The sequence below is a fragment of the Tabrizicola aquatica genome (assembly GCF_002900975.1).
Lineage (GTDB): Bacteria > Pseudomonadota > Alphaproteobacteria > Rhodobacterales > Rhodobacteraceae > Tabrizicola > Tabrizicola aquatica.
Genome location: NZ_PJON01000003.1, coordinates 275,659 through 388,381, shown reverse-complemented (window position 1 = coordinate 388,381; position 112,723 = coordinate 275,659). Strand labels below are relative to the sequence as shown.

At 64.2% G+C, this 112,723-nt stretch carries 111 protein-coding genes, 1 tRNA gene and 1 pseudogene (2 of these 113 running past the window's edge); 65 read left to right on the top strand and 48 right to left on the bottom strand.

Annotated features, from left to right (window positions below):
* Positions 1-593, top strand: the 3' portion of a protein-coding gene (gene choV, locus CXR42_RS13735) for a choline ABC transporter ATP-binding protein (RefSeq protein WP_103258113.1). It extends 457 nt beyond the left edge of the window; only the last 593 of its 1,050 coding nucleotides appear in the window; its start codon lies beyond the left edge, outside the window; it ends in the stop codon at positions 591-593.
* Positions 594-790: 197 nt separating this feature from the next.
* Here choV and topA read toward each other — a convergent pair whose 3' ends face one another.
* Together topA and dprA are read right to left on the bottom strand one after the other, a co-directional pair.
* Complete coding sequence (gene topA / locus CXR42_RS13730; RefSeq protein WP_103258112.1) at positions 791-3,382, bottom strand: type I DNA topoisomerase; 2,592 nt, start codon at positions 3,380-3,382, stop codon at positions 791-793.
* Positions 3,383-3,520: 138 nt separating this feature from the next.
* Positions 3,521-4,666: a DNA-processing protein DprA gene (gene dprA, locus CXR42_RS13725; RefSeq protein WP_103258292.1), complete on the bottom strand. Its 1,146-nt coding sequence runs from the start codon at positions 4,664-4,666 to the stop codon at positions 3,521-3,523.
* Positions 4,667-4,814: 148 nt separating this feature from the next.
* On the opposite strand from dprA, the gene CXR42_RS13720 reads away from it, so the two are divergent.
* From CXR42_RS13720 to CXR42_RS13695, 6 genes are all read left to right on the top strand, one after another.
* Positions 4,815-6,092 carry a 4-aminobutyrate--2-oxoglutarate transaminase gene (locus CXR42_RS13720; RefSeq protein ID WP_103258111.1) on the top strand — a complete coding sequence of 426 codons (1,278 nt, stop codon included), beginning with the start codon at positions 4,815-4,817 and terminating at the stop codon, positions 6,090-6,092.
* Position 6,093: 1 nt separating this feature from the next.
* A complete protein-coding gene (locus tag CXR42_RS13715; protein WP_103258110.1) occupies positions 6,094-7,248 on the top strand; it encodes a sugar-transfer associated ATP-grasp domain-containing protein in 1,155 nt (384 codons plus the stop codon).
* A gap of 113 nt (positions 7,249-7,361) precedes the next feature.
* A complete protein-coding gene (locus CXR42_RS13710) occupies positions 7,362-7,622 on the top strand; it encodes a glycine zipper 2TM domain-containing protein (RefSeq protein ID WP_103258109.1) in 261 nt (86 codons plus the stop codon).
* Between the two features lie 128 nt (positions 7,623-7,750).
* Positions 7,751-8,485, top strand: a complete 735-nt coding sequence (locus tag CXR42_RS13705) for an energy-coupling factor ABC transporter ATP-binding protein (RefSeq protein WP_103258108.1) — start codon at positions 7,751-7,753, stop codon at positions 8,483-8,485.
* The gene (locus CXR42_RS13700) at positions 8,460-9,059 is read left to right on the top strand and encodes a CbiQ family ECF transporter T component (RefSeq protein ID WP_103258107.1); all 600 of its coding nucleotides are present in this window, start codon (positions 8,460-8,462) and stop codon (positions 9,057-9,059) included. The genes CXR42_RS13705 and CXR42_RS13700 overlap by 26 nt, the downstream gene beginning before the upstream one ends.
* 26 nt (positions 9,060-9,085) lie before the next feature.
* Complete coding sequence (locus CXR42_RS13695) at positions 9,086-9,628, top strand: biotin transporter BioY (protein WP_103258106.1); 543 nt, start codon at positions 9,086-9,088, stop codon at positions 9,626-9,628.
* Here the strand turns inward: CXR42_RS13695 and CXR42_RS13690 are convergent.
* From CXR42_RS13690 to metF, 4 genes are all read right to left on the bottom strand, one after another.
* Positions 9,617-10,678 (bottom strand): thiolase family protein, encoded by a 1,062-nt coding sequence (locus CXR42_RS13690; protein WP_103258105.1) that lies wholly within the window; start codon positions 10,676-10,678, stop codon positions 9,617-9,619. The genes CXR42_RS13695 and CXR42_RS13690 overlap by 12 nt on opposite strands.
* Positions 10,666-11,748 (bottom strand): AMP-binding protein, encoded by a 1,083-nt coding sequence (locus CXR42_RS13685; protein ID WP_180996066.1) that lies wholly within the window; start codon positions 11,746-11,748, stop codon positions 10,666-10,668. Before CXR42_RS13685 ends, CXR42_RS13690 begins: the two co-directional genes overlap by 13 nt.
* Positions 11,749-11,861: 113 nt before the next feature.
* Positions 11,862-12,299, bottom strand: a complete 438-nt coding sequence (gene aroQ / locus CXR42_RS13680; protein ID WP_103258103.1) for a type II 3-dehydroquinate dehydratase — start codon at positions 12,297-12,299, stop codon at positions 11,862-11,864.
* Positions 12,300-12,416: 117 nt separating this feature from the next.
* On the bottom strand, positions 12,417-13,280 hold the full coding sequence (gene metF / locus CXR42_RS13675) for a methylenetetrahydrofolate reductase [NAD(P)H] (RefSeq protein WP_103258102.1): 864 nt from the start codon (positions 13,278-13,280) through the stop codon (positions 12,417-12,419).
* An 86-nt stretch (positions 13,281-13,366) separates the two neighbouring features.
* Here metF and CXR42_RS13670 point away from each other — a divergent pair, with 86 nt between their 5' ends.
* The 4 genes from CXR42_RS13670 to CXR42_RS13655 all read left to right on the top strand — a co-directional run bounded on the left by CXR42_RS13670 (position 13,367) and on the right by CXR42_RS13655 (position 16,380).
* On the top strand, positions 13,367-14,275 hold the full coding sequence (locus CXR42_RS13670) for a LysR family transcriptional regulator (protein ID WP_103258101.1): 909 nt from the start codon (positions 13,367-13,369) through the stop codon (positions 14,273-14,275).
* A gap of 51 nt (positions 14,276-14,326) precedes the next feature.
* Positions 14,327-15,025 (top strand): DUF1194 domain-containing protein, encoded by a 699-nt coding sequence (locus tag CXR42_RS13665; protein WP_103258100.1) that lies wholly within the window; start codon positions 14,327-14,329, stop codon positions 15,023-15,025.
* A 78-nt stretch (positions 15,026-15,103) separates the two neighbouring features.
* Positions 15,104-15,526, top strand: coding sequence for a L,D-transpeptidase (locus tag CXR42_RS13660; RefSeq protein WP_103258099.1), 423 nt, complete (start codon positions 15,104-15,106; stop codon positions 15,524-15,526).
* 68 nt (positions 15,527-15,594) lie between these two features.
* Positions 15,595-16,380 (top strand): inositol monophosphatase family protein, encoded by a 786-nt coding sequence (locus tag CXR42_RS13655; protein WP_103258291.1) that lies wholly within the window; start codon positions 15,595-15,597, stop codon positions 16,378-16,380.
* 66 nt (positions 16,381-16,446) lie between these two features.
* Here CXR42_RS13655 and CXR42_RS13650 read toward each other — a convergent pair whose 3' ends face one another.
* Together CXR42_RS13650 and putA are read right to left on the bottom strand one after the other, a co-directional pair.
* Entirely contained in the window at positions 16,447-17,187 is a 741-nt protein-coding gene (locus CXR42_RS13650; protein WP_103258098.1) for a rhomboid family intramembrane serine protease, read from the bottom strand.
* 31 nt (positions 17,188-17,218) lie between these two features.
* The gene (putA, locus tag CXR42_RS13645; RefSeq protein WP_103258097.1) at positions 17,219-20,665 is read right to left on the bottom strand and encodes a bifunctional proline dehydrogenase/L-glutamate gamma-semialdehyde dehydrogenase PutA; all 3,447 of its coding nucleotides are present in this window, start codon (positions 20,663-20,665) and stop codon (positions 17,219-17,221) included.
* Positions 20,666-20,770: 105 nt separating this feature from the next.
* On the opposite strand from putA, the gene CXR42_RS13640 reads away from it, so the two are divergent.
* Positions 20,771-21,232 (top strand): Lrp/AsnC ligand binding domain-containing protein, encoded by a 462-nt coding sequence (locus tag CXR42_RS13640; RefSeq protein WP_103258096.1) that lies wholly within the window; start codon positions 20,771-20,773, stop codon positions 21,230-21,232.
* 20 nt (positions 21,233-21,252) lie between these two features.
* Here the strand turns inward: CXR42_RS13640 and CXR42_RS19915 are convergent, their stop codons facing one another.
* Positions 21,253-21,378: a hypothetical protein gene (locus CXR42_RS19915; protein WP_281256750.1), complete on the bottom strand. Its 126-nt coding sequence runs from the start codon at positions 21,376-21,378 to the stop codon at positions 21,253-21,255.
* A 163-nt stretch (positions 21,379-21,541) separates the two neighbouring features.
* Here CXR42_RS19915 and CXR42_RS13635 point away from each other — a divergent pair, with 163 nt between their 5' ends.
* Complete coding sequence (locus CXR42_RS13635) at positions 21,542-22,660, top strand: aromatic ring-hydroxylating oxygenase subunit alpha (RefSeq protein WP_103258095.1); 1,119 nt, start codon at positions 21,542-21,544, stop codon at positions 22,658-22,660.
* A 57-nt stretch (positions 22,661-22,717) separates the two neighbouring features.
* On the opposite strand, the gene CXR42_RS13630 is transcribed toward CXR42_RS13635, so the two are convergent.
* The 6 genes from CXR42_RS13630 to CXR42_RS13605 all read right to left on the bottom strand — a co-directional run bounded on the left by CXR42_RS13630 (position 22,718) and on the right by CXR42_RS13605 (position 28,051).
* Positions 22,718-23,383: a trimeric intracellular cation channel family protein gene (locus CXR42_RS13630; RefSeq protein WP_103258094.1), complete on the bottom strand. Its 666-nt coding sequence runs from the start codon at positions 23,381-23,383 to the stop codon at positions 22,718-22,720.
* Positions 23,376-24,665 carry a TRAP transporter large permease gene (locus CXR42_RS13625; RefSeq protein WP_103258093.1) on the bottom strand — a complete coding sequence of 430 codons (1,290 nt, stop codon included), beginning with the start codon at positions 24,663-24,665 and terminating at the stop codon, positions 23,376-23,378. Before CXR42_RS13625 ends, CXR42_RS13630 begins: the two co-directional genes overlap by 8 nt.
* The gene (locus tag CXR42_RS13620) at positions 24,662-25,153 is read right to left on the bottom strand and encodes a TRAP transporter small permease (RefSeq protein ID WP_103258092.1); all 492 of its coding nucleotides are present in this window, start codon (positions 25,151-25,153) and stop codon (positions 24,662-24,664) included. Before CXR42_RS13620 ends, CXR42_RS13625 begins: the two co-directional genes overlap by 4 nt.
* Positions 25,154-25,210: 57 nt before the next feature.
* Positions 25,211-26,242 (bottom strand): TRAP transporter substrate-binding protein, encoded by a 1,032-nt coding sequence (locus CXR42_RS13615; protein WP_103258091.1) that lies wholly within the window; start codon positions 26,240-26,242, stop codon positions 25,211-25,213.
* Positions 26,243-26,281: 39 nt separating this feature from the next.
* Positions 26,282-27,454 (bottom strand): M20 metallopeptidase family protein, encoded by a 1,173-nt coding sequence (locus CXR42_RS13610; protein ID WP_103258090.1) that lies wholly within the window; start codon positions 27,452-27,454, stop codon positions 26,282-26,284.
* Positions 27,455-27,556: 102 nt separating this feature from the next.
* Positions 27,557-28,051 (bottom strand): MarR family winged helix-turn-helix transcriptional regulator, encoded by a 495-nt coding sequence (locus CXR42_RS13605; RefSeq protein WP_103258089.1) that lies wholly within the window; start codon positions 28,049-28,051, stop codon positions 27,557-27,559.
* A gap of 282 nt (positions 28,052-28,333) precedes the next feature.
* Here CXR42_RS13605 and CXR42_RS13600 point away from each other — a divergent pair, with 282 nt between their 5' ends.
* From CXR42_RS13600 to CXR42_RS13555, 10 genes are all read left to right on the top strand, one after another.
* On the top strand, positions 28,334-29,482 hold the full coding sequence (locus CXR42_RS13600) for a muconate/chloromuconate family cycloisomerase (RefSeq protein WP_180996065.1): 1,149 nt from the start codon (positions 28,334-28,336) through the stop codon (positions 29,480-29,482).
* An 87-nt stretch (positions 29,483-29,569) separates the two neighbouring features.
* Complete coding sequence (gene benA / locus CXR42_RS13595) at positions 29,570-30,949, top strand: benzoate 1,2-dioxygenase large subunit (protein ID WP_103258088.1); 1,380 nt, start codon at positions 29,570-29,572, stop codon at positions 30,947-30,949.
* 5 nt (positions 30,950-30,954) lie between these two features.
* A complete protein-coding gene (benB, locus tag CXR42_RS13590) occupies positions 30,955-31,464 on the top strand; it encodes a benzoate 1,2-dioxygenase small subunit (protein WP_103258087.1) in 510 nt (169 codons plus the stop codon).
* Positions 31,465-31,540: 76 nt separating this feature from the next.
* Positions 31,541-32,554, top strand: coding sequence for a benzoate 1,2-dioxygenase electron transfer component BenC (gene benC, locus CXR42_RS13585; RefSeq protein WP_103258086.1), 1,014 nt, complete (start codon positions 31,541-31,543; stop codon positions 32,552-32,554).
* Entirely contained in the window at positions 32,554-33,327 is a 774-nt protein-coding gene (gene benD, locus CXR42_RS13580) for a benzoate diol dehydrogenase BenD (protein WP_103258085.1), read from the top strand. The genes benC and benD overlap by 1 nt, the downstream gene beginning before the upstream one ends.
* 50 nt (positions 33,328-33,377) lie before the next feature.
* Positions 33,378-34,559: an ABC transporter substrate-binding protein gene (locus tag CXR42_RS13575; RefSeq protein ID WP_103258084.1), complete on the top strand. Its 1,182-nt coding sequence runs from the start codon at positions 33,378-33,380 to the stop codon at positions 34,557-34,559.
* A gap of 51 nt (positions 34,560-34,610) precedes the next feature.
* Entirely contained in the window at positions 34,611-35,480 is an 870-nt protein-coding gene (locus tag CXR42_RS13570) for a branched-chain amino acid ABC transporter permease (protein ID WP_103258083.1), read from the top strand.
* Positions 35,481-35,484: 4 nt separating this feature from the next.
* A complete protein-coding gene (locus tag CXR42_RS13565) occupies positions 35,485-36,465 on the top strand; it encodes a branched-chain amino acid ABC transporter permease (protein ID WP_103258082.1) in 981 nt (326 codons plus the stop codon).
* Positions 36,458-37,201: an ABC transporter ATP-binding protein gene (locus tag CXR42_RS13560; RefSeq protein ID WP_103258081.1), complete on the top strand. Its 744-nt coding sequence runs from the start codon at positions 36,458-36,460 to the stop codon at positions 37,199-37,201. The genes CXR42_RS13565 and CXR42_RS13560 overlap by 8 nt, the downstream gene beginning before the upstream one ends.
* Positions 37,194-37,895 carry an ABC transporter ATP-binding protein gene (locus tag CXR42_RS13555; protein WP_103258080.1) on the top strand — a complete coding sequence of 234 codons (702 nt, stop codon included), beginning with the start codon at positions 37,194-37,196 and terminating at the stop codon, positions 37,893-37,895. The genes CXR42_RS13560 and CXR42_RS13555 overlap by 8 nt, the downstream gene beginning before the upstream one ends.
* A gap of 26 nt (positions 37,896-37,921) precedes the next feature.
* On the opposite strand, the gene CXR42_RS13550 is transcribed toward CXR42_RS13555, so the two are convergent.
* Positions 37,922-38,809, bottom strand: coding sequence for a LysR family transcriptional regulator (locus CXR42_RS13550; RefSeq protein WP_103258079.1), 888 nt, complete (start codon positions 38,807-38,809; stop codon positions 37,922-37,924).
* Positions 38,810-38,917: 108 nt separating this feature from the next.
* Entirely contained in the window at positions 38,918-39,793 is an 876-nt protein-coding gene (locus CXR42_RS13545; RefSeq protein ID WP_103258078.1) for a dioxygenase family protein, read from the bottom strand.
* Positions 39,794-40,050: 257 nt separating this feature from the next.
* Between CXR42_RS13545 and CXR42_RS13540 the strand changes: the two genes are divergently transcribed.
* From CXR42_RS13540 to CXR42_RS13530, 3 genes are all read left to right on the top strand, one after another.
* Positions 40,051-40,437, top strand: a complete 387-nt coding sequence (locus tag CXR42_RS13540; protein WP_103258077.1) for a hypothetical protein — start codon at positions 40,051-40,053, stop codon at positions 40,435-40,437.
* Positions 40,434-41,285 (top strand): alpha/beta fold hydrolase, encoded by an 852-nt coding sequence (locus CXR42_RS13535; protein WP_103258076.1) that lies wholly within the window; start codon positions 40,434-40,436, stop codon positions 41,283-41,285. The genes CXR42_RS13540 and CXR42_RS13535 overlap by 4 nt, the downstream gene beginning before the upstream one ends.
* Positions 41,286-41,348: 63 nt before the next feature.
* Positions 41,349-42,242 (top strand): 3-oxoadipate:acetyl-CoA acetyltransferase, encoded by an 894-nt coding sequence (locus tag CXR42_RS13530; RefSeq protein ID WP_103258075.1) that lies wholly within the window; start codon positions 41,349-41,351, stop codon positions 42,240-42,242.
* 251 nt (positions 42,243-42,493) lie between these two features.
* Here the strand turns inward: CXR42_RS13530 and CXR42_RS13525 are convergent, their stop codons facing one another.
* Positions 42,494-43,597 carry a LacI family DNA-binding transcriptional regulator gene (locus CXR42_RS13525; RefSeq protein WP_103258074.1) on the bottom strand — a complete coding sequence of 368 codons (1,104 nt, stop codon included), beginning with the start codon at positions 43,595-43,597 and terminating at the stop codon, positions 42,494-42,496.
* 807 nt (positions 43,598-44,404) lie between these two features.
* Between CXR42_RS13525 and CXR42_RS13520 the strand changes: the two genes are divergently transcribed.
* Positions 44,405-45,049 (top strand): LuxR C-terminal-related transcriptional regulator, encoded by a 645-nt coding sequence (locus CXR42_RS13520; RefSeq protein WP_103258073.1) that lies wholly within the window; start codon positions 44,405-44,407, stop codon positions 45,047-45,049.
* Positions 45,050-45,239: 190 nt separating this feature from the next.
* Here CXR42_RS13520 and CXR42_RS13515 read toward each other — a convergent pair whose 3' ends face one another.
* The 18 genes from CXR42_RS13515 to CXR42_RS19585 form a co-directional block, all read right to left on the bottom strand.
* Positions 45,240-51,431: a hypothetical protein gene (locus CXR42_RS13515; protein ID WP_146038079.1), complete on the bottom strand. Its 6,192-nt coding sequence runs from the start codon at positions 51,429-51,431 to the stop codon at positions 45,240-45,242.
* 131 nt (positions 51,432-51,562) lie between these two features.
* On the bottom strand, positions 51,563-53,563 hold the full coding sequence (locus CXR42_RS13510) for a flagellar biosynthesis protein FlhA (RefSeq protein ID WP_180996064.1): 2,001 nt from the start codon (positions 53,561-53,563) through the stop codon (positions 51,563-51,565).
* A gap of 53 nt (positions 53,564-53,616) precedes the next feature.
* Positions 53,617-53,976: a hypothetical protein gene (locus CXR42_RS13505; RefSeq protein WP_103258070.1), complete on the bottom strand. Its 360-nt coding sequence runs from the start codon at positions 53,974-53,976 to the stop codon at positions 53,617-53,619.
* Positions 53,977-54,333: 357 nt separating this feature from the next.
* The gene (locus tag CXR42_RS19390) at positions 54,334-55,254 is read right to left on the bottom strand and encodes an FHA domain-containing protein (protein ID WP_146038078.1); all 921 of its coding nucleotides are present in this window, start codon (positions 55,252-55,254) and stop codon (positions 54,334-54,336) included.
* Positions 55,255-55,398: 144 nt separating this feature from the next.
* Positions 55,399-56,442, bottom strand: coding sequence for an EscU/YscU/HrcU family type III secretion system export apparatus switch protein (locus CXR42_RS13495; protein WP_103258068.1), 1,044 nt, complete (start codon positions 56,440-56,442; stop codon positions 55,399-55,401).
* A complete protein-coding gene (locus CXR42_RS13490) occupies positions 56,439-57,242 on the bottom strand; it encodes a flagellar biosynthetic protein FliR (protein ID WP_103258067.1) in 804 nt (267 codons plus the stop codon). The genes CXR42_RS13495 and CXR42_RS13490 overlap by 4 nt, the downstream gene beginning before the upstream one ends.
* Positions 57,243-57,254: 12 nt before the next feature.
* Entirely contained in the window at positions 57,255-57,506 is a 252-nt protein-coding gene (locus CXR42_RS13485) for an EscS/YscS/HrcS family type III secretion system export apparatus protein (protein ID WP_103258066.1), read from the bottom strand.
* A 12-nt stretch (positions 57,507-57,518) separates the two neighbouring features.
* Complete coding sequence (gene sctR / locus CXR42_RS13480) at positions 57,519-58,169, bottom strand: type III secretion system export apparatus subunit SctR (protein WP_103258065.1); 651 nt, start codon at positions 58,167-58,169, stop codon at positions 57,519-57,521.
* Positions 58,162-59,259 carry a type III secretion system cytoplasmic ring protein SctQ gene (gene sctQ, locus CXR42_RS13475; protein ID WP_103258064.1) on the bottom strand — a complete coding sequence of 366 codons (1,098 nt, stop codon included), beginning with the start codon at positions 59,257-59,259 and terminating at the stop codon, positions 58,162-58,164. The genes sctR and sctQ overlap by 8 nt, the downstream gene beginning before the upstream one ends.
* On the bottom strand, positions 59,237-59,698 hold the full coding sequence (locus CXR42_RS19385) for a hypothetical protein (RefSeq protein ID WP_146038077.1): 462 nt from the start codon (positions 59,696-59,698) through the stop codon (positions 59,237-59,239). Before CXR42_RS19385 ends, sctQ begins: the two co-directional genes overlap by 23 nt.
* Positions 59,695-61,014 (bottom strand): FliI/YscN family ATPase, encoded by a 1,320-nt coding sequence (locus CXR42_RS13465; RefSeq protein WP_103258062.1) that lies wholly within the window; start codon positions 61,012-61,014, stop codon positions 59,695-59,697. The genes CXR42_RS19385 and CXR42_RS13465 overlap by 4 nt, the downstream gene beginning before the upstream one ends.
* Positions 61,011-61,682, bottom strand: coding sequence for a FliH/SctL family protein (locus CXR42_RS13460; RefSeq protein ID WP_146038076.1), 672 nt, complete (start codon positions 61,680-61,682; stop codon positions 61,011-61,013). Before CXR42_RS13460 ends, CXR42_RS13465 begins: the two co-directional genes overlap by 4 nt.
* The gene (locus tag CXR42_RS13455) at positions 61,633-62,274 is read right to left on the bottom strand and encodes a hypothetical protein (RefSeq protein WP_103258060.1); all 642 of its coding nucleotides are present in this window, start codon (positions 62,272-62,274) and stop codon (positions 61,633-61,635) included. Before CXR42_RS13455 ends, CXR42_RS13460 begins: the two co-directional genes overlap by 50 nt.
* The gene (gene sctJ, locus CXR42_RS13450) at positions 62,271-62,894 is read right to left on the bottom strand and encodes a type III secretion system inner membrane ring lipoprotein SctJ (protein ID WP_103258059.1); all 624 of its coding nucleotides are present in this window, start codon (positions 62,892-62,894) and stop codon (positions 62,271-62,273) included. Before sctJ ends, CXR42_RS13455 begins: the two co-directional genes overlap by 4 nt.
* Positions 62,894-63,265: a hypothetical protein gene (locus CXR42_RS13445; protein WP_103258058.1), complete on the bottom strand. Its 372-nt coding sequence runs from the start codon at positions 63,263-63,265 to the stop codon at positions 62,894-62,896. The genes sctJ and CXR42_RS13445 overlap by 1 nt, the downstream gene beginning before the upstream one ends.
* Positions 63,266-63,270: 5 nt before the next feature.
* On the bottom strand, positions 63,271-63,438 hold the full coding sequence (locus CXR42_RS19590) for a hypothetical protein (protein WP_180996063.1): 168 nt from the start codon (positions 63,436-63,438) through the stop codon (positions 63,271-63,273).
* Positions 63,439-63,459: 21 nt separating this feature from the next.
* Positions 63,460-64,104, bottom strand: a complete 645-nt coding sequence (locus CXR42_RS13440; RefSeq protein WP_146038075.1) for a hypothetical protein — start codon at positions 64,102-64,104, stop codon at positions 63,460-63,462.
* Positions 64,105-64,267: 163 nt separating this feature from the next.
* A complete protein-coding gene (locus tag CXR42_RS19585; protein WP_180996062.1) occupies positions 64,268-64,438 on the bottom strand; it encodes a hypothetical protein in 171 nt (56 codons plus the stop codon).
* A 761-nt stretch (positions 64,439-65,199) separates the two neighbouring features.
* On the opposite strand from CXR42_RS19585, the gene CXR42_RS13435 reads away from it, so the two are divergent.
* From CXR42_RS13435 to CXR42_RS13355, 18 genes are all read left to right on the top strand, one after another.
* Positions 65,200-66,027 carry an alpha/beta fold hydrolase gene (locus tag CXR42_RS13435; RefSeq protein WP_103258056.1) on the top strand — a complete coding sequence of 276 codons (828 nt, stop codon included), beginning with the start codon at positions 65,200-65,202 and terminating at the stop codon, positions 66,025-66,027.
* A 40-nt stretch (positions 66,028-66,067) separates the two neighbouring features.
* Positions 66,068-67,111 carry a DUF1611 domain-containing protein gene (locus tag CXR42_RS13430; protein WP_103258055.1) on the top strand — a complete coding sequence of 348 codons (1,044 nt, stop codon included), beginning with the start codon at positions 66,068-66,070 and terminating at the stop codon, positions 67,109-67,111.
* Positions 67,108-68,646, top strand: coding sequence for an ABC transporter transmembrane domain-containing protein (locus CXR42_RS13425; RefSeq protein WP_103258054.1), 1,539 nt, complete (start codon positions 67,108-67,110; stop codon positions 68,644-68,646). The genes CXR42_RS13430 and CXR42_RS13425 overlap by 4 nt, the downstream gene beginning before the upstream one ends.
* 521 nt (positions 68,647-69,167) lie before the next feature.
* Positions 69,168-70,835: a B12-binding domain-containing radical SAM protein gene (locus CXR42_RS13420; RefSeq protein ID WP_103258053.1), complete on the top strand. Its 1,668-nt coding sequence runs from the start codon at positions 69,168-69,170 to the stop codon at positions 70,833-70,835.
* Between the two features lie 43 nt (positions 70,836-70,878).
* Entirely contained in the window at positions 70,879-71,796 is a 918-nt protein-coding gene (locus tag CXR42_RS13415; protein WP_103258052.1) for a radical SAM protein, read from the top strand.
* A gap of 68 nt (positions 71,797-71,864) precedes the next feature.
* The gene (locus tag CXR42_RS13410; protein ID WP_180996061.1) at positions 71,865-73,781 is read left to right on the top strand and encodes a B12-binding domain-containing radical SAM protein; all 1,917 of its coding nucleotides are present in this window, start codon (positions 71,865-71,867) and stop codon (positions 73,779-73,781) included.
* Positions 73,774-74,943: a cupin-like domain-containing protein gene (locus tag CXR42_RS13405; protein WP_103258050.1), complete on the top strand. Its 1,170-nt coding sequence runs from the start codon at positions 73,774-73,776 to the stop codon at positions 74,941-74,943. The genes CXR42_RS13410 and CXR42_RS13405 overlap by 8 nt, the downstream gene beginning before the upstream one ends.
* Positions 74,933-76,306 (top strand): cytochrome P450, encoded by a 1,374-nt coding sequence (locus tag CXR42_RS13400; protein ID WP_103258049.1) that lies wholly within the window; start codon positions 74,933-74,935, stop codon positions 76,304-76,306. Before CXR42_RS13405 ends, CXR42_RS13400 begins: the two co-directional genes overlap by 11 nt.
* Positions 76,307-76,334: 28 nt before the next feature.
* On the top strand, positions 76,335-76,700 hold the full coding sequence (locus tag CXR42_RS13395; RefSeq protein ID WP_103258048.1) for a hypothetical protein: 366 nt from the start codon (positions 76,335-76,337) through the stop codon (positions 76,698-76,700).
* The gene (locus CXR42_RS13390; protein ID WP_103258047.1) at positions 76,697-77,638 is read left to right on the top strand and encodes a nuclear transport factor 2 family protein; all 942 of its coding nucleotides are present in this window, start codon (positions 76,697-76,699) and stop codon (positions 77,636-77,638) included. Before CXR42_RS13395 ends, CXR42_RS13390 begins: the two co-directional genes overlap by 4 nt.
* A gap of 12 nt (positions 77,639-77,650) precedes the next feature.
* Positions 77,651-78,277, top strand: coding sequence for a glutathione S-transferase family protein (locus CXR42_RS13385; RefSeq protein ID WP_103258046.1), 627 nt, complete (start codon positions 77,651-77,653; stop codon positions 78,275-78,277).
* Positions 78,278-78,350: 73 nt separating this feature from the next.
* Positions 78,351-79,718, top strand: coding sequence for a glutamate-cysteine ligase family protein (locus tag CXR42_RS13380; protein ID WP_103258045.1), 1,368 nt, complete (start codon positions 78,351-78,353; stop codon positions 79,716-79,718).
* 7 nt (positions 79,719-79,725) lie between these two features.
* Positions 79,726-80,679 (top strand): ATP-grasp domain-containing protein, encoded by a 954-nt coding sequence (locus CXR42_RS13375; RefSeq protein WP_103258044.1) that lies wholly within the window; start codon positions 79,726-79,728, stop codon positions 80,677-80,679.
* On the top strand, positions 80,676-81,515 hold the full coding sequence (locus tag CXR42_RS13370) for a gamma-glutamyl-gamma-aminobutyrate hydrolase family protein (protein ID WP_103258043.1): 840 nt from the start codon (positions 80,676-80,678) through the stop codon (positions 81,513-81,515). The genes CXR42_RS13375 and CXR42_RS13370 overlap by 4 nt, the downstream gene beginning before the upstream one ends.
* A complete protein-coding gene (locus CXR42_RS13365; RefSeq protein WP_103258042.1) occupies positions 81,508-82,695 on the top strand; it encodes a phenylacetate--CoA ligase family protein in 1,188 nt (395 codons plus the stop codon). Before CXR42_RS13370 ends, CXR42_RS13365 begins: the two co-directional genes overlap by 8 nt.
* A 158-nt stretch (positions 82,696-82,853) precedes the next feature.
* On the top strand, positions 82,854-84,005 hold the full coding sequence (locus CXR42_RS13360) for an aminotransferase class V-fold PLP-dependent enzyme (RefSeq protein WP_180996060.1): 1,152 nt from the start codon (positions 82,854-82,856) through the stop codon (positions 84,003-84,005).
* Positions 84,006-84,038: 33 nt separating this feature from the next.
* Entirely contained in the window at positions 84,039-84,236 is a 198-nt protein-coding gene (locus CXR42_RS19380; protein ID WP_146038072.1) for a hypothetical protein, read from the top strand.
* Entirely contained in the window at positions 84,233-84,862 is a 630-nt protein-coding gene (locus tag CXR42_RS13355) for an MOSC domain-containing protein (protein WP_103258040.1), read from the top strand. The genes CXR42_RS19380 and CXR42_RS13355 overlap by 4 nt, the downstream gene beginning before the upstream one ends.
* A gap of 53 nt (positions 84,863-84,915) precedes the next feature.
* On the opposite strand, the pseudogene CXR42_RS13350 reads toward CXR42_RS13355, so the two are convergent.
* A pseudogene (locus tag CXR42_RS13350) lies at positions 84,916-85,180 on the bottom strand (IS3 family transposase); the annotation flags it as partial.
* 59 nt (positions 85,181-85,239) lie between these two features.
* Positions 85,240-85,325: transfer RNA gene (locus CXR42_RS13345), tRNA-Leu, on the bottom strand.
* A gap of 108 nt (positions 85,326-85,433) precedes the next feature.
* On the opposite strand from CXR42_RS13345, the gene CXR42_RS13340 reads away from it, so the two are divergent.
* Positions 85,434-86,450, top strand: a complete 1,017-nt coding sequence (locus CXR42_RS13340) for a hypothetical protein (RefSeq protein ID WP_103258039.1) — start codon at positions 85,434-85,436, stop codon at positions 86,448-86,450.
* Between the two features lie 79 nt (positions 86,451-86,529).
* Here CXR42_RS13340 and CXR42_RS13335 read toward each other — a convergent pair whose 3' ends face one another.
* Entirely contained in the window at positions 86,530-87,081 is a 552-nt protein-coding gene (locus CXR42_RS13335) for a helix-turn-helix transcriptional regulator (RefSeq protein WP_103258038.1), read from the bottom strand.
* A 115-nt stretch (positions 87,082-87,196) separates the two neighbouring features.
* On the opposite strand from CXR42_RS13335, the gene CXR42_RS13330 reads away from it, so the two are divergent.
* Genes CXR42_RS13330 through CXR42_RS13320 form a run of 3 tightly spaced genes read left to right on the top strand, consistent with a single transcriptional unit; the run spans position 87,197 to position 88,822 of the window.
* Entirely contained in the window at positions 87,197-87,901 is a 705-nt protein-coding gene (locus CXR42_RS13330; RefSeq protein ID WP_103258037.1) for a CoA transferase subunit A, read from the top strand.
* On the top strand, positions 87,898-88,542 hold the full coding sequence (locus CXR42_RS13325; RefSeq protein WP_180996059.1) for a 3-oxoacid CoA-transferase subunit B: 645 nt from the start codon (positions 87,898-87,900) through the stop codon (positions 88,540-88,542). Before CXR42_RS13330 ends, CXR42_RS13325 begins: the two co-directional genes overlap by 4 nt.
* Complete coding sequence (locus CXR42_RS13320) at positions 88,532-88,822, top strand: GNAT family N-acetyltransferase (RefSeq protein ID WP_103258035.1); 291 nt, start codon at positions 88,532-88,534, stop codon at positions 88,820-88,822. The genes CXR42_RS13325 and CXR42_RS13320 overlap by 11 nt, the downstream gene beginning before the upstream one ends.
* Here the strand turns inward: CXR42_RS13320 and CXR42_RS13315 are convergent.
* On the bottom strand, positions 88,819-89,691 hold the full coding sequence (locus CXR42_RS13315; protein ID WP_103258034.1) for a lytic transglycosylase domain-containing protein: 873 nt from the start codon (positions 89,689-89,691) through the stop codon (positions 88,819-88,821). The two genes, CXR42_RS13320 and CXR42_RS13315, sit on opposite strands and share 4 nt — an antisense overlap.
* 346 nt (positions 89,692-90,037) lie before the next feature.
* Between CXR42_RS13315 and CXR42_RS13310 the strand changes: the two genes are divergently transcribed.
* The 13 genes from CXR42_RS13310 (at position 90,038) to CXR42_RS13250 (ending at position 102,140) form a co-directional block, all read left to right on the top strand.
* Positions 90,038-90,244 carry a hypothetical protein gene (locus CXR42_RS13310; RefSeq protein ID WP_245875445.1) on the top strand — a complete coding sequence of 69 codons (207 nt, stop codon included), beginning with the start codon at positions 90,038-90,040 and terminating at the stop codon, positions 90,242-90,244.
* 231 nt (positions 90,245-90,475) lie between these two features.
* A complete protein-coding gene (locus CXR42_RS13305) occupies positions 90,476-90,676 on the top strand; it encodes a Flp family type IVb pilin (RefSeq protein WP_103258032.1) in 201 nt (66 codons plus the stop codon).
* A gap of 117 nt (positions 90,677-90,793) precedes the next feature.
* Complete coding sequence (gene cpaB, locus CXR42_RS13300) at positions 90,794-91,633, top strand: Flp pilus assembly protein CpaB (protein WP_103258031.1); 840 nt, start codon at positions 90,794-90,796, stop codon at positions 91,631-91,633.
* 208 nt (positions 91,634-91,841) lie between these two features.
* Positions 91,842-93,233 (top strand): type II and III secretion system protein family protein, encoded by a 1,392-nt coding sequence (locus tag CXR42_RS13295; RefSeq protein WP_103258289.1) that lies wholly within the window; start codon positions 91,842-91,844, stop codon positions 93,231-93,233.
* Between the two features lie 4 nt (positions 93,234-93,237).
* Complete coding sequence (locus CXR42_RS13290) at positions 93,238-93,882, top strand: OmpA family protein (RefSeq protein WP_103258288.1); 645 nt, start codon at positions 93,238-93,240, stop codon at positions 93,880-93,882.
* A 242-nt stretch (positions 93,883-94,124) separates the two neighbouring features.
* Positions 94,125-95,384: a CpaE/TadZ family protein gene (locus CXR42_RS13285; protein ID WP_103258030.1), complete on the top strand. Its 1,260-nt coding sequence runs from the start codon at positions 94,125-94,127 to the stop codon at positions 95,382-95,384.
* A 17-nt stretch (positions 95,385-95,401) separates the two neighbouring features.
* A complete protein-coding gene (locus CXR42_RS13280; RefSeq protein ID WP_245875444.1) occupies positions 95,402-96,823 on the top strand; it encodes a TadA family conjugal transfer-associated ATPase in 1,422 nt (473 codons plus the stop codon).
* A gap of 8 nt (positions 96,824-96,831) precedes the next feature.
* A complete protein-coding gene (locus CXR42_RS13275; protein WP_103258029.1) occupies positions 96,832-97,800 on the top strand; it encodes a type II secretion system F family protein in 969 nt (322 codons plus the stop codon).
* Positions 97,801-97,803: 3 nt separating this feature from the next.
* Positions 97,804-98,769, top strand: coding sequence for a type II secretion system F family protein (locus CXR42_RS13270; protein WP_103258028.1), 966 nt, complete (start codon positions 97,804-97,806; stop codon positions 98,767-98,769).
* Between the two features lie 29 nt (positions 98,770-98,798).
* Entirely contained in the window at positions 98,799-99,350 is a 552-nt protein-coding gene (locus CXR42_RS13265; protein WP_103258027.1) for a tetratricopeptide repeat protein, read from the top strand.
* Between the two features lie 55 nt (positions 99,351-99,405).
* Positions 99,406-100,263: a tetratricopeptide repeat protein gene (locus CXR42_RS13260; RefSeq protein WP_103258026.1), complete on the top strand. Its 858-nt coding sequence runs from the start codon at positions 99,406-99,408 to the stop codon at positions 100,261-100,263.
* Positions 100,264-100,761, top strand: coding sequence for an A24 family peptidase (locus CXR42_RS13255; RefSeq protein ID WP_103258025.1), 498 nt, complete (start codon positions 100,264-100,266; stop codon positions 100,759-100,761).
* 62 nt (positions 100,762-100,823) lie between these two features.
* A complete protein-coding gene (locus CXR42_RS13250) occupies positions 100,824-102,140 on the top strand; it encodes a P-loop NTPase family protein (RefSeq protein WP_103258024.1) in 1,317 nt (438 codons plus the stop codon).
* A gap of 72 nt (positions 102,141-102,212) precedes the next feature.
* Here the strand turns inward: CXR42_RS13250 and CXR42_RS13245 are convergent, their stop codons facing one another.
* Both CXR42_RS13245 and mgtE read right to left on the bottom strand, forming a co-directional pair.
* Complete coding sequence (locus tag CXR42_RS13245; RefSeq protein ID WP_103258023.1) at positions 102,213-102,758, bottom strand: 5-formyltetrahydrofolate cyclo-ligase; 546 nt, start codon at positions 102,756-102,758, stop codon at positions 102,213-102,215.
* The gene (gene mgtE / locus CXR42_RS13240) at positions 102,755-104,122 is read right to left on the bottom strand and encodes a magnesium transporter (RefSeq protein WP_103258022.1); all 1,368 of its coding nucleotides are present in this window, start codon (positions 104,120-104,122) and stop codon (positions 102,755-102,757) included. The genes CXR42_RS13245 and mgtE overlap by 4 nt, the downstream gene beginning before the upstream one ends.
* 185 nt (positions 104,123-104,307) lie before the next feature.
* On the opposite strand from mgtE, the gene guaD reads away from it, so the two are divergent.
* Together guaD and CXR42_RS13230 are read left to right on the top strand one after the other, a co-directional pair.
* Positions 104,308-105,585, top strand: a complete 1,278-nt coding sequence (gene guaD, locus CXR42_RS13235; protein WP_103258021.1) for a guanine deaminase — start codon at positions 104,308-104,310, stop codon at positions 105,583-105,585.
* Between the two features lie 77 nt (positions 105,586-105,662).
* Positions 105,663-106,691 (top strand): methyltransferase domain-containing protein, encoded by a 1,029-nt coding sequence (locus CXR42_RS13230; protein ID WP_103258020.1) that lies wholly within the window; start codon positions 105,663-105,665, stop codon positions 106,689-106,691.
* A gap of 261 nt (positions 106,692-106,952) precedes the next feature.
* On the opposite strand, the gene CXR42_RS13225 is transcribed toward CXR42_RS13230, so the two are convergent.
* The 5 genes from CXR42_RS13225 to CXR42_RS13205 form a co-directional block, all read right to left on the bottom strand.
* A complete protein-coding gene (locus tag CXR42_RS13225) occupies positions 106,953-107,270 on the bottom strand; it encodes a ribonuclease E inhibitor RraB (protein WP_103258019.1) in 318 nt (105 codons plus the stop codon).
* A gap of 27 nt (positions 107,271-107,297) precedes the next feature.
* Positions 107,298-107,879, bottom strand: a complete 582-nt coding sequence (locus CXR42_RS13220) for a hypothetical protein (protein ID WP_103258018.1) — start codon at positions 107,877-107,879, stop codon at positions 107,298-107,300.
* 72 nt (positions 107,880-107,951) lie between these two features.
* Positions 107,952-109,292, bottom strand: coding sequence for an 8-oxoguanine deaminase (locus CXR42_RS13215; protein WP_103258017.1), 1,341 nt, complete (start codon positions 109,290-109,292; stop codon positions 107,952-107,954).
* 182 nt (positions 109,293-109,474) lie between these two features.
* Positions 109,475-110,272: a histidinol-phosphatase gene (hisN, locus tag CXR42_RS13210; RefSeq protein WP_103258016.1), complete on the bottom strand. Its 798-nt coding sequence runs from the start codon at positions 110,270-110,272 to the stop codon at positions 109,475-109,477.
* A gap of 75 nt (positions 110,273-110,347) precedes the next feature.
* Positions 110,348-110,710, bottom strand: a complete 363-nt coding sequence (locus CXR42_RS13205; RefSeq protein ID WP_103258015.1) for a helix-turn-helix domain-containing protein — start codon at positions 110,708-110,710, stop codon at positions 110,348-110,350.
* Positions 110,711-111,077: 367 nt separating this feature from the next.
* Between CXR42_RS13205 and CXR42_RS13200 the strand changes: the two genes are divergently transcribed.
* Positions 111,078-112,046: an NADPH:quinone oxidoreductase family protein gene (locus CXR42_RS13200; RefSeq protein WP_103258014.1), complete on the top strand. Its 969-nt coding sequence runs from the start codon at positions 111,078-111,080 to the stop codon at positions 112,044-112,046.
* Here the strand turns inward: CXR42_RS13200 and CXR42_RS13195 are convergent.
* On the bottom strand, positions 112,034-112,723 hold the 3' portion of the coding sequence (locus CXR42_RS13195) for a LysR family transcriptional regulator (RefSeq protein ID WP_180996058.1). It continues 162 nt past the right edge of the window; only the last 690 of its 852 coding nucleotides appear in the window; the start codon falls outside the window, past its right edge; it ends in the stop codon at positions 112,034-112,036. The two genes, CXR42_RS13200 and CXR42_RS13195, sit on opposite strands and share 13 nt — an antisense overlap.

Genomic DNA, 112,723 nt, shown 5'->3' with positions numbered 1-112,723 from the left:
AGGTCGATGCGCAGCTTGAACTGGTGAACCTCTCGCAATGGGCCGAGCGCAAGGTCGGCGACCTCTCTGGCGGCATGCAGCAGCGCGTCGGCCTGGCCCGCGCCTTCGTCACCGAGGCGCCGATCCTTCTGATGGACGAACCGTTCTCGGCTCTCGACCCGCTGATCCGTTCGAAGTTGCAGGACGAACTTCTGGACCTGCAGGCCAAGCTGAAACGCACCATCGTCTTTGTCAGCCACGACCTGGACGAGGCTTTCAAGATCGGCAACCGCATCGCGCTGATGGATGGCGGCCGGATCGTCCAGTGCGGCACCGCGCGCGAAATCATCGCCAATCCGGTTTCCGAGTATGTGGCGGACTTCGTGGCGCATATGAACCCGCTTGGGGTGCTGACCGCGCGCGACGTGATGGAGGCAGGCCCCGCCCCTGCCGGGGCGCATGAACTGCGCGCCGAAACGCCGGTCAAAGAGATCATGGACCTGATGTCAAAGGGCGTGGCCGAACTGGTGGTCACGGAAGACGGCCGGACCCTGGGGCGGGTAAGAACCGCCAGCCTGATGGCCAGGCTGATCAATCCACGCGGCGAGGGGTAAGCCGGGACCAAAAGTTTTCGAAAACTTTTGGCAAATCTTTTCGAAAAGATTTGCTCCCGGTCGCGCCCGTCCACTCGGATGTCAGCCCAGGTCGCCCGGCCTCGACCATCGCGGATGTCAGGGCGTTAAGAAATCCCTAACGCCCACGACCAACCCCTTGATCTTGCTGCAAACTCCAGAAATGTCCACCGTGGACACTACTCGGCCGCAGGGGCCTTCTTCTTCGGTGCGGCCTTCTTCGCCGGGGCCTTCTTCGGGGCAGCCACCTTCTTCGCCGCCGGCTTGGCTGCCGCCGCCTTCTTCGGCGCGGCCTTCTTCTTGCCGCCCGACTTTCCAGCCTTCTCGGCGATCAGAACCAGCGCCTCCTCCAGCGTGACCGCCTCCGGCTCCACCCCCTTCGGCAGGGTCGCGTTGACCGAGCCCCACTTCACATAGGGCCCGTATTTCCCCGGCATGACCTGGACCTCGCCCCCGTCGGGATGCGTGCCCAAGAGCCGCAGCGGCTCCGCCGCCGCCCCCCGTCCCCGCCCGCGGCTGGCCTTCTGGGCCAGCACTTCCACCGCCCGGTTCATCCCGATCGAGAACACCTCCTCGACCTCGGGCAGGTTCGCGTAGACCGAGCCATGCTTCACATAGGGACCGAACCGCCCGATCCCAGCCTCGACCAGCACCCCGTCCTCGGGATGCTTGCCCACCTCGCGCGGCAGCGACAGCAGCTGCAACGCCCGCTCCAGGTTCAGGCTGTCCGGCGTCCAGCCCTTGGGCAGGCTCGCCCGGTCGGGCTTGGGGGTGGCCTCGCTCGCCTCTCCGCGCTGGACATAGGGCCCGAAGCGGCCGGCCCGCAAGCTGACCTCCACCCCGTTTTCATCCTGCCCCAGCACCCGCCCGTCCGAGGCAACGCTCTCCGCATCGCCCGCGATGGGCCGGGTATACCGGCACTCGGGGTAGTTGCCGCAGCCGATGAAGGCCCCGCCCGACCGCGCCGTCTTCAGATGCAGCCGCCCCGTCCCGCAGGTCGGGCAGGCGCGCGGGTCGCCGCCATCCGCGCGCGGCGGGTAAAGGTGGGGGGACAGGAAGTCGTCCAGCTTCGCCAGAACCTCGCCGATCCGCAGGTCCGCGGTCTCGGCCACCGCCGCCGAGAAGTCACGCCAGAAACGGGCCAGCACGTCCTTGTAATCACGGTCGCCGGCCGAGACATCGTCCAGCTCCGCCTCAAGGTCGGCGGTGAAGTCGTACTCCACATAGCGGCGGAAGAAGTTGGACAGGAAGGCCGTCACCAGCCGTCCCTTGTCCTCGGGGAACAGCCGGTTCTTGTCCTTGCGGACATATTCCCGGTCGACGATCGTCGTCAGGATCGAGGCATAGGTCGACGGCCGCCCGATCCCCAACTCCTCCATCCGCTTGACCAAGGTCGCCTCGGTATAGCGCGGCGGGGGTTGGGTGAAGTGCTGGTCGGGCGTCACCGCACCCTTGTCCACCTTCTCGCCCTGCATCACCTGCGGCAGACGACCTTCCTCGTCGTCCTCGTCGTCGCGGCCCTGATCGTAGACTTTCAGGTAGCCGTCAAACAGCACCACCTGCCCGTTCGCCCGAAATGCCACCTGGCCGTCCGGCGAGGCAAGATCGACCGCCGTCCGCTCCAGCCGTGCCGCCGCCATCTGGCTGGAGATCGTGCGTTTCCAGATCAGGTCGTAGAGCTTGCGCTGGTCCTCCTCGACCCGGATCTTCTCGGGCCCAAGGCCCATGTCGGTCGGACGGATGCACTCGTGGGCTTCCTGCGCGTTCTTGGCCTTGTTCTTGTACATGCGCGGGCTGTCGGGCACGTAATCCGCCCCGAACCGCCGTTTGATCTCGTCCCGCGTCGCCATCACCGCCTCGGGGGCCATGTCGATGCCATCGGTCCGCATATAGGTGATATAGCCAGCCTCATACAGCCGCTGGGCTGCGTTCATGCACTGCTTGGCCCCCATCCCGTACTTGCGGCTTGCCTCTTGCTGCAGGGTCGAGGTCATGAAGGGCGGCCAGGGGTTCCGGGTGGCGGGTTTCGATTCCACCGCTGCAACCGAGAATGTTCGAGAAGTGCAAGCCGACACCGCCAGATCGGCCGCCGTAGCCGTCGGGATGTCGAATTTCTGCAATTTCTTGCCACCCAGGGTGACCAGGCCGGCCTCAAACTCCTGCCCGCGCGGCGTGCGGAACACCGCTTTCACCGTCCAGTATTCCTGGGCCTTGAACGCCTCGATCTCCATCTCGCGCTCGACGATCAGCCGCAGGCAGACGGATTGCACGCGGCCCGCGGATTTTGCACCGGGCAGCTTGCGCCACAGGACTGGCGAGAGGGTGAAGCCCACCAGATAGTCCAGCGCGCGGCGGGCAAGGTAGGCGTCGACCAAAGCCTGGTCGACCTCGCGCGGTTCCTTCATCGCCTTGGTCACCGCGTCTTTGGTGATGGCGTTGAAGGTGACGCGGGCGACTTTCTTGCCTTTCTTCAGGCTGGAGGCGAGCGCCTCGCGCAGATGCCAGCTAATCGCCTCGCCCTCGCGATCGGGGTCAGTGGCAAGGATCAGTGTGTCGTCGGTTTTCAGCGCCTCGGTGATGGCGCGGATGTGCTTTTTCGACTCGGGCGCGACCTCCCACAGCATCTCGAACCCGTGTTCGGTGTCGACCGACCCATCCTTGGCCGGCAGATCGCGGACATGGCCGTAAGACGCGAGGACGGTGAAGTCCGGGCCAAGATATTTGTTGATTGTCTTGGCCTTGGCGGGGGATTCGACGACGACGACTGGCATGATTTTCCCGAAAGCTCCCGGCCCAAGAATGGCGGGGCACCATGTGGGCGAAGCGGCGGCGTTGTCAACGGGCGGTGCAGGGCATCTGCCGACGGGACTGCCCGTCGGCCCACCAAAGCCTTGATTTTCGCATGAAAATCAATCGACCCGGGCCAAAAGCCCCCCCGGCTGGCGCGCAATCCGGCCGTCAAGCTCCAGGCTAAGGAGTTCGGGCGCGATCTGGGCGGGGGTGACGTTCAGGTCGCGCACCAGCTGGTCTTCGGCCAAGGGACTGGGGCCAAGTCGGGCCAAGATCATCGAATGAAGAAGGGCCACATCCTTCAGCGGGCGCTGCGGGGCCTGCGGTCCGGGCAAGGGCGGTTGCGGCGGCACGCGCAACTCCGGCTCGGGGCGCGTGGTCGTGCCCAGCGCCTCGGCCACGTCGGCGGGACCCCGGACCAGAAGCGCGCCGTCCCGGATCAGCCCGTTGCAGCCCGAAGCCCGAGCGTCGAACGGGTGGCCTGGCACCGCCATCACCTCGCGTCCGTAATCCAGCGCGGCGCGGGCGGTGATCAGGCTGCCCGACTTTGCCGCAGCCTCGACCACGACGACGGCGCGCGACATCCCGGCGACGATGCGGTTGCGCAGGGGAAAATGGCGCGCCTGCGGCACCAGGCCGGGGGGATGTTCGCTGATCCTGCAGGCTTTGTCGGCAATCGCCTGCGCCAGGGCTGCGTTTTCCGGCGGATAGATCACATCGACCCCACCGGCCATCACGGCGATCGTGCGACCCTCACCCTCCAGCGCCGCCTCATGCGCGGCGGCGTCGATGCCGCGCGCCAGGCCGGAGACCACGGTGAACCCAGTCTCAGCCAACCCCTGCCCCAGCCGCCGCGCCATCCGCACGCCCAGGGACGAGGCATTGCGCGCCCCGACCAGCGCCACCAGCGGCCGGTTCAACAGCGCCACGTCGCCCAGCACCCAAAGGACCGGGGGCGCATCGGCAATCTGGGCCAAAGCCTGGGGATAATCGGCCTCGCCATGCACCAGAAGCCGGGCCCCCAGCGCGCGGCCGGCCTTCAACTCGGCCTGGACGACGCCAAGGGGGCAGACCTCATACTCCTCGACCCCGGCGGCGCGGGCGATCCCCGGCAACGCATCCAGCGCCGCGCGGGCGGTGCCATGTTCCGCCATCAGCCGGTGATAGGTCACCGCCCCCACCCGGCGCGAACGGACAAGGCGCAGCCGGTCAAGACGGTCATCCTCCGTCCTGGGGAGAGTGGGGTTCGAAAGTTGCCCGTCCATCGACACCTCGCCTCGTTCGCGATTCGAAGCCTGCACCGGGCAAGGTTAACGAATGCTGAATCGCGATCAGGATTGAACAGGGTCGCGTTATTTGATCAAATGCCGGAAAGGCGCAGGCCCGCGCCGCGAAGATTCTGGGAGCAAGACCATGCTGAACGCCGAAGTAGCCAAGCGCCGCGACGATGCCATCTCGCGCGGGGTGGGGATGATGACCCAGATCTACGCGGATCGGGCGCTGAACTCGGAAGTCTGGGATATCGAGGGCAACCGCTACATCGACTTTGCCGCCGGGATCGCGGTGGTGAACACCGGGCACTGCCACCCCAAGGTGATGGCCGCCGTGGCCGCGCAGATGGCGAAGTTCACCCATACCTGCCATCAGGTCATGCCGTATGAGAATTACATCCGCCTGGCCGAGCGTCTGAACGAAAAGGTGCCGGGCGATTTCAAGAAGAAGACGATCTTCGTGACGACGGGCGCCGAGGCCTGCGAGAACGCGGTCAAGATCGCCCGCATCGCCACGGGGCGCAACGCGGTCATCGCGTTCGGCGGCAGCTTCCACGGCCGGACCTTCATGGGCATGTCGCTGACCGGCAAGGTCGAGCCCTACAAGAAGGGCTTCGGCGCGATGATGCCGGATGTGTTCCACGTCCCCTTCCCGATGGACCCGCATGGCATCTCGACCAAGGATGCGATGGCGGGGATCGAGAAGCTGTTCAAGGCCGACCTCGACCCGGCCCGCGTCGCCGCGATCATCTTCGAACCGGTGCAGGGCGAAGGTGGGTTCTACCCGGCCCCGACCGATCTGGTGAAGGCGATCCGTGCCCTGTGCGACAAGCATGGCATCGTGATGATCGCCGACGAGGTGCAGACCGGTTTCGCCCGCACCGGGAACCTGTTCGCGATGCAGATGCATGGCGTGGCTGCTGACCTGACCACCATGGCCAAGGGCCTGGCCGGAGGCCTGCCACTGGCCGCCGTCACCGGCAAGGCCGAGTTGATGGATGCCGCCAACCCGGGCGGTCTGGGTGGCACCTATGCCGGCAACCCGCTTGGGATTGCCGCCGCCAACGCGGTGCTGGACGTGATCGAGGAAGAGGACCTCTGCGCCCGTGCCAATGAACTGGGCAGCCGGCTGAAGCAGCGGCTGGAGGGTCTGCGCGCCACCACGCCCGAGATCATCGATATCCGCGGCCCGGGCTTCATGGTCGCGGTCGAGTTCGGCCAGCCCGGAACCAAGGAACCCGATGCCGGCTTCACCGGCCGCGTCCGGCTGGAGGCGCAGAAGCGCGGCCTGATCCTCTTGACCTGCGGGGTTTACGGCAACGTGATCCGCTTCCTGGCCCCGATCACCATCCCCGACGCGCATTTCGCCGAGGCGATGGAAATCCTGGAAGCCTCGGTCGCCGCCGCCCGTCAGGGCTGACATGTCCTTCCTGGGCGAGACCGCCGAAGCCGGCACCTATGACATCATGGGGGCGATCAACGACCTGGCGGCCAAGGGCGGGCCAAGCCCCTGGCGTCAGGCGCTGCATCTGGTGGGCCTGGCAGTCGCGGGCAAGGGGGTCCGGCCCGAGGAGTACTTCACCTATGCCCTGTGGCGGAAGGACCGGGGACGGGCCTTCCTGAAGGGTTTCATCCCGAACCGCCGGATGCGGGCCTTCAACGCCTCGCTGAAGATGCCCGTGCGGGGGCTGGCGGACGCGGTGATGAACGACAAGCTGGCGACCGAGGCGCTGTTGCGGTCGCGCGGCCTGCCGGTGTCGCGGACGCGGGCGGTCTGGCAGCCCCCCGGCGCGGCGGCCCTGCCCGACCTGCCGGGACTTGCGGTGCTGGAAACTCCGGCCGCGCTGGCCGCCTTTCTCGGAGAGGCGCGGAACCTGCCCACCTTCGGCAAACCCCGCGCCGACAGCTTTGCCCGGGGGGCGGCGGTGATCGAGGGCCTTGCCGACCCCGGAACCGTGCGCTTCCTGACCGGGACCACGGCGCCGATCCCGGCCCTTGCGGCCGAGATCGCCCGCGACTGGGGCCAGGGCTATCTGTTCCAGGACTTCTACCAATGCGCATCGTCGATCCGGTCCCATACCGGGCAGGCCATGGCCTCGGTCCGGATCGTGACGCTTTGGACCGACCGCGGGATCGAGCCGTGGTATGCCGTGATCCGCCTGCCCGCCAAGACCGCGATGCATGACGGTGACGCTTTCGATCTGCGGATCTGGGGTCTGGTCGACGTGGCCGACGGCAAGATCGTCAAGCTGCGCAGCCTGCGCGATCCCTTGTCGGCCGACATGACCCACGGCCACGATCCGGAGCGGCCCTTCCTGGGCACCACCCTGCCCGACTGGTCCCGTGCGGTCGAGATGTGCCGCGAGGGCCACTTGTGCTTTCCGGGCCATGGCATCATCGGCTGGGACGTGTTCCTGACCGACGACGGCGCGCTTCTGAACGAGGCGAACGTGACCCCCGGCCATGTTTACCAGGTCGCGGCGCAGCGACCGCTTCTGAACCCCGAGATGCGGCCGGCCTATGACCGGGCGCTGGCCTTTGCCCGCCAGCACGGCGGCGGGTTGGGCGGGTTCTGATCGGCGGATTTCCCCGTGCCGCTTGGCGGAAAGCCGCAGCCGGTCAGCCTTGGGGGAACCGCCGGCAGGATCCGGGGTTATACTGCGCAAACACCATCCTTGCGGAGAATCCCATGACCCGTTTCCTTCTTGCCCTTCCCCTTCTTCCCCTGGCGCTTGCCGCCTGCACCCCGGCCGAGCAGAACGCCGCCCTGGGCGCAGTCGGCGGGGCTGCCGTCGGTGCCGCCGTGTCCTCGGATTCGGACCGTGAAAAGGGCGCGGCGGTGGGTGCCGTCGTGGGCATCGTCGGCTCGCAGCTGCTGGGCCCGGCGCCGTCGCGCGGGGATTGCTACTACCGCGATCAGTACGGGCGTCGCTTCATCGCGCCCTGCTGATCCAGAGGGTGCCCCCTGCCCCCCGCGTGCCCTCGTCGGGCGGCGGGGGGCATCTGCACCAGACGCCAAGGCTTTCCTCCCCGGCAGCCAGCCGCTAGAAGGGCGCGTCCCTTCGCGAAAGGCTGCCGATGTCCGACCATGCCCCCTCTGGCATCTGGCTTGACCAAGCCACGGTCCGGCTAGGCGGGCGGGTTGTGCTTGACGACCTCTCTCTGACTTTGACCGAAGCGCGGATCGGGATTCTGGGCCGCAATGGCTCGGGCAAGACCACGCTTTTGCGGCTTATCGCGGGGCTTGTCGCGCCTGACGCGGGCCGCGTCCGGGTCGAGGGCGCGGATCCCTTCGCCGACCGCAAGGCCGCGCTTGGCAACCTTGGCATCCTGTTCCAGAACCCCGACCACCAGATCCTGTTCCCCACGGTCGAGGAGGAACTGGCCTTCGGTCTGGTCCAGCAGGGGCTGCCCCAGCCCCAGGCGCTGGAACGCGCGCATCGGTGCCTGGCCGAGGAAGGGCGCAGCCATTGGGCGCAGGCTCCGGTCTCGACCCTAAGCCAGGGGCAGCGGCATTATCTGTGCCTGCTGGCCGTTCTGCTGATGCAGCCGCGCACGATCCTTCTGGACGAACCCTTTGCCGGCCTTGACCTGCCGACCCAGGCCCGGCTGGCACGCCGGCTTGCCGCCCTGCCGCAGCGGCTGGTCACCATCACCCATGATCCCGAAGCGCTTTCGGACTGCGACCGGGTCCTCTGGCTGGAGGCCGGGCGGATCGCTCTGGACGGCCCTCCCGCGCAGGTCCTGCCTGCCTTCACCGCCGAAATGGCCCGGATCGGAGAGCGCGATGCTGACGCTGACCTCGCCGGTTGAGACCTGGGCCCATCGCTTGCCGGCGGGGCTGAAGCTGGGGCTTCTGGCGCTGGCGACCACGGGGCTGTTCCTGCTGGATCATCCGCTGATGCTGGGGCTGGCGGCAGTGGCGACCGCCGGGCTGTACGCCACCGCCGGGGGGCGCTTTGCGCTGTCCGGGGCGCGGCTGCTCTGGCCGCTTTGGCCCTTTGTGGTGATCGTGGGCCTGTGGCACCTTTGGACCGGCGCGGCTGGGGCTGGCGGCGCCATCCTTTTGCGGATGCTGACCGCCGTGGCGCTGGCGAATTTCGTCACCATGACGACGCGGCTCTCCGACATGATCGCCGCGGTGCAGCGCCTGGCCCGGCCGCTGGCGGTGTTCGGCCTGTCGCCCCGCCGGTTGGCGCTGGCCATGGCGCTGGTCATCCGCTTCATCCCGGTGATGCTGGAGCGCATGAGCCAGATCACCGAAAGCTGGCGCGCCCGGTCGTCGCGTCGCCCGCGCTGGCGGGTGCTGGTCCCGGCGACGCTGGCCGCCCTGGACGACGCCGACCGCGCGGCCGAGGCCTTGCGGGCCCGGGGCGGGGCTGGTTAAAGAGCGCAACCGCTTGGGAGACGACAATGGAACGCACCCTTACGCATGTCGCCCTGTTTGCCGCGCTGATCGCGGTCCTGGGCCTGATCCCGAAGCTTGACCTTGCCGCCGGGGTGCCGATCACGGCGCAGTCGCTGGGGATCATGCTGTGCGGCACGGTCCTGGGTGCCAAGCGCGGGGCGCTGGCGGTGCTCTTGTTCCTGGCGTTGGTCGCCGTGGGATTGCCGCTGCTGTCGGGCGGGCGCGGGGGCCTAGGCGTTTTTGCCGGGCCTTCTGTCGGCTATCTGGTGGGCTTCCCGATCGCCGCCTTCGTCACCGGCTGGCTGGTCGAGCGCACCACCCTGCCCGTCGGCTTTGCCGCCACCGCTGCGGCCGTGATCGGGGGGATCGGAGTGCTGTATGTGTTCGGCATTGCCGGCATGGCGCTGGTCCTGGGCAAGACCCTTCCCGAGGCCGCGCTTCTGGGCATGGCCTTCCTGCCGGGTGACATTCTGAAGGCGGTGCTGGCCGGGATGGTCACGCAAAGCCTGGCCCGGATGCGGCCCGCCTCGCTTCTCTCACGCGCCTGAGGCTTCGACCAGAAGCGCCGTCCCGATCCCGCCCGCCGCCGCGATGGCGGCAAGGCCGCGGCCCCGGCGCAGCCCGTGGAAAAGGCGCACCGCCAGGATCGCGCCCGAGGCACCGACCGGATGCCCGCGCGCCAGCCCGCCGCCACCGGGATTGACCACCTGCGGGTCCAGCCCCGCGCCCTTTACCACTGCGATGGCCTGGACGGCATAGGCCTCCATCACCTCGGCCATCTGCAAGGGCGCGCCGTCCCAGATCTCCCGGATCGCCGCCACCGGCGCGGTGCCCGGCTCTATCGGGTCGCCGCCGACCGTCGCCCCGCCAAGGATCGCCAGGCCCCGGCCCTCGGCGATCCGGTCGCTGACCACCAGACACATCGCCGCCGCATCCGCCGCGACCGCCGCCGTGGCCGCCGTGATGCTGCCCTGGACGATGGGCGCGCGGGCCAGCAACCGATGGGACAGGCGGCGCGGAAAGGCATCGCGCATGACACCGGCCAAGGGCACGATCTCGCCCGGGTCAAGCGCAAGGGCCTTGGCGTGGCTCTCCACGGCCCAATCCTCTTGCTGGGTGCGGGTGATGGCCAGACGCAGGGCCAGGGCCTCGGCCGCCTCGGCCATGCCGGGGTCGCGGTCGGGCCAGGGGGTGAAGGGCGCCTGATCATAGGGCACCGGGGGGCCACCGTCCGGGTCGCTCGCCAGCCGCAAGGGCCGGCGGGAATAGCTTTCCGCCCCACCCGCCAGCACCACCTCGGCCGCGCCTGAATCGACCAGCGCCTTGGCCAGCAGGATCGCATCCAGCCCGCCCGCGCATTGCCGGTCCAGCGTCAGGCCCGCCACCTGCCCCAGCCCCGCCGCCAGCGCCACCCGCCGCGCCGGATTGCCGCCCGCGCCCAGCGCGTTCGACAGGATCAACTCGTCCACCCGGTCGATCCCCGCGTCGGCCAGCACAGCGCGCACCACCGGGGCCGCCAGATCCTCGATCCGTAGCCTCGCGAAAGCCCCGCCGCGCGGCACCACCGCCGTCCGCCGCGCCGCGATCAGCCGGGCCATGTCAGCCGCGCCTCCAGCCCCCGAAGGTCAGTCTTGCCCGAGGGCAGGACCGGCCAATCCACCTGCCAGATCAGCGCACGCGGCGCCTTCAGCGGCCCCAACTCGGCCCGCAGCCGCGCCATGACCGCCGCTTCCACCGCCCGGTCGCCCTTGACCAGCGCCACCAGCACCACCCCGCGCCTGGGGTCGGGAACCGGCAACACCGCTGCGCGGTTGACCCCCGGCATGGTCTCCAGCAGCGCCTCGATCGCCTCGGGAAAGACGTTCTGGTCCGCGACCGTCACCATCCGCCCGGCCCGGCCATCCAGATACAGGAAGCCGCCCTCCAGCCGCCCCATCTCGCCCACCGAAAGCCAGCCGTCGCTCCAGCGGGCACTGCCCTTACCCCCGGCATACCCAAGGAAAAGATAGGGGCTGCGGACCCAGACCTCGCCCGCCTCCACCCGGATTTCTACCCCCGGATAGGCCCTGCCGACCGAGCCCTCGGGCGTGTCGCCGTCGGCCAGAGTGATGAAGCTGGTCTCGGCCGCGCCATAGAACTCGCGCACTTCGGCCGCGGGGGCCATGCCCGCCAGCGCCGAGTGAAGCCGCGCGTCCAGTTTCGAGCCGCCGACCAGCACCAGCCGCAGATCGGGACAAAGGCCTCCGCCCTCGACCAGAAGCCGCAACTGCGCTGGTGTGGCATAAAGGTGGGTGATTTCCCGCTCTGCCAGCGCCTTGCGCTGCCGATCAGGGCGCAGCGCGTCCAGAAGATGCACCTCGGCCCCCAGATGCAGCCCCTCGACCGCACCATAAAGCGCAAGCGAATGCACCAGTCGCCCCAGCACCGCCACTCGTGCGCCGGGGCCGATGCTGAAACAAGCGTTCACCGCGAAACTGGCGGTCCATGAGCCTTGGGTCCGCAGGATGCGCCGGGGCTGGCCGGTAGAACCGGAGGTCAGGGTCTCGAACACCGGCAAATCATGGGGCACGGGCGGCGGCTGGTCCGGCGCGCCAATGCGGAAGGCGGGATGGCCCATGGCGGCAGCCAGGCCCTGGGCTGTGTCAGGAAAGACCAACGGCGGCGACACGTGCCTCCCCTCCCCCCCGTGCGGAGGGGATGGGGGTGGGAGGTCCCCGGCCAGAACCTCGCCGCCGGCGCTGTCGAACAGCCGCGCGGCCGGGTGCCAGCGGAAGCCGTCGCTCATGCCAGCAGCGTCGCCATCCGCCGCAGCGCCAGAAGATAGCCCTCGGTCCCGAAGCCGGCGATCACGCCCTCGGCCCGGGACGACACGAAGGAATGGTGCCGGAACGCCTCGCGCTTGTGGATGTTGGAGATATGGACCTCCAGCACCGCGCCGTCGAAGGCGTTCAGCGCGTCCAGGATCGCGACCGAGGTATGCGAGTACGCCCCCGGATTGATGATGATGCCGGCCGAGGTTCCCCGCGCCTCTTGAATCCAGTCGACCAGCTGGCCTTCATGGTTCGATTGCAGCGCCTGGACCCCAAGGCCCAGCTCATCCGCTAGAGCGGTGACCTTGGCCACCACATCAGCCAAAGTCTCGCGGCCATAGATTTCCGGCTGGCGCAGGCCCAGCAGGTTCAGGTTCGGGCCGTTCAGAAGGGTGACACGCTTGGACATGGCGCGACATTAGCCGTGCAACCGCCCAAGCGAAAGGAAAAATGGCGGCTTTCCGGGCCTGCTGGGGACAGGTCGGAAAGCCGCCCAGGGAGACATCGTGCGCCCCGTGGGGCAGGTTCAGGCCACCTTCTCCAGCACCACCTCGGGGGTGATGCCCAGGGCGCGCACAACCTCGCGCGTCAGGTGGGGTCGGTTCAGGGTGTAGAAGTGCAGGTCCTGCACGCCGCCCTGGATCAGCTTGTCGCACAGCTGAGTGCATTGGGTCAGCGCCAGCAGATCCTCGCGCCCGTCGCGGGCGGCGGTGGCAAAGGCTTCGTCCAGCTTCTGAGGGACCTGCGTGCCACAGCGGCGGGCGAATTTCTTGGCCCCTTCCCAGCTGGTGATCGGCAGGATTCCGGGAATGATCGGCGCGTCGATCCCGGCCTTCACGCAGGCATCGCGGAAGCGGAAGAAGGTGTCGGCCTCGAAGAAGAACTGGGTGATCGCGCTGGACGCACCCGCATCGATCTTGCGCTTCAGCCAGGTCACGTCGGCGCTGCTGTCGGCGGCATCCGGGTGCGGTTCCGGGTAGGCGCCGACGCGGATCTTGAACTTGCCGGTTTTCGCCAGCTTCTCCACCAACTCGACCGAATTGGCAAAGCCCAGGGGGTGCGGGACGAACCGCTGCGCGCCTTTGGGCGCATCACCGCGCAGGGCCACGATCTCGGTCACGCCAGCCTCGGCGTAGGACTCCGCGATGGCCAGCGTTTCGGTCTTGGTGGCGTCGACGCAAGTCAGATGCGCGGCGACCGGCAGGCCATAGTTGCGGTGGATGGTCGACACCGCCTCATGCGTCAGGGTCCGGGTCGTGCCGCCCGCGCCATAGGTCACCGAGACGAAGGAAGGCTGCATCGGGGCCAGCGCCTGCACCGTTTCCCACAGCCGGAACGAGGCGTCCAGCGACTGCGGCGGGAAGAATTCAAAGCTGATGCGCGGGGCCATTGTCGTCTCCTTGATTGCCCCTCTTGTCGCAGATTCTCGGATGTGAGAACAATTCATAGTTTTCACGTTCTTGATGAGGTTCATTCATGTACATCGAGCTGCGCCACCTGCGCACGATCCGCGCAATCCAGCAGGCCGGGGGCCTGGCCCGCGCGGCCGAGGTGCTGAACATGACGCAATCGGCGCTGTCGCATCAGGTGAAGGGGCTGGAGGATCAGGCGGGGATGGAGTTGTTCGTCCGCCGCTCGAAACCCATGCGCCTTTCGGCCGCCGGGCACCGGATGCTGCGCGCGGCCGAGCGTATCCTGCCGGAGATCGACGCGATGGAAGAGGAGTTTCGCGCCCTCCGCGCCGGGCGCACCGGCCGGTTGCACATCGCCATCGAATGCCACGCCTGTTTCGACTGGCTGTTTCCGGTGCTGGAGCTGTTCCGCCATGCCTGGCCCGAGATCGACGTCGACATAAAGGCGGGTCTTGCCTTCGAGGCCCTGCCAGCCCTGAACCGCGAGGATGTGGACCTGGTCATCTCCTCGGACCGCGAGCCGCCGCCGGGGATCGTGTTCAACCCCCTGTTCGACTATCACCCGACCTTCGTCGCCTCGGCCCAGAACCCGCTTGCGGCAAAGGACTTTATCACCGCCGAGGATTTCCGCGACCAGGTGCTGATCACCTATCCGGTCGGCCGCGACAAGCTGGACATCTTCACCGAGATCCTGACCCCGGCCAAGGTCGAGCCCCGCGCCCAGCGCACGGCGGAACTGACAGCTGTGATCCTGATGCTGGTCGGATCGAACCGGGGCGTGGCCGTTCTGCCCGACTGGGTGATGCGCGAGGTCAAGACCAACGCCGATTACGTCACCCGCCCGCTTGGCCCTGACCCCGTGACCAAGCGCATGTATGCCGCGACGCGGGACGAGGATGTGGCCAAGCCCTACATGGCGCATTTCCTGCGCCTTGCCCGCAGCGAGCCGGTGAAACTGCAACGCGGCCTCTGACGCTTTGCGCAGGGCGGCAAGCGGGCTAGACTGCCGCGCAGGAGGGCACCGATGCGGACCTGTCTCCTGCTGCCCCTGCTGACTCTTGCCGCCCCGGCGCTTGGCGATTGCCGCCTGGCGCTGGCCCTGGCCGCCGATGTCTCGCGCTCGATCGACGCTGCGGATTTCGTGATCCAGACCGAAGGCCTTGCCGCCGCACTGGAGGATGCCGAGGTCCGCGCCGCCATCTTCGAGCCCGACGGGACCGTGGCCTTGGCCGTCTACCAGTGGAGCGGCCCCGCGCATCAAGAGTTGATCCAGCCATGGGTCGTCCTGGACGGCCCCGACAAGTTGGACGCCGCGATCTGGGCCATCCGCCGCGCCCAAAGGCCGGAGCAGCGCCAGGCCACCGCCCTGGGTGAGGCGCTGCGCTATGGCGCGGACCTGCTGGCCCAGGCCCCGCCCTGCGCCCGCCAGGTGCTGGACGTGGCCGGCGACGGGCGCAACAACGAAGGCGTTTCCGTTGCCACCATCTACGCGCGTGACCCGTTCGACGGCATCACCGTCAACGCCCTGGCCATCGGCGAGCATGAGTTGAACCTGACCCGCTACTTCCGTGACGAAGTGATCCGCGGCCCCGGCGCCTTTGTCGAACTCGCCCCGCGCCAGATCGACTATCCCCAGGCGATCCGCCGCAAGCTCTTGCGCGAGTTGGAAGGCCCGCAGATCGGCCTTGGTCCCGCCCCGCAGTTCGAGGGCGGGAAAACCTGACCCTGCGCAGTCCCGAAAACTTCTTTGCCGTGCCACAATCTGCGGGAATCCTGCCACCACAGGTATCAGGAGATGTGCATGGTTCGTCTGATCGCTGCTATTGCGCTGGCCCTTGCGCTGGTCCCCTCACCCACCCTGGCCGAACGGGTGGTGGCACGGGTTTCGATCTCGACCCAGACAATGAAAGTCTACCACGAAGGGCGGCATCTTTTCACCTGGCCGGTCTCGACCGCGAAGTCCGGCAAGATCACCCCGACCGGGGTCTTTGCGCCCGATTTCCTGTCGCGCCACCACCGCTCCAGCCGCTATAACAACGCGCCGATGCCCTGGGCGATCTTCTACGACGGCAATTATGCGATCCACGGCACCGACCAGTTGAAACGGCTGGGCCAGCCGGCCTCGAACGGCTGTGTGCGGCTGCATCCCGACAACGCCGCGATCCTGTTCCGCATGGTGAAGTCCGAGGGGATGGAGAACATGCGCGTCGAGATCGTGCACTAGCCCCGCGCCCCTTTCTTTCCGGGCCGCTTGCCGCTATAGCGCCGGGCTTGAACGACGTGGAGCGGATGATGCAGGGCTCGGCCAACCTCAACCTGATGATCAAGGCGGCGCGCAAGGCGGGTCGCAGCCTGGTGAAGGACTTCCGCGAGGTCGAGAACCTTCAGGTCTCGACCAAGGGGCCGGGCGACTTTGTCAGCCGCGCGGATCGTGAGGCCGAACGTCTGATCAAGGAAGAACTGCTGGGCGGCCGGCCGACCTATGGCTGGCTGGGCGAAGAGACCGGCGGCGCTGCCGGGGCCGACCCGACCCGGCGCTGGATCGTCGATCCTTTGGATGGGACCACGAACTTCCTGCACGGGATGCCGCATTGGGCCGTTTCGATCGCGCTGGAGCACAAGGGCGAGATCGTCAGCGCCGTGGTCTATGACCCCGCCAAGGACGAGATGTTCTGGGCCGAAAAGGGTGCCGGTGCCTGGCTGAACGACAACCGCCGCCTGCGCGTCTCGGCCCGCCGCGCGATGCACGAGTCGGTCTTTGCCACTGGCGTGCCCTTCGGCGCGAAATCCACGCTGCCGGCAATGCTGAAGGATCTGGGCCGCCTGATGCCCGCCTGCGCCGGCGTTCGCCGCTGGGGCGCCGCCGCGCTGGACCTCGCCTATGTCGCCGCCGGCCGCTTCGACGGCTATTGGGAGCGTGAGCTTTCGGCCTGGGACATCGCGGCGGGCATCCTTCTGGTGAAAGAGGCCGGCGGGATGGTCGAAGGCCTGCGCGAAGGCACCGATCCCCTGGACGGGGCGCTGATCGCGGCCAATGACGGGATCTTTGACGGCTTCGCCAAGGTCCTTCGGGCCTGACGGCACGGCCTGGACCCAAATTTCTTAAGCAAGAAATTTGTCAAAATCCTTGCTTAAGGATTTTGGCTACCCCCGCCGCCGCGGGACGAGCGGGATGTTGGAGCGGGGAAACTGCGTCTCGGGATGCGGTGGCTTGCCGTCGGTCGCCTGCCAATAGTCGCGCGCACCGCGGCGCAGCCAGACCGGCAGGGTCAGCGCAAGGCCAGCAATGAACCCGCCCGCATGGGCCCAATACGCGACGCCCCCGCTTTCGCTGGGTGTGTTCAGGCCGGAAAAGATCTGCAAGCCGAACCAGATGCCCAGGACGATCCAGGCCGGGATCGCGAAGATGCGGAAGAAGATCACGAAGATGAACAGCACATCCACCTTGGCCCGCGGGAACAGGAGGAGATACCCCCCCATCACCCCCGCGATGGCACCCGAGGCCCCGACCATCGGGATGATCGACCCCGGATCGGGCAGCACCTGCGCCAGCGCCGCCGCCACGCCGGCCGCCAGGTAAAACAACAGAAAGCCCAGGTGGCCCATCTGCTCTTCTAGGTTGTCGCCGTAAATCCACAGGAACAGCATGTTGCCGATCAGGTGCAGCCAGCCGGCATGCAGGAACATCGAGGTGACGATCGTCTCCAGCCCGTCGCCCGACAGGAAGCGCGCCGGGATCAGGCCCCAGTTCCAGAAGAACTCGCCGATCTGATATTCGCTCATGGTCAGGAAATACCACAGGAAGATCAGCACGTTCAGCGCGATCAGAGCGATCGTGACATAGGGCGTGCGCCCCGACGGATTGTGGTCGCGGATCGGAAACATGCGCCCAGCCTTTCCGATCCGCGGGGTTGCGTCAAGCGTCGGCCACGGCCGCCAGAAGCTGGGCATTCCCGCCCGAGGCCGTGGTGTCGATGCACAGGTGCCGCTCTAGCAGCGCATGGCCGGCGTCGGGCGTGGCGATCAGCGGCAGGATCGGCCCCTGCCGGCTGGCCAGCGCCTTGGCGCGGGCGCGGCCCTGCAGCGCGTCCCCCCACCACAGCGCGCCCGAGAACCCCTGCAGCGTCGTCAGCGCCTCGACCGGCAGGCCGGGGGCCTCAACGGCATGGCCACCCAGCTTGCGCACCGCCTCGGCCTGGGCCAGCGCGGCGCTACGTCCCGGCCCAAGGCAAAGCAATGGCGCACGCGGGGTCAGGGACAGACGGTTCGACTCGCCCGTGGGACCGGGCATGTCCTGAGCCTGAGGGGCGGTTGCAGGCAGCGGCGCGGCCAACGCTTTGGCCACCTCGGCCACGGATGTCGCCGCGCCGTCCTCGCTGGCCACCGGGGTCGGGGCGCTGGTGAACCGGGCCAGGTAATGCGGCCCGCCCGCCTTGGGTCCGGTGCCCGACAACCCCTCGCCACCGAAGGGCTGGCTGCCGACGACAGCGCCGATCTGGTTGCGGTTGACATAGGTGTTGCCGACCCGCAGCCCCTCGACGATGCGCTGCACCCGGTCATCGATCCGGCTGTGCAGACCGAAGGTCAGGCCATAGCCCGTGGCGTTGATCGCGGCGATCACCCGGTCGATCTGGTTCGCCTTGAAGGTGGCGACATGCAGGACCGGACCGAAGATCTCGCGCGGCATGTCCTCGATGCCGTTTACCGACAGCACCGTGGGGGCGATGAAGGTCCCCTGCCCCGGTGCAGCCAGCTCCTTCAGGACGCGCCCTTCGGCCCGCGCGGCGTCGACATAGGCGCGGATCCCCGCCTGCGCCTCGGCGTCGATCACCGGGCCGATGTCGGTGGACAAAGCCCACGGATCGCCCAGCGCCATATCCTCCATCGCGCCGAACAGCATCTCGGTCACGGTCTCGGCCACGTCCTCTTGCACATAAAGGCAGCGCAGGGCCGAACAACGCTGGCCGGCAGACTGGAAGCTGGAAGCGATGATATCCCGCACCGCCTGTTCCGGTAGCGCCGTGCTGTCCACCAGCATCGCGTTCAGGCCCCCGGTCTCTGCAATCAGCGGGGCCGTCGGGTCCAGGTGGTCGGCCATGCTGCGGCGGATCGCCTGCGCCGTCTCGGTCGAGCCGGTGAAGGCAACCCCGTTCACCCGTGAGTCGCGGGTCAGGGCAGCCCCGACCGCGCCATCGCCAGGGAGAAGCTGAAGCGCGGTCGGGGGCACAGCAGCCGCCAGCAGGTGGTCGACGGCAAGGGTGGCGATGAGGGGTGTCTGTTCGGCGGGTTTCGCCAGGACGGCATTGCCCGCGGCCAGGGCGGCCCCGATCTGGCCGCAGAAGATCGCCAGCGGAAAGTTCCAGGGGCTGATGCAGGCAAAAACCCCGCGCGCGGGGTGCTGCTGCGCGGCCTGGCTGGCGTAATAGCGCAGGAAATCCACCGCCTCGCGCAGTTCGGCCACGGCATCGGCCAGGGTCTTGCCCGCCTCGCGTGCCAAGAGGGCGAAGATACGGCCAAAGTCCGCCTCCATCCGGTCGGCAGCGCGGTTCAGGACCATGGCACGCTCTTGCGCGGCGGCGGCCCAGGGCTCGGCCAGCCGCAGCGCGGTGTCCACATCGGGCAGCGCCGCCGTGGTGACGTGGCCGACCACCGCCCCGGTCGCCGGGTTCAGGACCGCAAGCTGCGGCCCGCCCACGACACGGCCTGCAAGGCGCGGCGCGGCGTCGATCCGCGCCTCGGCATAAGGCGCGCGGGCAGCCTCGATGGCCGCCAGATCGGCGGTATCGGTCAGGTCCCACCCCTGACTGTTCTTCCGCCCGCCAAACAGCGCCGGTCCGGCCGTCAGTGCCGGACTGGGGATCACCGCCAAAGCCTCGACCGCCGTCAGTGGGCAGGCAGCGACGGTTTCCGGGGCCACATCCTCATCCACGATCTGGTTGACGAAGCTGGAGTTCGCGCCGTTTTCCAGCAACCGGCGGACCAGATAGGCCAGAAGATCGCGGTGCGCCCCGACCGGAGCGTAAATCCGACAGCGGGTGGCGTTGTCAGTCAGGACAATATCGTGCAACCGCTCGCCCATGCCGTGCAGCCGCTGGAATTCATAGTCCATCGCAGTCAGCCCTTGTGCCTGGGCAATGTGCAGGATCGCCGCAACCGTATGGGCGTTGTGGGTGGCGAACTGCGGATAGATCCGGTCGGTCAGGCCAAGCAGCTTCCGCGCATTGGCGACATAGCTGACATCGGTGGACTGCTTGCGGGTAAAGACCGGAAAGCTTTGCAGCCCCAGCACCTGGGCCCGCTTCACCTCGGCATCCCAATAGGCGCCCTTGACCAGACGCACCATGATCTTGCGGTCAAGCCTTGTCGCCAGGGCATGCAGCCAGTCGATCACCGCGCCAGCCCGGCGGCCATAGGCCTGGACGACGACGCCGAACCCTTCCCACCCCTTCAGCGCGGGATCCGAAAGGGTGGCCTCGATCACCTCCAGCGACAGGGCCAGGCGGTCGGCCTCCTCGGCGTCGATGTTGAACCCCAGGCCCGCGGCTTTCGCCAGCGATGCCAACGCGCGGACGCGGGGGACCAGTTCCTCCATCACCCGCGCGCGCTTGGCGACCTCATAGCGCGGGTGCAGCGCGGAAAGCTTGACCGAGATGCCGGGATTGGTGCGGATGTCGTTGCCCTTGGCGGCCCGAGCGATGGCGGTGATCGCGCGGGAATAGCTCAGGTGATAGCGGCGGGCATCGGCCTCGGTCCGGGCCGCCTCGCCCAGCATGTCATAGCTGTAGGTATAGCCCTTGTCTTCCAACTCCTCGGCGCGGTCCATCGCCTTGTCGATGGTCTCGCCCAGAACGAAGTTGCGCCCCATCTCCTTCATCGCCCGCCCGACGGCGGTTCGGATCACCGGTTCCCCCAACCGCTTCACGGCGGCGCGCAGGTGGCGGGTGATCCCGCCCTCGGCATCGTCCAGGACCTTCCCCGTCAGCATCAGCGCCCAGGTCGAGGCGTTCACCAGGCTTGAGGCCGATTTCCCCAGATGACGGCCCCAGTCCGAGGGGGCGATCTTGTCCTCGATCAGCGCATCCATGGTCTCGGCGTCGGGAACCCGCAGCAGCGCCTCGGCCAGGCACATCAGCGCGATGCCTTCGTCGGTCGAAAGCCCGTATTCCGCCAGGAATACCTCCATCAGCCCCGGCTTTGCACTGGCGCGGATGCGACGCACCAGGTCCGCGCCCTGTGCGACGATGGCGGCGCGCGCCGGCGCATCCAGCGCGGCTTCGGCCGCCAGACGGCGGACCAGGCCTGCCTCGTCGGCCAGGGCTTCGGTGGTGATGACAGACCAGGCGGATGCAGAATCGACGGGCATTTCAGGGACCTTTCTTTCCGCCCAGAATAGCGCCAAAAATGCAGGCTGTTTTCCTGAAGATCATGTGGTACCCGGTCGGAACGACAGCGAATCTGGAAAACTGCGATGCCAAACGACCGCGTGGACCTTGACCGTTTCGACCTTGCCATCCTGCGCGTTCTACAGACCGACGGCCGGATCGCCGCAGTGGAACTGGCCCGCCGCATCGGCCTGTCGAAATCGCCGACCCAGGCCCGCATGAAACGGCTGGAGGAGGCGGGGATCATCACAGGCTATCGCGCCATCCTGGACCCGATCAAGATGGGACAGGCGCATGTCGCCTTCGTCGAAGTTCGGCTGTCCGACACGCGCGAGGCGGCGCTGACCGCCTTCAACCGCGCCGTCCTGCAGGTGCCCGAGGTCGAGCAATGCCACATGATGGCGTCAAGCTTCGACTATCTGCTCAAGGTCCGGACTTCGGACATCCAGGCGTACCGGCGGGTTCTAGGCGAAGTGATCTCGACCCTGCCGCATGTATCCTCGACCTCGACCTATGTCGCGATGGAGGCGGTGAAAGAGGTGTTCTGACCCGCGCCGCGTGGATCGCCCTATTCTTTCGGCTTGCCAGCCGAGATGGTGACCTTCGCGTTGGTCGAGGAAACTTTGACCGGGGCCTTCGCGGCCTCTTTTTTCGGTTTCTTCACTTCCTTGCGCTTGTTCATGCCCTTGGCCACGACCGTATCTCCCTGCCCGGCCCGGATGGCCTGACGCGATGCTATGCCCGCCGGGGCAGGAATGCACGGACCAACTTCGACCCCGCAATGTCGCCCCGGAACTTGCCGGGCCGCGACCACGGCCGCACACTCCTTGTATCCAAGCCAGAACCGGGAACGAGAGATGAGCCTTGACCGCGCCGAGCTTTCCGCCGCGACCCAGCCCCTGAACCGGGCGCGCTCCATGCCGGCGGGGTTCTATACCGACCCGGCGATCTTCAAGGCCGAGCGTGAGCGGATCTTCCTTCGACACTGGTTCTTCCTGACCCGCGCCGAAGAGTTGCCCCAGCCCGGCGACTATCGCGCCTTCGACAGCCCCGGCGGGCCGATTGTCCTGATTCGCGGCAATGACGGCAGCTTGCGCTGCTTTGCCAATTACTGCCGCCACCGCGGCTCGATCCTGCTGGAGGGGTCGGGCAACGTGGGCGGACGCATCACCTGCCCCTACCACGCCTGGAGCTATCTGAACGATGGCCGCCTTTACGGCTGCCCGGACATGAAGGACGCCGAAGGCTTCGACAAGGTCGAGAACGGTCTTGTCGCCCTGGACCTGGACGAATGGGAGGGATTCGTCTTTGCCCGCTTCACCAGGGACGGGCCCAGCCTGCGCGACCACCTTGGCGACTTTCCCGACCGCATGGCCAGCCACCAGCTTGGCCAGATGCGCTGCACCTGGCGGATCACGCTGGATGTGGTCTGCAACTGGAAGCTCATCCTTGAAAACGCGGTCGAGACCTATCACACCGGCATCGTCCACAAGAACACCGTGGGCGCCCAGCAATCCCGCACGCCGCAGACCCTGGGCGACTGGATCTGCATCCAGGTGATCTCAGGCCGGTCCATCGCCACGCTCAGCGACACCGTCCCGCCCTTCGACCCGATTGCCGGCCTGGACGAGGATGCGCGCCAGGGCACCTATTTCACCGTGGTCTTTCCAACCGTGCAATTCGCCGTGGCGCAAGACACGCTCTGGTGGCTGAACACCATCCCGGTCAGCGAAAACCGCACTGTGCTGGAGGTCGGCGGCTGCTTCCCCAAGGATCGGCTCTCGCTGCCCGACTTCGCCACCCGCGCCGAACCCTATTACGACCGCTGGGAACGCGTCGCGCGCGAGGATGTGGGCATCCTTGAAAAGCAGCAGCGCGCGCTGGCCTCGGCGCTTTACCGTCCGGGGCCGCTATCCTGGCGTGACGACATGGTGCAGGCCCTGGGGATCTGGGTGGTGGACCGGTTGGGCCTTTGACCCGAAACGGGTGCCCGCGGCCTGCATTCAAGACTTCTGGCGGATACCTTCAAAGCGCTACCTGACCTCGCCTCGAATGCCGGGCATACGACCGGGCCTCGGGCGGAAGATCGGCAGGAACAGGTCGAAGCGGATGGCGCAGGCGCGCAGGGTAAAGCCTGCCGCGATAGCCAGGGCGGTGGTTGCAGGCCCCGATACCCCCAGCGCATCGGCCACAACATATGTGACCGACCCGCAGACGGCCGCCGTCACATAGATGTCGCGCCGCAAAAGGATGGACGGCTCCTGCCCCAGAATGTCCCGCAAGATGCCCCCCACAGCCGCGGTGATCACACCCATCCCCACGGCGACCAGCGGCCCGGTCCCCATGTCCAGCGCCTTGGCCGTGCCCACGGTCGTGACCAGCGCCATGCCGAACGCGTCGAGATACAGCAGGAAGCGGTAGCGCGACGCCACCAGATGGGCCGAGAAATGCACCAGCCCCGCCGCGCCAAGGCACAACGCCAGCGGGGTTGGGTCCACGATCCAGAACACCGGCGCATCCAGCAGCAGGTCGCGCAGCGTGCCACCCCCCACGCCGGTGATCACGCCCATCCACATGAAGCCGACGATGTCCATCTGCTTGCGCGAGGCGACCAGCGCACCGGTGATCGCAAAGACGACCGCCGATGCAAGGTCCAGGACGCGAAGGATCTCCGCAGCCTGCAGGGCGACGTCAGACATGGCTGACAAGCCAGAGCGAGATCGCCGGGAACGCCACCAGCAGGCCAAGCCGGATGATGTCCACCGCGATGAACGGCACCAGGCCGCGGAAGATCCGCAGGACCGGCACATCGGGCAGCACGGCCTTCAGCACAAATACGTTCATGCCGATCGGGGGCGTGATCAGCGCGATTTCGGTGACCACGACCACGATGATGCCGAACCACACCAGGTCGAACCCCTGCATCGCGACCACCGGGGCGAAGAGCGGCACGAAGATCAGGATGATCGCCATCGAATCCATCACGCAGCCAAGGACCAGGAAGATCACCAGGATCGCCAGGATCAGCCAGTAGCCGGTCAGTCCCAGGTCGTTGACCAGGCCCAGAATGCCGACCGACAGCCCCGACATGGTCATAAGCTTGGACAGCATCATCGCCCCGAACAGCACGACATAAAGCGAGATCGAGGTGTAGGCCGTCTCCAGAATCACCGTGCGCAGCACCTTCAGGGTCAGCCTGCCCTGCAGAAAGCCCACCAGCACCGCCATTCCGGCCCCGATGCCCGCCGCCTCGGTCGCGGTGAAAAGATCGCCGTAAAGGCCACCGATGATCAGCCCGAACAGGAACAGGAACGGCCAGACCCCGCGCAGCGAGGCGATCCGCTCGGACCAGCTGCTGCGTTCGCCCTGCGGCGCCTCTTCCGGGCGGCGCCAGGCCACCCAGACGACCGCCAGCATGTAAAGCGTCAGGCCCAGAAGGCCGGGCAGGACACCGGCCACGAACAGGTCGCCGATGTTGGTCTGGGTAATGATGCCGTAGATCACCAGGATGATCGACGGCGGGATCAGGATGCCCAGCGTGCCACCCGCCGCGATGGTGGCCGAGGCCAACCCATCGGAATAGCCATAGCGACGCATGCTGGGATAGGCGACCTTGGCCATCGTCGCCGCCGTCGCGTAGCTGGAGCCGCAGACCGACCCGAACCCGGCGCAGGTCACCATCGTGGCCAGTGCCAGGCCGCCCCTGACCGACCCCAGATAGGCATAGGCCGCGCGGAACAGGTCATGCGCGATCCCGGTGCGCGAGATGACGTTGCCCATCAGGATGAACATCGGCACCACGGCCAGGTCATAGGACAGCACCGCCTCCGAGACCGTCATGGGAAACAGCGTCAGCGCGGTGCCGGTGCTGGTGATCCAGGCCAGGCCCGCAAGCGAGACCGCCATCAGCGCGATGCCCAGCGGCACGCGCAGGAAGGCCAGCAGGATCACTGCGACCATCGAAATGAAACCGACGATCACAGCAGTTCCTCCTGGTCATGCGCGACCGAGATCGGCGCGGCGAAAGCGGTATAAAGGGCGGCCAGCGCCGCCAGACCGGCACAGGCGGCCATCCAGCCGTAAAGCGGCGCGCGCGGGATGTTCAGCCCCTGGCTGACCTCTGAAAAGCTGGCAGCGTCCATGGCCTTGCTGAAAAGCGCCCAGGCCATCAGCGCAAAGATCAGCGCGGTCAGGAAGATCGTCGTCTTCAACCACCAGGCAAGGCGCGCTTGCAGCAGCACCTTGTCGAAGAGGTCGACCTTCAGGTGCAGCGCGGCCAGCGTGACCAGCGGCAGGCCGGTAAAGACCAGAAGCCCCATCAGATGCTCGGTCACGTCATGCGCACCAAAGATCGGCTGGCCGAACAGGCGACGACCGATCACATCGGCAAAGGTCAGGGCGACCATCGCTGACATCAGACAGACAAGCACGGCTTCCACCGCCCGTCTGACCTTGTTTGCAAACTCCATTGCGTGCCCCTCCCAAGGCCGGCAAGTGGCCCGGCGCCTGCGCGCCGGGCACTTGCGTCACTTCGCGCTTTCCTCGGCATAGGCAGCCAGGTAGTCGGCGCGCATCGCTTCGGGATCGGCAACCCCGGCGGCCTTGGCGGCGACGATCCAGTCGGCGATCATCTTGTCCGAGACGGCGGTGATCGCGGCCATCAGCTCGGCCGAGGGTTCGTGGAACTGGTGCCCGGCCTCGGTGAACAGCTTCATCGCCTTTTCGTTCTGCAGGTCGAACTGCTGGCCCCAGGCGCGCGACAGCGCCTCGCCCGAGATCGCGGCGATGGCGGCGCGGTCGGCTTCTTCCAGGCCTTGCCACTTCGCCTCGTTGATCGCGATGAAGAAGCTCGCGTCGTACAGACCGCCCGGCACCAGCGTGTGGTTCTGCAACTGCTCTTCCAGGCGGAAGTTCATCACCGATTCCACCGAATGCAGCGAGGCGTCGATCACGCCGCCTTCCAGAAGTTCATAGGCCTTGGTCCCCGGCGCGGCGACCGGCACGGCGCCAAGCGCCTCCATGATCTGGGTCTGGATCGGGCCACCGATACGGACCTTCTGGCTGGCGATATCCTCGGGCGTGATCACCGGCTTGGACCCGTGGTGGATATGGCCGCCACCGAACAGCCCCACGCCCAGGATCTCGACCCCGTCGAAGGCGGCGTTGTCGCCAAGGTGTTTGTCATAGGTGCGCCACAGTGCGACCGAGGACGCTTCGGCGTCGGTGCCGACAAACGGGAATTCCGAGAACCAGACCGAGACGAAACGCTCGGGCTCATAGGTGAAATTGCCCCAGGTGATGTCGGCAACGCCGGTGCGGGCCAGTTCGAAATGCTGCGCCGGGGCGCCAAGCGGGGCGGGCATGATATTCAGCGTGACGCGCCCCTCGGTCACCTTTGCCACCTCTTCGGCATAGGGAACCAGGATGTCGGTGTGGACGAAGTGTGTCTGCGGCACCCAGCTGGAGACGGTCAGGACGGTCTCTGCCTGGGCCGAGGCCCCGACGAGAACGAGGCTCAGCCCGAAGGCGCTGGCAAGCAAGTTGGTCTTCAAGGACATCACGATTTCCTCCCTGGAATGGTGATAGGTGACAGTTGGTCAGGCGGACGCGGGCGTGCCCGCAGCAAGGACAAGGTCCACCAGGACCGCCGCCCCGACCGGGATCACCCCGGTGTCGAAGCGGTAGTCGGGGTGGTGGCAGTAAGCGCCGTCCTGGCCGACGAAGAAGAAGGCCCCCGGCAGATGGCGCAGGAACAGGCTGAAATCCTCGGACGCCATCAGTGGCCGCGCATCGCGGATCAGCCGATCGGCGCCCAGGCTGCGGACCACCGCCTCGGCCACCCGCTCGGCGCAAGCCGCATCGTTCACCAGCACCGGAACCAGCGGGGTGATCGCCACCTCGACCGGGGTGCCAAAGGCCTGGCAGGTGCTGTCGGCCGCGTCTTGCAGAAGGGCATGGACCGCTTCACGGGCGGCTTCCGAATGGCTGCGAAGCGAGCCGCCGATGACCACCTCGTCGGGCAGGACGTTCGAGGCGTGTCCGCCCGCGATCTGGCCAAAGGACAGGACCGCACTGTCGCGGCAATCGGTGCGCCGGGTCAGCAACTGCTGGCCCAGGCCCAGGAAATGCGCAGCGGCAAGGATGGCGTCCTGCCCGGTCTGCGGGGCGGAACCGTGGGTCCCGTTCGCCCGCACCGTCACCCGAATATCGTCCGACGAGCCCATCGCCGCGCCGGTCATCACGGCGACCGACCCTGCCGCAACACCCGGCAGGTTATGCAGCGCATAGATCGCCGACATCGGCACGCGGTCCAGGAGACCGGCCTTCAGCATCGCGGCCGCGCCGGTCAGCAATTCCTCGGCCGGTTGAAAGAGGAAGGCCACGTTGCAGGCAAGGCCCGGATGCCGCGACAGGGCGGCGGCGGCGGTCAGGATCGTGGCCATATGCCCGTCATGCCCGCAGCCATGATAGCGCGGCCCGTCCGGGGTCTGGACGGTTCCATCCGCCGGCCCCTGCATCGGCAGCGCGTCCAGTTCGGCGCGCAGGCCGATGAACGGCGCCCCCGCAGGCCCCTTGCGCAACAGGCCGACTACCCCGGTGCCGCCGATGCCCTCGATGACCTCCAGTCCCAGGGCGCGCAGTTCCGCCGCGATGTAGGCCGCGGTCCGTGCCTCACCGAACCCGGTTTCGGGCATCGCATGCAGCTCGTCGAACCAGCGCAGGCTTTCGGCCCGTTGCGCATCGGACCAGTCGGTGAAGGAAAGCGACATTTTATTGCGGCCTAAGATAGTTTTCTGTCGCAACTATCCGTCCAAGCGGCCAGTCGGAACAAGGTATCAGTCCATACCCTGCCGAAGGGCCTGCGGGCCGGCCTAATCCCTTTCGGCCGGCAACCCCGCATCGAACCGCTCCAGCGCCGCGCGATAGTCGTCGGAGCGGACCCATCGGCCCAATCTTTCGACCTGCTCGAACAGCCGCGCGCGGTCGGCGGCAGGGAACGGGTCCAAGAGCAGCGCCTCCAGCGCATCCGACAGCGCCCGCCCGCGGTGCCGAAGCGCCTGGCCCCGTGGTGTGGTCGACAGGTGATACTTGCGCGCGTCCGTCCCGGAAGAGGTGCGCAACAACAGCCCATCGCCAATCAGCTTCTGCAGAATGCGCGAGGTCAGACTACGCTCCAGCCCGCTTTTCTCCCAGATCTCCACGAAGGTCGTGCCGGGCATGTCATCGACGATTCGCAGTACGCGCATCTCTCGGATCGAATAGCCCAAGGCACGCAGGAAGATGGCATCGTTCCCGGCAATCGCCTCGTCCGCGATGATTTCCAACAGGTAGGTCAATCGCTTGCTCGGAAAACTGCTGTCAGGCATCGCCCACTCCTCTGGCCGGTCCGGCGGCTCAGCTTCATCTTGCGGGCAATGGTATCTGTGTGCAATAGTTGCTAAGTAAGATTATCTTGATCAGCAACCATGAAACCGATGCCCGACAACGACCAGCCCTTTCCGACCGACGCCACAACCGCGCCGGCATCGTCGGGCCCGCACGGCGGCGTCGGCTTTGGGTATCGCACCAGACCGCTTCGGTATTGGACCGCCGGCCCTGCCCGGTGCCATCTTCGGCTCATCGAAGGACCAGAACCGAAGGCCAGAGCCGTGACCAAGATCGACCGTATCGACGCCATCATCATCGACGTACCGACCGTGCGCGGCCATGTGCTGTCCATGACGACCATGCTGACGCAGTCGGTGGTTCTGGTGCGGGTCCGCTTCTCGGACGGGTCCGAGGGGCTGGGCGAAGGCGCCTCGATCGGCGGGCTGTCCTATGGGCCGGAAAGCGTGGAAAGCGTCAAGCTGGCGATCGACACCTATATCGCCCCTGCGCTTGTGGGCATGGACGGGGATGCCATCGCCGCCGCCAGCGCGCATATGGAAAAGGCGGTAAAGGGCAATCCCATCGCCCGTGCCGCCGTGGAATGTGCGCTGTGGGACGGCCTTGGTCGCCGCGCTGGCCTGTCGGTGGCGCAACTTTTCGGCGGGCGCGTCCATGACCGGCTGCCGGTGGCCTGGACCCTGGCCAGCGGCAACAGCCAGACCGACATAGACGAGGCCGAGCGGATGCTGGACCTCCGCCGCCACCGCGACTTCAAACTGAAGATCGGCAAGCGCCCGGTGAAACAGGACATCGCCCATGTCGCCGCCATCGCCGCCGCCGTGGGCGACCGGGGCACGATCCGGGTCGACGTGAACCAGGCGTGGAGCCTGACCGAAGCCCGCTACGGCGCACGCGGTCTGCAAGAGATCGGCTGCGTCCTGATCGAACAACCCGTGGCCCGTGACAAGCTGGCAGCCCTCAAGGCGCTGACCGACGGGTATGAGATCGCCATCATGGCGGACGAGGTGCTGCAAGGCCCCGCTGACGCGATGCGGGTGGCCGCCAACCGCTCGGCCGATGTGTTCGCGGTCAAGGTCTGCCAGTCCGGCGGGCTGAAACCCGCCTCGGACGTGATCGCCATCGCCCGTGCGGCGGGGATCGACCTTTACGGCGGCACCATGCTGGAAAGCGGCCTTGGCACTGCCGCCGCGATCCAGCTTTTCGCCACCGTCCCCGATTGGCAGTTCGGAACCGAGATGTTCGGGCCCCTGCTTCTGAAGGACGAAATTCTGGCCACGCCGCTGGAATACAAGGATTTCTCGGTGACCGTGCCGCAAGGCCCTGGCATCGGGGTCAGCCTCGACGATGACAAGGTGAACTTCTACCGCCGTGACCGGACGGTCTCGGTCAAGGCCATCGCGGGCGAATAATACCCCCTCGGGAGGAGGGACAGGACGTCGAACCCCGGTTCGGCGAACAGAGAAGCTTTGCCCGATGGGCATGAGGAGGAGGAACGGATGTTTACCGACGCAGGACTTGACGAGATCACCCGCCGCCTGGACGGCATCGTGCAGGACAAGCCCGAAGAGGGCATCTTCCGCGCCCGCCGCGACATGTTCACCGACCCCGAGCTCTTCGAGCTTGAGATGAAGCATATCTGGGAAGGCAACTGGATTTATCTCGCGCACGAATCCCAGATCCCGAACGTCAACGACACCTTCACCACCCACATCGGCCGCCAGCCGATCATGATCACCCGCGACAAGACCGGCACGCTGCACGCGCTGATCAACGCCTGTTCGCACCGGGGCGCGATGCTGTGCCGCCACAAGCGGCAGAACAAGGCGACCTTCACCTGCCCGTTCCACGGCTGGACCTTCAACAACACCGGCAAGCTGCTGAAAGTTAAGGACCCTGACGGCGCGGGCTACCCTGACCAGTTCAACAAGGACGGCAGCCACGACCTGAAGCGCGTGGCGCGGTTCGAATCCTATCGCGGGTTCCTCTTCGGCTCCTTGAACGCCGATGTGCAGCCGCTGTCGGATTACCTGGGCGAGGCCAAGGTGATGATCGACATGGTCGCCGACCAGTCCGACGAGGGGCTGGAGGTGCTGCGCGGGTCGTCGACCTACACCTACCAGGGCAACTGGAAGCTGCAGGCCGAAAACGGCGCGGACGGCTACCACGTCTCGGCCGTCCACTGGAACTACGTCGCCACCACCAGCCACCGCGCGGATGAGGGCAAGGACGAGGTGAAGTCGGTCGACGCCTCGAAGTGGAACAAGCAGAAGGGCGGGTTCTACAGCTTCGACAACGGCCACCTGGTTCTCTGGACCAAATGGGCCGACCCGACCAACCGCCCCCTCGCTCCGCGCCGGGATGAGCTGGTGGCGAAGTATGGTGAGGCGAAGGCCGACTGGATGATCGGCTACCTGCGCAACCTCTGCCTCTATCCGAACCTGTTCCTGATGGACCAGTTCTCCAGCCAGCTGCGCGTGTTCCGCCCGATTTCGGTCGATCAGACCGAAGTCACGATCTACTGCATTGCGCCGAAAGGGGAATCCCAGGAAGCCCGCACCCGCCGCATCCGCCAGTACGAGGACTTCTTCAACGCCTCCGGCATGGCGACGCCGGACGATCTGGAGGAATTCCGGGCAACCCAGATGGGTTATGCCGCAGCCCCCACCGCGCAGTGGAACGACCTGACCCGTGGGGCCAAGCAATGGATCACCGGCGCCGACGAGGAAGCCCAGCGTATCGGCCTGAAGCCGATCCTGTCGGGTGCGCGGACCGAGGATGAGGGCCTTTTCGTGATCCAGCACACGCAATGGACCGAACGCATGGCCGCCGCCGTCGAGGCCGAGCGCCGGACCGCAACCCAGATCGCAGCGGAGTGAGAGGGATGAACGCCGTGACCGATACCCAGCTTTCCTACGACGCCCTCTGCGCCTTTCTGTATGCCGAGGCGCGCGCCCTGGACGACCGCCGTTTCGACGACTGGATCCAGTTCTACCACCCCGACTGCCCGTTCTGGATGCCCGCCTGGGACGACTACGACACCCTGACCGAAGACCCGGCGAACGAGATGTCCTTGATCTACTACCCCAACCGGGGCGGGATCGAGGACCGGGTGTTCCGCATCAAGACCGACCGTTCGTCAGCCACCTCGCTGCCGGAACCCCGCACCGGGCACAACATCACCAATGTCGAGGTGCTGGGCCGCGAGGGCACCAAGACCCACATCCGCTTCAACTGGATGACGCACAACTACCGCTACGGGACGACCGACACCTATTGGGGCACCTCGTTCTACACGGTGGATGTCGCCTCGGGTGCGCCACTGATCACCTCGAAGAAGGTGATCCTGAAGAACGACCGCATCCACCATGTGATCGACGTCTACCACATCTGACACCGCAAAGCCGGACCCCAGACCGGCACCCCGGCGCGGCCCCTGAGGAGGAGGCCCGCCGGGGAGAGGAGGAGCCATGACCTACAAGATCGCCCTGAACTTCGAAGACGGCGTCACCCGCATCATCGACTGCGATGCGGATGAGAAAGTCTCGGACGCTGCCTTCCGGCAGAAGATCAACGTGCCGATGGACTGCCGCGACGGCGTCTGCGGCACCTGCAAGTGCAAGGCGGAGCGGGGCGAGTATGAGCTTGGCTTCTACCTGGAAGACGCGATGACCGAGGATGAGGCCGCGGCGGGCATGGTCCTGACCTGCCAGATGATGCCAAAGTCCGATTGCGTGATCGCCATCCCGGCCTCGTCCCTTGCCTGCAAGACCGGAGCGCAGACGGTGCAGGCCGCCGTAGCGGGGGTCGAGGTGCTGTCCGATACCTCCTACCGCCTGCGGGTGAAGCTCGCGGCCCCAATGGGCTTCCTGCCCGGCCAATACGTCAACGTGGCTGTTCCCGGCACCGACCAGACCCGCGCCTATTCTTTCTCCAGCCATCCCCAGGCGGACGAGGCGTCGTTCCTGATCCGCAACATTCCGGGCGGGCTGATGTCGGGCTACCTTTCCCGCGCGAACGCCGGGGACGCACTGGCACTGACCGGCCCGATGGGGGCGTTCTACCTGCGTCCCGTGACCCGGCCCCAGGTCTTCCTTGCTGGCGGCACCGGCCTTGCGCCCTTCCTGTCGATGCTGGAACTGATCGCCACGCAAGGCACCGACCAGCCGATCCGCCTGGTCTACGCCGTCACCAAACTCGCCGACCTGGTGGAGATGGATCGCCTGCAATCCCTGGCTGCGCTGATCCCGTCGCTGACCCTCACCACCATCGTCGCCGACCCCGAGGCTGACCACCCGCTGAAGGGCTACGCCACCAACCACCTCACCGCCGCCGACCTGTGGGACGGCGGGGCCGATGTCTACCTCTGCGGCCCGCCGCCGATGGTGGAAGCGGTCCGCGCCCACATGCAGGCGCTGGGAGTCACGCCCACCTCGTTCCTGTTTGAAAAGTTCAACCCGTCCGAGACGAAGGCGGCCGCGTGATGCGCTTCAAGGGCAAGGTCTTTGCGATCACCGGGGCCGCGCAGGGCATCGGCCGCCGCGTCGCCGAACGGGCCGCACTGGAAGGCGCGTCGGTCGCGGTGATCGATCGCTCCCCCATCGGGGCCGAGGTGGCGGACTCCATCACGGCGGCGGGCGGCAAGGCGGCCTACTTCAGCGCCGATCTGGAAACCCATGCCGGAGCCTTTGCGGCGATGGCGGGCGTGGTGGAAACCTTCGGCCGCATCGATGTCTCTGTCCACAACGTCGGCGGCACGATCTGGGCCAAACCGTTCGAGCATTATGAGCCCGACCAGATCGACGCCGAGGTGCGGCGCTCGCTGTTCCCCACCCTCTACTCCTGCCACGCCGTGCTGCCGCACATGCTGGCGGCGGGGAAGGGTGTGATCGTCAACGTCAGCTCCATCGCCACCCGCAGCCTGAACCGCGTGCCCTATGCGGCGGCCAAGGGCGGAGTGAACGCGATCACCGCAAGCCTCGCATGGGAGGTCGCCGACCGCGGCATACGCGTCGTCGCCACCGCCCCCGGCGGGACCGAGGCCCCGCCCCGCTCCGTGCCGCGCAACACTGCCCCGCAATCGGCGCAAGAGAAGGTCTGGTACCAAGAGATCGTCGACCAGACGGTCCAGTCCAGCCTGATGAAACGTTACGGAACCCTGGATGAACAGGCAGGCGTGATCCTGTTCCTGGCATCCGACGATGCCTCATACCTGACCGGGGTCACGATCCCGGTGGGCGGGGGCGACCTGGGCTGACGCCCATCACAACTGGCGCCAGGGAGAGGCGCCGCAAAGGGAGAGAGACCATGAAATCGACCATCAAGGCGGCCCTTGCCGGGCTCGTCACCAGCACGGCCATGCTTACGGCCGCCCAAGCCGAGGACATCAAGGTCGGCATCCTGCTGCCCTATTCCGGCGTCTACGCGGCGCTTGGCCAGGACATTGACGACGCCTTCGCCCTGGGGCTTGAGACCTATGGCACGGACAGCGGTGTCACCTTCGAGATCGTCCGCGAGGATACCGAGGTCAAGCCGCCAGTGGGTCTGGCCAAGACCAAGAAGCTGATCCTGCAGGATGAGGTTGACGTGATGGTCGGCGTCGTCTCCTCCGGCGTCCTTGGCGCGATCCGCGACACCGTCGATGGCGCCGGGGTTCCGCTGATCGTGGCGAATGCCGGCAATGATGAAGCGACGGGCGAGGCATGCAGCCCCTACATCACCCGCATCTCCTTCTCCAACCAGCAGGTCAACCGGCCGATGGGCCAGTGGATGGTCGACCAGGGCGTGAAGAAGGTCTTCACCATCGCCCCGGACTATGCCGCCGGTCGCCAGATGATCGACGCCTTCACCACCGCCTTCACCGCTGCAGGCGGTGAGGTGGTGGGCCAGGAATGGCCCGCCTTCCAGAAGACGCAGGACTTTGGCCCCTTCCTTGCCAACGCCAAGGCCAGCGGTGCCGACGCGGTCTATGTCTTCTTCGCGGGCGGCGAGGCGATCTCCTTCGTCAAGCAATACGACAGCTTCGGCATGAAGGCCGAGATGCCGCTTTATGGGTCGGGCTTCCTGACGTCGGCCCTCTATGTCGAGGCGCAGGGTCCGGCAGCCGAAGGCGTCATCACCGCGCTCCACTATGTGCCGACGCTGGATAACCCCGAAAACGCGGCCTTTGTCGCGGCGTTCAAGGCCAAGACCGGCCGCATACCGTCGGAATATGCGGTCCAGGGCTATGACAGCGCCCGCGCGTTGGTCGAGGCGGTCAAGGCCGGGGCCACAGACCGTGCAACACTGGCGACGGCCCTGCCGAAAGTCGCCTTCACCGGCCCGCGCGGCGATCTGAAGATGGATCCGGCCACCAACAACGTGGTGCAGCCGATCCACGTCTACGAGACCGTCGCCGGTCCTGATGGCCTGACCCAGAAGGTCCTTGCCACCCTTCCGGCCGAGGCGGACCCCGTGAACGGCTGCGCCATGCCCGCCGCCACGAACTGATCCAACCGGGGGGCCTTCATTGGCCCCCTTTACCCCGGAGGGTTTCCCACCATGACCGCAGACCTCGGATTCTGGGTGTTGCAGATGCTGAACGCGCTTCAGCTCTCGATGCTCCTCTTTCTTCTCTCTGTCGGCCTGACGGTGATCTTCGGGCTGATGCATTTCGTGAACCTCGCCCACGGCTCGCTCTATGCCTTTGGGGCCTATGTGGCGGCCTCGCTTGCGGGGGTGCTTGGCTACTGGGGCGGGTTCTTCCTGGCCCCGCTGGCGGTCGCCGCAATGGGCGCGGCCCTCTACTTCACCCTGATCCGGTCGCAACGCCGGGCCGGGCCGATGGCGCAGGTGCTGATCACCTTCGGGCTGATCTTCGTCGCCGTCGATGCCACCCGTCTGGTCTGGGGCGACCTGCCGATCGGCATCGCAGTCCCTGCGGTGTTCGAGGGGCAACTGAGCCTCCTCGGCGTCGAATATCCCATCTACCGCCTCTTCATCATCACCCTCGGCCTCGCCGTGCTGGGCGTCCTCACCCTCATCCTGTCGCGCACCCAGATCGGCGCGATGATCCGGGCGGGCGTCGACAACGACCAGATGGCCGCCTGCCTTGGCATCAACGTCGAACGGATGTTCTTCCTGGTTTTCGTCGTCGGCTGCGCCCTGGCGGGTCTGGCCGGGGCGGTAGCCGCCCCCGTCCTCTCGGTCACGCCCGACATGGGCCTGCAGATCCTGATCCCGACCCTGATCGTCATCGTCATCGGCGGCCTTGGCAGCCTGAAGGGCGCGGTCGCGGGGTCCCTGATCTTCGGCTTCGTCCAGACCTTCGGCGCGGTCCTCCTGCCCACGCTGAGTTCCGTCCTCATCTACGCGCTTCTCGCGGCGGTGCTTGTCGCCCGTCCGCAGGGCCTTTTGCCCGCGAAAGGGTGATCCGATGTTCCAGCACACGCCGCTTCGTCTGACCACGCTTGCCCTTCTGGCCGCCGGATCGCTGGCCTATACCTTTGCCGCCGGCTTCTTCGGGCTGGAGATCCTGGCCGAGATCGCCATCCTTGCGATCCTTGTCATCGCGCTAGACCTGGTCGCGGGCTTCGGCGGGATGGTCTCGCTTTGCCACGGCGCGCTTCTGGGGGTGGGGGCCTATGCCTTCACCGTCGCCGCGACCGAGGCCGGCCTCAGCGCCGCCCCCGCCATGGCGCTGGCGATTGCCCTGTCGGCAGCGCTTGCCTTTGCCATCGGCGCGGTCTGCGCGCGCAGCACCGGCATCTACTTCATCATGGCCACCCTCGCCTTCGGGCAGATGGGCTACAGCTTCGTCTTTCAGTCACCGCTATTCGGCGGAGACGACGGCCTTGCCGGCGCCCCCCGCCCGGACCTTGGCGCCATCGGCATCGACCTCACCGACAGCCGGGCCTTCGCGATCTACGCGATCCTGCTGGTGGCAGTCACCTACCTGGTCGCCGCCGCCACCCTGCGCTCGGGCCTTGGGCGCAGCCTTGTCGGCCTGCACCACAACGAAAAGCGCCTGCGCGCCCTGGGCCTGACGGTCTGGCGCGCCAAGGCCACGGCCTTTGCCATCTCGGGCGCGTTGGCCGGCCTAGCTGGCTGCCTTGCCGCGCAGCACACGCAATACATCTCGCCCGGACTTCTGTCCTGGACCGTCTCGGGCGAGGCGCTGGTCGTCGTCATCCTGGGCGGCCTTGGCACGCTGGTCGGCCCGATCCTTGGCGCGATCCTGTTCGTGGTCCTGAAGCACGAAATCTCGGCGCTGACGCCCTATTGGCACGCCATCGTCGGCCTGATCCTGATCGCCGTGGTGATGAGCCGCGCCAACGGCGTCGTCGGCTTTGTCGAGGCACGCCTGGCCACCCGCAAACCGCAACCGCTGGTCAAGGAGGCCAAGGCCGATGCTTGAGACCCGCAACCTGACCAAATCCTTCGGTCCGATCCAGGTGACCAAAAGTGTCAGCTTGAAGCTGGAGAAGGGCGAACGCCGCGTCATCCTTGGCCCGAACGGCGCGGGAAAGACCACGCTCTTCAACCAGCTCGTGGGCGAGATCATCCCGAACGCAGGCTCCATCCACCTGGACGGGGCCGACGTGACCGCGCTTCGGGTTGCCGACCGCGCGCGTCGCGGCCTAAGCCGCAGCTATCAGAAGAACACCCTCTTCGACGCCCTGACGATCCGCGAAAACCTCGGCCTTGCCGCCGCCGTCGCCCTGGGCAAGGGCCAGGGCCTCTGGTCCGACCCGCTGCAAAGCCCCGAAGTCCGCGAGACGGTCCGCGAAGTCGCGGCCCTTGTCGACCTCGCGCCCAATCTGGACGCCACCGTCAGCGCCGTCAGCTATGGCATCCGCCGCCAGCTGGAAGTCGGCATCGCCCTGGCCACCCGGCCGAAGGTCATCCTGATGGACGAGCCGACCAGCGGCGTCGGGCCGGAAATGTCCAAGGGCTTTCACCGCCTGCTGAAATCGCTGCCGCGCGAACTGACCATCCTGATCATCGAACATGACATGGACCTTGCCTTCGACGTGGCCGACACGATCACCGTGCTGAACTACGGCGAGGTGGTTTTCGACGGCCTGCCCGAAGCCGCGAAGGGCAGCCAGCTTCTGAAGGACATCTATCTGGGGGCATGGGAAGATGCTTGATCTGACAGACCTTTCCTCCGGCTACGGCGAGACCCAGGTCCTGCATGGCCTGTCGCTGAAGGCCGAACCCGGCCGCGTGCTGGCCATCCTTGGGCGGAACGGCGCGGGCAAATCGACAACGCTCAAGACGATCATGGGCCTGCTGCCCGCACGCGGTGGCAGCGTCAGCTTCGGCGGCAAGAAGCTGACCGGCCTTGCCCCTTTCGACATCGCCAGGCTTGGCATCGCCTATGTCCCGGAAACCCGCGACATCTTCCGCTCGCTGACGGTGCGCGAAAACCTTGACCTCGCCGCCCGCCGCTTCCCCTGCCCGCCCGGCGGCTGGACGGTTGACCGCGTCGTCGACCTTTTCCCGCGCCTGGGCGAGCGGATGGACAACGGCGGCGACCAGCTTTCGGGCGGCGAGGCGCAGATGCTGGCCATCGCACGCGGTCTCCTCATGAACCCGCGCCTCCTGATCCTGGACGAACCGACCGAGGGCTTGGCCCCGATCATCGTCAAGCTGATCCACGCCAAGCTGGCCGAGTTGAAAGGCGACGGGCTGTCCATGGTTCTGGTCGAACAGAACTTCGGCTTCGCCACCTCGCTGGCCGATGACGTCGTCATCGTGTCCAGGGGCACCATCGTCTGGCAGGGCAGCACCGAAGCGATCCGCTCGGATGTCGAGGCGCAGCACCGCTGGCTGGGGGTCTGACCGCCCCCAGGGCCGGGGACCGCCGGTCAGAACGTCTTGCGCGCGACCTTCTGGGCAATGGCCACGAAGTTGCGCACATGCACGCCTTGTTCGTCCAGCCGGTGGTTGACCGACACCCCGGTCCTGGCCAGCGGGTTCAGGATGTCGTGAAACCGCACGCCCGTCCGTTGCACCGACCCCACCGACTGCGGCACGATCGACACCCCCTCGCCCACCGACACCAGCGCAATTGCGGTCTGGAAGTCCATCGTGAACACGCGCCGCTTCAACTCGATCCCCAGCCCCGCGCAGGAGTCCAGGACGAAATCCGCGAAGGAGGGCCTGGGAAACTCGGGGTAAAGGACAAAAGCCTCACCCGCAAGGTGCCGCAAGTCCACCGCACCCTTCGGCAGGTCCAGCGTGTCCGGCACCGCCAGCACCAGGGGCTCCTCGCCCAGCTTGCGGGTCGTGATCTCGGCATCCTCCAGCGCCGGGCGGGCAAAGGCGATGTCGATCTCGCGCCGGATCAGGCTGCGATGCAGTTGCGCATTGTTCATCGGGATCAGCGACAGGTTCACCTCGGGGTACGCGGCGCGAAAGCTTTTCAGGATCGTCGGCAGGATGCCATAGGTCGCCGATCCGACGAAACCCACGCGCAGCCGCCCCTCGGCCCCCTGCCCGATCCGGCGCACCTCCAGCTTGATGTCGTTGAACTCGGCCAGCATGGCCGTGCCCCTTGCGTAAAGTCGCTCTCCGGCCTGCGTCAGCGTGATCGCATTGCGGCCCCGGTTAAAGAGAAGCGCCCCAAGGTCATCCTCGATCTGCTTGATCTGCCGGCTAAGCGGCGGCTGCGCCATGCCCAAACGTTCAGCCGCGCGGCCGAAGTGCAATTCCTCGGCCAGGGCGATGAAATACTCCAGCTGCTTGATGTTCACCGCCGCCTCCCCTGCGCTGCCTTTAGCTAACCTGCAAAACCCCATACCCCAAAGGAAAAAGCCGCACCCCTTGCAAGGTGCGGCAGGTCCGACAGGGAGGTCGTCCAATCACTCGGCAGCCAGCGCCGCCGCGTTGGCTTCGGCCTTCAGCGTGAAGTCGAAGCGCAGGTACAGGTCGGTGCCATGCTCGGGCTTGCCCTTCTGGAAGTCGCCCACCAGGCTGTCCTTCACCGCAAAGACCGAGTCATTGTCCAGCCACTTGGACGAGCTGTCATAGATCTGGCTGACCAGGGTACGGAAACCGTCCTTGGCGACGATGAAGTGCAGGTGGCCCGGCCGGTTCGGGTGGTGACCCATGTAGCGCAGAAGCTCGCCCGCAGTTTCGTCCGCCGGGATCGGATAGGGCACGGGCCGCAGGGCGCGCAGCGCGAAATAGCCGTTTTCGTCCGTCTCGAACCGGCCGCGCAGGTTATAGTCGGGCTGGTCGTGGTCGTGGTTCTCATACAACCCGTTCGGCGCATCTTCCCAGATGTCCAGCGTCACCCCGGCCAGCGGGCGACCCGAGGTGTCCTTCACATAGCCTTCCATGAAGACGGTCTCTTCATTGTCGAAATGCTTCTGCGCGGTGGATGCGCCATGCGGCAGGACCGGCGGGTTTTCGCGGTAGAACGGGCCAAGCACCGTCGATTCCGATTCCGTCCCGGTGACCGGGTTCGTCAGCATGTCGCACAGGACCTCGACGCCCAGGATGTCGCCCAGAAGGATGAACTCCTGCCGCTTGTCGCTGCAGACCGCCCCGGCGCGGCCAAGGAACATGCAGGCTTCGATGAATTCCGAATGGGTCAGTTTCACGTCCTTGCAAAAGCCGTGCAGGTGTCGGATCGCCGCCGTCATGATCTCGCGCTGGCGGTCGGTGACCTCGCCGTTCTGGCCAAGTGATGCGATGACCACATCAGTGACGTTGTCGATGGTAACCTTGCTCATGGTGCCCCTCCTCCGGGTATCTGGTGATCTGGTGCGGGCTGCCCTTCCGGCCACTCCCTCCCGCTGATGCACCGACTATCCATGCCCCCCGCCGCCCCGCCAATGACCGCGCAGGTATGGCCCGATACCCCCAAGCCCCACAGCAGACCCAAGGCAGGGTCAGGGTATCGCAGGATACCCTGAACGTCATTGCGAGAACGGCGCCGGGCGCGCTTTTTCGACCCATCACCCCCAACGGGGCAAGGAGGAAGCACCCAATGCGCGCCACGCTGGCCACGATGCAGTCGCGTCTGAACGCGACGCCCCATCTTCTCCGCCTTGGGCGGCTCTTTTCCGAAACCGTCCTGCTCGAGGTGGACGGCGCCGAATACTACCTGACCTTCCGCGACGGGCGGCTGGAACAGATCGCCGAAGGCCCAAGCCGCAAGACGCCCTGGCGCTTTGCCCTTCGCACCGATGCCGAGGCGCTGGCGCAATTCTGGCAGCCCCTGCCCAAGCCCGGCTTTCACGACCTCTTCGGCCTGGTGAAGATCGGCCGTGGCCGGATCGACGGCGATATCCTGACGTTGGTCAAGAACCTGCGCTTCTTCAAGGAGTTCATGGCCTTGGCCCGCCCCGAACCCAGAACGGAGGATCTGGCATGAGCTTCGAGCCCATCACCGGCCGCTACCTGACCGTCACCATCCAGGGCCGCCGCCAGCGCATCTATGTGGAAACGGCCGGCGAAGGCACTCCCGTCCTCTGCCTGCACACCGCAGGTGCCGACACCCGCCAGTGGCGCCACATCCTGAACGATGCCGGGCTGACCGCCAGCCACCGCTTTTTCGCCTTCGACATGCCCTGGCACGGCAAATCCCTGCCGCCCGAAGGCTTTCAGACCGAAGAATACCTGCTGACGACCGACGCCTATATGGAGACCGTCCTGGCCGTCGCCGCCGCGCTTGGCCTTGACCGGCCCATCCTGGCAGGTTGCTCGATGGGCGGGCGGATCGCGCTGCAACTGGCCGCTTTGCACGCCGACCGCTTCTCTGGCTTCATCGCGATCGAAGCTAGCGATTTCCAACCCGCGTGGTACGACATCGACTGGTTCCACCGCCCCGACGCCCATGGCGGCGAGATGGGCGCGGCCCTCGTCTCGGCCAACATTAGCCCCCATGCGCCGGATGCGGAACGCTGGAACACGCTGTGGATGTTCATGCAGTCCGGTCCGGGCGTGTTCCGGGGCGATCTCAGTTTCTACACCCGCGACGACAGCCTGATCGGACGGCTTGCCCGGATCGACACCACCCGCACGCCGGTCCACCTTCTTGTCGGCGCCTATGACCTGACCTGCACGCCCGAAGACGCCCGCCGCACCGCCGCCGCCATCTCCGGCGCCACCTGCACGGTGATGGAGGAGTTGGGCCATTTCCCGATGTCGGAACACCCCGCCGCCTTCCGCCCCTTCTTCGCCGAGGCCTTGGCCCGGATGGAGGTGCCCGCCGATGTGTGACCGCTGCCTGCCCCGCAAGGGCACCGCCCGCCCTTCCCCGTATCCTCAGCCCGAGTAACCCGAATGACCGCCGGAAGCCCCTGCATCATCTGCGTCGCCATCACCGGCTCGCTGCCGACCAAAGCGAACAACCCCGCCGTGCCGATCACCATCGCCGAGCAGATCGAGTCGACGCACGAGGCGTTCGAGGCCGGTGCCGCCATCGTCCACGCCCATGTTCGCGACGACGAGGGCAAGCCGACCTCGGACCCCGACCGCTTCGCCCGGTTGCTGGAGGGGGTCCGTCAGCATTGCCCCGGCATGATCGTGCAGCTTTCGACCGGCGGCCGCTCCGGCGCGGGCAAGACGCGGGGCGGGATGCTGCCCCTGCGGCCCGACATGGCCTCGCTCTCGGTCGGGTCGAACAACTTTCCCACCCGCGTCTATGAAAACCCGCCGGATCTGGTCGACTGGCTCGCCTCCGAGATGAAGACCCACGGCGTCATGCCGGAAATCGAGGCCTTCGACCTGTCGCACATCCTGAAAGCGCACCAGATGTGGCAGGCGGGCCAGATCGTGGCACGGCCCTATGTGCAGTTCGTCATGGGCGTGAAGAACGCAATGCCCGCCGACCGCGAGGTGTTCGACTATTACATCCGCACCGTAAAGCGCCTGTTTGGCGACGACGCGCCCTGGTGCGCCGCGGGTATCGGCCACAACCAGATCGTCCTGAACGAATGGGCCGTCTCTTCCGGCGGCCACGCCCGCACGGGCCTGGAAGACAACGTCCGCCTTGACCGCGACAGGCTCGCCCCCTCCAACGCGGCGCTGGTGCGGCGGGTGGTGGACCTCTGCGACCGCTACGAACGCCCGGTGGCCGATTGGCAGACCGCACGCGCCATTCTCAAGCTCGCCCCGGCTCTGGCAGAAGGCACGGAGGACCTGTCACGTATTGCGCCGCCCCAAGTGCTCGTTTAGGCCCCCTGGCGTTCGAAGGCCGAGGGGCTTTTGCCTCCTGATGCCGAATGCCGACGGCGCGGGTGCCGCAAGCTAGAACGCGGCGAAAGCTGCGCAGCCGGATCGAATAGCTGACAAGCTAGGGGATGCGCTGGCATCCGCTTACCGCAGCGCCCGGATGGGTCAAGGACGAGAAGCGGCTCTCACCGCCGCGTCCTTGTCTCAGCCTTCGCAGGGCTAGCATCTGCCTACCGCGAGCGCGCGAGCGGCATCTAGAGGTACATCGAGAAATCCGGCTGTTCCAGGTATTGCAGCGGCGGAAGGTCGGGCGCGTCGATCGCTTGCAGCACCGCCCGTGTGAGGAAGTTTGCGGCCAGTCCTACATCTTCCTCAACCGCCAGGATCCCCGGACGAATCATGCTGAGCGTCACGCGAGACCCTTTGGCAATGACATCCACATCCCGTCCAACCACCCGTCCTACCTCTTCCAGCGCCGAAGCCACGGCCAAGGTAGCATGACTGGAAGAGCAGATGAAACCATCGCATTCCGGACGTTCCGCGACGAACTGACGAGCGGCTCTTTGCAGATCGACCAGCTTCGAGTTGCTGAAGGCGCCGGGAATCTGTTCGAAGGCAAGTCCCAGCTCTACTGCTGCCTCTGATGCGCCGACGAACGTGTCCGTCCCATAGTAGTAATGTAGCTGCGGCCCCAGCAACGCAAGGTGGTGCCGTCCGCGTTTGTGCAGGACCGACACCGCCTTTCGCCCAAAGGTATGGTTGTCGAAGTCAAAGTAGGGGTGCAGATGCGACAGCGAATCGCGCCCGTGGGTCGCAAAAGGAAAGCCACGCTCCAGCAAATAGTGAACGCGGGGGTCCTCGATATACGTTTCGTTGAAGATCACGGCATCGGCCAGGCGGCCCTCAACCACCTGGCGGATCGGCTCCAGCGCGCGGTCGTTACTCAGCATCGGCGCAATGCCAACCTGATAGGAGGTCGAGTCCAGTGCGGTCGCTATCGACGTGATGAGTTGCCCAAGCTGAGCGTCGCGATAGATGGCGAAGGCCAGGCTGATCGACTGCGTGCGCCCCGTCCGAAGCCGAAGGGCAGCGCGATCAGGGACATAGCCAATCTCCTCGGCAACCTGCCGCACGCGGCGCTTGGTTTCCTCCCCAATCGCCGGAGAGTCGTTCATCGCGCGGCTCACGGTCGGGACACCAAGGCCGCAAAGTTCTGCAATGGTCTTGAGCGTTGGCCTACTGGGAAGCATTGTCCCCGAGCCCGAATTCCCCTTCTGTGCCAAATCCTGTTCCCTAAGCTCCTCCATCCCACAGATGCGTCTTAGGCCCGTCAGCATCGCAAGACGGGCAATGTGCATGACGCATCATCGGTTGTCCCCGGCGCGCAGCTCCTCCATGCAAAGGACGACTGGATATCATAGGAAAGCCGGACCGCGGTCAACCGTCTTGCTGGTCCGGCAGACGGACGCAAGGTGACGCGACGTCCGAATCGTTGGCCGGATCACCCGCGCCATCCCGCGAAACCTGAGGCAATCCAGCCGATCCGCACAACGCACAGGCCCCCCCTCTTCGCGCCGGACGGCGTCGCTTAGCACCCGAATCCTCAACAAAACAAGGGACCTGCAGATTCCTGCCAGACCCAAAGAAATCGATTGCAAGACTTTGCCACATTCCGCCATAATTTCGCCACGATGCGGCAAGCCGCGCGTGAAGGGTAAGTTCCGGCGGTCATTTCTGCGCGATCGTCTGGAGAGTGTGTTTCCTGTTGGCGAGAGAAAATACAGCAGAAGAGTGACCTAACAAGTGGGCGTACAGATGGAAGAACTGACAGGCAAAGCTGCACTGCCAAGTTGCTTTGATCCGAAGAAGGCTGCCTTGGGCATCCACGATGCTTGGTCCGTTTTGCATAATGCGGCGCATGATGTTAGCGCCATACGCCTGCACGCAAAACAGTCTGACGGGCGCATGCCCAAATCCGGCCAGCTAGAGGTTAGCGCGGCCTGGCTCTGCCCGGAAAGACTTGGGCCTCAATCGCGCGATCAACCATAGGCGCGCTGCGGAACCGAGTTCTCCATAATTTGCCTCTGTGAAAACTGATGGAGCGCACTGCTCCGCATCAGGTTTTCCTTCTGTGCCATCTACAAAGTGAAACGGGGAAGTGAACGATGAAAGCAGCCAGCATCGCGATTGCAGATCAGCAACCGATCTTCCGGCTTGGGCTGAAACAGGCAATTGAAGCGTCCAGCGGACTTGACACAATTGCAGAAGCCTCGACCGGCGATGTGGCCTGGCGCCACATTCATACCAAAAAACCGGATGTTGCGGTGTTGTCGGCCGACATCGAAAAGATCGGCCCGAGAGACATTGCCGAGCGTATCCGACAGCACGGATTATCTACGCGTCTGATTGTACTTTTGACCCGCGCCGATCCTGCGGCAAGCCAGGCCTTGCTGCACCATGGTGTGGCCGGAGTCATGCGGCGTTGTGCGTCGGTAGATTCCCTGATGGCAGGTATCCATTCGGTATGCGCTGGCGGTGTTTATGTCAGTTCTGACCTGGTGAACTGCATGTCAAGCGACTGGCGCACAAAGACCAGCCTTGATAACCCATATGGACTGACCCAAAGGGAAGTGGCGGTTCTTGCGCAAATCGCGGATGGTCTGTCGAACAAACAGATCGCCAATCTGTTCAATATTTCCTTGCGCACTGTTGAAAGCCATCGCCAGAACCTGAAGCTGAAAACCGGGGCGACCAAAGCCTCGTCCATGGCTTTGATCGCCATGCGGATGGGCCTGGTCAGCGCCGATTAGGGCCTTGGGGCCAGCATAAGGGGGGCGGCACAGCCAGCGCCGCCCTTTTTTGTTTGGCAGATCTGTCGGACGGTTTGTCGCGGATTTGCGGGTGGGCTTGATGGGCGCGGTTTGTGCCCCGGCGGCCAAGATCAAAGGGGCGGCAGATCGCCGCCCCTTCTCTTCGTCATTTGCGCATCCAGGTGCGGTGTCAGGCGGTCACTTTTACGTTCACGACAACCAGGCCAAGGATCTCTTTACCCGGACCCTTCACCAAGACTGCAACCGGATAGTCACCGGCCGCGAGGCCAGAACTGCCCGGTGTCGCTGTAATAATGCCCGTCTTCTGATCAAGGGTAACACCCTTCGGCGGTGGCGATCCCGGGTCGAATTCGTACCCAGCCGCGTTGGGAATTCCAGCTGCGGTCTTTACGTCGCTCTGGGCAGGGCCTTTAGCGGCTGGAACGTCCAACGTGACAACCTTTGGTCTCAGCACCAGAGGCGCGGTCTCCTTCTCGCCGCCGACGGTGACAGTAATCGTAACCTTTCCTTTGTAGTCGCCCTTCGCATCCTTGATCGTCACCGAGAAGGTCTCAGTCGCGCCAGGACGCAGAACGGAATCGCCATTGGTTGATAGCGTGACCTTGCCCGTGACCGGATCGACCGTGACTCCCTTGTCGCGATACTGATCCGCCGTGATCTCATAACGATAGCCCTTGCCCTTGGTTCCAGACAGGTCTGCCACATCCACCGTCTGGGTCGTGTTTGGCCCCATCGGCATGGTCTCTTTGCCGTCGATCAGGGGCGGCGCCGCGGGTGGCCTTGGAGGGTTGATCTGAGGGCCAATCCACTGACTAAACGCGTACAAGCTTGGGCCCACAACTACGGTAAAGGCAGCGGCAATTGCGCCGTTCCGGGCTGTAAACAAGCTTGATCGCCCATACAAAGCGTTACCATCATCATCAGCCTGCCGGATGATCTTGATGGCTTCCTGAGCGTTATCCTGCACATTTTTCTTGGCTGTAGTGACACGCGTATCCGCCTCTTCCAGTTCTGCTCGTCCGCGCGCCAGAAGGACGGACATACTCGTGTCGTCATCTGGCTTGTCAAAGTCCTTGCCCTTCCGCTGCTTCGCAGCAAGCGCATCGGCAAACTCTGGGTCCTTGGCCCGAAGGTCCTTCCAAGTAATATCGGGGTTCTCTGACCGAAGCCGATCCAATTTGTCGACCGCCTGCGTCCAGAACGCCTGGTCTTCGCGTGCCGTCTGCAGCTCTTGCAGCCGGGTAGCGTTGATGTCCCTCAGGTCTTTGTATTCACTTAGAAACTCGTCTTTACGCTCAGAATGCGTATCCAAGAACTTCCGACCGTTTGGTTGAAGCAGCGTCAGCGGATCCGCCGCTTCGAAGATTCTGGGATCCGCTGGGAGGCCAAGTGGTTGTCCAGTCCGAATGAACTCCACCAGTTCATTTGTTGCCATTCCGGGCAGTGGTCCGGGTGCATCAAACAGTCGCCCGTTGGAGAGATAGTCTCCATTCGCCAGCAGTCGGTTGTAGTCGGCAGTGAAAACTGGCGTGGTATTCTCCATCCGCCAGGTTTGAGTGACCGGGTCATTGACCACCCGCGGCATAGTGGAAACCGACGAGGCACCCTCGGACGGGTTGTAGATGTAGAACTGCCCTTCTGCGTCTTGGACGACCCTGACCTGGACGTCTTTGCCATCGGGCCCCGTCATCTCAACGTAGGTTCGCGGAGTGCCGTCAGGACCATCGATCTCTATGAAATAGCCGTTTTCCCCATCGCCACGAGCAGCGGCGTTGCCAGTCAAAGGGTCAAACGGGGGAGAGGTTTCAAAGGTGACACCTGGTTCCCAGCGATAGATGTTGGTCGTCGTCGGCACACCCGGGCTGCCCGTGCCACCAGTGCCCAGAGGTGTTTCCGGGGGCGATCCCGGAGGCCTGCTACCCGTTTCAGGCGTACTTGGATACGAAGTGGAGGGACCGGGGGGTGTTCCCGGGGGCGTACCGGGGGGTGTGCCCGGAGGCGTACCGGGGGGTGTTCCCGGGGGAGTACCGGGGGGTGTGCCCGGAGGCGTACCGGGGGGTGTTCCCGGGGGCGTACCGGGGGGTGTTCCCGGGGGCGTACTGGGGGGTGTGCCCGGAGGCGTACCGGGGGGTGTTCCCGGGGGCGTACCGGGGGGTGTTCCCGGGGGCGTACTGGGGGGTGTGCCCGGAGGCGTACCGGGGGGTGTTCCCGGAGGCGTAAGACCACCTTCCTGAATTTCCGGGATCCGGGTCGCGATAGGTGGTGGCGGGGGGAGAGCCAATCCATCACGGGCCCGCGGAAGTGTGAATAACTCTACCTGTGCGTTGCCTGATGCGCCCTGCATGTAGACCGGAATAGTATAGGACGGCGGGTTCCCGCCAAAGATCTCGTCATAGATCGAGGGCCCCTTGCCCTTTGGCCCGGCGGCGGTGGGATCAAACAGGTTGCGCACGGTCCCGTTGTCTGCGTCCGGCACATCCCAAATTGTCCGCGACCCGCCTTTGGTCGTGTCCAGCGCCGTATCCGCCACTTCGGAGCCGGCGCGCGCCAGACGACCAGCCGTTGCGCCCGCACTGAAGACAATCCCCCCGGCGACGTCCGGAACGGCGAACATCAAGCCTTCGAAAACCAGATCGAACACACTGGGGTCGTCCAGGCTTTCGCGATGGCCCGACCGCCATCTGTCCCTACCCTCTTTGTCAAGTTTGTCATTTGCGAAATCAGTCAGCGGACGGTCGTTAAGCTTGTCGTCCACCCCCCTGAAAAGCCCGCCAAGGCCGAATCCAAACACGCTGTCAAGGACCGTGAATGCAATCTTTTCGGCTTTGCTTTCAGGATCATAAAGCCGGCTGGAATCGTTCAGCTGTTTCCCACCAACACCCAGCATTGCGTCGATATCACCCGGAGGCACGCCCAAGTCCGTAAACATTTTCCGGATGGCGTCCTCATCCGACATCTCTTCCCCGGTTTGCTCGATCCGGAAGTTTGTCACCGGATAGCGATCATGGTCGTTATCTTCGTCGTCGTCTTCCCAGGTCTTGTCGGCCTTCAGTTCCGTCTGCACATAATACTGCGCGATCCGGGCAAGCGGCGGTGGGTTCTTCAGGTTGCCGTTTTCATCATATTCCGGCTTATAGGTCTTCATATACTCGAACAGACCTTCAAGCAGCCGACCCAGCATACGTTGCGGCTCGGACGCGGGCTTTGCCTCGACCCGGTCAATCGTGAAGCCCTCTGCCTTGAGTTGGGCGATCCGATCCTGGTCATTCGGATTGACACGCTCAATCTTCGTCTGCGTAATAGGACCGCCGCGACCCTGCGTAGTATCCTTCCTTTCCAGGACGACTTCAAATTTCCATTCGGTCATCGCCCAGGGCTTGTCCTTGAACCCGGTCACTTGACCGGTATTGGGGTCCCAATGGGTAGAAGCCAGTGCGTAGTGGTCGAATTGCTCGCGAGTTTCGGCGCGTACCTGAACATTCTTATTGACCGGAACGATGGCCCCGTCGAAGAAGCGCGGCTCAACCTTCTTGTCCAGGGCAGCGGCAGCGTCGTCACCGTAGATTTCGGCATAGATTGTCCGCAGGACCGACAGCATGGATCGCAGCAGTTCCGTCTGGGGCGTGGCCGGGCCAATGTTCGGATCATCCGTACCGACAAAGACATACTCTTCCCACTTCCCGACCTTGTGGTCCGACTTCTGATTGCCCATGTCGCCGTTCAGGGCATTGCGCAGGGTATTCAGCGCGGTCGCGTCATCGACCGACAGCCCCTGGCTTTGCGCAAAGAATTGCGCGGCCAGCTGCATTGATTTCTGCTTCGCAGCCGGAAGATCTCCGCCTTTCGCGAAAGCCTCCAGCTCCTCGGGCGTTAGTTTGATGCCAAGAACCTGCAAAACATACTGGACATGGGCCGTCGCGCTTTCGCCCTTCAGCTTTCCGTCTGCCAGTTCAGTCAGTTTGCCCAGAAGAGCCGGAGCATCAGCCGCCAGAACCAGTTGCTCGTTCTGCGCCTGGAGTTCCGCCGCCCGTTGCGCTTGTCCTTCCGCGAAACTGCCGACCAATAGGTCTCTTGCGGTGCCATAAACGTCGATCCAAGCCCCATCCGTCGGCCCCAGCGCCGACGTATCCATCGGACCATGAAACTGCGGCGGCAAGAATGCCGCGACCTCCTTGTATTGGGCGACCAGGGCTTCTTGCTCTGTTCCATCAAGCATCTTGTCGGCGACGGCAGCGTCGTAGTCCTTTACGAATTGCGCGATCGCCGCCAGCTGTTCTGGGGTCAGGTTCTCGAGGGAATCATAGCCGGCCTTGAACGCGGCATCGTTTTGGTACCGCCAACCTGCATTGGCCTTGCTGGACTCTGCTGCGAGGGCTCCCTCGGCGTAGGCGTCGATATTGATCTGCCAGTCCACAGGCGGTCGCGGGCTGGCCTCCAGTTCCTTGAACTCTTTGTCCAGCCGTTCGTACTCTGCACGCGCAGCATTTGCCTCGTCGCTGCCCTTGGAGGTAAAGTCCAGCTCTTCCCATTTTATCTTCGCCCCGTCGAGTTCAAGACGCTTCGCCTGAATCGCGGGATCGCCGCCATAGATCTTTTCGTGAATCTGCTGTTCCGTGTCCTGAAGCTTGGCCTTGGACTCGGCAATTAGCGCGCGTTTTGTATCAATATCAGGATTGAAGGGAGCAAGTCCGGACTTTTCCCACCCCGCGACGTAGTTCTCTAGATAGTCAAGCTCCTCTTTCAACTGCCGCCTCGTCGCGAACAGTTCCCCCAGACCCGAGGTTCGAGCAGCCGCCATATAGCCTTGCGCCTTGTCAGGGTCAGTAAAGGTATCTGGGGCAACGCCGTTGGCCTTGGCCAACTGGGTCAGCTCTCCTTCCAGGCCCGCAATTTCGGCTTTCAGGTTCTCTCTTTTGGTTGCAGCCAGCCCGGGCGACAAGGTGCCCGCCGCCTCTTCCTGATCCACAGCGGCAAGTTCGGCACGCTTGGCGCTCAGTCTTTCAATCTTCGCAAAAAGGTCTTCATAGGTTGGCGCTGCGGCCTTCTGGGATTCGGCCGCTTCGCCCGCATAGGCCTTGTCCACTCCGTTCCCTCGCGCCAGTTCGATACCCGCACCAATGGAACCGGATGCCTTGGGGTTGGCAGGAACCTCGATACCCTTCTTTTTCAGATCGGCTTCGGCCTGTCCGATCTGGTCAGTTAAACTTTTCAGAGTCGCGCGATATGAAGGCGGAACGTCCCCGGTCTGAAGCTTGTAGGCAAGCTCATCGCGTGAAGCGCGAAGCTTTGAAAGTTCTTCAACTTGCGATGCGGCCGCCGGATCGGTCAGCGCAAGCACAAAGCCAGCGGCAGTATCCTTGTCTTGGAGTTTCTTGGGGTCGACGCCGGCCGCTTCGGCGGCATTTGTAACCGCCCCACGGGCTTCCTTGATCTGAACGGACAGCATAGACTCGGTCTTGAGATACTCGTCCTTCGAGATCTTGCCGTCAGACAAGTTGCGCTGGTTTTCTGCGTAGGCCTGTTCCAGCTGCAACCACGTCTGGACTGCCTTCGCCAAGGTCGTCACTGGTTTTGGCGCACCCGATGCATCGCCTGCCACCAGGTCCTGACCTGTCTGGTAAAGGACCTGGGCTGCCATGTCGTTGAACGATTTGTCGGGATCAATGCTGCCAAATTCCTTGCCAAGCTCGATATAGAGCTGGGCAATCCTGACTTCGGGAGGAGGTGCCAACAGTTTGCCGGACGCATCATACTCGGGCTTATAATTGGCCTCAGCCGTTGATAGCGCATCATCCAGCATGGTAAGAGTTTCCGGGCTGAACTGCCCGTCAGCACCCCAGTCCGCCTCGATCTTTGCGCGGTATTCGTTCCAGGCTGCTTCGCCATACCTTTCATAGATCATCTGCCCGATAGCCGAGACCATCGCATTCAAGCGGTCATTGCCACCAACCAGAAGAATTCGCCGCTCTTCGGGAACTCCTGCACTTGAGGTGTCAAATCCCATGTCCGAACGCAGTCGGTCAAGGAACATGCTGATCAACTCGTCCGTACTCTTTCCCTTTATTCCGTTGGCCTCGGCCCAGGATTGCACGGCCGAAAGAAACGCCAAGGGGTTGGCGTTCACGATCTTCATCATTTCTTCTTCGGATCTGGCACCCATGAGAGCCATGATGAACTTCATGGTTTCCGGGGCGCCATCTTTTGCCAGGCCTTTCAGCGTATCCAAAGCCGACGCCGCGCTCGCTGGGGGGGCGGAAGGCTTGGTTTCGGGCGTTCCCGATGGCGATGACGTGACTGTGACGGGTTTCGCCGCCGGAGGGTCGTTTGCGGGTCTGGTCGTCGTGACGGCGTCAACAGTCATCTGAGTACCTTTCAGTCATGGTGTGGCTGGGTTTGGCTATTGCCTTATTGAGGGTATTTTTCCGCCGGTTCCGCAATCAGCACAAAGCCGCATCACAGTGCGTACTTCCCGCAAGTATTGCGGGAAACCGGCTACATATTTGCACGCAGCACGCCAAGGGGCTTGTACTGGAACTCGCCGGACAGCTCTTGCTGGGCAATCACCGGCAGGTAGATGTCATTTTCAGACAGGAACCGGCGCAAGTAACGACGGATATCATTCGCCGCAACGATCACCGGCGGACAGGCGATCCCTCGAACATTGGCGTCAATCTGTGAGAACGTTTCCAATATGGCAGCCGAGTCCCGCATACCCAGTGCAAGGTAGCCGCCGACATCGGTCTTCTGAACCGCCTCACGCAATTTCTCGTCCAGGGAATTGTCGATCAGATAGGTCGAGACTGCGTTCTGGCCCGTCGAATAGTGATGGCAGATCTGCCGCTTGATGCCCTGTCGCGTGTATTCAGCCAGAAGGACGGGATCCTGTTCGCGCACCGACCAATCGGCGATCGCCATCAATACGGCATAGCGGGGAACCAATGGCGTTGCCTCGGCAGCAAGGCGACGCAAGACCTCGGTCACGATGGTATCATCAATGTTTTCGTGGATCTGCTCGCGCAGGGCGGCTTCGCGTGGGTTCAAATCTGCCAGGTACGCTTCCAGGTTCGATGTCGTAAGAAGCAGGCCAAGCCTGGCTGTGATCGCATGTTGCATCGCCGTCCAGATGGCCTCTGCAGCACTGGAGACCCGAATATCGATGCTTTGCAGCAGCGCGGTCTTGCCGGTGTCGACCCAGACCCCCGGGCCCTGTGGCATCCGCGTCGATACGACAGCCGGAATACCGAGTGAGAGCGCGATCATGTTTTCGTCTCCGACCACGAAGGCGCCGCTGGCGCGCAGGTGACCAAAGATGATGGGCACACCATCCAGGACGATCCGGAAGCTGCCATTCGACTGAAGCGGGTCCGCGCGCAGTCCGGCGGTTGGAAGTTCATAGCCATGCCGTTCAAGAAAACGGGCCCGGCCCTCCTTCCGCGCAAGGACGAAGGCTGCAGTGTCCAGTGCGGCAAGGTCCGCGGCGCTCAGGTGAAGCGCCAGGCGATCATTCTCCTTGCCTTCAAAGGCTGAATCGTCAGCTTCCTCCTTCGAATCCGGCGCGACGACAGACTTGAGTGCCGGCAGATAGGCGGCCACAATCGCCATGCTCAGTCCAAGCAAGAAGAAGATTGCCGTAGGAAATCCGGGCATCAGGCCCAAGGCCGCCACGATGCAGGCGGCAACGACCAGGCCACGCCGCTGTGCGAGAAGTTGTGCGACCATCTCGGTCCCGAGGTCCTGCGGCGCTTCGGACGTCACCCGCGTCACTACGGCGCCAGCGCACAGGGCGATGAACAGCGCGGGAATTTGCGCCACCAGTCCGTCGCCGACAGTCAGCAGGGAATAGGTGTGCATCGCTTCCGAGAAAGACATCCCCTTCTGCGCAACGCCAAGGGAAATGCCTCCGACCAGGTTGATCAGGATGATGATGATGCCCGCGATGGCATCGCCCTTCACGAACTTCATCGCCCCATCCATCGAGCCGAAGAACTGGCTTTCCTGGCTTAGGGCATTTCGTTTGTGGCGCCCTGCATCGCGCTTTAGTTCGCCGCTTCGGATCTCAGCCTCGATGCTCATCTGCTTGCCCGGCATGGCATCAAGCGTGAAGCGGGCAGAGACTTCGGCAATGCGTTCCGCGCCTTTGGTGATCACCAGGAATTGCACGGTACTGATCACAAGAAAGATGATCAGACCGACAATCACATTGCCTTGGACAACGAAGTTACCAAAGGTCTCGATGATTTCGCCGGCGTCTCCATCGATCAGGATCAGACGCGTGCTGGCGACCGATAGTGCGATGCGAAACACTGTTGAAAAAAGGATGATGGACGGGAAGGTGGAAAATTCAAGCGGTGATTTCAAATAGACAGCAACCATCAGGATCAAGATCGCAAACGCCATGTTGAATGCGATCAGCGTGTCCATTAACCAGGTGGGTATCGGCAGGATCATCAGCATGAGGATGGCCATGAGCAGGCCAATCAGCGCAAGATCCATGCGCATGCCACCAGTGGATCTGCGCCGTCCAGCCCTTCGGAAACCTTGCCAAGTCATTTGCGGCGCTCCGCCGATAGTGCCGCGGGGGGGAAAGTAGCGCGGAACAATTGCAGGGCTGCAGTAAACTGGCCCCTCAATTTCAGGACAATGGCCCGCATCCGCTGCGCCTTGCGGGTGCGGGACACCTGCCAAAGCGCGGCAAGCGTGCGATCCAGATCATCAGTGCGGCCCAGTGCGTAATAGCACTGACAAAGGTCATGGTGCTGCTCGGGTGACAGTGGCTGAAGCGCTGCAACAAGTTCCAGCAGATGCATCGCAGACTGATACTCGCCATAAGTGACTTGATGGGAGGCAATTTCTGCCACGACGGTCAGATCAAGTTCCGGGGGCTTGGTAGTCTGGTGCGAGATCACAGCTTCACTCCTTTATCAGACCGCGTATCAACCCCTCGAGGGCGCTTTGCATTTCAAGTTGGTTTCGCAGGACGTCCACTCCTGGCATTGCGCGAACGTGTTCGGGAATTGCCGGGCTTGTTTCAATAAGTGAAATAAGCCCCGCCAATCGCTGCAGACTGTTGCGCTCGCCAGTGAATGTATCGACGGAAAGGGGACCCGTAGGGGTTTTGATCACAACCGCCGGGAACTGTCGCTTGGCTGCCGCGTCGGTCGATCCCGCCTCACCGCCGCGGGAGGACGGTGGGACCGCACCGGGTCCGACTCCGGGCCGCGATATGGGATCGGGCAGATGGGGGAACAGCCGCGTGATCTGGGTCATGGGGCGTCGGGGGCCTTTGGCGAGCCGAGACTGATCACCCGGGTCTGACCGTCCAGCGCCAGAAACACGGCGTCGCGCTGCACCGAGGTCAGCGTCCAGCCGCCGGGCAGCGTCTCTCCCACCCGGACGAGACTGCCGTCCTCGATGATCAGGCCGGAAACAGGATGCAGCAGAACCGAGGCTATGCGTGGCAACTCTTGTTCTGCGGGCAATTGGCGACTGGTCGTGTTGAACAACGCTGGTCTGCCGGGCTGCGCATCATACCAGGCCAGAAAGGCTTCGAAGTTTGCCATCACTGCGGGATCGACGACGCCCGAAACAGTGACGGACAAGGCGCGGTCAGCCGATCCGTTCACCGAGACCTTCATGTTCTGGTCCAGACCCATTGCAGCAAACTGCCTGGTGACTGCCTGTGAGAATTCGTCCAAAGGAAGCGGTGACATGGCAGGCGCAGCCGTGGATGGGACCGGTTCCTCAGCGGTTGTCCGCAGCGCAAGTGCTGCCGACTGGCTCCCACCGCGCCAAGGCAATGGTGACATAACGCCCACAGAGATCAGCAAGATCAGGCCCGCCGCATAGCCCGCTCCACGCCATCTTTGCTGCGGGCGCTCAACGGATGCCAGGACAGAACCAAGGCTCAGCTCCAGGCTTTTTCCTGCCGCAAGTCGGTGAACGGTCGGGGCGACCTGGGCCTCACCATTCACGGTGACCTGATCGGAGAGCGGCGTCACCGTCAGCCCCCTTCCGTGCAAGGTCAACTGGACATGGTGTTCCGAGATTCCGTCGTCCAGCAAGCAAACATGATTATCCACGGAGTGACCGATTGTCGTGTCGCGCCCAAGCGTCAACGAGACACCCGAATGCAGACCGCTACGGATTGTCAGTTCGGCGGAAATGCGGGATTTCGGAAAGGGCATGGCGCGGATTCTTCCTTCCGTTTTTCTGCAGCAGCGCAGGGTCGAAGATGTCAGTGAGGCTGATGCCCAACAATCCGCAAAACCGTCTAAGTAGTTTGTGCAATCATCCTGCGGACGCAGAGCCAAGACACCCTTGTGGCGGGGTCAGGCCCTGACGCTTGCGACGTAGGCATCGGTAAATGGCTCGACGAGCTCGGTCCCGACAAGGTCGTCGCCGACATCGACGCCCGTCGCCAGCAGCCGGACAAGATCCCTGTTCTTCACAACCGGAATTCCCATCCCCTTTGCCATCGCCTTCAGCCGGGCAACCCCCGACCGGTCGGCGCGCACGGTCAGATAGGGCACATCCGTCTTGCCGTGGATGTAGTGGATGCCGACTGCGCCCTGATCGCCGATGGCTACAAAACTTGTCATCCGGATGCCGACGGGATTGTTGAGACCGGCGCGCGTCAGACGCTTTCGCTCGGCCACAAGTTTCGGATCCCCGAACGAGTCCTTTTGTTCCCTGCGCAGTTCGGTTTTGGTCATGCGCATGTCGTCATCGAAAAGATAGCGCTGCACCGGCAGATCGATCGCCGATGTCAGGGCCATGAACACGGCGGCCAGCAACAGGAAGGAACCGAAGACCAGAATGAACAGGTGCAGCGTCGTCGACAGGTCAAGACTGAACGTTACGATCAGTGCCGGAGTGTAGCTGACGATCAGGAACCCGGCTGCAGCCAGCCAAGCGAAAAATCGCAAACTGGACGCCAGGAATTCGATCAGCGCACGTTTCGCGAACATATTCTGCAGGTTGGTGGCCGGGTTCAAACGATCGAAGTTCGGGGCAATGTTCTCGGCCGAAAAGACAAAGCCCTTCTTGATCACAATGTTGGCCAGTATGCCAACGACGCTTGCCAACCCCAGCAGGATCAACGCCGATGTCGACACGACCCGGCCAAAGATGGTCCAGACATCGCGCAATCGGTCGATGTCCGGTTTTCCACCCGCTTCAAAGGCGGTATCGAACAAAAGCGAAAATTCGGACGCCGTTCGCTGGACCATCATCACAATCGCAAGGATGACGGCGGCCACGACGACGGCTGCCACCGTATCAGCGGCTGTTAGGGCGCGACCACGCTCACGTTCCTTACGCAGTTTCTGCGACGTGGCCTTCTCGGTCTTTTCTTCACTGGTGTCATTGCTCATGGTGATCCCGCAAAGAAGGGGCGCAAGATCGCGGTCAGGTTGGCGAAACTCTGCAGGTTCTCGGCGATTGCCCCACGCAACGGGAAAAGCGTGACCATGAGAAGCGCAAGCAGCGCCAGGCTCTTGTAAAGCTCGGAATAGGGCGAAAGGTCGGCTTTCGAGCCAAGTCGTGTAGCCACGCCAACGGTTGCGTCAATCAGCACGAACACCAGAAGAAACGGCGCGACGATCACAAAGCCTGCCTTGAACACCAGGGTTAGCAGTGTCAGCAGGGCAGCCCCCGCTTCCGCGCCCATCTGCGGCATCGGGGCAAGGACTGGCCAACTGCCGTAGCTTTCGTACATTGCCCCGATCAACAGGCGAAAGCCGCCCTCATAGGCCAGCAGACCGATTGCGATCAGAACGAAGATCCGGGTGGTGGGGGTGGCAGCAAAGCCCGAACCCTGATCCTGCTCTTGCAGCAGTCCTGCAAGAACGCTTCCGGCCATATCGGCGATCCAGATCGGCACAGAGGCGATAAGACCCAGCAACAGGCCCAGGATGACCTCTTTTGCCATCAGAATGATGAAGTCCCCAGCCGTCATCGATGCCAGAACTTGCCCCTGCGTCGACCATAACAACAGCGTCATGGGCAGGCCGAATCCGATGGCAATGGCATTGCGCGCCATGCCGTTCGACACCTGGGCCCAGACAAACGGGGCGAAAACCGAGGCAAATGTAAACCAGCGGGCAAACCCAAGGCCGAAGGCCATCAGGAGGATCTTGGACTGATCCACTATCGCGACGGCCACCTGGTCCATGGCGTTGCTCGATCAACCGTCGTACCAGAAGGTATCGAAAACTTCTGCTGACCGGGCCAACAGCGGGGCGGCCAACAAGGCGCCGCCAATCACCATGCTCAAGGCAATTGCGGCGACCTTGATCAGCTGGGGCAAGGTCTGGTCTTGCACCTGCGTCAAGGCTTGGAACAACGAGACCGCCACACCCAAGCCAGCAGCAATTGCAAGCGGAACTCCGGCAAGCAAGGCCACTGCCACAACGAATTGTTCCAGAATATGGATCATGTTTGCCCCGGCTTACACATAGGTCAGCACCAATCCGTGAACCAGCTTGGTCCATCCATCCAGTGCCACGAACAGCAGCAACTTGAACGGCACGGCCACCACGGTGGGAGACACCTGCTGCATGCCCATCGCCATCAATATCGTGGTGATGACCAGATCAACTGCCAGAAAAGGCAGATACAACAGAAACCCCATCTTGAACGCCCGCGTCAGCTCGGACAGCAGAAAGGCGGGCGTGAGGACCGTCAGGCTTGAAGCCGCATCGTCAGGCGGGGCGATCCCTTGCCAGAGTTGGGTCTGCACCTCGACAAAGAAGGCCAGGTCTTCCGGTTCGGTGTTGCGTTCCAGAAATCCGCGGAACGGCCCGGCGACTGCCATTGCCGCAGCAGAGAAGTCGTCGATTGCCTCATAGGCCAACCCCAGTTGCGCCACGTTCTGGTAGGCCTGATTGGCGATCGGCTGCATGATGAAGATCGTCAGGGCCAGCGCGATTGCATAGATGACGATGTTCGGAGGTGTCTGCTGGACGCCCAACGCGTTGCGCAGGATCATCATCACCACCGAGATCTTGACGAACGACGTCGCCACAAGCAGCACGAACGGCACGGCGGCCATACCGCCAAGCAGCACCAGGAAGGGAAAGAAATCGCCCTGTTCAAGCATCGATCGATTGCATCGATACGATTTGCACGCCCAACCTGTCCTTGATCTGGACCAGCCTCGCCGAACCGATCACCGTGCCGTTCACCCGGATTCTGGCCTGATCATCGGCCAGCAGGCCGATTTCGAAGACCGAGCCGACATTCAGCTGGCCCAGTTCTGCCAAGGTCATCGTGCGGTGTCCAAGGTCGAAGCTGACCATCAGCGCCACATCGTCCAGACTGCCCATACCGGCGGGGTGCAAGGCCTTGTCGGCAGGCGGCGCAAGCTCCGTCTGTGCCATAGATTGAATCCTTTCTTGGTTCGGTGAAAGCGGGCGCCGAAAGGCTGTCAGAAGGACAAATGCATTTCTGTCCGGGCGAACCTGGGCCACGGCGCCACCGACGATGCAAAGCAGCGCGTCCAGCGGAGCCTTGCCAGCCGACAAGACGATCACATCCCCGGCCCGCCATTCCGCCAATTGCGCTGCGGTAATCCACATGGCTCCGGCAGAAAGAAAGACTGGAACGGGTGTTGTCGCGGCGATGACTTCGGCAGCGGCATTGCCCGGATGCGGCAATAGCCTTTCAAGATCCGTCACGGGCATGTCGACGAAGGCGGTCAACTCTTCGCCCCGGCCATAGCGCAACTGGATCGGAAGGCCGGCCACCTCTTCGGCAACGATGTCACTCACACGATTGAGCGAGACTGGCAGCCCGGTCGCCGACTCAAAGACAGCGATCATCGGGCCAAAGACATGTTCCAGAACCAATGCATGAACGAAGGGATCGATCCCGGATTCGTCGATCACGATCCCCGCTTCGGCAAGCAGGTGCGGAACCACATGCTTTGGCAGACTTACGCGAAAGTTGGTCTTGCCGACTTTCCCCCGGGCAGAAAGATGGGTCCCCATCGCACGGGCCTGCACCTTCCCCGGTTGCAACCTGCAAGGCCCGAACCTCGTCTCCATCTGCCGCGAAGCAAACGCCCCAAACCAACGCGGAGCGATCCTTGCCGTTTCTTGTGTGACAACGGGCAAGGCGCCGGCTATCCGCTTGACGCGGGCTTTGCCACAAAAGATCTGCAACGGTTCACTTGCTTCCAGCGCCTGCATCTTCTTCCTCTCGTCTGGTCATGGCGCGCCGCGCATCACGGCTCTTCGCCCGGCGCATGACCGCCAGCAGTTCCGTGGTTTTCTCCTGGGTGCGCTGGGCCTGCCGGGCTACAGCGGCAATCTCTTGCACCACGCGCGACGAATGCTCGACCGCCTCGGCCGCCCGTCGACGTACTTCGACTTCGCGGTCCAGCATGATGGCATGATCTTCGGTCAAGGCGGCAAACTTGTAGATCTCGCGCACCGCACCGACCTGGCGGCCCATTTCCGCAAGAACATTCTGTCGTTCCAAGGCCGACGCTGCCGTCCTTTGATGGGTGCAAGTCTCGTCGTCTCGGGCCGCTCTTTCAGCCATAACCGCGTCCGAGAGCCGCATTCGGGCCCGCTCGGCCTGCAACTGCCGGACCTTCAGCAAACTTGAAAGCAGTGGGACGCTCATGACACCACGCTCGCGAGTCTTGCCAGCGTATTGGTCATCGGCGATGCCTCCTCGCCTTGCCGAAGAAAGGCGTTGATCGCGGCCTTGCAGCTTAGCGCGCGGTCTACCTCGGGGTCGGAGCCATGGTCATACTCGCCGACGCGCACAAGGAATTCCACCTCCTCCAGCCGTGACAGCATCGCCGAAATGGCGCTTGCGGCCTGCGCCTGAGGCGCGGTTGCCAAAGCCCCGAACAAGCGGCTTTTCGACCTCAGGACATCAATCGCAGGGTAATGGGCCGCATGGGCAAGTTTTTCGTCCAGATAGATGTGCCCGTCCAGAAGGCTTTGCACTTCCTCGCGGATCGGATCGTCTTCGCGATCGCCCTCCAAAAGGACCGTGTAGATCCCGGTGATCGAGCCGTCTTGCGTGCCGCCGGCGCGCTCGAACAGACGGGGCAGTTCGACAAAGACGTTTGACGTAAAGCCGCGTCGTGCCGCGGGCAGGCCAGCCGCCAATCCAACTTCGCGCAATGCACGGGCAAACCGCGTCACGCTGTCCATCAGCAGCAGAACCTTCTGCCCTTCGGCACGAAAATGCTCGGCTATGGCTGTAGCCGTGTGGCAGGCGGTCAGTCTTAGACCCGCCCACTGATCCGAGGTTGCGACCACGACCACACAGTTGCGGCGGCGCTGCGGTGGCAGTTGGCGGTCAAGAAACTCGCGTACCTCGCGGCCGCGTTCGCCCACCAGCCCAAGGACAACGACATCCGCTTCGGCTTGCCCGGCAATCTGCGCCAGAAGCGAGGATTTTCCCGCGCCCGGTGGGCCGAACAGGGCAATCCGCTGGCCGTGGCCAATTGTCAGCAGTCCATCAATCGCTCGTACACCGGTCGGCATCGGTGCCGTGATCAGCGGCCGCGCAAAGGGGTCGGGTGGGGGTGTGACGACGGGGGTCAACCGGGTATCCGCAACAGGCCCCAGCCCATCGATAGGCGTCCCAAGAGCATCAATGACCCGGCCACGCAGCGCGCTTGAGATCGGCACGCTCAGGGGCTGTCCGGTTGGCACTACCCGGCACGCCATCGACAGTCCACTGGTCGAGCCAAGCACGCTCAGAACCGCTTCGCCTCCGTCGAAACCGACAACTTCGGCAAGGACAGGCGCGAGACCCGGCTGTTCAAGCCGGCAGATGTCGCCCAGCTTCGAGACGATCAGGTTCGTCCGTGCCAGCGGGCCAAGGATGCGGGTCAGATGACCGTGAACCTGCAAGCCGCCAAAGGCTGCGACGTTCGCACGCAGTCCCGAAAGCCTTGCTTGATGCGCTGGCTCGGTCATGCGGCCCCCCGTTCGGGATAGGTGGTCGCACCATTCGCCCCGATGGCGGAACCAAGGGCGGACAGCTGTGCGACCCGGCCCAAATCGATCATTCCGTGTGAGGTTTCCAGGACCGCCTCGCAGGGACCCAGCGCCGCATCTTCGGCGACTTCGACAGGCAGGTCGGCCAAGGATTCCAGATCACAGGCAGCCACCCTCAGGCGGCTTGCCGTGATCTGCGGATTGGTGCGAAGAATATGCAAAACAGCCGCGCGCACCATGGGTGCCGCCCCGATATCGCCAACCAGCCTTTCGAAAGCGGCAAGCACGATCCCATCCAGCTGGGTCGCTATCGCAGCAAGTTCCCGGGCCAGTTGCCCATCCAGATCCTTGCGCAGAGCGACCTGCATTTCGTCCAGCGCCTGTTCAGCGGCGAGGCGCGCCGCTTCTGCGTCTTTTTCGGCCTGAAGGACGATCGCGGCCGCCTTTTGCCGCGCTGTGTCAGTGATGGCCGCCGCTTCGGCCTTGGCCGCGGCCAGCAACGCTTCCGCCCGCGCCTTGGCGTTAAGGATCTTCGACGCCTCGGACAGAGCGCCCGTTGCCTGCTTGCCGGTCAAGCGTTGATCGGGGGTGTACACCTCAATCATCAAAGCCTCCGTCCTGCACCACCCCGGCCAGCTCTGGATCAAAGGCGGTGGCGTAGGCCACGCCCATCTCGCTCAGGGCACTTGCCACGACAGCTTGTGCGCAAATCTCGGCCGGAAGGGCGGCCTCAGGCAGGTCTCGCGAAAGGTCCATCGGGCACACGAGCACCAGATCAGCGACCAGGTCCGGGTCCAGGGCAGCCCACCATCCGGCAATGATGCCTTTTCCCTCTGCCAGCAGGTCCTCCGGGATGGATGCAGGCCCTGAAACGCGCAGCGCCTCCGCCTCTGGCAAGGCGTGCAGCACCTGCAACCCGCGCTTGATCTCGTCCAGGGCTATCCACTCAGGGACGCCCTTCCCCCGGTTCGTCACCAGGGATGTTCCCCAGGCGGAGGCATGCAGCAAGACGCCAAGCCGTCGAAAGATCACTGCAGAGGGATCGCGGTTGAACCACTCCAGGACGCTGCGAATATCGTCGGCCAGATCCGCCAGGTTCGACAGTTGCCGCCCCCGCGTGGCAATAAGCTGAAGACGCGCCTGCAATCGCGTGTCTTCAAGAAGCACATGCAACAGTGCAGATCCCGCCGCGCCCCGGGCCCAGCTTGCCAGATGCCAGTCGGAATGCACGGTGATCATCGGCCCGCCACCATTGCGGAAAAGTCCGACCGGAAGGCCGCGATCGTGATATGCTCGTAATCCAGCCCCTCGATGCTTGACGCCACGGCTGTCTTGATTGTCGGCGAGGCTGCCTCAAGGTCAAAGCGGTCCAGATGGTAGATGAAGATCGCAGCCCGTGCCGGAGCCGATTCCCGGGTGATCCGATTGGGATCGGGAATAACGACGTGAACGCGCGCCTCGACGACACCGTCGATCCGGCTGATGCTTTCCGACAGCTCTTGCGTGATGGCGAAAGTGTAGCGCGCCTTCTGCTCGAACGGGGTCGAGACCAGTCCTTCCCCCTTGAAGACGGCTCCCATATCCTCGAAGGCCGATCTCGGCAGGCCGCGCTCCTTTAGCAGGATGATCGCCCGCGCCAGCTGGTCGCTTTCCACCGCAATCGTGTAGGTTCCGCTGCCCGCGTCGAAGACACGGTCGGCGGCGACGTTGTTTTCTGCCAGAACCGCGAAGATCTCGTTCGCATCCCGTTCCGACAGGTTCTTGTTCAGATCTTCCTTGCACGCCGCCAGAAAGAACGCAGCGGTCAAGAGGACCAGGCCCTTCGTCCGAAACAAGGCTGTGTGCATGCGGTCAGCCATCACTGCGCCTGAATGAACATCTTGATGGACTTGTCGGTCTTTTGCAGCGACGCGCTGCCCAACTCGAACGCCACCATTCGCCAGGTCATTTGGCTTAGCATCTGGAATGTCTGCATCGTCTGGGCGGCTTCGGTGACCCGCTGGCTTTCCGCCGGCCCGGGCCGCAAAGCAGCGCGGGCTTCGGCGATGGGGTCTTTCGCCACCGGGTCGCGCAGCTTTGCCGAGGCATCCATGTTTTTCAGGCTTTCACCGCGCAAGTGCGACATGGCCGTCTTCGCGCTGTCAGCCAGCGTGGACACTGGCGGGCTTGCCGCCAGTTCGCTGATCGGGATGGCGGCCGGAGCGGCGGTGGGATCGGTAACGATGGCCATCGCCGTTACTCGTCCGACGCCTTGAACCCTTGAGCCAGGCTGATGCCGACCTGACCCATCTGATAGATCGATATCCCCTCCTGAAGCATTGCCTGGCTCACGGCTTTCTTGAACAGCTCCTCCGCCGTCGGGGGGGGAGTCGTGGGCTTTGCATTCGGGTCGACAGTTGTCATCGGTTGTCTCCTGCTTTCGTTTCAGTTTTCGGCTGCGGTCGGTTCGGGCTCCACCGAAGGCTCTGACGGCTCCGGCGGTTGAATTGACACGATGGACCGGCGCGACCCCATCTCGTCCACCGTCAGCTGGCCGCCCCGGTTGATGACAATTCGGCTGCGCAGGGCGCGGTCGGCCTGCAGGTCGGCAAGCACGGTCTCGACCAGTGCAACAAAGCCAGCAGGGCCAGAGACGAGAACCGCCGTCCCATTCTGGTTCCCGGGGGTCAAAGGCAGCGCAGCCGCCGCATCAAGGGCTTCGACGCCTGCAATCAGGTCAGCCAACGGAATACCGTTCAACGGAAGCAAATACCGCAGGGAGTCAGAAGCCGGCGAAAAATGCAGCGTCGCTCCGATACGGTAGTGGTCCAGACCAAAGTCACGGGCAAGCCAGGCGGTGAACTCTTCCGTCCGGGCGGTCAGCCGCACATCAGCCACAGTCCCGGATAGCCCATCAGGCACCACCACCGTTTGACCGGTCTGTTCCGAATACCAGGTCAGAACCGCCGACAGCGGCATTGCCACGACATGCATTTCGGGTGGCAAGGTTTCAGCCTGGACTGCACAGGACAAGCACAGCATCAAGGCTGCTGTCCGGGCGATCTTGAAGGGAGCGCGACTGTTTTCCATGACCTCAGGGTAGCGATGCGTCCGCGTGGTCCTAGTCGGGCAAACCGCAAGCTTCCGTAGTTCTACGCAGGCCGCCCGGCCCACCCCGACGCGCGGATGGCGCAAAGAAAAGGCACCCTTGCCTGCGCAAGGGTGCCCGGGTGGACCTGACCACAACTGCTGATTACTTGCCGATCTTGTCCGAGGTCTGAGCCAGCTTGTTGTCAATGTTCATCATGATTTGGGCCTTTGTGAGCTCTTTGGTGAACAGACGGTTGTCTGCAGACATCGTACCGAGATCCGTAATCCCGTTCGCGACGTCCTGGTTAACTGGCGTGCCGGTAGTTTCGCCCATTGTTTTCTTCCTCTAAGTTGTTCAATTGCGCGTCATGCTTTCCGTTTATCGGCGTCTTGATAGGTTTGCCTTTGTGCGGACCAAGAAGGTGTTCGATCAAAGGCCCCCGATTTGGGCTGCATGCAAGATAAGGTTAACCAATCGTCAGGCGCAGAACATCCGCACTTACACCTAGGCATTTTGCGCAAGGGGGGCGCGGTTTGGCTCTGGCGGACGGGACTTCGGGTGGATGAAAAGTGGCCTTGGCCCCCGTCGCCCGTTCTCTCTGGGACGCGGTTGGTCGGATCGCAGGACTCTTTCTAGCTGCCCGGAATACTGACGACGAGCGGTTGCCGCAAAGTGGACCGGCGGCCGAGAAGCCGATTGGCAGGCGCAAGCTGGGTGCCATCCCAGCATCGTCGCGCAGGCCCCGGCCGGCCAGCCGGTAGGGCGTCTGCTGTCACGCACCATTTCGGGGTCGTGGATGGGGACCGCAATCCCTGCCCCCTCGCCGCGCATGGTTGACAAAGCCTGAATGAAAAAATCCAAAGCACTGAAAATAAAATGTTTTTGCTTTATGTCCACCGTGGACACACGCCTCCCGACCCCCACCTCGGGGCCATCCTCCTCGCCCTCTCGATGGTAGCCCCCCGGACAAGGCCCCGCCCCTGCCCGCGCCAGGAGGACTGCGAAACGATGCGAAATCTGTTGCAAAATCTTCATGCAATAAACCTGCGACCTGCTGCGTTTCCCCCTCGACACGAGTTCGAAGGAGAGATGCCATGGTCATGTTTCAACATATGGAAGCCCCACTTGCGGCCGTGCCGCAGATGGCTGCGCAGCGATTGCTTGCGCTGGGGGCGGGCCGGCGGCTGACCTCGCGGCTCTTGGCCACGGATGACGCCAGCCCGACCGCCGAGCCAGTGCCCCTCGTCGCGCTGCACGGCATTTCCCGCAATGCCCGAGCGATGTGGCAGGCCTTTGGTCCGCTTGCCGCCGCCGAGGGCCGCGCCCTTCTGGTGCCGCGCTTTGCCGATGGGCAGTGGCCACGTTTCCAACAGATTGGCAGGGTGCGGCCGGACCTTGCCCTTCTTGATCTTTTCAAGCAGGCGGGGCTGGCAGACCAGCGCGTCGATCTCTTCGGCTTTTCGGGCGGCGCACAACTCGCCCACCGGTTTGCGATGCTGTATCCGCATCGGGTGGCCACGCTGCATCTCGCGGCACCGGGCTGGTACACCCTGCCGGATGTCTCGTTGCCTTGGCCACAGGGCCTTGCGGTGGCGCCGTCGCGGCGGCGGCGCGCCTTCGATGCTGCTGCCCTGTCGCGGCTGCAATTGCGGCAGTACCTGTCGCTGCGGGTACGTTTGTGGGTCGGAGCCGAAGACACCGCCCGGGATGCCAGCCTGCGCCAGACGGCCGACCTTGACGCTTGCCAGGGCAAGACTCGGCTGGAACGCGCCTTCCGTTATGCAAGGGCATTTGAGCAAGCCGCCCGGGTTCTGGGGCTGACGCCCGACATTGACCTGACGGTCCTGCCCGGCTGCGGCCATGACTTCACGGAATGCGATCAGATCGGCGGTCTTGCCGCCCGCGTCGTGCACGGCGGCTGATGCCGCTTCCCCCTTTCCAACCCACCTAAGGAGTATCCCCATGACCGCTTTCACCCTTCCCGCTCCGACCAAATGGGCCTTTTCGGCGCGGCGCGTTCCGCGCGACCTGGCGGCCGGGCTTGACCCCAATGTCAGCAACGCGCGGGCGGGCGACCTGATCCTTGGCCGGGTGCTTACGGTCGGGCAGCATGGCCGTATCCAGCTTGCCGAAGGGCGGCCCGCGACGCTTTATTCCGGAGACGTGATCGTGATGCCATGTGGCGCACGCTATGCCCCCGACCAGTTCGAAGGCCTGGCCGAAATCGATCCCGAAGGTTGCGACATGCTTGCCGGCGGTGGCTGCCTGGGTCGAATGGTCTGGCGGCATGACAAGATGAAAGCACCAACCCGGGTGCAACCTCTTGGCCGATTGACCAACGCCGCGGGACACACGCTGACAACCGCCAATTTCGGCTTGCCGACGCCGACGAAGTTCGCCGAGATTCCCCTGATCGTGGTGGTCGGGACCTCGATGAACTCGGGCAAGACGACGGCGACGGTGGCGCTGACGCATGGTCTGACCAGGGCGGGCTTTGCAGTGGCGGCCCTGAAGGGCACGGGAACCGGCTCCTTTGGCGATGTGAACGACTATGCCGATGCCGGTGCTGCTTTTGTAGGCGATTTCACTGATGCCGGGATGGTCACCACGTATCTGGAGCCGCTGGAACGCGTGAAGGCGGGGATCGACACCCTGCTTGCCGCAGCCGAAGCGCAGGGTGCGACGGTCGCGGTAATGGAGGTTGCCGATGGCATCTTTCAGAAGGAAACCGCCGCGCTGCTGGCGGACCCCGGGTTTGTAGCGCGGATGCAGGGATCGGTCTTCGCCTGTGGCGATGCCGTTGCGGCGGCCGGCGGCGTTTCCGTGCTGGCGGGTCATGGCTTGCGGCCGCTGTGCCTGACCGGCTTGCTCTCTTGCTCGCCCATGGCCAGCGCCGAGGCCGAAGCGATGACCGGGGTCACGGTTGTCACCCGGGCAGGTCTGATGGACCCGGCCGTCGCCTCCGGGCTGCTCGCGCGGGCGCAAGGGTTGGCGGCGGCGGCATGACGGTGCCGCCCCTCTTTGCCAAGGGCCGGCGGGCGGTCTGGGGCGGCCTCGCGGCGCTGGCGCTGGTGCAGGCCCTTGCCCTCGTGGCGGGCGTGGCGGGCACGCGGCTTGCCTTTGCGGGGCTTGAGGATGGCGCGGTCCCGGGGCTTGCCCTGGGGCTGATCGGCGGCGCGGCGCTGGCGCTGGCAGGGTTGCGTCCAGGCCTGCGCCTTCTGGCGGAACGGCTGGGGCAGGACCAGACGATCGCCATTCGCGAGGCGCTGTATCGTCACGCGATGGAGGCATCGCCGGAACGGCTGGCCGGGCGCAGGCGCGGCTATCTCATGTTGCGGTTGACTGGCGACATGACCACCCTGAAGGACGGCATAAGTCGCAGTCTGCCGCAGGTCCTGCAGGCGGTGACCCTGGTCCCGGCGGGCGTCCTGGCCCTGCTCATGATCGATCTCCGTTTCGGGGTGGCCGGGGCAGCACTGACCGGCCTGACCTTGGCAAGTCTTGCGCTGACACAGGGTGCCCTGACCCGGGCGCACAAGGACTTGCGCCGGACGCGGGCCAAGCTTGTTGCCGACATGGCCGAGCGTCTGCCGATCGCGCCCGACCTGGCCCGCCTTGGTCGCCGTCAGGCCGAGGTATCGCGTCTGGCCACCGCCGGGCGGGCCCTGCACCGCAAGTCCGCCGCGCGGCTGATCAGGGCCGAAGGGCTGCGCGCCCTGCCGGGTGGACTCGCCGGGCTTTGTGGGGTGGCCGTGCTGTGGGACGGTGCCCACCGCGGGCTGCCGGCGGGCGAAATTGCAGCCGCGCTTGCTGCCCTTGGGGTAATCGGCCATGCGCTTGTGGAACTGGCAGGGGCCATTGACCGGCTGGCTGGTTGGCGGATTGCGCGCGGTACGCTGTCCCGGCATCTGGCTGATCATGGGGGACCAGACCGAACCCCTCGGCCTGACCCGGTACGTCTGGAGCAAGCCTCCGGCCAGTTGACGGTGATTGCCGCCCCCGGCCTGACAACGCCGACACAGCTGGACCTTGCGCCGGGCACGCAGGGGGCGATCAGCGGGCCGGACATCGACCGGTTGATGCGTCTTCTGTCAGGGCAGGACAGAGACCCGGATGTGGTGGTCATGCTGGACGGCATCGCGCTTGATGCGTTGACCCCGGGGTCAATCCGCCGCAACATCGGTGTACTTAGCGCCGCGCCCGTGCTGCTGAAAGGGAGCGTCCGGCGCAACATCTGCCTTGGGCTGACGGACCGCCCCGCTGACGAGAGACTCCTCAAGCGGCTGGCACGGGCTGGTCTTGGGCCTGCCTTGGCGCGTCTCGGCGGCCTTGACGGCCCGATCCCCGAAAACGGCCGCACCCTTTCGTCCGCCGACAGGCTTCGGCTATCCGCGTTGAGAGCCGCAGTGCAGCGGCCCAAGGTACTGCTGCTTGACGCGGGCGGTCTGCCACTGCCCGAGGACATGCAGGCCTATATCGCCCAAAGCCTGCAAACGGTGGTCACGGTTGCAGCGAAACCGGCCAACCCCGATGCCGGATGATGGTGGCAGCCAGATGCCGCCGAACGGCGTTGATGCAGAACCCTAACCGGCCAGGCGTGCCGAAGGGCCACAGTCCAGATGAGACCATGCATCCAGCACATGGGGCTCACGCCGCAGGCCGCGATGACGATCCCATGAAGGAGGGATGACGCGCAGGCGACGGCACTGTGACCGAGGGCTGACGGTTCGACCACGCGCTCCGGCCTAGGAAAGCAGCAGAATAATGCTGCACCTGCGAAGATTTCGCTTAGTGGGGTGTCGGCGGGTCCGGTTCAAGACCCGGACAGGAAGAAATTTCAACGTCAGGCCGATCTCGGCCCAGTACACAACCCTAGGTAATCTCACATTTTTCCGGATCGGCGCGCTGCCTGATTGATGCGGCGGTGCAGAATCTTTCTGATTCGTTTACGTAGCGTCCTTGACGGCCTATGGATGCCAACTAGCTGTTCAACCACAGGGAGAACATAAACCAACGGGGTTGATATACCTTGCGTATATGACCCTGCTTAAAAGGTGAGATCATGCAGATTGTTTTGCTATCCGGCCTTGGGCCGATCTGGCCTGCTGCAAGTTCCTTTTATGACAGCGACAATCTTGAAGGCACATTATTTGATCGCAAGGCGGAACAACCGCCACTTCATCCAGGTCTGAACCGCCGTCTGGGCATGCAGCATTTCCACTATCGCACCGAGGAAGGTCCGAAGCCACTGATCCGCCCGCGCCTTGAAGCCGAGCCGCACCTGACCACCGAGGCCGTTACATCAATCCTTGAAACGGCCGGGTATGACTATGAACTTTTCCGCCTGGAAGACCTGTGGGACGGTCAGCGCTTGCCCCGGACATCGCCAGACGTCATCGCCCTGTCGACGACCTACATCGTGAACATGCGATCGATGCGCATGGCTGTGGCTTGGGTCGAAAAGCATTTCCCCGATGTCATCCTGATCGTCGGCGGCCAATACAGCAACCTCAAGTACAAGAAAATCATGGAGGATTTTCCCGCAGTCGACTTCATTGTGAAGGGCGACGCCGAGGTTTCCTTTCCTGCCCTCTTGCGCCAGATCGAAGGAGACCGCGCCTTTGGCGAGGTGCCAAACCTTGTCTGGGCCAAGGGCGAAGGCCCGTCGCGCGAGATCTGCGTGAACAAGACGGAATACATCGACCTGGACGCCTTTCCATCGCCGGAATTCGACGGCACGCGCCGGATCGTTCCCTACGAGTCGATGCGGGGCTGCCCTTTCACATGCAAGTTCTGTTCGTTCCCCGCGGCTTCACCTCTGTGGCGATACAAATCGTCCGAAAAGATCATCAGCGATTGGCTTCATTACTCCGAGAAGAATTCAAGCCAGCTGATCCGCGCCATGGATTCGACATTTACGGTGCCCCCGAAGCGGCTTCGCCAGTTGCTCAAGGATCTGCCGCAGCATGATATAAAGTGGGAGGCCTATTCGCGTGCGAATGTTCTGACCGACCAGGAAACGATTGACGGTCTGGAGGCATCGCATTGCATCACGCTATCGATTGGATTTGAGTCGATGAGCGAAAACTCTCTCAAATATATGAATAAGGCCGTCCGGGCGACGCACAACCGGAAGGCGCATGAGATGCTGCTGAAAAGCAGTATCGATTTCCGCAGCTCGTTCATGATCGGCTACCCGGGCGAGACCGTCGACGACTACCGATTGACCCATGATTACCTGGTCGAAGAATTCGAGCGCCACATCGTGCTTTCGGTCTTTTCCCTGACGGACGAGACGATGCCCGTCTGGGACGATGCCGACAAGTACAACATTCAGGTCTCCGATTTCGACGACCCGGACGCCGACTGGAGCCACGTCGGAATGGATGTGCATACCGCCCGCGCGCTGCATCAGGAAACCTTCCGTGCCGTGCGATGGCAGAATGAACGGGCGGTTTCGGTGTTGTGGCAGATCCCCTACCAGCTGCCTCTCATGCCGGAACGTTCCCTGCGCGACAACTACCGCGTGGAGAAGCTGCTGGAGCGCCTTGCCTTCGCTCCGAAGGACTATCGCCACGACCCCGATCACGTGAAACGTCTGTCGCGCGAGATTCTGCGAGAGCTGGATGAGTTGGGCATCGTGATCAGCGATGCAACCGACACCAACCAGCGCGATCTGATGAACCCCATGTCGCCGGCCCATCCGATGCCCCAGCACGCACCGGCCTGACCGCACACCCGTCTTGATCGATCAAACTGAAAGGAGCATTCGCATGCTGCCGCGCAAGGTTCTTGTGAACATCGAGCCTACCCCGTCGTGCCCTGCGGCCTGCAGCATGTGCCCGCGGTCCGTGATCCGTGACGACGGCTTCATGTCGGTCGAGATGATGGAGCGCATCATCGACCAGGTCGATCCGTCCTATGTCTGGGAAATCGATCTTGCCGGGCGGGGCGAACCGACAATCCATCCCCAGTTTCACACGCTGCTTGAGATCATGCGCCGTCCCGGGATCACCACGGATGTGACCACGACCGGCGTCACCTTCACGCAGAAGAACATCGATGCCGTCGTGAACAACGTGGACGTGATCCGGCTGTCCGTAAGCTCGGTCGTCAAACCCGTTTTCGACAAGGTTCATATCGGGCTGAACTATGACCGGATCTGGCGCAACATCGCCGCTTTGGGCGAGGCGGCCGGGCACAAGGTCTATGTCCACCTGACCGGCGGGCCGGTGATTTATGACAGCCTTCCCCTTACCGTCGAAAAGCTGCGCTCGTTCGGGTACAGCAACTTCTACCTCTTTCCGCTGTGGAACCGTGGCGGCGAGGTGGATCACGCCGAAGACAATCGCAAGCGTGCCCAGCTGTCCCGTGATCTGGGCATCAAGATTTCGGAAAGCGAATACAAGACCGGCACCGGCAAGGTGAAGTTCTTCCTGAACACCCTGATCGGCCTGGCGCAGAACAAGCGGTACTGCCCCATCGGCGATGGCAGCGTAAGCATCAGCCACAAGGGCGATATCCTGGGGTGCTTCCAGGACTTCGGACACGTTTCGAACGTGGGTCACATCGATCGTGACAACCTGCGCGACATCATCCGCTCGCGGGTGCGGGACCTGGGCAACATGGAGATCTGCCGCGGATGCAATTCGCGCAAGGCAGTGATGCCCGGCCCGATGTTCTTTGCCTGATCCGAACAGCGCGGGGGGCGGACACCATGAACTTTCAACCCAGCCGGAACAGACCGCAGGAGGTGGACATGTTGATGCTCAACTGTTCCAACCTCGCTTGGCGACCGATCTACCCCTATGCCTTCATCCAGCTGGGCGAGGTCGGTCGGCGGCACGGCTTGAACATAGTAACCCAGGACCTGCTGTTCGTCAGCGACTGGGTTGCCCGGATTACCGACCTTGTCACGCGCCTGCGGCCCCGGTCCATCGGCATCCATCTGCGCCAGGCCGATACCGTCGATCTGTCTGATTACCGCACGCCGGATACCGGGCCGTCTGCCGCACGAATTGGCACCTATTTTCCGGTCGAGGACAGCCGGCGCCTGACGTCGATCCTGCGCGATCTGACCGATGTGCCGATCCTGATGGGCGGGTTCGGCTTCACCACCCACGCCGAGCGCTTGATGCAGCATATGGACATCGATCTGGGGGTTGCAGGCTGCCCGGACTGGGTCATGGCACGCTTCTCGGATGTCTTGCAGGGGCGCGACCTGGGCAATATCCCGAACCTGATACATCGTCAGAACAGCGGCATAATTCACAATCCGCGCAAGTTCGCCGCCCCTGCGGCAAACCGCGAATATACCGATGCAGCCCTGACCGACATTCGCGCCTTCTACGGCGACAAGCTGTTCAGCGCCGATCCCCCCACCATTGCGGTCGAAGTTTCGCGCGGCTGCCCCTTCTCGTGCTTTTTCTGCACCGAACCGGCCGTAAAGGGCAAAACCACCCGCTTCCGTGACGTGGATGTCGTCGAGGGCGAGCTTGACTACCTTCTCGCCAACGGCTTTCGCGACTTCTGGTTCGTGTGTTCCGAGATGAACATCAAGGGCACGGATTTCGCCATGCAACTTGCCGAGCGGGTGATCCGGCTTAACGAAAGGTTTCCCGGACCGCGCGCAATCCGTTGGTCCGGCTACTCGCTGCCCTCACTGAACCGGGACGAGCTGCGGACCCTGAAGCGCGCCGGTTACACAGGCGCGATCAACGATATCCTGTCGTTGGACGATACCAATCTGCGCCGCGCAAGGGTGCCCTACAAGGCGGCACAGGCGCTGGAATTCATGAAGGCGATGATCGACACCCGCGGTGCGGCCAATGGCGATGTCGTCGATAGTGAACGAAAGTTCACCGCCAACAGCCCGGATCGGTTCGAGGGTCTGATCTCGTTCTTCCTGGGCAATGCCCATATGGATGCCGAGACCATCCCGATCACTCTGGCCCGGTTGGAAGCCTCTGGCCTTCAGGCAAATTATGGCGAGGGCTATGTGATCCCCTCGACGCGCGTGTTTCCGACCGATGGAACTGCCGCGTTCTTCGATCAGTCCACCACGGTGACCTATGGCCGGGCGGGCGGTTTGGCGGCACCCGACATTACCGCGCCTTCCTTTCACTTTCCGCCCCTACTGATGGAAAAGCTGGGCACGCAAGGGGCGGTGATCGCCTTTCTTGACCATCTGGCTGCGACCTTCATGTCGCGGGTTTGGCGCACCACCCCGAAATGGGCAAGTTTCCTGCGCGACAGGGTCGATCCGAAGCACCTGGCCACCGTGGTCGGTGTCGAGGCGCTGGCGCAACTGGGGCTCTCGAAGGACGGGGCGGCGACCTCGGAAAGCGCCGACCTTTCGGAAACCGCGATCGAAGCGGCAGCCTGCGACGCGCTGCGTCTTTACTTTGCGCGGCAGCCCGAAGCGACCGCGCCTGTCCGCCGTGCCTTGCCGCAGATCGACCTTATGGCCGGCCCGTTCGGCATCTCCGAATATGCGGTGACCGCAGCTCTCTATCGGCAGTTTCCCACGCGGGCGGCCTATGACGCTTTCGTTGCGCGGCTTTCCCCGGTCGCAGCCAGCTTTCTGGGCTGGGTCGAGACCTACGCGAACTTCACCCACAGCGAGACATTCCGCGACCTGACCTTTCTCCCACAGGAGGTGCCAGAGAATGAATAAGGTAACGCCCGTGCCTGCCAGCAACCCGCTGGCCCAGCATCTGACTGCCCGCGCCGCCCGGATCCCGTCGTCCTACTTCAACGGGCAGCAAACCAGCTTTGTGCTGTCGGTCGGCGACGAGACGCTTGGTATCGTCATCGAGGCGGAAGCGTTGCGTGTCACGGCCGCTCTACCGGCAGCACCCGCTTTCGCGGCGGCAATGTCCCCCCAGGATTTCCACAGCCTCGAGACTGCACGCTCTGACGTGATGACTTTGCTGAACACCGGGCGCATCCGGTTGTCACAGGTCGATGCCGGCGCCAACCCTTTGAAGGTGCTGCAATATGCCATCATGCTGATCCTTGCGCGCTGGTATCTGACCGACGCGGCGATCGCCTCTGTCGAACAGCCGCGCCCCGGATATCTCTGCACGCGACTGGACCGGATCGACGCCTCGGATACGCAGGGTTTTCGCGCTCTGGCCGAACAGGGAACGCCGGTTCTTATCGCTGGCATGGCGAATGACTGGCCGATGCGGCGGGCGGGTTTCGACAAGCTCCTCGATGCCGCGCGGGATATTCCCGTGTCGCTGTTGCGGCGAGAGCACGGGCCGGACAGCCCGGCACAGTACGAAACCTCGACCCTGCACGATTATGTGCAAAGCATCCGTGACCTGACCGGGGATGCCGGCAATCGCCCCTATCTTGCGGCCAATGCGATCCCCGAAGCCATGGCCAGCGTGGTGGGCCTGCCGCCGCAGTTCCCTCCCTCGGCATTCGCCAACACCCGGATGTGGATCGGACCGCCAGGCACCGGGCTGAACTTTCATCGGGACATGGTGGACAACTTCATCGTTCAGGCCTTTGGCCGCAAGAACCTGTCGCTGATCGCGCCACACCATGCCGCGGACATGCTGCCGCAGCGGCTTGGCGGCAATCCCTTCTACCAGCCAAGCGGTCGCTATCTGGGCATCGAGCCAGAAGCAGCGCCTGTGCTGAAACCCGAAACGCTTGCCGCCCGGATCGACGTCTCGCTGGAGGAAGGCGACGCCATCTATCTGCCGGCGGGATGGTGGCATCAGGTGCGCAACGCGACCTTGTCGTGGTCCTTCAACTTCTTCGCCGTCAATCAACCTCCGGTCGTTCTTGGCCATAACCCATGGGAATCCCAGAATGAGCAATGACCTGTCGCACGCCGATCTGGCCATGACCCTGCGCCGCCCCCCGGGTCCGGCCGACGACCAGGCCGAAGCCGTCGCGCATCAGCTGATGGACAACCCGCTGACACTGTTCGATGCGATCACCCGTGACTATGGCGAGATCGCCTTCCTTCCTGGCGTCAACATCTACGCCGTGACCGATCCAGAGCTGGTGCAGAAGATCATCCTGGATGACGCCGGCAACTTCTCCAAGAACCCCGAAGTCATGGACAAGATCAGCCCCGCCATCGGCAAGGGCCTGTCCACCCTGATCGGGCCACAGTGGAAGAAGCACCGCCGGATGGCCAACCCGGTCTTCACGCGGCTGTCCGTGTCCACGTTCTTCGACATCTTTCGCCAAAGCATCGGCGAAACGATGGCCGACTGGGATCAGCAAAGCGGCAGCGAAGTCGACGTTACCGAGGAAATGAAGCGGCTGACGTTACGCATCGTGATCCGCTGCCTTTTCTCGACCGACATCGACGCCTTCTCGAAGGAGATCATCAAGAACCTCGAACTGCTGCAACTCTACTCGGTGTACCGACTCTGGTCGCCCGTCCAGCAGGCCGAAGACGAGAATGATCCCCGGATCAAGGCCTTCTATGCGGCGCGCCAGTTCATGGAAGAGATGATTGACGGCATCATCCGGCAGCGCCGCAACACTCCGAAAGCCGGGCGCCCCGATCTTCTCTCGCTGTTGATGGACGCGCGCGATCCCGAAACCGGCGAGGGGCTGGAAGATGAGAAGATCCGCCACGAAGTGATGAACATGTTCCTGGCGGGCCATGAGACGACGGCCAATGCCGTGGCCTTCGGCTTTTACCTTCTGGCATCGAACCCCGAATTCGCCGACCGATTGCGCGCCGAGCTTGATCCGGTTGCGATCGAGACCCTGGATTTCACCGGGCTTTTCGCCCTGGACCTGAACGACAGGGCCTTCCGGGAATCCCTTCGGCTGTTTCCGTCCTCCTGGGCCATGAGCCGGATCTGCCTGAAGGATTACGTCTTCAAGGATTACCTGATCCCGAAGGGCGCTGATCTGATCATCGCACAATGGTGCATGCATCGCAGCGAACGGCTGTGGGAAAACGCCTCGGCCTTCGATCCCGACCGCTTTCTGCCAGACCGCTTCGCCAAGATTCACAAGTTCGCCTACATCCCTTTTGGTGCGGGCGGGCGCAAATGCATCGGGATGCATCTGGCCGAATCAGAAGGCCGCATGATCCTGGCGATGCTCGCGCGGTCATACACCTTCCATGTCACTGAAAACACACGCCTCAATCTGCGGGCGCGGCTTTTCATGACCTCTGATCCCGGCGTGCGTCTGCGCGTCGAGAAACGTCCTTAACCCGAAGTCACAGCGAAAGGATCTTGCGATGCAGACGATGAACATGGCTTTCCCCATCGTGCCGGGCCAGGAGGGCGCCCTGCGCGAACTGGCCGCCCAGTTGACCGGACCCAAACGGGACCAATTCAACGATTTTCTCGCCCGGGTCGGGGCAAGCGAAGAACGCTGGTATCTGCAGGAAATCGGCGGGCAGGCGCATTGCCTGATGTTTCTGGCGGCCAAGGACCTTGGCAGCGCCTTTGCCGCGCTCGCCGTCTCGCGGCACCCGTTCGATGTCTGGATGAAAGAACGCAACCGCGAAATCTTCAACATCGATTTCGAAGCCCCAAGCGAGGGGCCCATGCCTGAAACCCTTCTGGATCACGTCACCCTGACAAAGGAGCTTGCAGAATGAACGAGGCAACGTCCATCCGCACCAAAGCGGCCCTGGCAACCGATTTCGACATCATCGGCGCGCGTGAGGCCTATCTGAAGGCCTTTCGCAGCCGCGACGCAGATGCCTTGGGCGCGCTGTTTGCACCGGCGGCGATCCGCGTGAATCCCGGCACGCCGGACGCGATTGGCCGCACGGAAATCCGCGATGTCATGGCGCGTCATTTCGAAACCTTCGGCAATCAAAGCATCGCCGACACGTACCGGTTCATCCAGGACCGCTGCATGATTGCGGTGTGGACCTGGCACGCGACGCAGGACGCCGACTATCTGGGCGTGCCGGCCAGCGGCAAGCAGGTCGGCGTCATGGGCGCTTCGGTCTTCTGGTTCGGCGAAGACGGCAAGATCATCAAGGAATGCACCTACTGGGACCCCTATGGTGTCCTGAAGCAACTGGGCGCCGGGGCCGAGCCGGGCCGCGAGATTCCCCCACATGCCACCGCACCCGAGATCTTTGTTGCGGGACGGACCGATGCCGAAGCGGCCAATATCCGGCACCTGCGGACCTATCACAGCTACCTGCTTGGCGGACAGTTGCAGCCGTGGCTGGACTACATGACCGACGACATCGCCTGGGATGACCAGATGGCACCGGGGCTTGCCGTCGGCAAGAAACACTCGGCTTCGGATTTTGCCATGCTGCGCAGCGCCTTCGGCGACCCCGAGATCAAGTCCGTGAACGTCTGGGGCAACAATCAGTTCGTGATCCACCAGGGCATTTTCACCGCCAGGCACAAGGGCGAGCTGATGGGGATCCCGGCCTCGAACCGGTTCGTGATCGTCGACAACATCGACGTCATTTCCTTCACCCCAGACGGCAAGATCGACAAGGGCTGGTCCTTCGGGAACTCGATCGAGATGGGCTACCAGCTTGGCGTCGGCGCGAAACAGGCACAATAAGGAGCACGCAGAATGAAGCTTTACGGAAACCCGCACAGCGCCTGCACCAAGACCGCCCTGATGGCGCTTCATGAAACCGGACAGGATGCACAGTTCGTTCTGGTCGATCTGTCCAAGGGCGAACACAAGTCCCCCGAACATCTGGCACGCCATCCCTTTGGCCGTGTCCCCGTGCTTGAGGACGGTGACACCCGCATCTACGAAGTTCGGGCCATCCTGCGCTATCTTGCCGCCAAGCGTCCGGACCTCCCCCTCGTTCCACAGGCCCTGTCAGATCGCGGCCTGATGGATCAATGGATCAGCGTTGATGCCTGCTACTTCACCCCGGCAGCCTATGACGTGGTGTTCCAGAAACTGTTCGCACCGATGTACGGAATGGCGACAGACGAGGCAGTCGTAGAGCGGGCCACCCGCGACGTGATGGTCGTCTATGATGCGCTTGAGGCGCAGTTGGAAAAGACGCCCTACCTGGCCGGGGACGAGGTGACGCTCGCTGACCTGTGCTTCGTCCAGTACACCGAAAGCCTTGTCCAGGCGCTTGGGCCGGATCTGTTCGCCCGCCATCCCTACCTGAAAGTGTGGCGCGAAACGATGCTCAGCCGGCCGTCCGCCGCGCCTGCAGCCCTGCAAGCGGCCTGACATCACCTCGCGACGCCTGTTGCCCCGGTGACGGGCGTCGCACGGGATCTCCCCCAGAAATTGAGAGTGCATCATGCAGAAACTTGCGATTGCCTTCGATGATCCCGTAGCCTGGCCCGCGGTTCCCCATTCGGGCGGCGCCCGGGTGCGCGACGTCCTGGCAGCGCGCTATGCGGCGATCCTGAACCGGCCGCAGGTGGCGCATTCCCAGGTAGGGGTCGAGCTGGAGTTCCCGCTTTGCACCCGGACCGGGCAGGCCCTGACCATCGAGGATGACGTGGTAGGCAGGATTGCCACCGCCCTGGGGCTGGAGGTGGTCGGGCGCAGCGACACGGGCGAGGTAATCACCGTCCGTACGACCGACGGCCAAGTGACAATCGGCTATGAATACGCCCGCGCGGTCCTTGAGATTGCCCTGGCCCCGGCGCGCGATTGCCTTGCGCTGTCGGATCTTTTGGGCAAGGTCCTCGGTGCGCTGGATGCGGTTCTGGCCGATCTTGGCCTGTATCTTGGCGACAGCGGGTTGCATCCGCAGGCCTGGTCGCGCACCGCGCCGCCCTTGCCGACACCACATTACCGGGCCATCGACCGCTTTCTGAAAAGCGCGACGCGCGGGGGCGATTATCACCGCTTTACCGGCTTCATCGCCTCGTGCCAGACCCATGTCGATGCCTGTGCGGCCACGGCGCCGCTTTTGTCCGAAACCTTCCGCCGCGCGGGCTTTGTTGCGGCCCTGTTGATGGCGAACTCGGCCGGGACATGGGGCGGTGAAACCCATCTGGTCTCACGCGACCACCTGTGGCGCAGTTCGGCCTTTGGCGGGCTTGGCAGCTATGCGCCGCGCGAGTTGGCGCAGGATATCGACCAGTTTCTCCGCACCCAGGCGCATCAGGGGCTTTTCATGGCGCGCCGGGGCCAGACGGTCTGGAGCTTTGATCCCGTGCCGCTGGAACGTCTTGACGCCTATCCCCATGTAACCGCACGCAGCGATCTGGGTGGCGTGCCGATCATAACCCAATTGCGCCTGACGCCCGAGGACGCCCGCCATTACCGGGCCTACGGACATGCCGTTCCCACCGCCTATGGCACGATCGAGGTGCGGGGCGATTGCCTGCAACCGCGTGATGCGATCCTGGCGCCGGCCGCATTCACGCTTGGGCTCGGCGCGCTGGCGCTACCTGTCGCTCGCTATCTGGCCGAGGTGACGGGCGACGCCGATCCGATGCACCTTCGCGCGACCGCCGCCCAGCACGGCTGGGCCATGCCGACCGATATGCTGAAACGGCCGCTGGACGAGATCTGCCAGACCACGCTGGCCTTCGCCCGGCAAGGGTTGCAGGCCCGCGGCTTTGACGAAGCCGTGCTGCTAGAGCCGCTGTTCCAGCGGGCTGCCCAGCGCACGAACCCGGCCGCGGCCCAATTGCAAGCACAGGGGGCTTAGACACATCATGGCAGAGATCGGCCTTTCCATGTACGATAACGACGGCGGCGCATCGATCGAGGCGCGCCTGACAGCGCGGCTCGAGGCGCTGGGTCACAGGGTTGTCGGCAAGATCGACATGCGCGAAAGCGCAACGCGCGATGGCCGCGTGTTCACCCAGGACGGGCGCGACCTGTCGGCGCTGGACGTGTTCTTCTACATGGACGCAGACCGCCAAAGCCCGAACCAGGCCGATCAGTTGCATGCACTGGAACGGTCGGGCGTCCGGGTGGTCAATACGCCCGGGGCCTATGATGCCGCGCGCGACAAGCCGACCGCGAACCAGATGCTGCGCAACGCCGGCATCAGCGTGCCACGCTCGGTCCTGCTGACACCTCGGGCCCTGGCGCGTGATGCCGCCGCCTTGATCCGCGACTGGGGGTCGCTGGTTGTCAAACCGCGCACCCGCCACGGGGGCTATGGGATCGTGCGATTCACCGATGCCGGCCAGCTTGCCGATTTCTGCCAGATCGAAACCGGTGTCGACAATTACTATTGCGAGGAATTCATCCCCTTCGGCGATCTGGACATGCGCGTCGAGATTGCCGCCGGCACCGGTATCGGCGGCTACTCCAGGCGCCGCACACATGCGTTCAAGACCAATGTCAGTTCGGGCGGAATCATGACGCCGAACCCGCCCGATACGGCGCTGCGTGGCCTGGCCGAAGATGCGGCCCGCGCCATCGGACTTGAGTATTCCATCGTCGATTTCCTGCGGGATGAACGCAACGGCCGGGTGACGGTGGTCGAAGTGAACCCGATCCTGGGGATCTTTGTGGAAGAGGCGATGCGGGTCAGCCCCAAGACCTCTCTGCGCGAGGTGGATCCAAGCTACGCCCTTGATGCGCGCAAGCTGGAAATCCTGACCGACCATCTTGACCGGCTGTCGCGCGCGCCCGTCGCGGAACGGCGCATCGCATGACCGCCGCATCACCAATCCGGTCGGGACAGAAGGCCCCCGTCATCGCCATCGTCGGCGGGACCGTCAACGCCGCCGTGAATTTTTCCGCGCGTCAGATCGTGTGCTGCGTTTCCGACGCGATCCTTGCGCTGGTGCGCGACCATGGCGGGATCCCGCTGGTGCTGCCCGACAGCATGACACCGGCCGATGCCATGCAGATCATCCACCTCTGCGACGGGCTGTTGCTGCCGCCGGGACGCGATGTGCATCCATTGCGCTATGGGGAACAGCCCGCTGTGACCTATGGCGCCGCCGAAGGCGTGGGCACGCCCGGCAAGCGTCCGGCGATCATGGCCCCGGATGTGCGGCGCGACGCAATGGAAATCGCGCTCTTCAAGATGATGGAAGCCGCCTCAAAGCCGATCCTTGGCATATGCCGAGGGATGCAGGTGATCAATGTGGCGCGGGGCGGCACGCTGATCCAGGAATTGCCCGAGGGGCTGGGCCATTTCGTCGAAAACGACGGCTGGATCCCCTATCACCCGATGATTCTGCAGCCCAAAAGCCGGATGGCAGGCATTCTTGGCACGCCAGAGGTCACCGTCTCATCGGTGCATCACCAGGGGATAGAGCGGCTTGGCACCGGCCTGGTCGCTGCAGGCCACGCCCCTGACGGCCTGGTCGAAGCGATCGAGGACGCCGAGGGCGCCTTCATCTTCGGGCTGCAATCGCATCCCGAAAAGACCCGCCGAAATTTCCCGCAGACCGAACGGTTGTTCGCCGCCTTTGTCACCGCCGCCGCCGATCGCAGCACCGCCCGCGAGCCGGCCGAAACAGAAAGGATGTCCCATGTTTGATGCGAAAGACATGGCCCTGCGCCTGAACGATATCCCGGTCTACTCCGGCTATCCGGCCGAAATTCCGCTGGATGATCCGCAGGCGCTTGCCAGTTTGCCGATCCTCACCAAGGCGCAGCTGAACGGGCAGTTTCCGATGATGTGGATGACCCCTGCGCTGCGGGCGGCCATCGCGGCGGACGAGGTAGAGTATGCCTCCACCTCGGGCACTTCGGGCGACCGGCTTCAGATCGTACGCGAGCGCAACTGGTGGCAATCGGAATACCGGCGGACCTATGCCGTCCACCCGGAACTGGCGCTGATGGATCCGGCACAGACCCAGAAGGCGGTGCTGACCACCAGCGTCTGTTCCTCGGCGGTGTGCTGGCGCGACAATCCCACCTATGACCAGCGGATCATCGGCAAGACGCTCCACCTGAACACCGCGCCTGACCCGAACCGTTGGAGCGCCGCTGACGTCGCGCGGATCGTGGACGAGATTGATCGCTGGCAACCCGCCTATCTGGACATGCATGGTGGCTATGGCGCCATTCTGGCCCGCAAGGCGGCAGCTTTCGGGATTGCCCCGCCCCGGCACCGCCCCCGCGTGCTCACGGTCAGCTATGACTTTGCGTCCTCGGCCGCGCGCCGGCAGGTTGAATCCTTCTTTGGCGCAAAGACTCATGATCTGTTTGGCGCGACAGAGTTCGGCTATGCCTTCGTGCAGACCGACGACGGTTTCAAACCCGTGGCCGACAGTAGCGTGATCGAGCTTTTGCCCGTTGCCGGCCGCCCTGATCTTCGTCGTCTGGTGATCACCACGTCGAAAAATCGGCATATGCCGCTGGTGCGCTATGAAACCGGCGATCTTCTGGCCGTGGACGCGGATGCCCCCGACCGGCCCATCGCCACCGCCGGGCGGCTGAAGGATTGCGCACGCGACGATGACGGCGGCCTTGTAACCCCGCGTGACGTAGACCGCGCGCTTGAAGCGACGGGGGCGGCGCCGGCACAGTTCCAGATGCGCTGGAACGCTACTTCGGTTGAGTTGCTGGCCGTGTCGGATCCTGCAACCGACCCTGCGCCCTGGGAACAGGCGGTGCGCGGTCTGATGGGCAACGGGCGGGCGACCACTGTGCGCTGCGTGACCGAAATAGCGCCCGAAGGGTCCGGAAAGTTCGCCGCCATCAAGCACGTCTGAGCCTGTCCAGAACGGAGAACCCTGTCATGATTGTGCCTCAAGACCTTGTTGCCGTCCCTCCCCTCGCGCCGCTCACCCCAGCGGCCGAAGCGGCAAGTGCCTTTCCCGCCGGGCATCTCATGTTGCCGTCCGGGCGGCCTTGCCGCGCGGACTTTCCGATGCTGTCGGGCCAGTTGATCTATCTGGACAGTGCCGCGACGGCGCTGAAACCCCGCAGCGTGATCAACGCGGTCAGCGCCTTTTACGAAACCAGTACCGGCGCGATTTCCCGCGCAGGCCATTCCGTATCGGAACGGGCCACGACAAAGTTCGAAGCGGCCCGGGCGCGGGTTGCCGGCTTTGTGGGGGCGCGGCCCGACCAGATCGTTTTCACGCTGAACGCGTCGGATGCCATCCTGCGCGTGGCCGAAGGGCTTGATCTTGCGCCAGACGACGAGGTCATCGTTTCGGCGATGGAGCATCATTCGAACCTCCTGCCTTGGCGGCAGGCGGCGCGGGTGGTCACGGTGGGCATCGATGCCAATGGCATGATCGACCTTGATGCCCTGCGCAAAGCCATTACCCCGCGCACAAGGCTGATCGCCGTTACTGCGGCCTCGAATGTCAGCGGTGCGGTTCAGCCTGTCGCAGACATTGCCGAAATTGCCCGGGCCGCAGGCATTCTGCTGTTGATCGATGCGGCGCAGATGGCGGGGCACCTGCCCTTGTCCATGGCCGAAATGGGTTGCACCTTCTGCACCTTCTCGGGCCACAAGATGCTCGGCCCCTCGGGCATCGGCGTGCTTGCGATGAGTGACGAGGGCGCCGCCATCCTGCAAGCGCGGCGCCATGGCGGCGGCACGGTTGAATATGTCGGGCCGACGCATTTCGTGCAGAAAACCGGACCAGAGGCCTTCGAGATGGGCAGCCCGAATGCCGAAGGCGCGGTTGGCCTTGGTGCGGCGGTCGATTATCTCGAAGGGATCGGCGTCAACCGCATCGCCGCCCATGTCGCAACCCTGGCCGAAACGCTGCGCGCCGGCATTGCGGCCATTCCGGCCTTTGCAATGCCTTTTGCGCCGGGCAGGAAGAACACCGGCATCGTGACCTTTGTCCCACGGTCGGAAATGAACCTCGGACAAATGGCCGAGATCCTGTCGGACAGCTATCAGATCTCATTGCGGCATGGGCATCACTGTGCCCAGCCGTTCTATCAGCATGTCGGCGCGGAACCCGCGTTGCGTGCCTCGCTGCACCTTTACAACACGTTGGACGATGTCACCGCCTTTCTTGGTGCGCTGAGTGACATCGCGGTCTTCTGCAAGCCTTGATCCGTTTTCCAGTAACAGGAAGTGAGCGCAGCCATGTCCTATGAACAACCGTTACTCTGTCCTGACTGTGTGGATGCGCGCGGCCACCTGCGCCCGTTGCAGGGCTGCACGACCTGCCGCGGCACCGGCCTTGTTGTCCCCGACTGGCGCTGCTGCGTCTATGTGCTTGGCCTGTACGCAGTCATCGCCGCGGTCATGTTTCTTTTTTCCGCTTTGGGTCGGGCAACATGACCGATCAATCCATCGGCTCTCTCACGGCCCAGGACGCCCGGCGGCCTCCTTTCTTCGTCCAGTTGAAGGTCACCGGACAGGTGACCTATCTTGGACTGGTGCGTGACAGGGCCGCAAGCCTTGCTTCGGCGCAGGTCGACGAGATCGTGGCAGACGCCGGCGGCGCGGTTGGGGACAGTCATCATGGCATCGACCGCGCCTCCTGCATGCGACTGTCGCTGGTCTATGCCCCAGGCACGATGATCCGCAACACAAGGCAGATCACCATTGTAAGTGACGAGGAACTGGCCGAAGTGGCGCAGATCATGGGGATTGCCCAGGTTTCGCCGGCGGCGCTGGGGGCGACAATCCGGCTTTGCGGAATTCCGGCGCTGTCGCTGCTGCCGCCATCGACGCGGTTGCTGTTTTCATCCGGGGCGGCTCTTGTCGTCGATCTTGAGAATGCGCCCTGCAATCATCCAGCCCGCCTGATTGACACACCAGCAACCGGGCACCCCGGGTTTCGTCAAGCAGCGGCCTATCGGAGGGGGGTTTGCGCCTGGGTGGAACGGCCCGGCCTGATTACGGCCAATGCCACGGTCACCGTCCATGTACCGTCGCAGCCGCCTTACCCCCATATGCCGTGAAGCAATCTGGACGATTGGCCCTGGAACACTCTGCCACGTGCCTGGGTTGCAGTGGGGCGATAGGGCGGCCCCTCGCGCCGCACCGTCCTCGGATCGACACCGATCGTGACGCAGGCCCGGTGTAGCGAGACCGGGCGATCCCTCATTGCTCGAAACGCCGCGTTCCGCCGGTGCACCGGCGTCGTCAGGGCTTTCCCGACAGATCCTTCAGCACAACATTGTCGCGCATAGCACCCGCCAGACGGTTCTGCATCGCGTTCCCGGTTGCTTCGGCCGCCTGGCGTAGGACAGGTCCATCCCGCCATCCTTGGCCTTCAGCGGGCTGGCTTTCTAGGTTCAATGAAAGCATTGTTTATGATGGAGAAAATGGAAATCTCTGGTGCCCGCGGCCGGACTCGAACCGGCACGGCCTTACGGCCAAGGGATTTTAAGTCCCCAGTGTCTACCATTCCACCACGCGGGCGGGCGGGCGCAGCATAACCACTTCGCGCCGGGCCGAAAGCCCCCACGCCCGCCCCGCGACATTTGACAGCTTGCCCACACCCGCTAGGGTCAGCGGCAGGAGGGTCCGATGGCCTATGCCGAATCCGCACCCCGCGACGCCCTGCGCGCAATCGTCGAGGCAAGCCTTGCGCACCTTCTTCGGCTGATCCAGCCCGAGGGTCGTTTCATCTATGCCCATCCTGCCGGCGCGCCCGACCAGCCGCTGGACGGCTACAACATGCTGCGCCACTGCGGCACGCTGTGGTTCATGCTGCGCGCGGTGAACGAGCTTGGGCTGGACCTGCCCGCGCCGGACCGCGCCGCCATCGCCCGCGCGGTGCGCTATGCGGCCGACAAGTTCCAGCAGCCCGACTGGCTGGACCAGCCGACGCTGGCCCTGGTGACCAAGGGCGCGGTCAAGACCGGCGGCATCGGGCTGGCCCTGGTGATGCTGGACGCCTACCGCCGCGCAACCGGGCTGCCGCAGGCCACGCCCCTGCCCCTGGGCCAGACCATCGCGACCCTTGCCGCCTATGGCCGCGCCCAGCGCGACGGACACGACTTCCTGCACAAGCGGCAGTTCGCGGACGGCGCCATCCTGCCCTTCCGCAGCGACTATTACACCGGAGAGCTTCTGCTTGGCCTCTTCACCACGGACCAGACCGACCCCGGCACCCTTGCCGCGACCGAGGCGCTTCTGGCCCGCCGCTACGGCCTGGCCGAACAAAGCCACTGGATGGCCTATGCCGCCTGCGAAGCGGCCGAGCGTGGTCTGGTGGGCGAAGAACGGCTGGTCGGCTATATCACCGATCTGATCACCGCGATCCTTGACCGCCCCGGCTATCGCGACCGCCGACAATCCACCCCCATCGCCTGCCGGTCCGAGGCGCTGACCCGCTTCGTCCTTCTGTGCGACCGCTGGCCCGGCCGCTTCCCGGAAACCCTGCGCGCCGCGGCGCTGGAGGCGGCCGACGACAACCTGACCCTGCAACTGGACTGGTACGCACACGGCCAGTTCTGCAAGGGCGACGGCGATGACAAGGTGCAGATCGACTATATCCAGCACAATGCCACGGCCTTCCTGAACCGCTGGCAGTGCTGCTAGGACCTCCTCCTCGTTCGACTTCGTCTCCTCCTCGGCGCATCTGCGAGGAGTGGCGCAGCCATCGACGAGCCGTCCCGGGTCATTTCTCCGCCCCCGGTGCGGACAACAACCGGCTGACCAGTTCGAAACTGTTCCGCACCCCCAGCTTGCGGATCATGTTCGCCCGATGCACCTCCACCGTCCGGGGCGAGCTTCCCGTGGCCAGCGCGATTTCCTTCGAGGTGAAGCCGTTGACCAGGTACCGCGCGATCCGCCGTTCCGTCGGCGTCAGCGCGCCCGCCGGCCCCTCGCCCTCCAGCGGGCGATAGGTCCAGACCGCCAGCCGCTGCGGGTCCGCGCGGTCCAGCGCGGTGCCGTGGCCTTCCATCCACACGACCTGCCCGTCCTTGCGCCGCATGAAGCGTTCGTCGCGGTAGACCTCGGCCGCGGCCATGGCCTTGCGCGCCCGGTCGCCGATCACCTCGTAATCGGTCTGGCCGGGATACAGCACCCGGATCGACTGCCCCTCCAGTTCCCCCGGCCGCCAGCCGAACACCGCCTCGACCCGCAGGGACGCGCGCAGGATCACCCGGTCGGCCAGGACCAGCGTCGCATCCGGGGCATGGCGAAAGGCCAGGCGTTCGTAATCCATTGTGCGGACCTTCTACGTATGGGCCTACGTATTCTTACGGATGGTGGCCCGCTGCGCAATCTTTCACCATTGCGGCAATGCTCCGCGCCCTTTGGCGCGATGGGGGGAGAAACAAATGAACAAGGTATTTCCCAGCGCCGCCGCGGCGCTGGACGGGCTGTTGAAGGACGGCATGCTGATCGCCGCCGGGGGCTTCGGCCTTTGCGGCATCCCTGAACTTCTGATCGCCGCGATCCGCGACTCGGGCGTCAAGGGCCTGACGGTGGCCTCGAACAACGCGGGCGTCGACGGTTTCGGCCTGGGGGTCCTTCTGGAAACCCGGCAGGTCAAGAAGATGATCTCGTCCTATGTCGGCGAGAACGCGGAATTCATGCGCCAGTATCTTTCGGGAGAGCTGGAGCTTGAATTCAACCCGCAAGGCACCCTGGCCGAGCGGATGCGGGCCGGCGGCGCGGGCATCCCCGGCTTTTACACCGCGACCGGCGTCGGCACCGTGATCGCCGAGGGCAAGGAACACCACGACTTCGACGGCAAGACCTATATCCTGGAACGCGGAATCGTGGCCGACCTTGCCATCGTCAAGGCCTGGAAAGCAGACCCCTCGGGCAACCTCGTCTTCCGCAAGACCGCGCGCAACTTCAACGTGCCTGCCGCCACCTGCGGCAAGACCTGTGTGGTCGAGGTCGAGGAGATCGTGCCGCTGGGCAGCCTGGACCCCGATTCGATCCATCTGCCGGGGATCTACGTCCAACGCATCATCGCCGGACAGCATGAGAAGCGGATCGAACAGCGCACCGTGCGCAAGCGGGAGAACGCATGATGAGCGAAGCAAAAGGCTGGGATCGCAACGGCATGGCCGCCCGCGCGGCGCAGGAACTGCGCGATGGCACCTATGTCAACCTCGGGATCGGCATCCCGACACTGGTGTCGAACTATATCCCCGAAGGGATCAGCGTGACCCTGCAGTCCGAAAACGGGATGCTTGGCATGGGCCCCTTCCCGTTTGAGGGGGAAGAGGACGCCGACCTGATCAACGCCGGCAAGCAGACGATCACCGAACTGCCGCAAACTGCCTATTTCGACAGCGCGACAAGCTTTGCGATGATCCGCGGCGGCAAGATCGCCATGGCGATCCTTGGCGCGATGGAAGTGGCGGAGAATGGCGACCTGGCAAACTGGATGATCCCCGGCAAGCTGGTCAAGGGCATGGGGGGGGCGATGGACCTCGTGGCGGGCGTGGGCCGCGTGGTGGTGGTGATGGACCACACCTCGAAGCACGGCGAGTCGAAGGTGTTGAAGGCCTGCACCCTGCCCTTGACCGGCAAGGGCGTGGTGGACCGCATCATCACCAACCTTGGCGTCCTGGACGTGGGCCACAAGGGCCTGCACATCGTCGAACTCGCCCCCGGCGTCACCGAAGCCGAGCTTCGCGCCGCGACCGAGGCGACGATTGTCGACTGATCCCCAGATCACGCGCGAACACGGGGCGACCAAGGGTCGCTTCGTGCTTCGCCGTGGGGATGAGGAAGCGAAACTCACCTATTCCATCACCACCCCGACACTGATCATCGCTGACCACACCGGCGTCCCCGACAGCTTTCGCGGCACCGGCGCGGGGCTGGACCTTGTTCAGGCGCTGGTTGATGCGGCCCGGAAGGACGGCTTCAAGGTCGTGCCCCTGTGCCCCTTCGTGAAAGCCCAGGCGCGCAAGCACCCGGACTGGGCTGACGTCTTCGTCTAGCCGTCGCTGGCCGTGTCGGCGATGACGCGGAAGATGCACGGATCGGTCACCAGTTCCGGCGGGGTCAGGCACAGCCCCTGCGCCACCCGCCAGGCCGCCAGCACCTTCGGCACATAATCCCGCGTCTCGGCATAGGGCGGCACGCCCTGGTTCGCCTTCACCGCGCCTTCGCCGGCGTTGTAGGCGGCCAGGACCATCAGCGGGTCATTGTCGAATTCCTTCAGCAGCCAGTTCAGATAGGCCACGCCGCCCTGGATGTTCTGCACCGGATCGCTGCTGTCACTGACGCCGAACCGCTCGGCCGTCGCGGGGATAAGCTGCATCAGCCCGACTGCGCCGGCATGGCTGATCGCATCGGGCCGCCCCGCACTTTCGATCCCGATCACCGCCAGCACCAGCGCGGGCGAGACATTGGTGTCCAGCGTCGCGCGCAGGATGTCCTTGCCGTACCGGTCCGCCACCGCCTGCATGTGCTGCATCCGTGGCGCGCCGACCACCGTCCCGTCCGGTCCCTGCGTCAGCGCCGCCAGCGCCGTGTCGAATCGCCCGCTGGCATCGGCCAGGCCCGGCGGCACCTTGTCCCAGAACCAGGCATAGGACGAGGCTGGCGCTGCGGCCGGCGCCTCTGGCCCGTCGCCCCTGTCGGCCTCGACCGCCGGCAGCGGGTCCGAGGGCTTGGGATAGGGATCGACCTTCGGCAACGAGGCCAGGTACCGCGCCTGTTCCTCGGGGTCGATCTGCACGGTGATGCGCTTGCCGGCCTGGCTTTCGCCCACCTTGATCCGCTTGAACGTGTAATCCTCTGCCGCCGCAGCGCAGGGCAGCAGGACGCAGAGAATCGCTGCGACCGTCCGGGTAGAGTGTGTCATGTCGGGGCCTGCTCGCCTCGTTGTTTTGCGGAAGAATCGCAGCTTCCGGGGCGTCCGACCAGCGGTTTGACGGTCCAATCATGGCATTTCTGCCAGATTTGACCGAAAAAGCACGCTTTAGTCGCAGGGGGTGAACAATCGGTTAAGAATTGTTTCTCACAAAAACAAAGACTTGACCAGAAAGCGGGGCTTTCACCGAAATGGCTGAAAATCTTCCGGGCACTTCCCAACTGCTGCCACGATTGGGGGGCCATATATGCCCATACCGAACGGGAAGCGGCAGACAGACGAAGCCATCCTGAAGCGGTTGAAGTAAAGTGTAAGCACCTCTGAAAGGGACAAAATCATGACCAAGTTCACCGCTTTCCTGAACGACGAAACCGGCGCCGTGACCGTTGACTGGGTCGTTCTGACCGCCGCCGTCGTGACCCTGGGCCTCGTTGTCTTCAACTTCGTCGCTCCGGCCGTTTCGCAGCTGGCCTCGGACATCGGCGCTGAAGTCGACAACGCCGGCAGCCGCATGGGCGTGGCTTCGGACGCTCTGAACCCCTGATTTTCGGCCTCCACCAGGTCGAACTTTGGACCACGCTTCCCTGGGAAGCGTGGTCCTTCTCGTTTTGGCGACCCAGCCGGCGACACAAGGTTTCCTGCGGATCGTGGTTTCCTGCGGATCGGGGGAAAAAACCTCGATTTGTCCCATGTCAGCTAAAGTTTCGCCTCAATCGGCCGCAAGACTGCAACCAACGGGCGTGCTGGATCGCGCCGAAAGCATGGGAGCGAAGTCATGGATCGCCTTAAACGGTTTCTGAAGGACGAATCCGGTGCCGTAACGGTGGACTGGGTCGTGTTGACCTCGGGCATTGTCATCCTGGCGATTGTCGTGATGCCGCCCATCACCCGCGCCATCGGTGACATGGCTGTGCTGATCGGCGACCAGATCGGCGTCGCCGGCAGCAACCTGGAAGCCGCCCAGTCGCAAGACTGAGCCGCCTTCGCCATCGCACCAATGGGGCGCCCGGCCATCAGCTTGATGGGGCGCCCCGTTTCGCATTAAAGTCGCAACCGAAAAGTCCACAAACGCCCACGACATGAGGGAAAAAGAATGAGAGCGATCTTCGGTTTGGTCCTGATTGTCGGCATGGCGCTGGCAGGGGCCGCCGTCTACCTGATCCAGCAGCACCTGGCCCAGACCGAGGCGCTTCTCCGCAAGGAGCGTGAGTTCAACGCCAAGGCCGGCAAGCTGGTCGAAGTCTTCGTGTTCGCCAAGCCGCTGGCCTATGGCGACGCCCTGCAGGAATCGGATGTCCAGGTGATCTACTGGCCCGAGAAAAGCCTGCCCGCCGCGATCTTCCGCGACAAGGCCGCCCTGTTTCCCGAAAACGCCCCTGGTCCGCGCTATGTGATGCGCTCGACCGAGGCGTTCGAGCCGGTCCTCGCCTCGCGCCTGACCGAGCCGGGTCAGCTTGCCAACCTGACGGCCAAGCTGAAAGAAGGCCAGCGCGCCTTTGCCATCCGCGTGGGCGTGGCCTCGGGCGTGTCGTCCTTCGTCAAGCCTGACGATTTCGTCGACGTCTACTGGACCGGCTCTGCCGGCAGCGGCGAGGTGACGCGCCTGATCGAAGCCTCGGTGCAGATCATCGCCGTGAACGACTCCTTCGACGAAGGCCAGATGTCGTCGAACACCCGGGCCAAGTCCGTGACCGTCGCGGTCAGCCCGGAACAGGTGGCGCGCCTGACCCAGGCCCAAAGCTCGGGCCGCCTGTCGCTGTCGCTGGTGGGCAAGGATGCAGCGGCCGTGACCGAACGGGTCGAGGTCGACACCCGCTCGATGCTGGGCATCGTCGATGAGGTGGTCGAGGAAGTCGAAGCGGAACGCGTCTGCACCATCAAGTCGCGCAAGGGCGGCGAACTGGTCGAAACCGTGATCCCCTGCAACGACTGACTGGACTGGAACTTTCACGGGGGCGCGGCCACAGCATATGGGGTCGCGCCCCTTTTCATTTGCAACAACTTGCGCGTGTTGCAGTTTGTCCACATCAAGAAAACCTTACAAACGCTTGATTCTTGCAAAAAATCGGCTCCTAAGCCATCGTGACCTGGTTATGGGCATTCAAGACCCAAAAAGAGGCGTGGTCGAAAGGGCAGATCACATGAACATGAAACGACTCCTTATTGTGGGCTATCTGGGGGCGCTTGCCGCCACCACGGCCCTTACGCCAGTCCAGGCGGAAGTCCTGCGCGTGATGCAGGGCCAGGCCTCCGAAGTTCTTGCCGTCCCGATGAACCGGGCGGTTGTTGTCGAAAGCGACGTTCCCTTTGGCGAACTGTCGATTGCAAACCCGGGCATCGCCGATATCTCGACGCTGTCCGACCGCTCCATCTATGTGCTTGGCAAGGCGCCGGGGCGCACCACGCTGACGCTCTTGTCGCCGGAAGGCGTGCTGATCTCGAACGTCGACGTGCAGGTCACGCCCGACGTCGCCGAGTTCAAGGAGCGTCTGCAGCAGATCCTTCCCGGCGAACCGATCGAGGTCCGCACCGCGAACGACGGCATCGTGCTGTCGGGCGCAGTCTCCTCGACCGCCAAGCTGGACCGGGCGCTTGACCTGGCCAACCGCTATGCACCGGATCGGGTCTCGAACCTGATGGTGGTGGGCGGGACGCAGCAGGTCATGCTGAAAGTCCGCTTCGCCGAGATGAACCGGACGGTGTCGAAGAACCTCTCCTCGTCGGTCACCTTCGGCGACGGCGGGCGCGTCGGCGGCGAAACTGGGACTTTGCTTGGCTCCGCGGCTGACGGCGGTCAGTTCACCTACCGTGAAGGCATTGCCGGTGGCGTCCAGATGGGCGGCTCGATCGGCGGGCTGCAGTTCGGCGTGCTGCTCGAGGCCCTGGAAGCCAAGGGCATGGTCCGCACGTTGGCCGAACCGAACCTGACCGCGCTGTCGGGCCAGGAGGCCAAGTTCCTGGCCGGTGGCGAATATCCGGTGCCAGGCGAATCCGACTCGGGTGGCGTCACGATCCAGTATCGTCCCTTCGGGATCGAGCTGAATTTCACCCCGGTCGTGGTGGATGGCGACATCATCAACCTGACCATCAACGCGGCGGTCTCCTCGATCGACACGGCCAACGGCTATGACACCGGTGAGGGCGAGCCGATCCCCGCCTTCAAGCGCCGCCAGACCTCGACCACGGTCGAAATGCGCGACGGGCAAAGCTTTGCCATCGCGGGCCTGCTGCAGGACGACTTCAACGACTCGGCCTCGCAAGTGCCGTGGATCGGAGACGTTCCGATCATCGGCGCGTTGTTCCGCAGCTCGGCCTACCAGCGGTCGCAAACCGAACTGGTCGTGATCGTCACGCCGCACCTGGTCACCCCGGTCTCCGGCGAGGCGCTGGCCCTGCCGACCGACCGTGTCCGCATCCCGACCGAACGCGAGCTGTTCCTGTTCGGCGAAGTGGCCGATACGGCCAACAGCGGTCCGGCAGGGGAAGTCGCCCGGCAGGACTTCTCGACCTCCTACGGCTATGTGATGGAGTAAGATGATGACCGGTATGCTTCCCAAGCTGCTTGCCACCTCTGCGCTCCTCGCGCTGGCCGCCTGCGGTGCCGAATCGTCCAAAAGCTTTGACAGCGAGCTTGGCTCGGGCGTTGACGGCGGCACCTTCGGCAATGCCACGATGAACAACACCCTGATCCAGACGGGTCAGATCGAGTACACTGTGGCCCTTGCCGAACGCTTCAATGCCGAAGTGCCAGACACGATCAACTTTGCCTTCGACAGCGCCCAGCTGGACGCCGAGGCGATGGCGGTCCTGCGGAAACAGGCGAACTTCATTCGCCAGTTCCCCGAAGTGCGCTTCCGCGTCTATGGCCACACCGACCTTGTCGGTTCGGCCGGCTACAACCAGCGCCTCGGCCTCCGCCGGGCGCAGGCGGCGGTCGCCTACCTTACCAGCCAGGGCATCTCGAAGTCCCGGCTTGAGGCGGTGGTCAGCTATGGCAAGACCCGGCCGATCGTGCAGACCGATCAGCCGGAAGAGCGTAACCGTCGCACGGTGACCGAAGTGTCGGGCTTCGTGGACTCGCATCCGCTGGTGCTGAACGGCAAATACGCCGCGATCATCTGGCGCGAGTATGTCGCCAGCGCCGTAGTCCCCTCAGAAGGGGCACCGGCGGACGGCGGCTGATAGGCCCGGAAACAATGCGCGAAGGCCGGGCGATCGCCCGGCCTTTTCGTTTCCAGATCGTGTTGAAACCCCAGAAACAGGCAGTTTTAGCCCAATTATCGCCACCATTCTTGACGAAGGTCGCCCGGGTAAGACAAGTGCGGGCCGTCCGGTTAAAGGTGGTCGCAGCGACCCAGTCGCGGCGATAAAGAGACGCCAATTCAAAGACTTACGGTTGCCGTGCTGAAAGGACGTTAAGCGAGATGACAAGCAAGCCCACAGTGAATAGCGATCCCGCGCCGATCCTCGCCTGCACGATTTCGCGCGATGTGCAGCGATTCGACCTTCTGATCGACGACATGGAACAGGAACTGGGCGAAGCCTGGGGCGACCTCAACTTCGAGGACGCGCTTGTCTTCCTCAAGCAGCCCGACAGCACCGGCATGCAGTTCGTCGCCATCGCCGTCGACAGCGAGGATGAATCCGAACTGTCCAAGATGAACGACGTGATCAAGGCGGCCAAGGCCAAGAAGATCAAGGTCCTGCTCATCGCCAACCAGGTCAGCCCCTCGGTCCTGCACCAGATGCTCAAGCTTGGGGCCGATGACTTCGTCCCCTACCCGCTTCCCGAGGGCGCGCTGCACGATTCGATCGAACGCCTGCGCAAGCCCGCGCCGGTCATGCCCGACGGCTTCGATCCCGCGACCGGCCTGTACAACCCGAACCTGCGCCCCAAGGGCGACCGCAACGGTGTGATCCTGCCTGTCCACGGCATGGCCGGTGGCGTCGGCGCCTCGACCTTTGCGGCCAACCTGGCGTGGGAACTGGCCACGATCCCCGACAGCGAAGGCTGCCGGGTCTGCGTCATCGACCTTGATCTGCAGTTTGGCTCGATCGCCACCTACCTTGACCTGACCCGCAAGGAAGCCGTGCTCGAGGTGCTGTCCGACACCGCAGCCATCGACGCCGACAGTCTGATGAAGTCGATGCAGACCTTCAACGACAAGCTTTACGTCTTCTCCGCGCCGGCCGACATGCTTCCGCTGGAAATGGTGACGCCCGAAGACGTGGCCCGCATCCTGGATACCGCCCAGGCCAACTTTGACTTTGTCATCGTCGACATGCCCTCGACCGTGGTCGCCTGGACCGAAGCGGTGCTGACCCGGGCGCATGTCTACTTCGCGCTGCTGGAACTGGACCTGCGGTCCGCGCAGAACATCCTGCGTTTCATCCGCGCCCTGAAGGCCGAGGCGCTGCCGCATGACAAGGTGCGCTACGTCCTGAACCGCGCGCCCAAGTTCACCGACCTTTCGGCCAAGGCCCGCGTCAAGCGGATGGCCGAAAGTCTGGACATCGACATCGAAGTGCAGCTGCCCGACGGCGGTGAGCAGGTGACGCAAGCCAACGACCACGGCCTGCCGATTGCCGAAAGCGCGGGCAAGAACCCGCTGCGCAAGGAACTGCAGAAACTGGCCAAGTCCCTGTACGACCTGAACAGGGCGGCCGAGACTGCCAAGGCTTGATCAAGGGGGATTGATCCGTGTTTAGCCGCTTCAAGAAGGATACGCCCGCCGGCATGCCCGCAGGCGCCACGACGGCCCCGGTCGAAAAGCCGGGGCTGGCACTTCGCAGCCAGAACGTCGCGCCGCAGCGCAACCCGGCCGAGGCGGTGGCGGCCGACAAGGAAAAGAAGCGCAAGGAGCGTCTGACCGAACTCAAGGTCGAGATTCACAAGCGCCTGCTTGAGGACCTGAACCTCTCGGCCCTGGAATCGGCCAGCGAGCAGCAGCTTCGGACCGAAATCGCCTCGCTGGCGACGGAAGCCCTGGACGACATGTCGGTCGCCCTGAACAAGGAAGACCGCCTCGCCCTGACGCAAGAGTTGTACGACGAGGTCATGGGCCTGGGTCCGCTTGAACCCCTGCTGAAGGACGAGACGATCAACGATATCCTCGTCAACGGCCCCAAGCGCATCTTCATCGAACGCGCCGGCAAGCTGGAGCTTTCCGACGTCACCTTCCGCGACGAACGCCACCTTCTGCGCATCATCGACAAGATCGTGTCCGCCGTGGGCCGCCGGGTCGATGAATCCAACCCCTATTGCGACGCCCGTCTGCAGGACGGCAGCCGTTTCAACTGCATGATCCCCCCGATCGCGGTCGACGGCTCGCTGGTCTCCATCCGTAAGTTCAAGAAGGACAAGCTGAAGATCGAGGACCTGGTCCGCTTCGGTGCCTTCACCGAAGAGATGGCCGCCTACCTTCAGGCCGCCGTGTCCTGCCGTCTGAACATCATCGTTTCCGGCGGTACGGGTTCGGGTAAAACCACCACGCTGAACGCGCTGTCGTCCTTCATCGACAACCACGAACGCGTGCTGACCATCGAGGACACCGCCGAACTTCAGCTCCAGCAGGTCCACGTGGGCCGGATGGAAAGCCGCCCGGCCAACGTCGAAGGCAAGGGCGCCGTCACCCAGCGCGACTGCTTGCGCAACGCGCTTCGTATGCGTCCTGACCGCATCATCGTGGGGGAAACCCGGGGTGAGGAAGTCATCGACATGCTGCAGGCCATGAACACTGGCCACGACGGCTCGATGACCACGATCCACGCCAACAACCCGCGCGACGCGATCAGCCGTCTGGAAAACATGGTCGCCATGGCCGGGATCGAGATGCCCTTGAAAGCCATGCGCAACCAGATCGCCTCGGCTGTGAACCTTCTGGTCCAGGCCAGCCGTCTGCAGGACGGCACCCGCCGCATGACCAGCGTGACCGAAATCACCGGCATGGAAGGTGAAGTCATCTCGATGCAGGAAATCTTCCGGTTCGAGCGTCTGGGGGTCGACCCCTCGGGCAAGATCATCGGCCGGTTCAACGCCACCGGCCTGCGGTCGCACTATTCCGACCGTTTCCGCCAGTGGGGCTATGACCTCCCGGCGTCGATCTACGAACCGATTATCTGAGCCTGACAATGCAAATCAGCATCGAACCGCTCATCTATATCCTGATCTTCGTCGCCGTCGTGGTGATCGTCGAAGGCATCTATCTCACCGCCTTCGGCAAGTCGATCAGCCTGAACAGCCGCCTCAGCCGCCGCCTTGCGCTGCTTGAGAAGAACACCAACCGCGAACAGGTGCTGGAACAACTCCGCAAGGAGATGAACCAGCACATGAACTCGAAAAGCATCCCGCTTTATTCCGTCTTCGCCAAAAAGGCGCAGCGGGCCAACATCGCCTTCACGCCCAAGGCGCTGGTCGGCGTCATGGGGATCGTGTCGGTTCTGGCTTTCCTTCTGTTGACCATCTTCACCCCCGCCGCCTTTGGCGTCCGCATCGCGCTTGGCGTGGTCATGGGCGTCGGCGGGGTCTATTTCTGGGTCAACCGCAAGGCCAAGCAGCGGATGGAATTGCTGGAAGAACAGTTGCCGGACTCCATCGAACTGATGGTGCGCTCGTTGCGCGTCGGCCACCCCTTCTCGACCGCCATCGGCATCGTGGCCAAGGAAATCCCCGATCCCCTGGGCACCGAATTCGGCGTCATCGCCGACGAGGCCGCCTATGGCCGCGACGTGACGGAATCGCTCAAGGCCTTCGCCGAGCGGATGGACAGCCAGGACTTGCGCTTTCTTGCCGTGGCCGTGTCGATCCAGCAGCAGTCCGGCGGCAACCTGGCCGAGATCCTGGAAGGTCTGGCCAAGGTGATCCGCGCGCGCTTCAAGCTGTTCCGCCGCGTCCGCGCCATCACGGCCGAAGCGAAATGGTCCGGCATGTTCCTTTCGGCCTTCCCGATCGGTGCGCTGATCCTGATCACCGTGGTGCGCCCCGACTATTACGACGATGTCCGCGAGACTTCCGCCTTCATTCCCGCCGCGCTGTTCGTGGCCATCTTCCTGATCATCAACATCATCTACATGAAGATGATGACCAATATTAAGGTCTAAGCCATGGATTCCGTGATGACCTTCCTGACCGACCGCCTTGGCCCGATGGGCCCGCTTCTGGCGATCGGTCTGCTTGGCCTGCTGCTGATCCTCATCGCGCTGCCGACCGTGATGAAGAAGCAGCGCGACCGCTTCCGCGAGTTGAAGGACGTCGCGCCCGCCGGCGGCGAAAAGGACAAGAAACGCGCCCTGCGCAAGACCGAGCGTCTGGACAAGCTGGAGAAGTTTGCCCAGTTCCTCGAACCGCAAAAGAAGGAAGAGCTTTCGGCCGCCAAGCTCAAGATGCTGCGGGCCGGTTACACCCAGAAGAACTCGGTGCGGATGTTCCATGCCATGCAGTTCGTCCTGGGGGTTACCTTTCTGCTTCTTGGGGCGATCTACGCGCTGATCCAGTCCGCCACGGGCGAGGTTTCGGGCCGCTCTCTGGTGCTTTACACGCTTATCCCCTGCTTCGTGGGCTACTACATCCCGCGCTACTGGGTCGACAAACGCGTCGAGCAGCGCAAGACCGAGATCATCCAGGGTTTCCCCGACGCGCTTGACCTGATGCTCGTCTGCGTCGAGGCCGGCCAGTCGCTGGACCAGTCGATCATCCGCGTCGGCAAGGAAAGCCGCATCGGCTATCCCGCGCTGGCCGACGAATTCGACATGGTCGCGCAAGAGATCAAGGCCGGCAAGGAACGCACCTCGGTGCTGAAGGACATGGCCGAGCGTGTGGGCGTGCCTGACGTGGCGTCCTTCGTGACCACGCTGGTGCAATCCGCGACCTTCGGCACCTCGGTTGCCGATGCATTGCGTGTCTATTCCGCCGACATGCGCGACAAACGCATCATGCGGGCCGAAGAAAAGGCAAACATGTTGCCGACGAAGCTGACGCTTGGCACAATGCTGTTCACTGTTCCGCCGCTTCTGGTCATCCTCATCGGTCCGTCGCTTTATGGCATCGCAACAATGCTTGGAAACATGTAGCGCCGACCCTGCTGTCGGTGCGCTCTGACATGCGTGCGCTTGTCCCGCTTCTGCTGACACTGGCTCTGGCCGCCTGCAACGGCACGGCCCCGGTCTCGCGCAACCAGCCCTTCGGCGTCGATCCGCGGGGCGATGCGGTGGATGGCCTGATGGTCGGCCACCGCCTGATGGAAGCAGGCGAGTCCGAACTGGCGCTGAAAGCCTATCTTCGCGCCGCTGGCGAAACCGGCATCGACTCGGATGTGCTGTCGGCCATCGGCTCGGCCAACCTGGCGCTGGGGCGCCTGGGTCAGGCCGAACAGATCCTTCGCCGCGCGGTCGAGCAGGACAACACCTTCGTCCCGGCGCTGAACAATCTGGGCGTGGTCCTGATGGAACGCGGCAAATACGGCGAGGCGCGGGTCTATTTCCAGCAGGCTTTCGCGCTGGATAGTGGCCAAACGGACTCGATCCGCGAAAATCTCAAGACCGCTATCGCGCGAAGCGAAGCCGCCATATATGATCCTACCCAAGAAGAAGAAGGCGGGTTCCGCCTCGTGCGGCAGGAAAAGGGCAAATACGTCCTTCTCACGCAGCTCTAGAGGACGGGGCCCCGAGCAGTCAAAAACGGGCAGTCTGGAAAAAAGGACGCGAAAGATGCGCCACCCTGGTCTTGTTGTGCTCTGCTTCGGCAGTGTCATTGCCTTGTCGGCTTGTCAGAAGGGCTCTGACGCGCAGGTCGAGCGGGCCTTGAAGGACGTCAACGTCATCGACGAATCCAACCTGAACGAAGTCATGCTCACCGTGGCCGACCCGGGCGAGGCGGTGGCCTATTTCGCCAAGGCGGTACAGGACAACCCCGACCGGGTCGACCTGATGCGCGGGCTGGGCAAATCCCTGGTCCGCGCGCAGAAGCCGGTCGAGGGCGCACAGGTCTGGCGCCAGGTCGTCGCCCACCCCGAGGCGATGCCGGACGACCGGGTGATGCTGGCGGACGCGCTGATCCGCTCGAACCAGTGGGCCGACGCCAAGGCCGAGCTGAACCTGATCCCGCCGACCCACGAAAGCTTTGACCGCTACCGGCTTGAGGCGATGGTGGCCGATGCCGACAAGAACTGGAAGAAGGCCGACAGCTTCTACGAAACCGCCGTCGGCCTGACCACCCGCCCGGCAAGTGTTCTGAACAACTGGGGCTTCTCCAAGCTGACCCGGGGCGATGCCCCCGGGGCCGAAAAGCTTTTCACCCAGGCGCTGACCTATGACCCGACCATGTTCACCGCCAAGAACAACCTGGTCCTGGCCCGCGCCGGGCAGCGCAAGTACGACCTGCCGGTGATCCGCATGACCCAGACCGAGCGGGCGGAACTGCTCTATTCCATCGCGCTCGCCGCGATCAAGCAGGGCGACGTGACCGTGGGCAAGGGCCTGCTGCAGCAAGCCATCGACACCCATCCCCAGCATTTCGAGGCCGCCGCCCGCAGCCTGGACGCCCTTGATGCGAATGTGCAGCTGTAGATGATTACCCCGACCGGTGCGCTGATCCTGCTGATCCCGATCCTGCCCATCGCCATCTGGGCAGCCTACAGCGACCTGAAGCGGCTGAAGATCCGCAACCAGACGGCCCTGGCCATGGCCGCCGTCTGGCCTGCTCTCGGCTGGCTGGCGGTGCCGACCTGGACCGCCTGGTTCTGGGGCTTCGCCTTCCTGGCGATCGGGTTCGTGCTGGCCTACCTCGCCTTCGTGCTGTTCCGGTTCCCTGGCGGTGACGGCAAGTTTGCCGCCGCCATCTCTCCGGTGTTCGTCGGCGCCAACCTTAACGATGTGCTGCTGATCATCCTGGGCTGCATGCTGGGCGCGACACTCTTGCTGCAACTCGTCCGCCTGATCCCCGCCGTCCGCCGGTCGGCCGAGGAATGGCACAGCTTCCGGCACTGGCGCATCGTGCCCTTCGGCGTCGCCCTCTCGGCGATGGTGGTCGTCTACCTTGTTGCCGCCATCTGGCCACAGGTCTGACACAAGTCGCGTTTACGACTCAATCGAAGTCCCACGCTGCGATTGTTGACGGAGCTTGCCCTATGAACGCTGAAGCCCCGGTGTCGGGTGTCCAACCGCCGCCCTCGCCCCGTTCCCTGGCCGATACGGGCCTGTCGACCGTGATGATGCGGGACATCCTGCTGAAATCCATGTTCCGCACGAACCAGTCGCTGGTGTCGGCCCTCTCCAAGGTCATCAGCCTGCCGGTCCCGCTGACCCAGGAACTTGTCGACCTTGCCCGCACGCAGAAACTGCTGACCGCGATGGGCACCATGTCAGCCACCTCGGGCAACGAGATGGGGTATGAACTGACCGACGCGGGCAAGGCGCGGGCGCTGGATGCGCTTAGCCAGTCGGAATACTATGGCGCGATGCCGGTTCCGCTGGACCAGTATCAGGTGCAGATCAAGCGCCAGTCGGTCCGCGACATCCGGCTGAACAAGGAACAGCTTCTGTCCGGCATGGGCCACCTGATCCTGCCGCCCGACCTGATCGACAACCTTGGCCCCGCTGTCACCTCCGGCCGCTCGATCCTGCTTTACGGCCCGCCCGGCAACGGGAAATCCTCGATCAGCCACGGCATCCGCGCCGCCCTGGGCGACAAGGTCTATGTGCCGCGCGCCATCGAATATTCCGGCCAGATCATTTCGGTCTATGACCCGATCGTCCATTCCGCCGCCGAGGCCGCGGTGGACGACCCGAACTCCTTGCGCCGCACCTCGAACCGCTTCGACAACCGCTATGTCTATTGCGAACGTCCCTCGGTCATCACCGGCGGTGAACTCTCGCTCGATATGCTGGACCTGAACTACAACCCCACCGCGCGCACCTACCAGGCACCGCTGCAGCTGAAGGCCACCGGCGGCATCTTCATCATCGACGACCTTGGCCGTCAGGCCGAACCGCCGCAAAAGATCGTCAACCGCTGGATCGTGCCGCTGGAAGAATCCCGCGACATCCTGGCGCTGCAATCGGGCGAAAAGTTCACCGTGCCCTTCGACACGCTGGTCATCTTCTCGACCAACTTCCACCCGAACCAGATCTTCGACGGCGCTGCACTGCGCCGTATCTTCTTCAAGATCAAGATCGACGGGCCGTCTCAGGAGAACTTCCTGAAGATCTTCGCGATGGTCGCGCGCAAGAAGAAGATGCCCCTGGACGAAACCGCGCTGATGCACCTGATGAAGGTCAAGTTCCCGACGATCCAGAACAACTATGCGAACTATCAGCCGGTGTTCCTGATCGACCAGATGATCGCCGTCTGCGACTTCGAGAACATCCCCTACCAGATGACGCCCGAGTTGATCGACCGCGCCTGGGGCAACATGTTCGTCCGCCAGGAAGAGATCGCTCACTGACGGCCCACTCGTCGTTCGACTTCGTCTCCTCCTCGTCCCCGCGCGAGGAGTGACGAAGTCATCGACGAGCCGTCATGCGAATACCGTAACGCCCTTTTCCGTGACCACCGCATCCAGCCGCTGGTCGAACGCGTCCGTGGGCACCTCCGCCACCTCTTGCGCCGCAAAGGCGAACCCCACCGCCTTGACCGGTCCCCGCGTCCGCAAAAGCTCCAGCGTCCGGTCGTAGAACCCCCCGCCATAGCCCAGCCGATACCCCCGCGCATCAAAGGCCAGCATCGGCACGATCAAGACCTCGGGCTCGACCCAGGCGCCCTCCTCGGGGATCAGCGCCTTGAAGGCACCCTCGACCAGGCGGCACCCCGGCGACCATTCCCGGAACCTCAGCGGGGCCGCCTTCTCCAGGATCACCGGCACCCCCACCGTTCCCTGATGTGCCGCCATCGCCGGCAGGGGATCAATCTCGCTCCGCATGGGCATGTATCCCGCCAGCACGCGGCCGCGCTGATCCGCCAGATAATCCGCCAGGATCTCGGCCGCCTGCCCCTGCCCCGCCGCAAAAGCCTCGGCCCGCCGCGCAAAGGCCGCCGCCCGCGCGGCCGCTTTCACATCCGTCATGTCAGCATCACCGTTGCCAGCCCCAGAAAGGCAAAGAACCCCATCACATCCGTCAGCGTCGTCACGAACGTCCCGCTTGCCAGCGCCGGGTCCAGCCCCATCCGCTCCAGCGTCAAGGGGACCAGCACGCCGCCCAGCGCGGCGACGATCTGATTGACGATCATCGCCAGGCCCAGCACCAACCCCAGATGCCAGTCGCCGAAGATCAGGACGCCCGCCGCCCCCAGGATCAGCGCCAGGCCCACCCCGTTCATCAAGCCGGCCAGCAGCTCTCGCCGCACCACCCGCCCGGCATTGGCCCGCGTCAGGTCCCGCGTCGCCAGCGCCCGCACCGCCACCGCCAGCGACTGCGTCCCGGCGATCCCCCCGGTCGAGGCGACAATCGGCATCAGTGCCGCCAGCGCCACGATCTGGGCAATGGTCGCCTCGAACTGGGTGATCACCAGCGCCGAGAGCGAGGCCGTGAACAGGTTCACCACCAGCCAGGGCAGCCGCTGCTTCACCGTCTCGACCGGCCCGTCGCTGACATCCGCCTCGTCGCCCACGCCCGCCAGACGCAGCATGTCCTCCTCATGCTCCTCGTCCAGCACGTTCATCGCGTCGTCGATGGTGATCACACCCACCAACCGGCCCGATCCGTCCACCACGGGGCAGGAAATCAGGTGGTACTGGTTGAAGATATAGGCGACATCCGCCTCTTCGTCCGTGGCGCTGACCGTGCGGAAACTCTCCTCGGCGATCGCCTTCAGCGCCACGTCGCGGGCTGCACTCAGCACCCGGCCCAGCGTCACATATCCGACCGGCATCATCCGCGGATCGACCAGGATCACATGATAGAACTGGTCTGGCAGATGGGTTGATTTTCGCAGAAAATCAATAGCTTCCCCGACAGTCCAATCCTCGGGCGCCACCACCAGCTCACGCTGCATCAGACGCCCGGCGGAATACTCCGGCCAGGCCAGCGCCTGCTCCACCGCCACCCGGTCCGCGGCATCCATCGCACCCAGCAGGCGGCCCTGGTCCTCGGCCTCCAGGTCCTCGACGATGTCCACCAGGTCGTCCGAGTCCAACTCGCGCAGCGCCTCGGCCACCACATGGTCCGGCAACGCGTCCAGCACCTCTTCGCGGATCGCATCGCTGATCTCGGACAGCACCTCGCCGTCGATGACGGCCGAGCCCATCGCCAGCAGCGCCTCGCGGTCCGCGTCGCTGACCTGCTCCAGAAGGTCGGCCACATCGGCCGGATGCACCGGCTCCAGCAGGGCCGCCAACCGCGCCGCATCGCCTGCCCGCGCCGCATCCAGCGCGGCGTCGACCAGTGCGGCATCCAGCCCTTCGGCCGTGTTCCTGACCGCGTCCGCCATGCGCCCTCCGTCACTTCGGGCCAACCCTAGTCCGCTTTCGCGGCCTCGGCAAAGCCTGTCGCCGGCCCAAGTCCAACCATCCGCGCCTTCGCGCTTTTGCGAAACAGTTTCAAGCCGTGATCCGCACTGGAAAATTTACCGCTGCCCTGAAAGGCTCTACCCTGCATCGGTTCAAAGGGGGCCAAATGACCGACCTGATCCTGGGCCAAGTCCTAAGCTTTGACGCAGACCCCTTTGCCGAGGGGCCTGCCGCCGCGCGCATCCTGACCGATGGCGCAGTGGCCATCGACGGGTCGCGCATCGCCGCCGTCGGGTCGGCTGCGGACCTGCGCGCCCGTTATCCGCAAGCCCGCGTCCATGACCACGGGCGAAAGCTCATTTCCGCGGGCTTCATCGACGCCCATGTCCACTATCCCCAGACCGCGATCATCGCGTCCTGGGGCAAGCGACTGATCGACTGGCTGAACACCTACACCTTCCCCGAAGAGATGCGCTTCTCCGACCCCGCCTATGCGGCAGAGATCGCGAACCGCTACCTCGACCTCGTCCTTCAGCGCGGGACCACCACCGTCTGCTCCTATGCGACGATCCATCCGGCCAGCGTCGATGCCATCTTCACCGCCGCCCAGTCGCGCGGGATGCGGGTCTTTGCCGGCAAGACCTGCATGGACCGCAACGCGCCCGAGGGTCTGCGCGACACCGCCCGATCCGCCTATGATGACAGCAAGCGCCTTCTGGAAAAATGGCACGGCCAGGGCCGCCTGTCCTACGTCATCACGCCGCGCTTTTCACCCACCTCGACGCCCGAGCAACTCGCCGCCCTGGGCGCCCTCTGGCGCGAATACCCCGACTGCCTGATGCAGACCCATCTCTCGGAACAGACGGACGAGATCGCCTGGGTCCGCGACCTTTTCCCCCAGTCGCGCGACTATCTCGACACCTACGAAGCCCAGGGCCTCCTCCGCGAAGGCGCCGTCTACGGCCACGCCATCCACCTGACCGACCGCGAACGCGCCCGCCTGATCGAGGCCGGGGCCTCCCTCGTCCACTGCCCGACCTCGAACACCTTCATCGGCTCCGGCCTTTTCGACATGTCGCTCGCCTCGCACCTGCGCGTCGGTCTGGCCACCGACACCGGGGGCGGCTCGAACTTCTCGATGCTTCCCACCATGGCCGCCGCCTATGAGGTCGCCCAGTTGCGCGGCCAGTCACTCCACCCGGCCCACCTGTGGTGGCTGGCCACCCAAGGCTCTGCCCGCGCCCTGCGGGTCGAGGACCGGATTGGCAACATCGCCCCGGGGATGGAGGCCGACCTGATCGTCGTCGACCTCGCCTCCACCCCCGCCATCGAACAGGCCACCCGCCGCGCCACCGACCTTTGGCAACAGCTGTTCCCGACGATCATGATGGGCGACGACCGCGCAATCACCGAGGTCTGGGTGAACGGAAAACGCCTGGGTTGAACGCCTATCCGGTTCGGTCTATCCAAGGTTATTACGGCACGATTGTGCGCCGTTTTCTTGCAGGTTGGACCGCCGTAATGGACCGCAGCCACGAAATCCTGAAACACGCAAAGCTTTCCGAGCCTGGCATCGAGATTGCGCCCTATTTCCGTCCCTTGGTTCGCAAGAAAGACGGCCATCCGGTCCTTTACGTCGATGTCTTTGATGCGACCCGCCTGCGGGAATTGGCGCTGACCGATCCGAATATTGACGGAACCTGGATTGACCAGATTGATGAGGTTGATGTCGTCGGCGACGCAAGCAATATCGGGGACGCCATCGCCGCCCTTGGCCGCGAGGGTCAGTTTCAATATGTGGTTTCGTCGCATAACTTCGAACATCTCCCCAATCCGATCCGCTTCCTGCAAGGATGCGAGCGTGCCTTGCGCCCCGGTGGTGTGCTCAGCATGGCGGTGCCGGACGGTCGGGCCTGCTTCGACCATTTCCGAATGCCCACGCGGCTTTCCGACTGGCTTTCGGCCTATCACCGCAACCTCTCGCAGCCTTCCGCTGAAACGATCTTTGACAGCCAGGCCAACCTTTCGGGGTATATCGTCGAAGGGGCATCCAGGGTCGGATGCGACATGCGCTATGACGATCCGGGGCAATTCGTCCCGCGCCAGATGCTGAAATCCGCTTATGCGGAATACCTTCAGCACCTCCAGACTGAGATGCCCTATGTCGATGCGCATTGCACCGTGACCTTCGGCGCGGCTTTGGAAAACATGCTGTGGGATCTGCGCTATCTGGGCCTGCTGAATTTCGACATCGTCGAGGTCAGCGCCACACAGGGGTTGGAATTCTACGTCCATCTGCGCAAGCCCGTCGCAGCCGTTGCCCTGGATGAAGACGCCTTCTTTGCCGCCCGTGCCCAAAGGCTGCACAGGATCGCCCGAAATCTGGGGGTAGCCGGGTATGGCAAACCGGGCCCCGGTCAGACCGCTTTGTCGATCGCCGGCCAACGGGTCATCCGGTCGGCCAAGCGTGCCGTGGCCAGTGTCGTGCCCAAGTCTGCCTATACCGCTGTTCGGACCTGGAACCGAAAGCGCAGGGGCAAGGGGGCCTGATCCCTTCGCGTTCGTGGCGTCAGGCCCGCGTCCAAGGCGCGCCGTCGCGCCGGGCGCAAATGACGCTGCAAGGAACTCGCACCGCCAACTTCCTACCCCCGCCACCGGGGCCTGCCTTGTCTCAGCAGCCAAGGCCAGAGGCGGTGGGCACAGCCAACCGGAGCGGCCCCACGGAAACGGCCCGCATGGTTAAGACCACCTGAACGGGGCCCCGTAACCCCTTGACCTCAAACGCGTGCAAAAGCTGTCCAGCGTGGACGGCTACTCCGCCAGCTCCCAGCCGTCGGGGTAGAAGTCATGCTTCAGCGCGATGCTGGTCGAGATCCGTTCGTACTTCCAGATTTCCTCCGCCGTCACCGGAATCGGCCCGATCGAGGCGACGAGGGTCTCGCCATCCTTCAGCCGCCGGGTCTGGAACCCCTCCAGCCGCAGGGCCCGCTCCAGCGCCGGCCAGCTTGCATCAAGCTCCTCGATGAAGAAGGCATACTCGACCACCGCCGTCTTCGGCAGGCTGATCCCCTTGGACTGCCGGAAGGTGTCGAAAGTCTCGCGACGCTGGGCTTCGAAATTGTGGTCCATGACGGGTCTCCCTGCCCGCCTTCTACCTTACTCTGTCCGGCGGCAGAAGCCCCGGTCGAACGCCGCGCCCCAGGTCCAGTCGGATGCATTCAGCGCGTCGAAGCCGACCGGCTCCAGCTGTCGCGTCACCCCATCCTCGGTCGAGGTCATGTTCCACAGATCGACCTCGCACTCCGACGTGAAAGGCTCGCCGCCGGGATTGTAGAACTTCGACCGATGATAATAGCCGACCACCGTATACTGGTTGTCGAGGAACTGCAGCTGCGTGACTGACCGCCCCTCGGCATCCTCGTCGGCGAACTCCACCACGACCTGCAGGATGCTGCCATCCGGGGTTTCCAGCACCTCCAGCTCCTGCCGGGTGGCAAAGGCCGACAGCTCGAACGCCGCGTTGTCGAACTCCGGCTCTCCGGTTGCAGAGGGCACGCCATCCAGCGCCCCGCCCCAGATCGCCAGCCGCAGCTTGTCCTCATTCTGGCTCAGCCGGGCCAGGAAGTAGAACCCCTGGTTCGACGACCCCGCCCAGTTGCCGCTGGCCTCCGAGATCACCGTCTGGGCCTGCACCGGCAGGGCCAGGGCTAGCGAAAGCATCAAGGTGGCAAGGCGCATTGGGGTCTCCGAAATTGCTCGCCGGACCATGACCCGCTTCCCCGCAAAGCGAAAGGGCGGGAAAACCCGACGCTACCCGGCCAGCCGCACCGCAAGTTCGCGCTGCCGTTCCAGCACGCGCGGCAGGTCTACCGTCACCATCTGCCCGTCCAGCACCACCTGCCGGCCCTCGACGATCAGATCGCGCACCCGGGTGGGGCCGCACAGGACCAGCGCCGCGACCGGGTCCCAACTGCCCGCCGCCTCGATCCCGCGCAGATCCCAGACGCAGAGGTCGGCCCGCTTGCCCGGCGTCACCGCCCCCAGGTCATCCCGCCCCAGCACCTGCGCACCGCCCAGGGTCGCGATCTCCAGCACCTCGCGCGCCGCCATGGCATCCGCCCCCCGCGCCACCCGCTGCAACAACAGCGCCATCCGCGCCTCGGCCACCAGATTGCCCGCGTCATTCGAGGCCGAGCCATCCACCCCCAGCCCGACCTTTACCCCCGCGTCCCGCATGAAGCGAACCGGGGCGATGCCCGACCCGAGTCTACAATTCGAACATGGACAATGCGCAACTCCTGTCCCCGACCGGGCAAAAAGTTCAATTTCCGAACCTTCCAGCTTCACGCAATGGGCATGCCAAACGTCAGAGCCGGTCCAGCCCAGATCCTCGGCGCACTGGCCGGGGCGGCAGCCGAACCGGGCCAGCGAATAGGCCACATCCTCGTCATTCTCGGCCAGATGGGTGTGCAGCATCACCCCCTTGTCCCGCGCCAGGAGCGCCGCATCCCGCATCAGCTCACGACTGACCGAGAAGGGCGAGCAGGGCGCCAGCCCGACTCGCACCATCGCGCCGGGCTTCGGATCATGAAAGGCATCGACCACCCGGATCATGTCCTCCAGAATCGCGGCTTCCTTCTCGACCAGGCTGTCCGGCGGCAGCCCCCCGGCGCTTTCGCCGATGCTCATCGCGCCGCGCGTCGGATGAAACCGCAGCCCAACCTCGCCTGCCGCCGCGATCGTGTCATCCAGCCGCGCGCCGTTGGGATAAAGGTACAGGTGGTCCGAGGTCATCGTGCAGCCCGACAGCGCCAGTTCCGCCAGCCCGACCTGGGCCGAGGTAAACATCTCCTCGGGTCCGAACTTTGCCCAGATCGGATACAGCGTCTTGAGCCACCCAAACAGAAGCGCATCCTGTCCCCCCGGCACCGCGCGGGTCAGGGTCTGGTAAAGATGGTGGTGCGTGTTGACGAGGCCCGGCGTCACCACGCAGCCGGTGGCGTCGATCACCTCGGCCTCGCAGGCCGCAAGGCCGGTTCCGACAGCCAGGATCACCCCGTCGCGGATGTAGACGTCGCCCTGGGCGATTTCGGCCCGGCGGGCGTTCATCGTCACCACCACATCGGCGTTGCGGATCAGGATATCGGACATGGGTGCACCTTCATGCACCCTTCGGCCTGGCACCATGCCCAAGGGCCGTGCGTCAGAAGGGAGAAGGACACGCGCGGCATCCGTTAGTTAGCGCATCGGTTCTCAGCGGCAAGTGTTCAGAAGGGGCGCCAAAATCCTTCGAAGGATTTTGCAAAACTTTTCGAAAAGTTTTGTCCCCGGCGTCAGCCGTTAAGCAAGGCCATGGCCTCGGCATGCAGTTCCCGATTGGCGGCGGCCAGGATCTGCCCGCCCTGCAGCGCCGGACGGCCCTGCCAGTCGGTGACCACACCCCCCGCCGCCTCGATCACCGCGATGGGGGCCTGAACGTCATAGGCCTGCAACCCCGCCTCGATCACCAGGTCGATCTGCCCGGCCGCGACCAGCGCATAGGCGTAGCAATCGGTGCCATAGCGCACCAGCTTTGCGCCCTGGGCCACACGGCGGAAGGCCGCAGCCTCGTCGGGCGTGCCAACTTCGGGGAAGGTCGAAAACAGGATCGCTTGGGATAAAGGCCGGTGCGCGCGCACGGCCAGCGGTGCCTCACCCATCGGACCGACGACCCGCGCCCGGCCCAGACCGCCCTCGAACCGCTCACGGATATAGGGTTGGTCGATGATGCCATACAGCACACCCTCGGCATCGCGGACCGAGATCAGCACCCCCCAGGTCGGCGTGCCCGACAGGTAGCCGCGCGTCCCGTCAATCGGGTCCAGCACCCAGGTCAGGCCCGAGGTTCCCGCAGCCGCGCCGTACTCCTCGCCCAGGATCGCATCCTGCGGGCGGCGGCGGGCCAGAACGGCGCGCATCCGCTCTTCGGACAGTCGGTCGGCCGCCGTCACCGGGTCGAAACGATGGGTTTCCTTGGTGTCGGCGGCAAGGTCGCGGCTGCGGAAATGCGACAGCGTCGCGACGCGGGCCACATCGGCCAGTTCATGCGCGCAGGCGACCAGATCCTCGGCCAGTTCCGGTGTCACGCGCATCCTGCCCCTCCATCGTCCCCAGGCCGAAGGGGCCTGCCCCGCGGGCGCTAAAGGCTCGCGGGGCCGAGGTCAAGTTCAGGCTGCTTCGGACAACACGCGCGCCAGATCAAACAGGCGCCGACGCTGGGCTTCCGGGATGGCATAGTACGACCGCACCAGTTCCAGCGCCTCTTTGTCGGCCATCATGTCGCCCTGGGCCTGCGTGGCCCCGGCCTGACCATCCGCCAGCCCTTCAAAGAAGAACGAGATCGACACGCCCAATGCATCCGCAACGTCCCACAAACGCGAGGCACTGACGCGGTTCATCCCGGTCTCGTACTTCTGGATCTGCTGGAACTTGATGCCCACCTTGTCGGCGAGTTGCTGCTGCGTCATGCCAACCATCCAACGGCGGTGGCGGATACGCTTGCCGACATGGGCGTCTACGGGATGTTTCATTCTCTACTCCAGATTACAGGTCTGTCCCCTCACAGGACTATAAGCAATTTTCATGCCAAACTTTGCCGGAACGGATGAATACCAATAAAAATCCTGTCGGGGCGAAAAACCTGTCCTTTTGGACAAGGTCAATTATACAGATGGCCAAGACACGGCGAAGTTGTCCCCAGCTGCACCCTCTGCGCGCCCGAGGGAAGGGGAACTCGCCTTAAACGGGAATCTCGTTTTGCGTTGCATTTTGCATTGAATTGATCGACTTGTCGCAAAATGCAACTTTCGGGCGGCGCGATGCCGCGGTTTACTGTTCACGATGCTGAAAAGAATATATCCCGGAAGCACGAAGAAAGATTCTTGCGGGGACAATCGGATGCAAGCTTGGCAGATTCCAGCCCTCGGACAGGCGGCAGAGCGTGTCACGCTGCCCGACCCGATTCCCGCAGAAGGCGAGGTTCTGGTCAGGGTCATGGCGGCCGGGCTCAACTTTGCCGACCTGCTGATGGCGCAGGGCAAATATCAGGTCCGGGTGGCCCCGCCTTTCGTTCCGGGCATGGAATTCGCGGGCATCGTCCTGGCGCTGGGACCCGGCGCAACCGGGCCGGTGCCGGGAACGCGGGTTCTGGGCACCTGCACCGCAGGCGCGCTGGGAGAGTTGCTGACCCACCCCGCTGCGGGTCTGACCACGCTGCCCGATGCGCTTGGCTTTGAAGAAGCCGCGGGATTCCCGATCGCCTACGGCACCTCGCACCTCGCCCTGACCCATGTCGCCCGCCTGAAACCGGGCGAGACCCTGTTCGTCACGGGTGCTGCCGGGGGCGTGGGCCTGACCGCAGTCGAGATCGGCAAGCGACTGGGTGCCCGCGTCATCGCCTCGGCCCGGGGGGCGGACCGCCTGGCCGTGGCCGCCGCCGCCGGGGCGGACGTGCTGATCGACAGCGAGGCCGAGGGACTGAAGGACCGTTTGCGCGCCGAGGGTGGCCTGGACGTGGTCTATGACGCCGTGGGTGGCCCGGCCTTCGACGCCGCCCTGCGCGCCTGCCGGCCCGAGGGGCGGCTTCTCGCGATCGGTTTCGCGTCAGGCGAGGTGCCGCAGATCCCGGCCAACCTTCTGCTGGTCAAGAACCTTACCGTCTCGGGCTTCTGGTATGGCGGCTTTCAGGCCCATGCCCCGGCCCTGACCGCCGCCAGCCTGGCCGAACTGCTGCGTTGGCGCGCCGAGGGCAACTTGCGCCCCCACATCAGCCAGGTCCTGCCCTTCGACGCCTTCCCCGACGGGTTGGAGCTTCTGCGCGCCCGAAAGTCCACCGGAAAGGTGGTGATCCGGGTTCAGCAGCCGTAAGCGCAGCGCAACTCGGACATCAGCAGGTCCACCGCCTCGTCGTTCCGCCGGCCCGCGCGGTACAGCGCCAGCTTCATCTCGCCCAGGGGCGGCAACTGGTTGTCGCCGTTGATCGGCTCGACCCCTTCCGGGATGCTGCCCGCCATCCGGACCGAGATTGCCAGGTCCGCCGCCACCGTCGCCTCGACCGCCTGCTCGCTTTCGCCGCCGGTCGCCATCTCCCACGGGATGCCGGCCGCATCCAGCGCCACCTGCGCGGTCGGGCGGAAGATGCAGCTGTCCTTGAAGCCCAACCGAAGCGGCCGCCGCTGCCAGGCATTGCCCCCCGGCGCGCCGATCCAGACCAGCGGGCGCGCAGACAGCACCTCGGCCCCCGGATCGGGATGCTCTTCGGTGGTCAGGACCACGTCGAAATCGCCGCGCGCGAACTCTTCCTTCATCAGCACGGTGAAGGACGACACCAGGTTGATCTGCACCATCGGATAGGCCTGGGCCATGCGCCGCAGGATGCCGGGAATCGCCGGATAAACCACATCATGCGGCACGCCCAGCCGGATCGGCCCACAACATGCGGTGTTCGAGAAGCGCGACAGCACCTCATCGTTCAAGGCCAGCATCCGGCGGCCATAGGACAGAAGCTGCTCCCCCTCGGGCGACAGCGCCAGCTTGCGCGCGGC

Bases quoted from the DNA above. Each gene is read 5' to 3' on its own strand.
- topA (WP_103258112.1), bottom strand. From the start codon at position 3,382: ATGCCAGTCGTCGTCGTCGAATCCCCCGCCAAGGCCAAGACAATCAAC.
- dprA (WP_103258292.1), bottom strand. From the start codon at position 4,666: ATGGACGGGCAACTTTCGAACCCCACTCTCCCCAGGACGGAGGATGAC.
- CXR42_RS13720 (WP_103258111.1), top strand. From the start codon at position 4,815: ATGCTGAACGCCGAAGTAGCCAAGCGCCGCGACGATGCCATCTCGCGC.
- CXR42_RS13715 (WP_103258110.1), top strand. From the start codon at position 6,094: ATGTCCTTCCTGGGCGAGACCGCCGAAGCCGGCACCTATGACATCATG.
- CXR42_RS13710 (WP_103258109.1), top strand. From the start codon at position 7,362: ATGACCCGTTTCCTTCTTGCCCTTCCCCTTCTTCCCCTGGCGCTTGCC.
- CXR42_RS13705 (WP_103258108.1), top strand. From the start codon at position 7,751: ATGTCCGACCATGCCCCCTCTGGCATCTGGCTTGACCAAGCCACGGTC.
- CXR42_RS13700 (WP_103258107.1), top strand. From the start codon at position 8,460: ATGCTGACGCTGACCTCGCCGGTTGAGACCTGGGCCCATCGCTTGCCG.
- CXR42_RS13695 (WP_103258106.1), top strand. From the start codon at position 9,086: ATGGAACGCACCCTTACGCATGTCGCCCTGTTTGCCGCGCTGATCGCG.
- CXR42_RS13690 (WP_103258105.1), bottom strand. From the start codon at position 10,678: ATGGCCCGGCTGATCGCGGCGCGGCGGACGGCGGTGGTGCCGCGCGGC.
- aroQ (WP_103258103.1), bottom strand. From the start codon at position 12,299: ATGTCCAAGCGTGTCACCCTTCTGAACGGCCCGAACCTGAACCTGCTG.
- metF (WP_103258102.1), bottom strand. From the start codon at position 13,280: ATGGCCCCGCGCATCAGCTTTGAATTCTTCCCGCCGCAGTCGCTGGAC.
- CXR42_RS13670 (WP_103258101.1), top strand. From the start codon at position 13,367: ATGTACATCGAGCTGCGCCACCTGCGCACGATCCGCGCAATCCAGCAG.
- CXR42_RS13665 (WP_103258100.1), top strand. From the start codon at position 14,327: ATGCGGACCTGTCTCCTGCTGCCCCTGCTGACTCTTGCCGCCCCGGCG.
- CXR42_RS13660 (WP_103258099.1), top strand. From the start codon at position 15,104: ATGGTTCGTCTGATCGCTGCTATTGCGCTGGCCCTTGCGCTGGTCCCC.
- CXR42_RS13655 (WP_103258291.1), top strand. From the start codon at position 15,595: ATGCAGGGCTCGGCCAACCTCAACCTGATGATCAAGGCGGCGCGCAAG.
- CXR42_RS13650 (WP_103258098.1), bottom strand. From the start codon at position 17,187: ATGTTTCCGATCCGCGACCACAATCCGTCGGGGCGCACGCCCTATGTC.
- putA (WP_103258097.1), bottom strand. From the start codon at position 20,665: ATGCCCGTCGATTCTGCATCCGCCTGGTCTGTCATCACCACCGAAGCC.
- CXR42_RS13640 (WP_103258096.1), top strand. From the start codon at position 20,771: ATGCCAAACGACCGCGTGGACCTTGACCGTTTCGACCTTGCCATCCTG.
- CXR42_RS13635 (WP_103258095.1), top strand. From the start codon at position 21,542: ATGAGCCTTGACCGCGCCGAGCTTTCCGCCGCGACCCAGCCCCTGAAC.
- CXR42_RS13630 (WP_103258094.1), bottom strand. From the start codon at position 23,383: ATGTCTGACGTCGCCCTGCAGGCTGCGGAGATCCTTCGCGTCCTGGAC.
- CXR42_RS13620 (WP_103258092.1), bottom strand. From the start codon at position 25,153: ATGGAGTTTGCAAACAAGGTCAGACGGGCGGTGGAAGCCGTGCTTGTC.
- CXR42_RS13615 (WP_103258091.1), bottom strand. From the start codon at position 26,242: ATGTCCTTGAAGACCAACTTGCTTGCCAGCGCCTTCGGGCTGAGCCTC.
- CXR42_RS13610 (WP_103258090.1), bottom strand. From the start codon at position 27,454: ATGTCGCTTTCCTTCACCGACTGGTCCGATGCGCAACGGGCCGAAAGC.
- CXR42_RS13605 (WP_103258089.1), bottom strand. From the start codon at position 28,051: ATGCCTGACAGCAGTTTTCCGAGCAAGCGATTGACCTACCTGTTGGAA.
- benA (WP_103258088.1), top strand. From the start codon at position 29,570: ATGTTTACCGACGCAGGACTTGACGAGATCACCCGCCGCCTGGACGGC.
- benB (WP_103258087.1), top strand. From the start codon at position 30,955: ATGAACGCCGTGACCGATACCCAGCTTTCCTACGACGCCCTCTGCGCC.
- benC (WP_103258086.1), top strand. From the start codon at position 31,541: ATGACCTACAAGATCGCCCTGAACTTCGAAGACGGCGTCACCCGCATC.
- benD (WP_103258085.1), top strand. From the start codon at position 32,554: ATGCGCTTCAAGGGCAAGGTCTTTGCGATCACCGGGGCCGCGCAGGGC.
- CXR42_RS13575 (WP_103258084.1), top strand. From the start codon at position 33,378: ATGAAATCGACCATCAAGGCGGCCCTTGCCGGGCTCGTCACCAGCACG.
- CXR42_RS13570 (WP_103258083.1), top strand. From the start codon at position 34,611: ATGACCGCAGACCTCGGATTCTGGGTGTTGCAGATGCTGAACGCGCTT.
- CXR42_RS13565 (WP_103258082.1), top strand. From the start codon at position 35,485: ATGTTCCAGCACACGCCGCTTCGTCTGACCACGCTTGCCCTTCTGGCC.
- CXR42_RS13560 (WP_103258081.1), top strand. From the start codon at position 36,458: ATGCTTGAGACCCGCAACCTGACCAAATCCTTCGGTCCGATCCAGGTG.
- CXR42_RS13555 (WP_103258080.1), top strand. From the start codon at position 37,194: ATGCTTGATCTGACAGACCTTTCCTCCGGCTACGGCGAGACCCAGGTC.
- CXR42_RS13545 (WP_103258078.1), bottom strand. From the start codon at position 39,793: ATGAGCAAGGTTACCATCGACAACGTCACTGATGTGGTCATCGCATCA.
- CXR42_RS13540 (WP_103258077.1), top strand. From the start codon at position 40,051: ATGCGCGCCACGCTGGCCACGATGCAGTCGCGTCTGAACGCGACGCCC.
- CXR42_RS13535 (WP_103258076.1), top strand. From the start codon at position 40,434: ATGAGCTTCGAGCCCATCACCGGCCGCTACCTGACCGTCACCATCCAG.
- CXR42_RS13530 (WP_103258075.1), top strand. From the start codon at position 41,349: ATGACCGCCGGAAGCCCCTGCATCATCTGCGTCGCCATCACCGGCTCG.
- CXR42_RS13525 (WP_103258074.1), bottom strand. From the start codon at position 43,597: ATGCACATTGCCCGTCTTGCGATGCTGACGGGCCTAAGACGCATCTGT.
- CXR42_RS13520 (WP_103258073.1), top strand. From the start codon at position 44,405: ATGAAAGCAGCCAGCATCGCGATTGCAGATCAGCAACCGATCTTCCGG.
- CXR42_RS13515 (WP_146038079.1), bottom strand. From the start codon at position 51,431: ATGACTGTTGACGCCGTCACGACGACCAGACCCGCAAACGACCCTCCG.
- CXR42_RS13510 (WP_180996064.1), bottom strand. From the start codon at position 53,563: ATGGATCTTGCGCTGATTGGCCTGCTCATGGCCATCCTCATGCTGATG.
- CXR42_RS19390 (WP_146038078.1), bottom strand. From the start codon at position 55,254: ATGCCCTTTCCGAAATCCCGCATTTCCGCCGAACTGACAATCCGTAGC.
- CXR42_RS13495 (WP_103258068.1), bottom strand. From the start codon at position 56,442: ATGAGCAATGACACCAGTGAAGAAAAGACCGAGAAGGCCACGTCGCAG.
- CXR42_RS13490 (WP_103258067.1), bottom strand. From the start codon at position 57,242: ATGGACCAGGTGGCCGTCGCGATAGTGGATCAGTCCAAGATCCTCCTG.
- CXR42_RS13485 (WP_103258066.1), bottom strand. From the start codon at position 57,506: ATGATCCATATTCTGGAACAATTCGTTGTGGCAGTGGCCTTGCTTGCC.
- sctR (WP_103258065.1), bottom strand. From the start codon at position 58,169: ATGCTTGAACAGGGCGATTTCTTTCCCTTCCTGGTGCTGCTTGGCGGT.
- sctQ (WP_103258064.1), bottom strand. From the start codon at position 59,259: ATGCAGGCGCTGGAAGCAAGTGAACCGTTGCAGATCTTTTGTGGCAAA.
- CXR42_RS19385 (WP_146038077.1), bottom strand. From the start codon at position 59,698: ATGAGCGTCCCACTGCTTTCAAGTTTGCTGAAGGTCCGGCAGTTGCAG.
- CXR42_RS13465 (WP_103258062.1), bottom strand. From the start codon at position 61,014: ATGACCGAGCCAGCGCATCAAGCAAGGCTTTCGGGACTGCGTGCGAAC.
- CXR42_RS13455 (WP_103258060.1), bottom strand. From the start codon at position 62,274: ATGATCACCGTGCATTCCGACTGGCATCTGGCAAGCTGGGCCCGGGGC.
- sctJ (WP_103258059.1), bottom strand. From the start codon at position 62,894: ATGGCTGACCGCATGCACACAGCCTTGTTTCGGACGAAGGGCCTGGTC.
- CXR42_RS13445 (WP_103258058.1), bottom strand. From the start codon at position 63,265: ATGGCCATCGTTACCGATCCCACCGCCGCTCCGGCCGCCATCCCGATC.
- CXR42_RS19590 (WP_180996063.1), bottom strand. From the start codon at position 63,438: ATGACAACTGTCGACCCGAATGCAAAGCCCACGACTCCCCCCCCGACG.
- CXR42_RS13440 (WP_146038075.1), bottom strand. From the start codon at position 64,104: ATGGAAAACAGTCGCGCTCCCTTCAAGATCGCCCGGACAGCAGCCTTG.
- CXR42_RS19585 (WP_180996062.1), bottom strand. From the start codon at position 64,438: ATGGGCGAAACTACCGGCACGCCAGTTAACCAGGACGTCGCGAACGGG.
- CXR42_RS13435 (WP_103258056.1), top strand. From the start codon at position 65,200: ATGGTCATGTTTCAACATATGGAAGCCCCACTTGCGGCCGTGCCGCAG.
- CXR42_RS13430 (WP_103258055.1), top strand. From the start codon at position 66,068: ATGACCGCTTTCACCCTTCCCGCTCCGACCAAATGGGCCTTTTCGGCG.
- CXR42_RS13425 (WP_103258054.1), top strand. From the start codon at position 67,108: ATGACGGTGCCGCCCCTCTTTGCCAAGGGCCGGCGGGCGGTCTGGGGC.
- CXR42_RS13420 (WP_103258053.1), top strand. From the start codon at position 69,168: ATGCAGATTGTTTTGCTATCCGGCCTTGGGCCGATCTGGCCTGCTGCA.
- CXR42_RS13415 (WP_103258052.1), top strand. From the start codon at position 70,879: ATGCTGCCGCGCAAGGTTCTTGTGAACATCGAGCCTACCCCGTCGTGC.
- CXR42_RS13410 (WP_180996061.1), top strand. From the start codon at position 71,865: ATGTTGATGCTCAACTGTTCCAACCTCGCTTGGCGACCGATCTACCCC.
- CXR42_RS13405 (WP_103258050.1), top strand. From the start codon at position 73,774: ATGAATAAGGTAACGCCCGTGCCTGCCAGCAACCCGCTGGCCCAGCAT.
- CXR42_RS13400 (WP_103258049.1), top strand. From the start codon at position 74,933: ATGAGCAATGACCTGTCGCACGCCGATCTGGCCATGACCCTGCGCCGC.
- CXR42_RS13395 (WP_103258048.1), top strand. From the start codon at position 76,335: ATGCAGACGATGAACATGGCTTTCCCCATCGTGCCGGGCCAGGAGGGC.
- CXR42_RS13390 (WP_103258047.1), top strand. From the start codon at position 76,697: ATGAACGAGGCAACGTCCATCCGCACCAAAGCGGCCCTGGCAACCGAT.
- CXR42_RS13385 (WP_103258046.1), top strand. From the start codon at position 77,651: ATGAAGCTTTACGGAAACCCGCACAGCGCCTGCACCAAGACCGCCCTG.
- CXR42_RS13380 (WP_103258045.1), top strand. From the start codon at position 78,351: ATGCAGAAACTTGCGATTGCCTTCGATGATCCCGTAGCCTGGCCCGCG.
- CXR42_RS13375 (WP_103258044.1), top strand. From the start codon at position 79,726: ATGGCAGAGATCGGCCTTTCCATGTACGATAACGACGGCGGCGCATCG.
- CXR42_RS13370 (WP_103258043.1), top strand. From the start codon at position 80,676: ATGACCGCCGCATCACCAATCCGGTCGGGACAGAAGGCCCCCGTCATC.
- CXR42_RS13365 (WP_103258042.1), top strand. From the start codon at position 81,508: ATGTTTGATGCGAAAGACATGGCCCTGCGCCTGAACGATATCCCGGTC.
- CXR42_RS13360 (WP_180996060.1), top strand. From the start codon at position 82,854: ATGCTGTCGGGCCAGTTGATCTATCTGGACAGTGCCGCGACGGCGCTG.
- CXR42_RS19380 (WP_146038072.1), top strand. From the start codon at position 84,039: ATGTCCTATGAACAACCGTTACTCTGTCCTGACTGTGTGGATGCGCGC.
- CXR42_RS13355 (WP_103258040.1), top strand. From the start codon at position 84,233: ATGACCGATCAATCCATCGGCTCTCTCACGGCCCAGGACGCCCGGCGG.
- CXR42_RS13340 (WP_103258039.1), top strand. From the start codon at position 85,434: ATGGCCTATGCCGAATCCGCACCCCGCGACGCCCTGCGCGCAATCGTC.
- CXR42_RS13335 (WP_103258038.1), bottom strand. From the start codon at position 87,081: ATGGATTACGAACGCCTGGCCTTTCGCCATGCCCCGGATGCGACGCTG.
- CXR42_RS13330 (WP_103258037.1), top strand. From the start codon at position 87,197: ATGAACAAGGTATTTCCCAGCGCCGCCGCGGCGCTGGACGGGCTGTTG.
- CXR42_RS13325 (WP_180996059.1), top strand. From the start codon at position 87,898: ATGATGAGCGAAGCAAAAGGCTGGGATCGCAACGGCATGGCCGCCCGC.
- CXR42_RS13315 (WP_103258034.1), bottom strand. From the start codon at position 89,691: ATGACACACTCTACCCGGACGGTCGCAGCGATTCTCTGCGTCCTGCTG.
- CXR42_RS13310 (WP_245875445.1), top strand. From the start codon at position 90,038: ATGACCAAGTTCACCGCTTTCCTGAACGACGAAACCGGCGCCGTGACC.
- CXR42_RS13305 (WP_103258032.1), top strand. From the start codon at position 90,476: ATGGATCGCCTTAAACGGTTTCTGAAGGACGAATCCGGTGCCGTAACG.
- cpaB (WP_103258031.1), top strand. From the start codon at position 90,794: ATGAGAGCGATCTTCGGTTTGGTCCTGATTGTCGGCATGGCGCTGGCA.
- CXR42_RS13295 (WP_103258289.1), top strand. From the start codon at position 91,842: ATGAACATGAAACGACTCCTTATTGTGGGCTATCTGGGGGCGCTTGCC.
- CXR42_RS13290 (WP_103258288.1), top strand. From the start codon at position 93,238: ATGACCGGTATGCTTCCCAAGCTGCTTGCCACCTCTGCGCTCCTCGCG.
- CXR42_RS13285 (WP_103258030.1), top strand. From the start codon at position 94,125: ATGACAAGCAAGCCCACAGTGAATAGCGATCCCGCGCCGATCCTCGCC.
- CXR42_RS13275 (WP_103258029.1), top strand. From the start codon at position 96,832: ATGCAAATCAGCATCGAACCGCTCATCTATATCCTGATCTTCGTCGCC.
- CXR42_RS13270 (WP_103258028.1), top strand. From the start codon at position 97,804: ATGGATTCCGTGATGACCTTCCTGACCGACCGCCTTGGCCCGATGGGC.
- CXR42_RS13265 (WP_103258027.1), top strand. From the start codon at position 98,799: ATGCGTGCGCTTGTCCCGCTTCTGCTGACACTGGCTCTGGCCGCCTGC.
- CXR42_RS13260 (WP_103258026.1), top strand. From the start codon at position 99,406: ATGCGCCACCCTGGTCTTGTTGTGCTCTGCTTCGGCAGTGTCATTGCC.
- CXR42_RS13255 (WP_103258025.1), top strand. From the start codon at position 100,264: ATGATTACCCCGACCGGTGCGCTGATCCTGCTGATCCCGATCCTGCCC.
- CXR42_RS13250 (WP_103258024.1), top strand. From the start codon at position 100,824: ATGAACGCTGAAGCCCCGGTGTCGGGTGTCCAACCGCCGCCCTCGCCC.
- CXR42_RS13245 (WP_103258023.1), bottom strand. From the start codon at position 102,758: ATGACGGATGTGAAAGCGGCCGCGCGGGCGGCGGCCTTTGCGCGGCGG.
- mgtE (WP_103258022.1), bottom strand. From the start codon at position 104,122: ATGGCGGACGCGGTCAGGAACACGGCCGAAGGGCTGGATGCCGCACTG.
- guaD (WP_103258021.1), top strand. From the start codon at position 104,308: ATGACCGACCTGATCCTGGGCCAAGTCCTAAGCTTTGACGCAGACCCC.
- CXR42_RS13230 (WP_103258020.1), top strand. From the start codon at position 105,663: ATGGACCGCAGCCACGAAATCCTGAAACACGCAAAGCTTTCCGAGCCT.
- CXR42_RS13225 (WP_103258019.1), bottom strand. From the start codon at position 107,270: ATGGACCACAATTTCGAAGCCCAGCGTCGCGAGACTTTCGACACCTTC.
- CXR42_RS13220 (WP_103258018.1), bottom strand. From the start codon at position 107,879: ATGCGCCTTGCCACCTTGATGCTTTCGCTAGCCCTGGCCCTGCCGGTG.
- CXR42_RS13215 (WP_103258017.1), bottom strand. From the start codon at position 109,292: ATGTCCGATATCCTGATCCGCAACGCCGATGTGGTGGTGACGATGAAC.
- hisN (WP_103258016.1), bottom strand. From the start codon at position 110,272: ATGCGCGTGACACCGGAACTGGCCGAGGATCTGGTCGCCTGCGCGCAT.
- CXR42_RS13205 (WP_103258015.1), bottom strand. From the start codon at position 110,710: ATGAAACATCCCGTAGACGCCCATGTCGGCAAGCGTATCCGCCACCGC.
- CXR42_RS13200 (WP_103258014.1), top strand. From the start codon at position 111,078: ATGCAAGCTTGGCAGATTCCAGCCCTCGGACAGGCGGCAGAGCGTGTC.